The sequence below is a fragment of the Brevibacillus sp. NPDC003359 genome, assembly GCF_042878995.1.
Taxonomy (GTDB): Bacteria; Bacillota; Bacilli; order Brevibacillales; family Brevibacillaceae; genus Brevibacillus.
Map to the genome: position 1 here is coordinate 1 of NZ_JBIAOR010000013.1, position 115343 is coordinate 115343.

Consider the following 115343-nt stretch of genomic DNA (forward strand, 5'->3'; position numbering starts at 1 on the left):
GCAACCAAATATGGAGCTGTGGTGAAGTTGGAGTTCACGCCGGTCTGTCACACCGGAGGTCGCGGGTTCGAGTCCCGTCAGCTCCGCCATTTTTTTGAAGAATGGCGAAGATCAATCATAAATGGCTCGGTAGCTCAGTCGGTAGAGCAGAGGACTGAAAATCCTCGTGTCGGCGGTTCGATTCCGTCCCGAGCCACCACTAAGCATATTCAACAACGCCGGTATAGCTCAATTGGTAGAGCACCTGACTTGTAATCAGGGGGTTGTGGGTTCAAGTCCTATTGCCGGCACCACGATTGGGGTATAGCCAAGCGGTAAGGCAACGGACTTTGACTCCGTCATTCCTAGGTTCAAATCCTAGTACCCCAGCCATTTGCGAGCCATTAGCTCAGTTGGTAGAGCATCTGACTTTTAATCAGAGGGTCGAAGGTTCGAGTCCTTCATGGCTCACCAGTTTTTTAGCTGAACAAGCAAAGCTGCGTGATAGTAACAGTAATGCCTTTTCTGTTCTAAGTAAAATGCGGGTGTGGCGGAATGGCAGACGCACCAGATTTAGGTTCTGGCGGGCAACCGTGGGGGTTCAAGTCCCTTCACCCGCACCATACTATGACAGAAGGCTTTGTCCTCAGTAAAAACTTTATAAGAAACAACATGCGGACGTAGCTCAATTGGTAGAGCGTCGCCTTGCCAAGGCGAAGGTCGAGGGTTCGAGACCCTTCGTCCGCTCCATTTATTTGTGCCCTTAGCTCAGCTGGATAGAGCGTTTGACTACGAATCAAAAGGTCGGGAGTTCGAATCTCTCAGGGCACGCCATATTTCATATGAAACCGAAGAGTAGGAGGAGATCCTACTCTTTTTTTTATAACAACTTGCGCATTTTTACAAATTTTGAGTATTTTTCCCTTGTATCTCCTAATTGCATCCATTACTTTAGAATTACGCTGAAAGCATGGAGGAACAGCTGTTACAAACCTGACGGAACAATATGATGGAACAGGAGTTGTATCAACATGAACCCTATAAAATTGGAACAAGTAAATCCTGCAATAGTCAGTTTAATCGATAATATAGAAAAAGTATTGATTGGTAAACGCTCTGTGATTGAGCTGATGGTTGCGGCTGTTCTAGCGAATGGTCACGTTTTGCTCGAGGATGTACCAGGCGTTGGGAAGACCATGATGGTACGTGCATTGTCCAAATCAATCAGCGGTGAGTTTAAACGTATTCAATTTACCCCGGATTTGTTGCCAACGGATGTGACAGGGGTTGCTATCTTTAATCAAAAAAGTCTGGAGTTTGAGTTCCGGCAAGGACCGATTTTTGCAAATGTCATTCTTGCAGACGAAATCAACCGGACTTCGCCAAAAACACAATCTGCACTCTTGGAAGCAATGGAAGAGCGTTCGGTAACAATCGATGGTGCTACGTATCGATTGGCAGAGCCGTTTTTTGTGATGGCTACGCAAAACCCATTAGAATATGAAGGAACCTTTCCATTACCTGAAGCGCAATTGGACCGATTTTTCATGCAATTAAGCATGGGGTATCCAACGGTAGAGGAAGAAATGCGGATGCTGTCCAGATTTTCGGCGGCGAATCCTTTAGAAGAGCTTCAGCCAGTTATGTCTACTGCCGAGCTTGCGGAACTCCAACGCCAGGTATCGACGATCAAGGTATCGGAAGGAATAAAAGAATACATCGTGCGTCTATGTCATCGTACGCGTGAGCATCATCATATTTATCTAGGCGTGAGCCCGCGTGGTTCCCTTGCTCTCTTCCGGGCTGTTCAGGCATTGGCATTCGTTCGTGGACGTGATTATGTCATTCCAGATGACGTGAAGGAACTAGTTCCAGCAGTGTTTGCACACCGTATGATTGTGAAACCAGAAGCAAGACTGGAAGGAGCAACCGTAGATCGGGTGTTGGCTATGATCTTGTCTGAGACCCGTGTCCCGGTAAGCTAAGGCGGTGATTGGAGATGAGACAGCAAAGGTGGGGTAAGTTCAAGGCGATTGCATTAGTCCTGGTCACCTACGTATTCGCAAAATTTCAAGGCGGCTTCTCAAGCTGGTTTCTTTTCTATAGTAGCTTGGTGTTTCTCTTGTATGAAGTTGTCGCTTATTTACTCATGTTCGTGAAGCTAGAAGTCGAGCGTGAATTGGATCGCAATCGTCTGCAGGATGGGGAAGATGTCATTGTAACGATTCGCCTGCGGCGGAGGATTTGGTTTCCGCTGGGATGGAATATGATTATGGAGCCTTTGCCGGCGAGGCTGGCTGGTGTGTATGAGCCGCATCGACAACTGATATTCCCGTGGTTCAAAAGGGAAGTTGAGTTTCGTTATGTCATCCCCAATGTACCGCGGGGATACTATCGTCTCGATGAATGTGTAGTGAGCGGCGGGGATTTTTTTGGATTTTTTGAGCGGCGCAAGGTTTATTCGATTTCTCAGGAGTTTCTCGTTTATCCAAAATACAAAGAATTGACCCATTGGGCCCTGGGGGACGGGAGCTTCAGTGGGACTGTGCATGTTTCCCATAGACGCTCTGACGACGTAGCAGCAGTACGCGGCGTGAGAGACTATCATCGGGGCGATCGGTTGAGCCAAATTCATTGGCGAGCTTCTGCACGGGGAACGGGTCTGAAGACGAAGGAGTTTGAGCATCAGGCGATGAATCAGGCGGTCTTTTTCCTTGATGTGGAGAAAGCGAGCTATCATGGGAAGCCTGTGCACTTGTTTGAAACAGCAGTGAAGCTAGCCGCGAGTCTGATCGCTTACTCCAATCGGAATCAATACCATTATGGGCTCGTGTACAAGCAAGCAGAACGCATATTGATACCATCAGGTCTGTCCCATGCACATTTCCTCAGAGTTTTTGATCAATTAGCTCGTGTCGCGCCAGAAGGACAAGAGTTATTTGCAAAAATTGTGGGAAGAGAAGCATTGGAGCAGCCTCAGGGTGTCACTTTGATTATTATTACACCGCATGTAGAAAAAGCGTTGATCAGTCGTTTGATCACACTCGCTCAAAAAGGCAGACGGGTGCAGTTGTTTCTCATGCAGAACGAGTCAACGATTTCGCATGAACAAAAACAAGCGTTGCAGCTCTTAGGCGCGAACAAAGTAACATGTACGTCTATTCACATGGATGATCAAGAGTGGAAACGGATTGGAGGTGCATAGACTCATGAGCGTTTGGAAGCGTCCAACGATTTGGGAATGGGTCTTGGCTCTTTTTCTGTTCCTGATGTTAAGAGAGTGGTTTATTCCTCTACAGTCATTAACCGACACGGGGGTTCTGTGGCCGTTTTATGCGATTGTGGCTGGAGTCATTTTCATTGACCTGTTGATCCCTTATCGGTGGTTAACCTTGCCGATCAAGGCCATGGGGCTAATGGGGCTTTTGCATGCTACCTTATTTGACAAACCGTTTTTTGACACGGAATGGATTGGCGAATTGTACGGGCAGTTGATTCACGATCTTCCGTTAGCGTTCCAGCAGGATTGGGCCAGCATGTCGATCTTGTCGCGGAATACCTTGTTTGATCTCGTCTTGGTGTTGTTAGCGACGATGCTAACGTATCTGGTGCTGGAACAAAGGCAAGGCCTATGGTTTGTCTTTTTGACGGAAATGTATTTGGCTGTGTTGGATACGTTTCTCCCGTATGATGCCAGTGCAGGGGTTGTACGGACGCTGATTATTGGTTTCCTGATGCTGGCTATCAGCCATCTGATGAAGATGACGAACATGGCAACATTGGCAGGGAAGAGAAGCCGTATTATGTTCAACTCACTGCTTGCCTCCGTGATGATCATTATGGTCTGTATAGGCATCGGGTATGCTGCGCCGAAGGCAGGACCGTCATGGCCTGATCCGATCGCCTTTTTAACAGGGAAAGGAAACGATACCCCTGTTGGCGTGATGAAAAAAGTAGGATACGACAACAACGACGAACGGTTGGGCGGTCCTTTCATGCAAGATAACACATTAGTGTTTATTGCAAAGACGAACGAGCGCAGCTATTGGCGCGGTGACTCGAAGGACGTGTATACGGGAGTTGGTTGGGAAAAAGGCGATAGAGAGTACGAGTCAATCCTGGACCCGCAAACCTATACATGGGAGAATACGTTGTTCCAAGGGCTTGAAACGAAGAAGGTACAAGCTACATTAGAGTTTAAAGGTCCGCAGCAGTTCCCGACTGTCTTTTATCAAGGTCAGTTAAAAAAGGTGAGCAACTACGCTCCACCAGAGGCAACCGTTGTTTATGACAAAATGAATCAGCAACTGGAAGTACGGGCAGGAAAAATCAACTTGGTTCAGCTTAGCGAGAAAAACAATCAGCCAGAGTACGGCCCCAATCCGCTTTTGCTCAAACTGAATCAATACAAGGTCGAGACAGAAGTACCGATTGTCAGTGAAAAGGCTGTGACAAATGCGGGAGCGAACTATCCGGATGATATCAAAGAGCGCTATTTGCAAGTGCCGGCCTCGGTTCCTCCACGAGTAAGAGAGCTCGCCGCGACCATTACCAAGGATGCCAAGACTCCTTATGACAAAGTGAGAGCGATCGAGAATTACTTGCGCTCAAGTGGAAAATATAAGTATGAAACGAAAGACGTTCCTGTCGCTGCAGAAGGTCAGGATTTTGTCGATCACTTCTTGTTTGACAGTCTTCGAGGGTACTGTGACCATTTCTCCACTTCAATGGCGGTTATGCTCCGTACCCTGGATATCCCGACACGTTGGGTCAAGGGTTTCGCACCAGGTGAACGAGTAGGAACGGATGCGCTTAATCACGAGATGGTAGAAGTGCGGAACAGGGATGCTCACTCGTGGGTAGAGGTATACTTCCCGGGGGTTGGTTGGGTTCCTTTTGAAGCGACGAGTACATTCATGTCACCTGTTCGTTTTAATTATGATCTGGTCACTTCCCAGCCACAGATCCCCGTTCCGTTGCCAAACATGGCGAATCAACCGAACATGGATCGCGGGGATGGGCGTTTCAATGAGCTGGAAGAGGGCGACAGCCCAGCAGGCAGTTGGATTAAAATTCCGTGGCAAGTAAACGCAGGATTGGCTGTAGCCGCTGTCGTGGCAGGAATTATCGCGTGGCGCCGCAGACAAGACATCCAGCTATGGTGGATGCGCAGACAATTGAGCCAGGAGCGCAGCAGTGAGTTCCAGGATCGATACCATTTGCTAATGCGAATGATGGAGCGGGTCTACACGCGTAGACAGCCAGGCGAGACGTTGCGGGAGTATGTGGGCAGGATGACGCTGCCAGCAGACAAGCGACAAGACCTGCGCTATTTGACGGAGCTGTACGAACGTACCGTGTATGGCTACAAACAAATGGAACAAAAGGCGAGAACAATAGCAGAGCAAATACTCGAACGGTTAATCCGTCAATTGAAGCCTTGAACAATGCCGTTCCATCTGCTAGAATGACGATCAATGAGACTCGTATAATGATCAGGAATAGGGCCTGAAAGTTTCTACCGCTAGACCGTAAATTTGGCGACTACGAGGAGAGCACATCGGATTTTTGTACATGCAAACCGCACATGTGTACACAAGCTGGGACGTTGCCTCCGTATTGTTCATCGGAGATAGCAGTCCCGGCTTTTTTGCAAATATGCGACAACTTCGCATGGCATGCCGACACTTGCACGTCCTGTATGTTACAGGAGAAGGGGGATATGATGGACAAGTCAATGGAAATGGTCGTCGTACTTGATTTCGGAGGCCAGTACAATCAGTTGATCGCGCGCCGTGTACGTGATCTGGGTGTTTATAGCGAACTCATTCCGTTCAATACACCTGTTGAAAAGATTAAAGAGATCAATCCAAAAGGGATTATTTTCTCTGGCGGACCTGCTAGCGTGTACGAAGAGGGAGCACCGACTGTAGACCCGGCGATTTTTGACCTGGGCTTGCCTGTATTGGGTATTTGCTACGGTATGCAGTTGATGAGCCATTTGACGGGCGGAAAAGTAGAACGTGCGGGTAAACGCGAGTACGGAAAAGCTGAATTGCGTATGCAGCTAAAACACAGCTTGTACGACAAATGGGATACAAACGAAATCGTGTGGATGAGCCACTCTGACAAAGTAGTGGAGCTCCCAACCGGATTTGTCATTGATGCGGTAAGCGACAGCTGCCCGGTAGCTGCGATCAGCAACCCTGAGCGCCAGCTGTACGGTGTACAGTTCCATCCAGAAGTAGTCCATACCGTAAAAGGTATTGAGTTCATCGGAAACTTCCTGTTCAACATTTGTGGATGTGAAGCGACTTGGAGCATGACGACGTTCATCGAAGACGAGCTGGTTCGCATTCGTGAAACAGTTGGTAAGAAGCAAGTACTGTGTGCGTTGAGCGGCGGTGTGGATTCTTCCGTAGTAGCAGCGCTGATTCACAGAGCGATTGGCGATCAATTGACGTGCATGTTCGTTGACCACGGTCTTCTGCGCCAAGGGGAAGCAGAAGGGGTAATGGAGACATTTGCTGAGAAATTCTCCATGAAAGTGATCAAGATCGATGCTCGTGAGCGTTTCATGAGCAAGCTCAAAGGTGTTTCTGATCCAGAGCAAAAGCGCAAAATCATCGGTAACGAGTTCATTTATGTATTCGATGAAGAAGCAGCGATGCTGACGGATATGGACTTCTTGGCACAAGGTACGCTGTACACCGACATCGTGGAGAGCGGGACAGCAACTGCACAAACAATCAAATCGCACCACAACGTAGGCGGATTGCCAGAAGACATGAAGTTCACGTTGATTGAACCTCTGAAAACCTTGTTCAAAGACGAAGTACGCAAACTGGGTAAAGAGCTGGGCTTGCCAGATGAGATTGTTTGGCGTCAGCCATTCCCAGGACCGGGCCTCGGCATTCGTGTTTTGGGTGAAGTTACAGAAGAAAAACTGAAGATCGTTCGTGAATCGGATGCGATCTTGCGTGAGGAGATTGCCAAGGCAGGTCTCGATCGGGAAATCTGGCAGTACTTCACGGCTTTGCCAAACATGACGACTGTAGGTGTAATGGGAGATGTTCGTACGTATTCTTACACAGTAGGGATTCGTGCGGTAACTTCTATTGATGGTATGACTGCTGACTGGGCGCGCATTCCGTGGGATGTTTTGGAGAAAATCTCTGTGCGTATCGTGAATGAAGTAGACAATGTAAACCGCATTGTGTATGACGTAACGTCCAAACCACCAGCAACAATTGAGTGGGAATAGGAGCAAAAAAAATTACTCTCTTTTATTCGCGTGATTTGTGAATAAAAGGGAGTATTTTTTATGACCAAGAATTATCTTGTTCCATACATCATGAGAAGCTGTCCATTTTCTTTTGCAAGAGCAATATAAATGACCCCGCCTAGCCATCCCGGAGGAAGAGTTCCTTCGATAATCCAAGCTTCTGCAATAGGGTTATAACTGATAGCGAAGGGAGTTTCCTCTAAAAACTGAGAATAGCACTCCGCTAAATAGGAGAAGATTGCCGTTGCAACTGCATGTTCATCTGTAAGCTCACCAAAAGCAATTTCATCTCCAAACCGATTTTGCTGGAGAAGAGTGTCGCGATCGGCGAAATAGAGTTCAAACCTCCCAAATAAATTCTCATCATACAAATCACGTTCTACAAAGCCATATTCGATGACTTTTTCCTTTTGATGAACGTTGCGTTTGCTCTTTTTCTTATCGTCGACCCGTACGGTAATTTGATTGACTCGAAGCCGGTCACGTTCTCGCTCTTGCTCCGCTATTATTTGCTCCCAAGCATCCATAAAGCTCATTTTGAATCACCTTCAAAGAGATTGTTGAGATCAGGAATCTAGTTATGAATTATAACACAGGCCTTCTTAAGGACAGAAATAGAAAATATCCGGATATTAAACCCTTTCTAAAAATGAACGTTCGTATTTTCGTTGACATTCCCTATGTCACCTGATACACTTCTCAATGTGAGCAGGTAATATAGGAAGGTTCGTATATTCTTGAGAATATGGCTCAAGAGTTTCTACATGGTCGCCATTAACGACCTGACTACGAACAAAATGTCATCGGGATCTGATTTTGTTATTATATTTGGAATTATTCCCGGAGTGTTTTGTTTGTAGGCCAGGCGCATGATAAGAGCGTCCGGGCCTTTTTTTGTGAAAAACGTCTCGACGTTTTTCATTAAATAAGATGTGACCGTTTACGGTCGGCAAAAAACAGTCTATCTGTTTTTTGCAACAAGATTAGTATGGGGGGACTTATAGGTGCGGAAGTATTTCGAGTTTGACAAGCTAGGCACCAATTACCGTCGCGAAATGATCGCGGGTATCACTACTTTTTTGGCTATGGCTTATATCTTGGCTGTCAATCCATTCATTCTCAGTGGTGCTGATCTGCCTCCAGATTTAAAAGCGAACTACCCTGAATTTGGGGCTGTCTTTACTGCAACGGCTTTGGCTGCTGCTCTAGGTACACTCTTAATGGGTATCCTCGGACGTTTGCCGATCGGTCAAGCTCCGGGAATGGGCTTGAACGCATTTTTCACTTATACCGTCGTTCTGACGATGCAAATTCCTTGGCAACAGGCTTTGGCTGGCGTATTCCTTTCTTGTACGATCTTTTTGATTTTGTCCCTGACAGGTGTTCGTGAAGCGATCATCAAAGCGATTCCACAAAGCTTGAAGTACGCAGTTTCGGCAGGGATTGGTCTTTTTATCGCATTTATTGGTTTGAAAAACGCAGGTATCATCGTAGCAAATGATGCAACTTTCGTAGCACTCGGACATTTGACCTTCTATCACGAGGGCATGAAGCCGGAAGAAATTTTGGCAGCGAAAAATGCATTGCTCGCTGTGTTTGGTCTGATCGTGACGGTTATTCTGCTTTCTCGCAAAATCAATGCAGGTATCTTTATCGGGATGTTGATTACGGCGATTACCGGGATGTTTTTCGGACTGGTGAATTTGCCTGAGCAAATCGTTTCTGCACCACCGAGCCTTGCTCCTACATTCGGTGCTGCGTTCCAATATCTTGGTGATCCATCCGCATTGTTCACTGTAAATATGCTGATTGTTGTTTTGACGTTCTTGTTTGTAGACTTTTTCGATGCGACAGGTACGCTTTTGGGTGTAGCGAACCAAGCTGGATTGCTCCGCGAAGACGGCAATTTGCCACGTCCAGGAAAAGCACTCGCTTCCGATGCAATTGCGGGTATGGCAGGTGCGGTACTCGGTACATCTACGACTACGGCTTATGTTGAATCGACTGCAGGGGTAGCGGCAGGCGGACGCTCCGGATTTACCGCAGTTGTCACCGGGATTATGTTCCTTCTGGCGTTGTTCTTCTCGCCGATTCTCGCAATTGTGACACCAGCGGTTACTGCACCAGCGCTCATTATCGTAGGGGTTCTGATGGCTTCTCACATTGCAAAAGTGGCTTGGGATGACCTCGATGAAGCATTCCCTGCATTCCTGACGATTTTGTTGATGCCATTGACTTACAGTATTGCAACAGGTATTGCGACTGGTTTCATCGTTTATCCGGTGATGAAGGTAATGAAGGGGAAGGCTCGTGAAGTGCATCCGGCGATGTATGTGCTGTTCTTCGTCTTCCTGGCGTACTTCATCTGGTTGCGCGAATAGAATTTTTTGGTAATCAAGCTCTCCGTCTACTGGACGGGGAGCTTTTTTTGCGCTATGATAGGAAAAATCTTTTTTGGAAGGATGGACCGATGAAAATGACAGGTCTAACTATGTTCCTTCAACAGCATCACCACACGTAGAGCGTTTGTATCTTCGGAAATTTTTCCGCAGGTGCAAGCGCTTCTTGTGCTTCGTGCCTGCGGTGGTGTATTTATGGAAGCCATGTGGGCATGAAGTTGCCTTGCATGGCTTTTTTGGTTTTCTCCATTTGAAAAAAGAAAGGGTGTTTCTCATGGAAAACGAAGTATTAAAAACAGTAAAAGGTACAAAAGATTTCATGCCGCAGGAGCAAATGCAACGAAATTGGATCCGACGGACGCTCGAAGCTGTATTCGAGACATACGGTTGCAAACCGTTGGAGACGCCTATGCTGCAGCACTACGAATTGCTGGCATCGAAGTACGGTGGCGGGGATGAAATATTGAAGGAAGTGTATCGCTTGAGCGACCAAGGAGATAGAGAGCTTGGGCTGCGCTATGATTTGACCGTACCGTTGACGAAGGTAGTGGGCATGAATCCTGAGATGCGAATGCCGTTCAAACGGTATGAGATCGGAAAAGTATTTCGGGACGGTCCAGTAAAAACCGGGAGATTGCGCGAATTTATTCAATGCGATGTCGATATCGTCGGAACAACATCGGTGCTGGCTGAAGCAGAATTGCTCAGTATGGCGTTTGAGGCCTTCAAGCGGCTTGGGCTCGACGTGTACATTGAGGTCAACAACCGCAAGTTATTAACTGGGGTGCTTCAGGAGTTGGGTGTTCCCGCTGAGCGAGCAGGGGACGTCATGCTGTCGCTGGATAAGCTCGAGAAAATCGGCGTGGACGGAGTACGTGATGATTTGCGGGAGCGAAACGTCGAGGAGTCACTCGTTTTGGCGATTACGTCTTTCCTGCAAGAAGGTGTGATTACGCTAGATCTGTTAGCAGAGCGCTTTACATCCCCGCTTGTTCAGGAAGGGATTCGGGAGCTTCGCGATATGTTTGCTTATGTAAAAGGAGCGGGTGTGAAGGGGGAGCTTCGCTTTTCGCCGTTCTTGGCAAGAGGCCTAGGGATCTACACGGGGATTGTGTATGAGATCTTTTTGCAGGATGGAAGTATTACGTCCAGTATCGGCAGTGGGGGACGTTACGATCAGATCATCGGTCGACTTTTGGATGATGGAAGAAAGTATCCCGCTGTAGGGATTTCATTTGGCTTGGATGTCATCCTTGCAGCGTTGGCAAATCGCAACACGGAAGAGCGGAGAGCTGCCGATGTACTCGTCATTCCTCTTGGTACAGAAGCATCCAGTCTTGGGCTAGCCAATCGATTGCGCGAGAGTGGTATCAGAGCTGAGCTGGAACTGACGGGTAGACGTCTGAAAAAAGCACTCGATTATGCAAACAAAGAAGGCGTTGCTTTTGCATTGATCTATGGGGAAAACGAAGTGAACAGTGGGCAGGTCGTCGTCCGAGAAATGCGAGAGGGAACAGAGCAGCCGGTTCCTTTAGAGTTGGTAGAAAAGTGGATGACCGACAAGCTAGCAGGTGGTAAAGAGGAAAGATAGTCTTTTTTTTCCATTTTTTGTACAGTAGAGAAAAGGGGGAGATGGCGTGAAGAAATGGGTCTCAATGGTCAGTTGTAGCTTAATGTTTTTGACGTGGATGTTGCCTGTAAATGCTGAGGAGGGGACTGCGCTCAAACGTAAACCGCTCTATCAGGCTGATGTGCGAATCGATCCAATCAAGAAAGAAGTAGCAGGAACCGTTACAATTACCTTTTGGCCAAAAGACCCTGCTCGTGCCTATCTCCATCTTTACCCGAACGTATTTACTGAAGAGCATCAAGGCATGCTATGGGAGGAACTTTTAGGCAATCGCCCAACGCTTGGCTCATATACTTATAAAAAGCTCTTGGTCGATGGTGTAGCTGTTGACGGCAAAAAGACGAAAGACGTGAACATACTGGAAGTGCCTCTGGAAGGAGAGCAAGGCGCACGAGAAATTGTCATGGAGTTCGAAATGACTCTACCGCGAAACGACGGCAGGATGTCGTACGATGACCAATCGATCTGGCTGGGGAACTGGCTCCCGGTTCTTGCGGCGTACGACGAGGAAGGCTGGCATCTCGATCCATACGAGCCTATCGGTGATCCTTTTTACAGTGAGAACGCAGATTATGAGGTGAACGTGACGCTGCCAAAAGACTATCAACTGGCAAGCACAGCGCCAGATAGGGCTGCGAAGCAGGTTTCTGTTCGTGAGGGAGAAAAGACGATACAGCTCGGTGCAGAAAATGTGAGGGATTTTGCCCTTGTCGTTATGGATGCTTCCTATCAGCGAACGGAAACGAAAGTGGGCGAAACTGTAGTCCGAACATGGTGGCGGAAAACAGATGATCCGGCAACGGCTGAGCAGATTCATGAAGCGGCAGCGAAGTCTCTCACCTATTTTCATCATCAATTGGGTGCCTATCCCTATACCGAATACGATGTGGTAAGGACAGGCGGCGCGATTAACGGAATGGAGTATCCTGCATTAGTCTTTCTCGACGGACGTCATTTCTTTTCAGGGGAAGAAACAGGGATCGTCACAGTTGTACATGAGACCGCACACCAGTGGTTTTACAGCTTGATCGGAAATAATCAGGTAAAGGAAGCATGGCTGGATGAGGGATTCACGGAGTACGTGACGCTCTCGTATTTATCTCAGCAAGACCCGCTGTTGGGAGCAGGACGGGTGCGCGGACGGCTGGAGCGTGGTACTACTGTTCAGTATTATGTGGCACAGGAACAGCGTCCTTGGCAAGTGCTGTCTGCATTCCCTGATAATCAGAGCTATAGCGATCTCGTTTATTCCCGTCCGTCCTCGATGCTGTGGCTGTTGCAGGGAGCGTGGGGAGAAGAGAGGGTACATGACGTTTTGAAGCAGTATGTCGAGAAGTACCGTTATCAGGTGGTGACCGGAAAGGAATGGGAAGCATTTCTATCTGAGATGGCAGGAGAAGATGCCAGCGCTTTCTTGGATTATTGGTTGAAGGTAGACATGTCCCAGCAGGAAGAGGCAGCAGCTTGGCTGGAGCGCCAACGTATCAAGCATCAGAAGAAGTAATCGAAGGCAGGGGATCACGATGTGGCGAAAGCATTGGGTGGTCATCGTGGCAGTGGGAGTCGTTTTGACTGTATTCTTGTCCGTGCGTCCTTGGACGGGGCAGGCTGGCTTGGATGCTCAGGAGATTGTGCCGATTGATTACAGGCAAGCTGCAGTCACTTACAAGGCCGACGTACAAATCGATATGAACAAGCACGTGGTGACAGGCAAGCTGACGGCTCGTTTTGTCCCACAAGATGACCACGCATTTTTTCATTTATATCCTAATGCTTTCTCGGCGAATGCTGCCCTCAGTGGAGAGAACTGGGAGGTAGTGCTGGGCAAACAGCGTGAGCCTGGTGGTATCAAGATAAGCGAAGTACAGGTAAACGGAAAAAATGTCGACGTACTGTATGCGGGAAAGACCAATACGCTTTTACAAGTACCCCTTCCTGCAAGAACATCGTCTGCTGAGATGCTAGTGGATATGAAATTTCAGCTCGCGGTCCCTTATAACAACGGGCGAATGTCTTACCATGATCATGCGATGTGGCTGGGCAACTGGCTGCCGATCCTGGCAGTCAAGGACGCAGGAGGCTGGCGGCTCGATCCTTATTCCGCGATTGGCGATCCTTTTTACTCGGAAGTGGCGAACTATCATTTGCGAGTGCAGTTATCAGAGGGGTACCAGCTTGCCACGAGTGGATTGGAAAGCGTGGCTGTCATCACCGAGACGAGGCCGCAACGGCTAAAAATCTATGAGGTGGACGCATGGAACGTTCGGGATTTTGCCCTTGTTGTCATGGACGATACGTACCAGCCCATATCTGGCAAGGTCGGGGAAACTATCGTACGAACATGGGTGCAGAAAAGTGATGACCCGCAAAACGTAGAACGAATGCATGAGACTGCTAGGGAGTCTCTCGACTATTACGGAAAACAGTTTGGGGTGTATCCGTATAAGGAATACGATGTTGTCAAGACAGGCGGCTTCTTTGGCGGAATGGAATACCCGAGCCTCGTCTTTATTGCACAGGAGTACTTTGACCGTAGCGATGCCATGGGGGAAGCGGTCGTAGCGCATGAAACGGCACATCAGTGGTTTTACGGTTTGGTCGGAAACGACGAGGTACGAGAGGCTTGGCTGGATGAGGGACTGACGGATTATGCAACGATGGTATTTTTGCAGCAAAAGTCCCCCGCACGTTCTCAAGCGTATATTCAAATGCGGCTAGACCAAGCACGTGCAGCGGAAGGATATGCGAACCAAGGAGTCACTGCGAAGTCGTCCGTGGCGGCTTTTCCAGATTGGAGGAGCTACAATGACCTCGTCTATGGGCGAGCTGGTGCCATGTGGTGGAACTTAAAAGAAGAATGGGGCGTCGAACGACTGCATCAGGTGTTGCGTCAATATGTACGAGATCATCAATACAAGCAGGCAAATGGGGAGCAAATCACAGAGCTCTTGACTGCGGCTGCTGGAGCGGATGCCACACCCTTTTTGGATTATTGGCTTCAGGTTGCACTTGAAAAAGCCGAAGCGGCAAACAATTGGGTAGGAAAAGGCAAACACGAATAATTTTGATTAAGTCATTTTTAAATGTTCGGAAACGAGGTTGACAGGCAAACTTTCTCCCTGCTACACTGAATACGTTGAGAGAAAACGAGTTCGAATAGCCCAGGCGATGAGAGCGGCGCGAAAAGCCGTAAGTCGGTTGGGTTTTCTTCTGATGTTACAAAACGTAGGGGGCGAATGGTTCATGCTACAGCCTTTGGTAGGAGTCATTATGGGCAGTACGTCAGACTGGGAAACGATGAAGGAAGCTTGCGCAATTTTGGACGAATTGCAGGTACCGTACGAAAAGAAGGTCGTGTCTGCACACAGAACGCCAGACTTGATGTTTACGTATGCCGAGACAGCTAAAAGCCGCGGCTTGGAAGTCATTATTGCAGGTGCGGGCGGAGCAGCTCATTTGCCAGGAATGGTAGCTGCTAAGACAGAGTTGCCCGTTATCGGTGTACCGGTGAAATCATCCAACTTGAATGGCCTCGACTCGCTTTTGTCGATTGTGCAAATGCCAGGGGGCGTGCCTGTGGCGACGGTTGCGATCGGAAAAGCTGGAGCCATCAATGCAGGGTTACTGGCTGCGCAAATTTTGGGGATCAAATATCCGGACGTACAAGAGCGGTTCGTGCAAAGACGGGATGATGTACGCAATAAGGTGCTGGAGGCTAGTGAACTCGAATGACTACCAAGGACAGCAAGCAAATCAAACCAGGATCGACCCTAGGAATACTTGGCGGAGGACAGCTTGGACGGATGATTGCTCTTGCGGGACGAGCTATGGGCTACCGCTTTGTCACCATGGACCCGACAGCAGATGCACCATGCGGCCAAACGGCAGATCGGCAAATTGTTGCCAGCTACGATGATGTAGAAGCAGCGATGCAGCTTGCCTCGGTCAGTGATGTCATCTCTTATGAATTTGAAAATGTCGATGCGCAGGTTGCAGAAGTATTGGAGAGCCACGCTTATGTACCGCAGGGGAGCCGCCTTTTACGTATCACCCAAAATCGGATTCGGGAAAAGACCGCCATTCGCGAGATCGGCATTCCTGTCGCTCCGTTTTGCGTAGTGAACAGCTTGGCTGATTTGCAGGACGCTGTGCGTGAACTGGGACTGCCTGCTGTCATGAAAACAGCAACTGGCGGCTATGACGGCAAAGGACAATGGGTATTGAGAAGCGAGGCCGAGCTGGCGGAGGCGTTTGAAACGTTGGCGAAAGCGGGTACAGAGCTGATCGTGGAACAATTTGTACCATTTCAAATGGAGCTTTCTGTTATTGCTGCACGCAATCCTGCGGGTGAACTGGCTGTTTTTCCTGTGTCAGAAAATATTCATCAGGAAAACATTCTACATCTGAGTATCGTTCCAGCGCGAATTTCGGCTGAAGTAGCAGCACGCGCGGAAGAAATTGCCCGTACGATCGTAGAAAAGCTAGATGTGGTAGGACTCATTGCAGTTGAGCTGTTTTTGACAGAAGATGGTCAGCTGTACGTCAATGAATTGGCGCCGCGACCGCACAACTCCGGGCATTTTACGATGGATGCTTGTGTGACCTCGCAGTTTGAGCAGCATGTTCGGGCGGTTTGCAATCTGCCTTTGGGATCTACACAGTTGCTCTCGAGCGTCGTGATGGTTAATATTTTGGGAGAGCATCTACAGCCTGTCATCGATCAAATCGACAAGCTGCCGCGCACAGCCAAGCTCCATTTGTACGGAAAAGCAGAGAGCAAGGCCAAGCGAAAAATGGGGCATATCAATGTGCTCGCCCCTACTGTGGAAGAAGCGCTCACCCTGATTGATGAGCTGAAAATCTGGACGAATACATCGGAGGTATTATCATGATCGAACGTTATTCCCGACCGGAAATGCGCGCCATTTGGACGGAAGAAAACAAATTCAAAGCGTGGCTGGAAGTCGAAATTCTCGCGTGTGAAGCATGGTCCAAGCTGGGCGTCATTCCTGAGGAAGACGTGAAAAAGCTGTGGGATAAAGCTACTTTTGACATGAACAGAATCTATGAGATCGAAGAAGAGACACGCCATGATGTGGTGGCGTTTACCCGTGCAGTATCGGAAACCTTGGGCGAAGAAAAGAAGTGGGTTCATTACGGGCTGACTTCTACAGATGTGGTGGATACTGCTCTATCTTACTTGCTGCGTCAGGCGAACGAAATTTTGGAGAAGGATATTCAAGACTTCATCGAGATTTTGGCAGACAAAGCTCGTGAGCACAAGGATACGGTATGCATGGGCAGAACGCATGGCGTGCATGCTGAGCCTACGACATTTGGTTTGAAGCTGGCTCTGTGGCATGAAGAAATGAAGCGCAACCTGGCGCGTTTTCAGGCTGCGACAAACGAAGTGGCGTACGGCAAAATCTCTGGCGCAGTTGGAACATATGCAAACATCGATCCGTTCGTGGAAGCTTACGTGTGCGAGAAGCTGGGACTGTCGGCAGCGCCTATCTCTACCCAAACCTTGCAGCGTGATCGCCACGCCGAGTACATGGCGACATTGGCACTGATCGCAACTTCTTTGGAAAAATTCGCAACAGAAATTCGCGGTCTGCAAAAGAGCGAAATGCGCGAGGTGGAAGAAGCATTCGCCAAAGGACAAAAAGGTTCTTCCGCAATGCCACACAAGCGCAACCCGATCGGCAGCGAAAACATTTGCGGCTTGGCTCGTGTCATCCGCGGTCACATGCTCACTTCTTATGAAAATGTTTCCCTCTGGCATGAGCGGGATATTTCTCACTCCTCTGCGGAGCGCGTGATTTTGCCAGATGCAACACAAGCATTGAACTACATGCTGCGCCGTTTCATGAACATCGTAAAAAACTTGACGGTGTTCCCAGAGAATATGAAGCGCAATATGGATCGTACCTTTGGTTTGATCTACTCCCAGCAAGTGATGCTCAAGCTGATCGAAAAAGGCATGAGCCGCGAACAAGCCTACGACACGGTACAGCCTCGTGCGATGCAGGCGTGGGAAGAGCAACGCTCCTTCCGTGCGATCGTGGAGGAGGATGCAACGGTTAGCTCTACACTGTCCAACGAAGAGCTGGATGAGTGCTTCGATTACCGTTACCACCTGAAGCATGTGGATACGATCTTCCAACGTCTTGGTTTGATATAAATGCAAGTGCCCTCGAATTTTTCGGGGGCGTTTCTTTTTATAAAGTAGCCTTAGTGGGGGGAGAAGCGCAGCTTTTTGTAAATTGCTTGAAAGTGAATAGTATTGTTAAGCTAACTGGCAGTGTTACCTTCAATTGTCAATGAGGGGTCAAGCGGTTACTATTATTGGAAACTCATTCCGATAGAAGGAGGACTAATATGAATCCACTACTATTCTCTTTTCCGGAACATTTAGAAACTCAGCGGTTATTGATTAGAGCACCGCAATGGGGTGATGGTCAATATGTAAATGAAGCCATACGTGAGAGTGTAAATGAGATGCGCCCCTGGCTTCCGTTTGTAAAAAACCTTCCATCCATTGACGATTCGGAAGCCTACGTACGTAAGGCCCGGCTCAATTTTCTAGAGCGCACAGACTTAGTACTACATGTATTTGAAAAGAATACAGGGCAATTTGTGGGCAGTAGTGGGCTCCATCGCTTTGATTGGTATGTACGCAAATTTGAAATTGGATATTGGCTACGCACATCGCGTACTGGTGAGGGTCTAATGACAGAGGCAGTAAAAGGTATCGTTGCCTTTGCCATTTCCGAGTTGGAAGCTAACCGTCTTGAAATTCGCTGTGATACTCGGAATAACGCAAGTATAGCTGTAGCTAAGAAGGCAGGTTTTACGTTGGAGGGTACTTTACGCAATGTTAACCTAAATGACTCAGGAGAACTAACTGATACCCATATCTTTTCAATAGCAAAAGGTTATGAATATCATTGATAACTGAGCTGAGCTAACGGATGCGAAAGTAAATGGTCAGTCTACTACTTTATTATCATTAAGATGTAGCAACACGGCTTTTCCGCCACCACAACGGTTTGAAGGACACTTAAAATACTCCTTAAGAAATTCTTAAAAATTTCTTTCGAAAGTTGTAACCAAAATGAAACCTCTCCCGTACCTACTTGTGCGAACTTACAACGAGTGCATAAGTACCTTACAAAAGTGTAAGCTTCCTGAAATATAACTCGATGGTTCCTGCTTCGTTTCGACCGTACAATGAAATCAATTCATACGGATCACGAAACGGGAGATCGATTATGACGACAGCAATCATGTATCCAAAATTAAGTCACCAACAAATTTACGAAGATTACTCTGCTAAAATATATCGCTATTTCCGCTACCGGGTAAAAAACGTCTGGGATGTGGAAGACCTAACAACGACTGTGTTTATCAAGGTGTATTCCAAGCTTGAGCAGTACGATGGCCGCCATCCTTTTGGCGCCTGGATTTTCCGAATTGCGCACAACGCTTTGATTGACTACATGCGCAAGAAGCGGGAGAGTCCGGTCGATCAGGACACATTTAGCAATATGGTAGCAACAGATCAGCTGCCGGAGGAGTGCCTTCTGACTCAGGAGACTACTGAGGGCTTGTGGGAAAAGGTGCACACCCTGACAAAGGATCAGCGCAATGTAATCGCCCTGCGCTATCTCGGAGATTTGCGAATGAATGAGATCGCGGAAATCTTGGGTAAGACAGAGGCTTCGGTGAAAATCCTGCACTTCCGTGGGATCAAGAAATTGCAGCAATTGATGGAAGCACAAGCATAAAGGGGGGGACAACAGTCCTGCCCTTTTTTACTATCGGAAGGCTGTAATGGAGAGAAGAATATTTCAAGACTAGGCTCCAGGCTCCGTCCCGCTGGGGGCGAAGACTGTCCGCTCCGAAGGGATTCGCGGGGAAACGCAAAAGTGGTGGCTGCTTCGTCGCAAGCGCAGGGTTGCGTTTCTATTTCCCGCTCATCCCTTCTAAGCTTGGTAGGACTCCACAAGTTGCTACGCCTGGAAATATTCTTCTCTGTCGTTACTGATGACATTCTTACATTCTTTTAAGGCTTTTAAAAACCGATTAACACGGAAAGCTCGTAGAGGAAACAGGAGAAAACAGCGAAGATCTTAGGGACACCGACCGAGACGAAATGCAAAAAGCGAAACACGCCCTTAAGCGTCCACCTCTGAAACACATCCTGATAGGACAACTTTGGACGCGGTTTCGCTTTTTACATGGAGTCGTGCAGTCAATCCCCAGGGGGTGGCCCTAGAAGCTGAGCGTTTTCTCCTGTTTCTTCCTCTCCACAACAGCAACGTACAAGTAGCTTTTTCAGTAGACATCTAATTACGAGAAACGCCAAAGGCTTGGCGTAGTCTAGTTTTCTAATGGTATAGTAAAGTATGAAATGGAGGAGACTCAAGACGAGAGGAGTATGAGTGATGTCCACAATTATGATTGTAGAAGACGACCCAAAAATCAACCAGCTGCTGCAAGAGCAACTGGAAAAATACGGATTCCAAACAGTCAATGTTGTACATTTCGATAGAGTCATGGAGGTATTTACCCAAGGGCGCCCTGATCTGGTTCTATTGGATGTGAATCTACCGAAATTTGACGGGTTTTATTGGTGCCGACAAATGCGCCAGGAGTCCAACTGCCCGATCCTGTTCATCTCTGCGAGAGAAAGTAAAATGGACCAGGTGATGGCCTTGGAAAATGGGGCCGATGACTATATCACCAAGCCGTTCGACTACGATGTGGTTTTGGCCAAAATCCGCAGTCAGCTACGGAGGGCTTACGGACAATATGCTCCACAAGAAGGGGAGCGTACGGTTGAAGTGGCGGGACTCAAGCTGTTTTTAGAGCGAATGGAGCTGTCCATGTACGATATCAAAATCGAGCTAAGCAAAAAGGAAGCATTACTGCTCGAAGCCTTGATGAATCAGTATCCACGTGTCGTCAGCCGTGAGCGATTGCTAGAAAAGCTGTGGGATGAGCAGTTTGTCGATGAAAACACGCTGAATGTCTACATCACACGCGTGCGCGGCAAGCTAAAGGAATTAGGCTTAGAGGGAGCTGTCGAGACGGTTCGCGGTTCCGGTTATCGCTTACGTGCGACTTGGGAGGAAGGGCAATGAAGCTGTTCCTTCGAGATCAATGGCCATTCGCAGCGTTTTTTCTCGTCCAATTGATCTTATTGATCATGATTTTTGCGATGGATGGGTACTGGAATGAGTCATTGATGATCTACGTCATGTTTTTATCTGTTTTTATCGCGGGTGCTTTTCTCGCCATCCGCTATTTGTCTCACCGCACGATCTATCAGCGACTGAGCAAGCCAGTAGAGTCTCTAGAAGAGCTGACCCAGACATACGGGAATTCACCATTGTGCCGCGCGATGGATGACATCAGTCAGGAGCAATACCGACTCTACAAAGAACAGCTTCATGCCTATGAAAACAAGCAACGGGACCATACGACATTTATTCAGCAGTGGGTTCATCAGATGAAGACGCCGATTTCGGTTATTCATCTGTTGCTGCAAAATGAAGACGATCCAACAGCAGAGAGCGTCCGTGAAGAAGTGGACCGGATCAAGCGTGGACTGGAAACGGTTTTGTACATAGCTCGCCTCGATCGATTTGAACAGGACTTCCTGATTGAGCAAGTAACCCTGCGTTCCTTGGTGCAGAGTGTGTTGGCGGAAAACAAGCGGCTGTTTATTCGTAATCAAGTGTATCCCGAGGTAAAAGTGGATGAGAATTGGCGAGTGGAATCGGACGAAAAGTGGCTCGCTTTTGTCCTCAACCAATTGTTGACGAATGCCGTTCGTTATTCAGCAGGGAAAAGCAACAAGGTCACCATTCGTACGTATGAACGCGGAGCGCATGCCATACTGGAAGTGCAGGATTATGGAATCGGGATCCCTGCCGAAGATATTCGCCGCGTATTCAAGCCGTATTTTACGGGAGAAAACGGGCGCAAATACCCAGAGTCCACCGGGATGGGGCTGTACTTGGTGAAGGAAATTTGCGGGCGGCTCCATCATGGGGTGGAAATGGAGTCAGAAGTGGGAGAGGGGACAACCGTACGTATCGTCTTGTCTGCCGTCGTACCAACCTTACAAGAAAGTAAGATAGCTGAAAGTTAATTCGATAGCTGGACTATGCGCACTTTCGTATAGTTGAATTTGGAAGTGCAAGAAAGGGGAATGGCGCATGGAAATGCTTGCTGTAAATAGCTTGAGTAAAATATACGGGGGCAAGGTAACTTACCGCGCGTTGACCGATATCGATTTTTCCATTCGCAAGGGCGAATTTGTCGGTATTATGGGCCCTTCCGGCAGTGGCAAGACTACGCTATTAAACATGATTTCCACGATTGATACACCAACTTCTGGTGCGGTTCTTTTGAACGGTACGAATCCGCATCATTTAAAAAAAGATAAACTGGCCCTGTTTCGCCGTCGTGAGCTCGGCTTTGTATTTCAAGATTTTAACCTATTGGACACGTTGACGATCGGGGAAAATATCGTGCTGCCGCTTACCTTGGACAATGAGAAAGTATCGGTCATGGAAGAAAAGCTGCAAAGTGTTGCCGAGAAGCTAGGGATTCAGGACATTTTGGAAAAGCGGACCTTCGAGGTATCTGGAGGGCAACGCCAACGGACAGCCATCGCTAGAGCAATCATCCATTCTCCGTCGCTTCTGCTGGCAGATGAACCAACAGGAAATCTCGATTCGAAGTCTTCTCGCAATGTGATGGAGACATTGGAAGCAATCAATAAGCGGGACAATACCACCATGATGATGGTGACGCATGATGCTTTGGCGGCCAGCTATTGCCATCGGGTGATTTTTATTAAAGACGGGCAGCTCCATAACGAGATGTATCGTGGTGAGAGTCGACAGGTATTCTTCCAGAAAATTATTGACTCGTTGTCGTTTTTGGGAGGGAACACCTATGACCTTTCGACAATTCGCGTGTAATAACGTTGTACGAAATAAGCGTATGTACGCTGCGTTTTTCATGAGTAGCGTTTTTTCTGTCCTTATTTTTTTCGTCTATGCGATGTTTATTTTTCATCCGGAAATTATCGGGCAGGAGATTCATGAATCCGTAGCCACTGGGATGATGGCGGCTGAGTACGTCATTTTTCTGTTCTCCTTCTTTTTTCTCTTTTATTGTGTCGGTGCTTTCCTGAAAAAGAGGGAGAAGGAGTTCGGTATCCTTTTTATCCAGGGCATGACACCGTTGCAGCGGAATACGCTGATTTTTATGGAAAACATGTTGATCGGCATTGTCTCGATTGCCATTGGGATTGGGCTCGGGCTGGTTCTCGCCAAGCTATTTTTCCAATTCGCGGGATTTTTGCTGGATGTAAAAGCACTCGGGTTTTACCTCCCGTGGAAAGCGATCGGTTTGACCGTGGTGGCGTTTCTCGTCTTGTATGCAGCTATCTCGCTGTTTACCGTCCTTGTGCTGCGAAGTCGCAGTCTCTTGGATCTGTTGCAAGGAAGTGGTCGGCCTAAGCGTGAGCCGAGGGCATCGTTAGTGCTGTCTCTGGTCGCAGTAGCTTTGTTGGGAATGAGCTATGCCTTAGCCCTCACTGCTGATGGCGTGAATGTGCTCGTGCTGATGCTTCCGGTTATTGCGCTGACGACTGTAGGAACGTACCTGTTGTTTACTCAACTAAGCGTTATCTTCATCGATTTTCTGAAGAAGCGTCGCGTTTTCTATTGGAAAGGTACGAATCTCCTGACGCTCTCTGATCTGGCCTATCGGATGAAGGATAATGCACGGATGTTCTTTTTGGTCAGCATCGTCTCGACAGTTGCATTCTGTGCAATTGGCACGCTTGCTGCTTTGGCTGGATCGATTCAGATTACGGTGATGAAAATTAATCCATTTGCGTTTGAATATCAGTCCAAACAAAGTGACGTAGAGAGGGCCCAGAATCTGTCGTTAATTGAAACGAGCTTGCAGCAGGGTGGCTTTTCCTTCGAAAAATATCAAGTAGCTATGCGGATTTTGCCAGAATCGGTCAACGAAGAAAACATTGGGGTTGTGAAGCTGTCCGACTATAATCGGCTGGCGGTAGCGTCCCATTCGCCTGAGCTGGAAATGACGAATGGCGAGGTGTTCGTCCTGCTCAATTGGATTGGTGATTCGGTAGCGAGCAAGACTCTTCAGGTGGGTAATGCACATCTCGCAGTTAAAACAGATACGAATATGACTCCATTGATTAGAGGGATCGAATTTGAGCGCTTGGCTGTCGTACCGAATCAGGTGTATGACCAGCTTCCGAAAATGAAGGAAGAAGAGCGCTTCGTATACGAGGTGCCAAGATGGAAGGAAACACAGGATCTTAGTCTCAAGCTTCAGGAAAATATTAGTCATTACGAAGAAAATTACTCGTTTTCAGCTCGTGCGCCATACTACCACAGCATGAAACAAATGGCGAACATGGGACTCTTTATCGGGCTGTTTGTGGGCGTGTTGTTCTTTGTAGCCGCAGCAAGCTTCCTTTATTTCCGTCTGTACACGGATCTGGAATACGACAAACGGCATTATGGAGCCCTTTCCAAGATTGGACTCACGGATGCAGAGCTGACGAAGATCGTTACGACCCAGGTTGCCCTGTTGTTCTTCGTGCCGATTGTGGTGGCCATTATTCACAGCATGGTGGCGTTCGTATCCCTGCAAAGCTTGTTGAAGCTGATTCTTGTCGCGTCTGTAGTCAAGCCAACCGCGATCGTCTTATGCAGCTTCGTCGTTGTTCAAGGTGTGTATTTCTGGATCATTCGAAACCGCTACTTGTTCCATTTAAAGCAATCAATGAACCGCTAGTGACTTTTCCATCATGTCCAAATGAGCAGGGACATAGGATAAAAGGAGAAGGATGCGAGGGGGAAAGCGGATGGAACGAGAGGCGTGGATGGGGCAAGCCTTACAGATTGCGTTTGAAAATGTACGTGATAAAATAGGCGGACCGTTTGGAGCCATTGTCGTCAAAGATGGGCAGGTAATCGGGCGAGGACGCAATGAAGTGACGACGAGCAATGACCCTACGGCACATGCCGAGATTCAGGCAATTCGGGAAGCCTGTCGTAATCTCCAAACCTTTCAGTTGAACGATTGCGACCTGTATACGAGCTGCGAGCCGTGTCCGATGTGCCTGGGAGCCATCTATTGGGCAAGACCACGCCATGTCTATTACGCTTGTACGAAAGAAGATGCGGCGCATGTCGGTTTTGATGATCAGTTTATTTATGAGCAGATGGTTCTCTCTCATGAAGAGCGAAGCATTCCTTTCCGGAGAATAGATCTTGCGAATAGACGGAGTCCATTTGAAGCATGGTCACAATCACCGAACCGTATCGAGTATTAATAGAGGGCCTCTCCACTAGCGGAGCAGGCTCTTTTTCTTCGTTTTATTTATAGTAAGAATAGGTAGAAAGGAAAAAATAAAATGAAAATGCTTTCAAGATGAAATTTTCAGATAAAGTATTGCGCTATGTCGAAAATCGTATTATAGTAACAACAATCATTATGAAATTCGACCAAATTTTATAAAAATCAACTGTAATGAGGTTGAGTTTTTAATAAAAAAGACGAATAAGGGCGTGTTTATATGGAAGAAACTTTCCGAAGATCACTCTATCCTGAATTAGATGACATTGACTACGGGATTATTCGAGCCTTGCAAGGAAATGCGCGCTTGCCGTTTACGCAGATCGCGAAGGACCTCGGCGTCACGGAAAAGACGATTCGAATGCGCGTCCAGCAATTGCAGGACGAAGGTGCCCTGAGTCTGGTCGGTATTGTCAATCCAGTCAAGGCAGGGTTTCACGTACAGGCGATGATTCAAGTAGCTGTGGATGCGGAAAAGCTGGACGATGTGGTTGCTGCGTTAACGGACACCGTAGAGATCAGGCTCATCGTACTCACTTCTGGGGAATATCAGCTTTTCACACAGGTGCTCGTAACAAGCAACGAAGAATTATCGCAATTTTTGCTCAAAAAGCTGCACAAGATTCCTGGCATCTCCAAAACGAATGTGATTAACGAATTGAAAATACTGAAGTCCAAATATAACTTTATCCGTTAGGGCACGAGTGACCTTGGAAGGGGGAATGCCATCGGGCGAAAATCCGCTGGGATTATGAATGTCGAACGATGCTGAGAAGAACCTAGAGAAAAAACGAGAGAAAAGGGGTCATCCTATGTTTTCGACCAAAATGAGCAAAGCAATGCTCAGTGCTGTTTTGGGGACAGTTTTATTGGTAACAGGCTGTGGAGGAGGAAACAGTGCGGGTACAGACAACGGCAAAGCCGCAACAACAGCGCCAGCCTCCGGAAAAAAGGTACTGAATATTGGGTTAAAGGCAGACCCGCCTTCGATGGACCCAAACACATCGACTTCGCTGTACGACCGTCAAGTGTACGCGAGCCTCTATGACAAGCTGTTTGATATCGACTCAGAAGGAAAAATCGTGCCAATGCTGGCGGAATCGTATGAAGTAACGCCAGACGGCAAGACCTATACATTGAAGCTGAAGCAGGGCGTAAAATTCCACGATGGCACCGAGTTTGACGCTGAGGCAGTGAAATTCAACTTCGAGCGCAACATGAACGATGAGAAGTCCCGTCGGAAAGGCGAATTGAAATTCGTAGATTCCGTTGCCGTAGTGGACAAGCATTCTGTAAAAATCCAGATGAAAGAGCCTTTTGCTCCATTCCTGTCCGTCTTGACTGATCGTTCGGGCATTATGGTATCGCCAAAAGCAGTGAAGGAACATGGCGATCAATACCTCAATCATCCGGTTGGTACAGGCCCATACGTATTTGTAGAGCAAGTAAAAGGCGACCACGTGACACTGAAGAAAAATGAAAACTACTGGAATGGTCAAGTGAAGATCGATGAAGTGAACTATAAAGTGTTCACGAACGGAACAGCGAAGGTGCAAAACTTGCGCTCCGGCATGCTGGATATCATCGATGATACACCTGTGAAAGAAATCCCTGCAATCAAGGGCGATGCGAACCTGCAATTGGTTGCGGAATCCGGGATGGGTTACCAAGGTCTTTACTTGAACAACTCCCGCGCGCCGTTTGACAACAAGTACCTCCGTCAGGCTGTGGAGCGTGCTATTGACCGTGATGCACTGGTAAAAGTACTGTTTAACGGCTATGCAGCACCGGCTCGTACAGCATTTACAAAAGGCAGTCTGGCTTACAATGAAGCACTGAATACGCCGAAGCCGCCAGATGCAGCGGAAATCAAGGATTTGCTCGCGAAGGGCGGTCAACCGAACGGATTTAACTTCAAGCTGTACATCTCTACTTCTCCAGAGAATGAACAACTGGGTGCGGTACTGCAAAACATGCTGAAACAACACAACATCAACGTGACTTTGGAAAAATTGGAATATGGACAATTGATTGAAACAGGCGATAAAGGCGAATTTCAAGCGATGCAACTGGGCTGGTCTGGACGTCAGGACCCTGACCAAAACTTCCATGACTTCGTCGTAACAGATACATCCAACAACGATGGCCGTATTTCCATTCCGAAGCTGGATGAACTGGTTATCAAAGCGCGTGGGGAGCTAGACGAAGCAAAACGCAAGGCGCTGTATGACGAAGCTGCCGCATTGCTGCAAGAAGAAGCGGGCTATGCCTACATGTACCACCAATATGTGCTGTTTGGCATGAACAAGAAAGTAACCGGCTTTACTTATGTGCCAGACGGTTTGATCCGTACAGCGAATTTGGACAAGCAATAAACGAAGGTAACGCAACATTATAACAGCAAGAGCAAGGAGGAATTGTCATGATGTTCATAGTCAGGCGCCTATTGTTGACAATCCCGATTCTCCTGCTGGTGTCGATTATGACATTCTCTTTGATTCATATGATCCCGGGCGATCCTGCCCGGGTCATTTTAGGAGAGGAAGCGACACCGGAAGCCTATCAGGCACTGCGAACCGAGCTGGGATTGGATCAGCCGATCGTCGTGCAATATTTTTCCTGGCTAGGAAAAGTGGTAACGGGTGATTTGGGAATATCGATTACAGACCGCGTGCCGGTCGCAGACTTAATTATGCAAAGACTCCCGGCTACGGTGGAATTGACGATCGGAACGTTCTTGGTAGCGATTCTAATTGCGTTTCCTGCGGGAATTCTCGCGGCAGTTCGTCGTGGAACCTGGATTGATTATACAAGTACATTTACAGCTCTAGGCGGTATGAGTATCCCGAGCTTCTGGCTAGCGATGATGATGATTATATTCTTCGCTGTTGAAAACCAATGGCTGCCTTCTTCCGGGTATGTACCGTTTTCTGAGAATCCAACGCAAAACCTGATGGCAATGATACTGCCCTGTTTGGCAACGGGCTTGCGGGAATCTGCCGTATTGATGCGAATGCTGCGTTCTTCTTTGCTCGATGTCGTGAGCATGGATTTTATTCGGACAGCGAAAGCGAAGGGATTGAATGAGGCTCGCACGATTCTAGGGCACGCGCTCAGAAATGCGATGGTGCCAGTGGTAACGACCTCGGGTTTGATGATCGCAGGCTTGTTAGGTGGTCTGGTGATTACCGAGTCGATTTTTTCGATTCCTGGCTTTGGCCGTCTGATTGTGGAATCTGTATTCAAACGTGACTACGTAACGGTTCAAGGAGCGATTCTTGTTTCCGCGGTTCTCGTTGTCTTGGTTAACCTGGTTGTTGACATTTTGTACGCTGTCATTGATCCGCGGATCAAGGCTGGGAAAGGAGCAGGTGAGTGATGAAAACCGTGGGCAAATTTCTCCGGAATGGCTTGGGCGTCATCGGAGCGGTGATTATCCTCGGATTGATCTTGGTGGCGATTTTCGCACCACTGATCGCGCCCTTCGACCCCAATGCTCAAGACTATAACAAAATTTTGATGTCGCCAGATGGTGAGCACTTCTTTGGTACAGACGACCTCGGTCGGGATATTTTCTCTCGTGTTGTTTACGGGGCGCGCATCTCCATTCAGGCAGCGCTGATCTCTGTTGGCATTGCGATGCTGATCGGGGTGCCGATTGGACTGTTGTCCGGTTACTACCGCGGCTTTTGGGATGAGTGGATCGTCATGCGAAGCGTCGATGCGATGCAAGCCTTTCCGTTTTTAATTTTGGCTCTGGCGATTTCGGCGGTGCTTGGTTCAGGCTTCGGGAATGCCATGCTGGCGATTGGGATCGGTTTTGCCCCTGCTTTTATACGGATTACACGCGGTCAAGTTCTTTCGCTTCGGAATATGGAGTATATTCAAGCAGCACGTTCGGTTGGGGTAAAGGATGCACGTATCATTTTCCGCCACATTTTGCCGAACGCGATGAACCCGATTGTGATTCAAGCGACGTTGGCAATGGCATCCGGGATTATCGCAGAAGCATCCTTGTCCTATCTCGGATTGGGTGTACAGCCGCCGACTCCATCTTGGGGCAGTATGCTTAACCAAGCACAAACGCTTATGTCCGTCGCGCCCTATGCGACATTTTATCCGGGGATTGCCATCTTTTTAGTCGTACTGGGCTTCAACTTGTTGGGAGATGGTCTACAGCAGGTTCTGGACCCACGCGCACGTAAATAATGAATGCCCTACACGGGAGAAAAGGAGTGGAGCAGATGACGACCATCTTGGAAGTGGAACAGCTGAGAACCCGTTTTCGCACGGACAGCGGTGTCGTCAGTGTCGTGGACGGCGTCGACTTCTTTATCCGTGCGGGTGAAACGCTTGGCGTCGTGGGCGAATCGGGCTGTGGGAAGAGTGTGACCAGCCTGTCGATCATGCGCTTGCTGCCGCCCAACGGAAGCACGGAAGGATCGATTCGCTTCAATGGGAAGAACGTGCTTGCGCTGTCGGAAAAAGAAATGCAAGGTGTACGCGGTAATGAAATCGCGATGATTTTTCAAGAGCCAATGACATCTCTCAATCCGCTGCATACCGTAGGCAAACAGATTGAGGAAGCGGTCATGCTGCATCGCAAGGTAACGAAGGCAGAGGCAAAGGAACGGGCGATTGCGATGCTAAAAGCTGTCGGAATGCCACGTGCAGAAGAGATTTACGGAGAGTTTCCGCACCAGCTGTCAGGCGGGATGCGTCAACGTGTAATGATCGCGATGGCGATGTCTTGCGATCCGAAGCTGATTATTGCAGATGAGCCGACAACCGCACTGGATGTGACGATTCAGGCGCAAATTCTCGATTTGATGCGCGATTTAAAAGAAAAAAACGGAACCTCCATCATGCTGATTACGCATGATTTGGGTGTAGTAGCCGAGATGTGTGACCGCGTTATCGTCATGTATGCTGGGCAAGTCGTAGAGGAGACGGATGTCGATACGCTGTTTGACAGTCCGAAGCATCCGTATACGATTGGTCTGATGAACTCGATTCCTGAGCTGGACGAAGAGCGCGAATATCTGGAAACCATTCCAGGAGCAGTTCCTTTGCCGTATCAAATGCCAGCGGGCTGCCGTTTTGCTCCGCGCTGTTCGCAAGCAATTGCGATTTGTCACGAAAAGCCCCCTGAACTCTTGCAACTGGACAATCAAAAATGTCGCTGCTGGCTGTACGCGAAGGAGGGAGAACAGGCATGACGACACCTCTCTTAGAAGTAAAAGGGCTGCAACAGCATTTTCCCATCAAGGGTGGCTTTTTGAAGCGGACGATGGGACATGTCAAAGCAGTCGATGGTATTGATCTGACAGTGTATCCCGGTGAAACACTTGGGATTGTAGGGGAATCGGGCTGCGGCAAGTCTACGACGGGTCGAACGATTCTACGCCTCTTGGAGCCGACAGCAGGAGAAGTATTATTTGATGGCAAAGATTTAGCAAAGCTTCCTAAAGAAGAAATGCGCGTCATGCGCCGAAACCTGCAAATGATTTTTCAGGACCCGTACGCTTCGCTGAATCCACGGATGACGATCAAGCAGATTTTGATGGAGTCGCTGATGGTGCACAACATCGGGACAAAGGCAGAGCGGGAAAAAGTCATCGAAGAAATTATTCAGGTCGTTGGTTTGCGAAAAGAACATTTGAACCGCCATCCACACGACTTTTCCGGCGGACAGAGGCAGCGGATCGGAATCGCCCGCGCACTGGTCGTAAAACCAAAGCTGATCATTGCCGATGAGCCTGTATCTGCATTGGACGTATCGATTCAATCACAGGTACTCAATTTGTTGAAGGATTTGAAAAAGGAATTCAATCTGACCCTGATGTTCATTTCGCATGATTTGTCGGTCGTAAAGCACTTGTGCGATCGGATCGCGGTGATGTATTTGGGGCGGATTGTAGAAATTGCTGACAAGCGGACGTTGTTTGAGAACCCGAGTCATCCGTATACACGGGCGCTGCTCTCGGCTGTTCCAGTAGCGAAACCACGGCAAAAGCGCGAACGGATCTTGTTAACAGGCGATTTGCCGAGCCCAGCAAATCCACCAAGTGGCTGCACCTTTCATCCGCGTTGTCCATATGCGACTGAGATTTGCAAGACGCAGGTGCCCAGTCTGTCAGACATCGGCAAGGGCCAACTAGTGTCCTGTCATTTGGTGCAATCGGGCGAACTTTTCCGCTAGCTAGGCAAGGACGGAGGTACAGCTATGATTTACTGGCAATTATTTCTCGCCTTTTTCCGCATCGGAATCTTCGGGTTTGGGGGAGGACCTACGATGGTTCCCCTCTTTTACACCGAGTGCGTGAAAAAGTACAAATGGGTGACAGATGAGGACTTTTCCGACAATCTGGCGCTCGGCAACGCTCTTCCAGGGCCAATTGCGACCAAACTGGCTGCATTTATCGGCTATCGGGTAAAAGGCTGGAAGGGTGCATTGGTGGCAAACATCGCAGTAGTGATGCCAATCGTGTTTGTGATGATCGGTTTGCTGCAAGTTATTTATCAATGGAAGGATGCGCCGGGTGTATACGGCATGATCCAGGCAATCGGTCCGGTAATCGCAGTCATGACAGGCGTCCTTACATGGGAATTCCTTTCAAAGGGTTGGCAGGGAGCGTCCAGCAAAGCAGGAGTGAGCCTTTCTCTCGCACTCTCACTTGTAGCGTTACTCTTCCTTGATTGGCATCCGGGCATCGTAGTAGGGATTGCGCTGGCTGTTTCATTTACCTACTCTACTTGGTCTGTCCGCAAGCGCAAGGACAAGGACGGCAAGGAGGGAGTAGCATGACTTACCTGCAATTATTTTGGGCTTTTTTCATCTCCAACATTTTGGGATACGGGGGAGGCCCACCGAGCATCCCTTTGATCCAAAATGAAGTGGTTGATCATTACAAGTGGATGACCGTACAGGAATTCGGAGAAGTGCTGGCAGTAGGAAATGCGCTGCCCAGCCCAATCGCGACCAAACTCGCTGGGTACATTGGTTATCAGGTAGCGGGTGTACCGGGTGCAGCAGTCGCATTATTTGCAACGGTTGCTCCGACAGCGATTGCGATGATCTTGCTGATGGGTTTTATTAATTTATTCCGCAGTGCTCCACAGGTAAAAGCGATGACTCAATCGGTACGGCCGGTCGTTACTGTCTTGCTCGGAACGATGACGTATCAATTCCTGATGGGCGCAGTCGAGGGAATCGGCTGGATGCAAACGGGGATTTTGACAGTGGCTTCCTATCTTCTGCTCGAAACATGGAAGGTCCATCCCGCTTTTGTCATTCTGGGAGCGATGGCTTACGGGTTTGTTTTTATTGGCTAGGAAAGTTTACGTAAGCTGGTAAGAAGAAAAAGCACAGGGCTCGTAGACCTTGACAACGCCTACCCAGTCGGAACTTCAAAAAGGGGACCCGCTTGTCGAACACGTCTTCCCTGAGAAACTTCCGCCCATAGGGTGGCTTTGGCTCGACGGTCCCCTTTTTGAAGTGGAGGCGGACAGTGAATCCCCCATGCTGGCGTGTCAGAGTCGAAGAGAACTGTGCTTTTTCTTCTCCTCCACTATGTTGACTCAAACCAAAAGGCCCTTCATTGGTTTTCATATTGGCTAACAACGAACTACTTAAGGAGGTATAAATCATGGTTAACTATGACGCAATGGAATACCCATACGCATCGAAGCGTGTGACGACTTTTGCCAAGAATGGCATGGTGGCGACTTCGCAGCCACTGGCAGCACAAGCAGGTCTCGATATATTGAAAAAGGGCGGAAATGCGGTGGATGCGGCGATCGCAACGGCCGCGTGCCTGACAGTAGTAGAACCGACCTCGAATGGCATCGGGGGAGACGCGTTTGCCCTCGTGTGGATCAAAGACGAGCTGCATGGACTGAATGCAAGCGGGCCTGCTCCACAAGGAATCTCCATCGAGGCATTAAAAGCAAAAGGTCTGGAAGAAATGCCTACCTATGGCTGGACTCCTGTCACTGTACCTGGTGCGCCTGCTGCCTGGGCAGCCTTGTCCAAGCGTTTTGGACGCCTTCCGCTAACAGAGGTTTTGCAGCCAGCGATTGATTATGCGGAGAATGGCTATCCGGTATCGCCGACATTGGCGTATTATTGGAATGCTGCGTACAAAAAGTTTTCCCAGCAATGCAAAGGGGAAGAGTTCGCACATTGGTTCTCCACCTTTACGCCAGATGGCAAGGTGCCAAAAGCAGGAGACATCTGGAAGTCGCCGGGTCATGCTGAGACGCTGCGTCAAATCGCAAAAACCAATGCAGAAAGCTTCTATCGCGGAGAGCTGGCAGACAAGATCGACGCGTTCTCCCGTGAGTGCGATGGCTACTTGCGAAAAGAAGACTTGGCTGTCTTTGAACCGGAATGGGTGAAGCCGATCAGTGTCAATTACCGCGGCTATGATGTGTGGGAGATCCCGCCAAATGGGCAAGGGATGATCGGACTGATGGCACTGAACATTTTGAAGGGTTTTGATTTTGTCGCAAAAGATACAACGGAAACGTACCACAAGCAAATCGAATCGATGAAGCTGGCATTTGTGGATGGACTGAAATACATCACGGAAGAAAGTAAGATGAAAGTCACCAAAGAATCATTGTTGTCAGAGGAATACGCTGCATCCCGACGTGCACTGATTGGCGATGAAGCCTTGACGCCAGAGCCAGGTCAGCCGAAAACGAGTGGCACAGTCTACTTGGCCACAGCTGACGGTGAGGGCAACATGGTTTCCTTTATCCAAAGCAATTACATGGGCTTTGGTTCCGGGGTAGTTGTGCCGGGGACAGGGATCGCCATGCAAAACCGTGGTCATAACTTCTCGCTGGACTCTGCTCATGACAATTGCTTGGAGCCAGGAAAAAGAACGTTCCACACCATTATCCCGGGCTTTTTGACGAAGGATGGAAAAGCTGTGGGGCCATTCGGCGTAATGGGCGGCTTCATGCAGCCACAAGGACATGTACAGGTGGTCATGAACACCATCGACTTCCACCTCAATCCGCAAGCTTCGCTCGATGCGCCGCGCTGGCAGTGGATGGAAGGTAAAACGGTAGAGCTGGAGCGTCATTTCCCGGAGCATCTGGCACAGGCTTTGGAGCGCAGGGGCCATACGATCAAATGGGCGCAGCTCGGCAATTACTTCGGACGTGGTCAAATCATTTGGCGCGATGAAAATGGTGTTCTGAGTGGTGGTACTGATATGCGTACGGATAGTTGTATTGCGGCTTGGTAGGGAACTAAAATACTTTTTTCAGACATAATGCCAGAGCTTGCTGCTGACATTATGTCTGAGTTTAATCCAAAACAAGAAAATCCTGTACTTTAGTATCAAGAACAGGCAATTGAAATACCCGTTCAATTTGTAGCGATCTCAAATCCACTATTGCAAACTTTGCCCCGTCTTCTGTATGGTCTTTCATTTGTGATAGTATGTATAATTTATTTTTTTCAAACTTAGATTTCATGTATCCTAAGTTTAAATTAATATTCTTATCAATAGAGTTATAATTTTTATTTAATATGAATAACCCAGCATTACCGGAAAAATCTACAAAGCAAACAAACAAATTGTTGTTTTGGTCAAGATATAAAGAATCTGCAAAGGCTACATTTAAAGGATACTTGATATACTCGATTTTTCCAGAACGTATGTCTAATTTTGTTAGACTATTGTCTGTTGAAAGAAAGAGATAGTCATTTACTGCTAGTATTTCAGTTGCCCCTTCACTAATTAAATAGGACTGTGTAAGGGTGCCCGTAGTTCTATTAATAATATGGAGTTCATTCTTCTCGGTTGTAGTATTGTAATTCAAAACATAAATGTTATTCTGGTCATACGTTGCATTTGCTAAGTAAGCAGGTAGTTTAATTGTATATGTTTTATTCATTTTGCGATCATTAACTCGAAGCAAATTCTCCGCATAACTAACGTTCAATCCCTCAATTTGAATGTCCTGTAGATCGATAAGGAACCAAATCTAGATTTGGAAATAACCTCAAGAAAGATAGTTGCCGTACTTGATGGTTACAATCTTCAAAATAGCTTTGTTTCGAATGGTTATTCGCTCGATCAAATAGAGCAACTGATCAAACAAATTCTGGGGCTTGACTGATGGAAGGGAGGGAGACCATGGAAACTTTACCTCCATGGGTGTGGAATGTCTACTATATATTTATTCTCATGACAATAATCAGTAATATTGTGTATCTAATTCGGAAACGGCGTACCCTTTTTTCGATGATAACTTTATTTTTTTCTATTTTCGGTCCAATTGTATTTTTTTTGCAGTCTTTGGTGCGCGGTTCTGGTACAGAAATTGATAACCTGTTGTACCACCTTACCCAAGGGGAAATATGGGCATTGTTTGTTATCCTTGCTTTTATGGAAATAGTTGCGTGGTATCTCACACTTGCTAAAGATCTTCTTGGCAAAAGGGAACAAAAGAACAATCTTAGAACGTAAGGAAAATAGTAATGAGGTTCATGAAAAGACCATAAAAAGTTGAAGATGACAAATGCCTGGAGCCTGGCAAAAGAACATTTCACACCATTATTCTGGGCTTCTTGACGAAGGCTGGAAAAGCAGTGGGCCATTCGGTGTAATGGGCGGCTTCATACAGCCATAAGGACATGTGCAGGTGGTCATGAACACCATCGACTTCCACCTCAATCCGCAAGGGCGTGGTCAAATCATTTGGCGTGATGAAAATGGTGTGCTAAGCGGTGGTACGGATATGCGCGCGGACAGCAGCATTGCTGCTTGGTAGGGAAAAGAGAACCGAATAGTAGAGTGAGTTGAGCCGAAGCGGATGCTTCGGCCTTTTTTAATTCCTAGTAACGAAGCGGTTCTTTATATCGATTTTATACTTTGGCCGATGTTCTCCTGTTCAGAAATTGTTTAGATGTTCCTAGTAGAATGTAGAAAATGGTCAGAATATGTCGTTTTTGAGTATAGTAAACCCTTTATGATAGTTCGGAAGTCGTGGTATAAAGATAGGAGAAAACAATTTTGATGAATAGCATTTTAATAGTTGATGATACGGCGTTTACGAGACTTGTGCTGCGTAACATGTTTGAGAAATTAGGCATTGAGGTAGTTGCAGAGGCTGATTCAGGGGAGGAGGCTGTTAGAAGCTATTGTTTGTATCGACCGTCACTCGTCATGATGGATATTACCATGCCGGGCATGAACGGTTTGGCTGCTTCCCGCAAAATCATGGAGCTGGATAAGGATGCGAAGATCATTATTTGCTCCGCAGTTGCACGACGCGACACTGTCATCAAAGCGATCCAGGCTGGTGCACGTGATTTTATCGCAAAGCCCTTACAGTTCGAGAGGATTGAATGGGCTGTTCAACATTTATTGGAAGCAGATACTAGGTGAAACAAAATAGCGGCGGTGTTAACATGTAAGTTTAATGACAGGTTGTTAGGATGGATTATTATAGGAAGTTGCGTGAACATGTTGAGAGATTTTCGCTTGCCCATCATAGCAGTCTCCCTACTCGTCCTCATCTTGAGTGGATGCTTCTTGCCGGGGGTGCCGTCTGCCATGAAAACGGAACAAAATACCAGTAGCTCCGAATACGTCAGGCTTTTGCCGGGCGAGCTATTTATCAAGGAGCATTTGACGAATGACGATTTGACCTTGAAAACAAATCTGAAGCCGGCCACATCTAATGATCCGAATGTTGCAAAAGGGACGGAGACCCTTTCGGAATCGCTAGGTCTGTGGATGCTGTATGCAGTGGAAAAAGGAGATCAAGCCCTCTTCGCTCAGAATGTAGAGATTATGAAAGCTTACGATTATCAGGATGGATGGATTGCCTGGAAAGCGGGTGGAGAGAATGAGACCCCAGTCACGACTAACGCATTGGTCGATGACCTGAGGATCGCAGAAGCTCTTTATATGGCAGGCGAAAAATGGGGAGACGAGACCTATATCCAACTCGCCAATGAAATTGGAAAAAGCATCGTGGAGAACCAGAGTAGAGAGGGGCTGCTGGTCGATTTTTACGATCCTAATTATAAGGTAGCCAGTGATTCCCTCACACTCTCCTATTTGAATGCTTCAGCCGTTCAATTGATGGGGAAACATCAACAGGTGAGCGAAGAATTGAATAATCAAGTCCATTCTTTTTTGAACACGTTGCCGACCAAAAACGGGTTTTTCCCATTTTCTTATCAGACGGTCAGCAAGGAGTATGTTTATCATCAGGAAGTGAATCTGATCGACCAGTTATACATCGGTTATCATCGTGCACAGGTAGGCATGTCCTCGCCGGAGCTGTGGGCGTTTCTCAAAGATGAATTTGCACGTAATGGCTTATTGTATGGCAGATACGATGCCAGTACCAAGCAGCCGCTGGTACCATACGAATCCCCAGCCGTGTACAGCTTGGCGATCCTGACAGCAAGCGAGCTTAAGGATTACACTTTTGCCCGTGATTTATATGAACGGATGATTCGTCAGCAGATTCGGCGTCCTGAAAGCGAGTTCTATGGCGGTTACATGGACATGAGTCAGAAGGATACTCATTCGTTTGACAATCTGCTTCCATTGCTCGCAGAAAGGAGGCTGTTCAATGAGGGAACGCTTCAGTAAAAGCGGTAAATTTATCAGTTACCAAGTGTTGTTTTTGCTTTTCATTATTCTACTCGCTATGTTTGCGGTGGGAATGCCTGCCCTGTCGATGATCGAAGCCTTGCTGTTGGGCTGGACACTGGTCATTAGCCTGACGGGTATCATGTTTGGGCTGTTGACTAGCCTGGGGATGAGCCTGATCAGCTTGTTCGCCTTTGGTAGTCTGTTGATTTGGGGCATGTTTGCCGGCTGGACGATTTCCTTTTCCTTCACTGACATTGTCATCTGGATGGGACTCTTTCTCGGCGCTGCCGTTCTGACCGGCTTGATCCATCGCTTGGTGAGTCAGACAGTGGCCGAGCATCAGGAGATGGTTGGGAAGTTTGACGAGCTGGTGACGATCGATGAAGTGACGGGTTTTTCAAATGAGAAGCGACTGCTCTTTGATTTGGAAGAGGAATGTAGCCGCTCTCGCCGGACAGGCATCCCTTTTTCGCTGATGTTGATTGAAGTCCTTTATCTGGACTCCTTCTATCGCTTGTACGGCCCCAAGGAGGGAGAGTATCTGCTCAGCTCTCTCTCAACCATTCTACGCAACAACACGCGATTGACCGACCGCAAGTTTCGTCTCGACCGCGGGGAGCAAGGCTCAGGAACCTTCGCTGTTATTTTGAGCAATAGCCATGAAGAAGGGGCCGAAGTAGTCGTCAAAAAGATCGAAAAGCTTCTATCCCTCCACAATCTGGAAAACGAAAAAAAGCAGGTCACACTGACGATCGGGTTTGGAATCAGTCATTACGCGGAAGATGTGAGTGACCATTTGGAGATGGTGCAACGTGCCAAACAAGAGCTGGAACAATACATTCAATAATCGCTGCCGCATAGTCGTGTCATTGATAGCGGTGCTCTTGCTGCTGGCAGGAACAGGGGGTAACCTGTACGCTGCGGTGGGGCCGGGACAGGAGCCAGAGGTACTGGTCGTCTACTCGACCCAGGACGGGGTCTTGACGGATGAAGTGCGCATGCTTGATCTAGTGCTGGGACATTACAGCTCCAGGCTCACCTATGTGGCGGACGAGGTATTGACTGAGCGAGATTTGGATGGTGCCACATATCTCGTCTATTACGGTAGCATCTCGAAAGAATTGAGCAGTTCTTCGAGGCAAATCATGCAACGCTTTCAGGGCACTTGGCTTGCGCTGGGCAAAAACGTGGAGCAGTTGGGAGAGCGGTTTTCCTTTTTCCAGATGAACGGTCAGGTGGATATCCAGAAGGTATCCAAGCCGCAGGGGATTGACCAAGTCCTGCTGAATGACAACTATCTGGTGGAGCATATCTCGTTGACTCAAGGCGATGTTCTGCTCGAGGGCTGGAAGGGGATGTATACATACCCACTGATGGTTCAGCACGAAAAGACAGCGTATTTTGCCAGCTCCAATTTCACATCGCCCTTCTCCATCTTTGTGGCAGAAGCACTGCACGAGGTTTTCAAGCAGTCGCATAACGAGGGACGTTACGCGTTGATCCGTCTGGAGGACGTACACCCCCATTCAGATCCCAAGCTGGTCTGGGAGGCGGGGAGCTACTTGGCAGATAAGGGGATTCCTTTCGTCATTGCGCTCATCCCGGTGTACGAAAACTCCGAGACGAACGAGATCGTGCATATGAAGGATCGCCCAGAGATGCTTAAGGTACTGCGGGAATTGCAAAAAAGAGGAGCAAGCATCGTACTGCACGGGTACATGCACCGCTATCGCAATTCGGAAACGGGGGAAGGTTCGGAGTTTTGGGACATTGAAAACAACACGCCGGTCTCCAAAGCTCCCGAAGACGACACTCCCTTGAAGAAAAGGCATGCGTTTGCGTCTCAGGCCGAGTATGAGACTTATCAGCAGGGGCTGAAAGAATATGAGGAGCATTATATACAGACACGCATGGAGACAGGAATCAAGGAACTGACTGAGCTGGGTCTGGCTCCCGTTGCTTTTGAGGCTCCGCACTACACGATGAGCCAAAAAGGGTACGAGGTCATGGCTCGCTACTTTCCTTATGTCCTTGGTCAGCTTCAGTTTAATGACAAGGACTGGATACACATGGGGGCACCTCCTTTTGTATCGAAGCCGGCCTTTTTGCACGGAATGACCATCCTGCCGGAAACAGTCGGGTATTACGATCCCGCCTCTCCAACCCCGATGCAGGATATCAAGGACAAATACAGAGAGAGCAGCTTTGTACGAGATGGCATGGTCAGCATGTTTTTTCATCCATATCTAGGAATAAAACCGTTAAAAGAAATGATTGCCTACGTAGAGACCTTGCCTGATGTGAAGTGGCTGGACGTCCGTGGGCTGAGCGGACAGGAAATTAGCCTGGATAGTGGTCAGGAAGCCAGTGAGCCACCTATTCTCGGCGAGTCTGTAGACGAGCAGGGTTCAGCATTGAAGGCTTCGGATATTTACCAAGATCTTCAGGCTTTCCTGCGCGAAAATGGATGGGTACAGCTCGTACTATGGGGCATTGCCGGACTCGTGTCTGTCATGGTCATACTGTTTATGCTGTATACGTGGCGCAATCGGGCTAATCTGCGCAAACAACTATTTATGGAGCGTGATCTAGATGGCTAATACTCTATTTTATCTCTCCCTGTCAGTCATCTGGATTATGCTGCTGTACCATATGTTCTTGATGCAGGGTGGGTATTTTCACTACCTGCGATATAGACGACCTATTCCAGAGTGGGAAAAAAACCAGCATCCGCTGCCAAAGGTAAGCGTTCTGATCCCCGCACACAATGAGGAAGTCGTCATCGAACGGACCATCAAGGCGATGCTGAGGTTGGATTATCCGAAAGACAAGCTGGAGATTGTCATCATCAATGACAACTCGCGTGATCGCACGGGTGAAATCGCCGATGAATACGCCAGCAAATATCCATACGTGAAGGTAGTCCACACCAAGCCTCCTCATGCCGGAAAAGGAAAATCGGGTGCGCTCAACCAGGGCTTGGCTCATTCCACAGGAGAAGTCGTCGTGGTCTATGACGCTGACAATACTCCAGAGCGCAAAGCCGTCTATTACCTTGTTCTGGCGTTGTTAAACGATCCAAAGGCAGGGGCCGTTGTCGGTAAATTCAGGGTGGTGAACGCAGCTACGAATTTGCTTACACGCTTTATCAACATCGAGACGATCTGCTTTCAATGGATGGCACAGGCAGGACGATTTTTCTGGTTCCGGGTTACGACGATTCCGGGGACCAACTTCGCCATTCGCCGCAGCTTGGTTGAGGAACTGGGTGGCTGGGATGAAAAAGCTCTCGCGGAAGACACCGAGCTGACGATCCGTGTCTACAATGAGGGCTACTATATTCGTTTCTTTCCGGCGGCGATTACCTGGGAGCAGGAGCCCGAAAGCTGGAAGGTGTGGTGGAAGCAAAGGACACGATGGGCGAGAGGGAATCAATACGTCGTCCTGAAGTTCATGTGGAGAATCTTCTCTTTGCGAAAGAAAAGCATCATGTTTGATTTGATCTACTTCTTTTTCACCTATTTCCTGTTCTTTATGGGTGTGATCGTATCAGATGTACTGTTTGTGACGAATATGTTCGTTGATTTGCATTTGCAGGTAGGCATCGTCGCCATGATTCTCTGGATTTTGGCTTACTTTCTGTACGTCACGGAAGTCATGATCGCACTTAGCATTGAACGGACTGAATTGAATATAAAAAACTTCCTGATTGTACTGTTAATGTATTTTACTTACTCGCAGCTCTGGATCGTCCTGGTCGTCTATGCCTTGTACCTGGAGTTCAAGCGGGTTGTATTTCGACAAGAGCTTAAATGGTATAAGACAGAGCGTTTCGCGGCAGATAAGAAGTCCGCACCGCCAGCAGAAAGACAGGTGTAAAACATGAAGAGAAACAATTGGAAACCGGGGTTTGCTCTATTGACCGTAACCGCTCTCCTTTTTGGGCAAGGAGTGGGTACGATCTACGCTCAAGGCACGACAACACCGTCGACACAAGCCGGGGCAACTGCACCATCGGGACAAGCGATACGCCCTGCTGTGTTCACCTTTTCCAGCCTGGCCAAGCAAGCAAAAACGACTTACGCATCCAATGGACTTGACAAGACACCAGGAACCGTTTTGCGTTTTACGAGCGAACCAGTCACATTAGGTGGGGTAACCGAGTCCTTTGATTACTACTACAGTGTTCCGCGTGCAACCATTGGAAGCAACAACTATTTGGAAATCTTATTCAGTCACTCCGAGCTGCTGAACGGCACACGTTCCACTTTGACGGTAAGTGTCGACGACAAGCCGTTGAAAAGCGTGTTTTTAACCAAGGAGACCGCTCAGCAAGGGAAAATCAGAATACCGCTGGGAGCGGACGAGAGGGCACTCGGCTTCCACAAAATTACCATTACCAAGCATAGCCTGCTCACCGACAACATTTGCGACGATCAGAACAATCCTGCGAATTGGGTAAAAATCGACAAAAGCTCCTTTGCTTTTCTGGATACGCAGGCCGTAACCTCGTCTGCCGATCTGTTGAAGGAGTACCCGGTGCCGTTCGTAGAGCCGGGCAATTCGACTGAAGTGTTTACCAAAATCGTCGTTCCAGATGCCGCAGATCAAGATGTGGTGGCAGCCGCATTGAAGGTAGCCACGTCCTTGTCTGCCCAGACAGCTACCAAACGCCCGATCCCGATCATGACAGAGAGCGAGTGGAAAGCAAAGGGAGATTTGGGACACGTCATCGCGATCGGCAATCCGGAAGGCTGGACTGGCCCGCTCAAAACACTGGTTGCCGAACAGGGGATTGCGACCAGAGAGCAAAAGCTGGGGCTCGATTACTATCAGATGAGAGTGAATCAATCTGCTGAAGCCAAGCTCTTACTCTTGGTGTCGAAAGGCAAGGAGTCAAACTTTGCTGAGATGATTCACCTGCTGACAGATAAGGAAATGAACAAGCAGTTGGCAGGGAATCAACTGGCTGTCAAGCAGGTTCCCAATGTACAGGCAGCAGAGCAAAGTCCGATTTCTCTCTCCCTGGCTTCAGGCGGATATTCGCATGTTATGCTTGAGCATGGAAATAGCCGTACTCAGCAGGTGAACTTGAAAATTCCGTCCCATTGGAAGATTACCGGGGACGTCACGCTTGATTTGAAATTAAAGATTTCCCCATTGCTCATGCAGCAGTACGAAGGGGAAGAGAAGCCACAGCACCAATTGACTGTAACGGTAAATGGCGTACCTTATACGGTCTTGTTGCAGCAGTTGAAAGCAGTGGACGATAACGATAATTACCAAGTGAGCATTCCCATTTCACAGTCTGTCATCAAAGAGGCGAATCATGCTCTGACAGTCTCTTTCTCGGCTTCGATGGACCTGAAGGGTGATGCGTGTGCGCCTGAGAACAATAAAGGACGTTGGGTTTTTGTAGATAAGGAAAGTGGCTTGAATGTGCCTCACGAGGTACCTGCACATCGCAGCTTCCGGTACTGGCCCGCTCCTTTTGTGCAGGATACAGGAATGAAGGATACCGCCTTCCTGCTGCCGGAAAAATGGACAGGTGAATATTTGTCACAGTTCTCGATGCTGATGAATGACATGCTGTCAGAGGTAAGCAATCCGAAGGGGAGCTCCTTTGTCATTTTCCAGGAGCCTCTGAACGAAAAGGCCTTGCAAGAGATCGCCTCGTACAACGTGGTTGCGATGGGGGGTATTGAGCAGTACCCGAGTTTGCAGAAGGTTCAGGGGCAGCTTTTGATCAATGAGATCAAGCAGTTGAACCAATACCACGTAATCAACGAGACGAGCCGTTATGTGGCCTGGGTTCAGCCCTCAATCTGGAATCAAGAGCGGACGTTGAGTGTCTTCCAATCTGCAGACGCGAGTCATGCTAGTCAGGGAACCTTCCTTCATGCTGATCTGCTTCACTATCTGAAGAATTCCAACGAAGATGGACAAATTGTCGTGATGAGCAAGTCGAACGAGGTTTTCACTATTCAGCTCGAAGATGAAGAAGAGAAACAGACAAAAGGCATAAACGAGGTAGTGGGCAATATCCCGCTCTGGTTAATCGGAGTGATTTTGGCCGTATTCCTAATTGTACTGGTGATCTTTATTCGCTTGTTCAAAAAAGAGAAAGAGAAGGTTCGGCGAAAAAAATAGTGTAAAAACATGAAGAAGAACAGGGATAAGTTGCCGTATAGGTATCTGTCCCTGTTCTTTTTTGTCTTTTGTTCAGAAATTGTTGAGATGATCCTAGTAGAATAGGTGAAGCTACGGAATAAGGGGCTTTGTGCCTATGAGAAATGAAAGGTAAGAAGCAACGATTATAGATCAAAAGATAGAGAGAATAGGATGGGAGACAGCGGTTTTGGATGAATAGCATTCTGATTGTCGATGATACAGCGTTTACGAGACATGTGCTGCGCAACATATTTGAGTCTTTAGGACTGCATGTCGTTGCGGAAGCTGATTCGGGAGAGGAGGCTGTTAGAAATTACTGCTTGTATAAACCATCACTCGTCACGATGGATATCACCATGCCCGGCATGAATGGTTTGGCTGCTTCACGCAAAATCATGGAGTTGGACAAAGATGCCAAGATCATTATTTGCTCAGCAGTGTCTAGGCACGATACCGTCATCAAGGCGATTCAGGCAGGTGCGCGGGATTTTATAGCGAAGCCACTGCAGCTGGAGCGAATCGAATGGGCTGTCCAAAAAGTGTTGGGAACAGGGGTAGATGTTAGTCGTGGAAATAGACAGGGGAAACAAATAGCTGAGGTGTTAATATGAAAGCTTTGATCACAGGTGGTTATGGGTTCATCGGTTCTTTTGTCGCGGAGAGATTTTATAAGGAAGGCTATAAAGTATTCATCATTGATGATCTAAGTTCAGGCGATCGGAGTCATATCAAATTTCCTCATCAGTCGTACGTACTGGATGTGGCGGATAAAAAGTGCGATGAAGTTTTTAAAAGTAACAAGTTTGATGTCGTTGTCCATTTAGCCGCCCAAATTAGTGTCGCTGCATCGATGGAAGACCCTCATCTGGATTCTACTACGAATGTAATCGGACTCGTCAACATGCTGAAACTATCGAGCAAATATGGCGTGTCCAAATTTATTTTTGCGTCCTCCGCAGCCGTTTACGGTATGAATGAAAAAACGCCGCTAACGGAGGAGGCATTGTGTGATCCGGTATCTGTCTATGGGATGAACAAGCTTATGGGAGAAGAGTATTGCCGCAAATGGAACGAGATGTATGGATTGCAGACGGTTGTCTTCCGATTGTCTAATGTATATGGTCCGAGACAAAGTGCAAAAGGGGAAGGCGGAGTTGTCTCTACCTTTTTAACGCAAATCCATCATGGGGAAAATATCATCCTGTATGGAGACGGAAACCAAACGAGAGATTTCATTTATGTAGAGGATGTAGCCGACGCTATGTTACGTTCCGTGACAGCGGACTATCAAGGTGTCATGAATTTATCGACCAATCAGGAAAGTAGCATTAATGAACTCATTCATATATTGGCACAGAAGCAGCAGTTGAAAGGAATTGTGAGAAAAGATAAACGAGCTGGAGATGTGGACAAGTCTGTTTTGGACAATACGCTCGCGAAGAGAAGACTAGACTGGGTCTCGATGTACACTTTGTCCAAGGGATTGGAAAAAACAGCGGAGTGGTATCTAGGCACACTGACGGAAAACGAGAATGAACAAGAGAGTAAGGCTAAGAAAACGGTCAGCTTGATACGCTCTTGGGAGATTTGGCCATACATCGAGAACGTTCTTGCCTTTTTGGGAGTGCTCGCCTTAACCGTTGGATCAATCGACACCGGCGTGTTTGATCTCAAGCTGATTTATATCGTGTTGATCGGGGCCATTTACGGAACGAAGCAGTCTATCCTTTCAGTGGTTTTATCTTGTGCGCTATACATAGGGGAGAGCCTGAACAACGGTCGCGAAATCGTCTCTTTGCTGTATGACGCCAATACTTTGTTCCATGTTGCCGTCTATTTGCTCATCGGGATTGCGGTTGGCTATTCCATCGACAAGCGGAACAGGGATGTCCTATCCAAGGAGATGCAAAAACAAGCAGTCGAAGAAAAGTACGACTTTTTAAAAGATATATACAATGATGTCCTCGTGGTCAAGCAAGAACTACAGCAGCAAATCGTGAATTCGGAAGACAGCTTTGGAAAAATCTACAACATCACAAAAGAGTTGGATAGCCTCGAGCCTGAGCGAGTTTTGCAAAAGTCTGTCAAAGTGCTGGAAAGAATCATGAAATCGGATGAGATAGCCATTTATACGATGAATCAAAACGGTTCGTTTTTACGGCTGATGGCTAAATCGAATAAAGTAGGCTTTGATCTCCCACGTTCGTTAAAAATGAGTGAGCATGCCTACTTAACCGAATTGCTTGCAACGAAGAAGATTATCGTGAATAAGGAGCTGTGTCACGACATGCCTCTTATGGCAGCACCCATTTTTGATAATGGAAAAATGGTTGCGTTGGTGTCCTTGCAACAACTAGGATTTGAACATTTTACGATGTATACGCAAAACCTGTTTCAAGTAGCCGTTCAATTAATCTCTTCCGCGTTGTCTCGTTCGCTACGTTATCTAAACTCCACCCAAAAGGATCGCTACCTAGAAGAAACCTCCATTTTGAATCCCATGTATTTTTCAGCAATGTTAAAGAACAAAAGGGACGCCAAGCAGCAACTGAATACTGACTTTACACTTTTATCCGTGGATCGATCACAGTTGGATCACCATATGTTATCTGCACAAATCGCGAGCTCCCTGCGCGAAGCAGATTACATGGGTATCGACCATACAGGAGATGTGTATATCATCCTGTCCAATTCGAATGAGCAGGAAGCAAATATCGTGATTGAGAGGCTTGGCAGGCTCGGGATCGCTGCGAAGATCGTACAAGAAAAGGACCAAGGACGCTTTGCACTACAGGATGGCGCATATGCTTAAGTTCGTGATCGTCTATTTACTGGTAGCCGTAGGATATAGCCTGATGAGGAGCGGCAAAAACAAACAGGGACTGATTATGCGAATACTTTTTGCTGGCTTCCTCCCTGTTGTGGGTCTTTTGTTAATGATCATTACCGATACGTACAAGCATACATCCAAAAAGCATGAGGATGAGCTTGCGCTTGAGAGCGAGTTGCTGAATCTGGCGGAGAGCTCAAATATTTTCCGAAGAGCGGATATAGCAAAGGAAATGAACACCGTTCCTGTGGAGGACATTCTGTTTTTGAATGACACGAGCACCCGAAGAAAAATGCTGATCGATGTTTTGAAGGAGCAGACGATTTGGCAGATCGGAACATTGGAGACGGCTTTGCAAAATGAAGATTCAGAAACGGTTCACTACGCTGCCGCTGCCCTAACAGAAATGCGCCGGAATCTTCAGCTTCAGCTACAGGATTTATCCGTGAAATACGAGGAAAACAAGCAGGATCTCGACGTTTTACGAGCGTATGCGCACGTATTGAAGAAATACTTGGACAGCTCGCTTCTCGATCAACGAACGTATGCAAAATATAGCTACACGTATTCATTTGTGTTGGAGTCCCTACTGGATATTCATCAGGATGAAGAAGGTTACTTTGTGGACAAGATCAACTGTGAGCTTGCCAACTACTCGTATGAGAAGGCAGAACATTATTGTCAGTTGTTCAAGGAGCACCACCCTGATAGGGAGCAGACGTATGTCATGTCTTTAAAATATTTCTACACGATGAGAGATCACGAAGGATTTGTGGTAGAAATGAATCGGTTAAAAAGCTCGGCGGTCAAAGTCTCCCATCCGACACTCATGATGATCCGTTTCTGGAGCCATATCGAGACCGAGAAGCAGGACGACATTCCCAAACCATGGGGTGCTGTGTATACGGGCAATGTTTGGGAGGAAGTGGCTGCTGCCCAACATAATGGAGCGAAATTGAAAGAGAAGAGCGATTGAGAATGAAAAAAGAAAACGATATCCCAGTGAAAAAAAGTATTTATATCATTTTGGCTTTCGTGCTGATTCTGGGGATCACCATAGAAGTAACCCGTTCTCAGTTTATCCTGCAGGTGAGTCGTAATGCCTCTGGAGGTTCGGGAGCTAGTGTCAACGAGCCGAAGCAAAATGCGATCAGTCAGGAGGAACTCAGTCAACTTTCGCGGGAAAAATTTCTTATCCTGCACAATCCTCAGGACGAGAGCAGTAATGAAATCACGAAAAACTTCGAGCAAGTGCTGCAGTATATGAAAAAGGAGTACGATCTGGCAGATGTGAGGCAGTTTTCTCAACCGGACCCAGCGTACATGACAATCATCGTTACGATAGAAGATCTGGGATTGATAGCCAATCTGGACGGGATGATGCAATATGCTCACAACGGAGGCAGTATTTTCTTTGCACGTACACCTGGTTTCAATGACAGTCTGTATCAGATTTATCGAAAATTAGGAATCAATGCAATGAACAGTCCAATAGAGACAAAAGGGATACGGATGACATCGAATCTGTTGATCCAAGGTGAGGATGCAAAAATTGGAGAAGAGCTAGTGTCCAATTTTTCGATTCCTGTAGAGCTGAATAAGCAGAGTAAAGTTCATGCCGTTGCTGCCAACTCGGTGCCATTGCTCTGGGAGTCCGAATACGGACAAGGCAAGTTTATGGTCTACAACGGGTCAAATCTGCAAACGGTGTGGAATAGAGGACTGATTGCAGGGGCGATCAGCGTGATGAATGCTGATTTTATGTACCCGATATTTAACATGAAAATCATGTATATTGACGATTTCCCCGCTCCTTTCCGTCAGGGGAACGATCCGAATATTGATCGTGAGTACAACAAAGATATTCCCGCTTTTTATCGCGATATTTGGTGGCCCGACATGATCAAGTTGGCAGCAGATTACGATTTAACCTACACGGGAGCCATAATCCATAACTATAATAACCGCGTTATCGCCCCCTTCGCCGATGTGGAAGGAACGGATACGAATAATCTGATTACATATGGCAGGGATTTGTTGAAGCTGGGAGGCGAGCTGGGCATTCACGGGTATAATCATCAAGCCCTTACCACTGATCAGGAGATATCTGACCTTTACCAGTACATCGCATGGCCAGATGAACATAGTATGAGCGAGTCATTAACGAGTCTGGATGAATCGATCAAAAAGGTATTTCCATCCTATGCGATTCGGGTGTATGTCCCGCCTTCCAACGTACTGGGAGCAGAAGGACGTGAAGCGCTGAAGCGTTCATTTCCTGGTATAAAGGTAATTGCGTCTCTGTATGGTGAATCCGACGACATTCAGGAGTACGTCCAGGAGTTTTCCGTGGCTGAGGATGGAATCGTAGAAATGCCGCGGATTACCTTTGGCTACGGTCATACAGATCTAAGTCATTGGTATATGACAAATGCGATTACGTCTATCGGGGTATTTTCCCATTTTGTTCATCCGGATGACATTTTGGATAAGGATAGAGGTCACGACAAGACGTGGCCAGAGTTGTTGAAGGATTTTCAGGTGATGCTGCAAGAGGTCTACCAGAAGTATCCATGGATGCGGAGCCTAACTGCGTCCGAAGGCGGAAAAAGCCTCGAAAGCTACGTAGAGACGGATGTGTATGTGGACCGGGCAGATAACAAGATTACCGGATATATGAACAATTTCTCCAATGATATGTATTACATCTTGCGAACCGACAAAAAAATGACTGACCTAAAAAACTGCACCGTAGAAAAAATGGATGAGGGTGTCTATCTCGTTCATGCAACGGGGGCAAAATTTGAAATAGGACTGGAAGAGTAAGCGATGAAAATTTGTCTAATAGCCGAAGGTTCCTACCCTTTTATCACGGGGGGTGTGTCTAGCTGGATACATTCCCTGATTACGAGCATGCCGGAACATGAGTTCATCATCTATGCGATCGGCGCACAAGAGAAAAACAGAGGGAAGTATGTATACCAGCTCCCTGCCAATGTGGTGGAAATCACAGAAGTATTTCTGGATACCTACCTGAAAGAAGAAGCTGCGCCGGGGAAACGTCTCGGTCTTACCGAAGCGGAGCAGCAGGCGTTGCTGTCGTTGCTCGATGGCAGCAGAGGAGACTGGAGTGCGCTTTTTTCCATGTTGGCGGGAAGTAAGGTGTCATCAGTGGCTGAGTTGCTCACCAGCAAGGACTTTTTTGAGGTGATTCAAAGACTGTGCCAGCAAAAGTATCCGCAAATTCCATTTACAGAGATGATCTGGATGATTCGCTCAATGGTGCTGCCACTTTGTCTCATTATGAAAAATGGCATGCCGCAAGCAGATTTGTATCACAGTGTCTGTACGGGATATGGCGGGGTTGCTGGGAGCCTTGGCAAGCATCTGTTTTCGAAGCCATTCTTGTTGACGGAGCACGGGATATATACACGTGAACGGGAAGAGGAGATCATCAAGGCAAACTGGATCAAGGGACATTTCAAAGATATTTGGATTGATTATTTTCATAATCTTTCTGCATGTGCCTACTCGTATGCTGACGAGGTCATCACGTTGTTTGAGCGAAACAAGGAAATCCAGATCGAACTGGGATGTGATCCCGCGAAAGTATCTGTGATCCCAAATGGAGTAAAGGTGAATGACTACGCCTCCATAGCAGAAGAGAAAGAGGATGGGATTCTTACCATTGGCGCTGTAGTCCGCGTTGTACCGATCAAGGATATTAAAACGATGCTGCACAGCTTTGGGCTGGTTAAAGAACAAGTTCCCCATGCACGCTTTATCATCATAGGCCCAGCAGATGAGGACGAAGAGTATTATACGGAATGTCTGCAACTGGTAGACAGCTTGCAATTGGAAGACGTTACTTTCACCGGTGCGGTCAATGTGAAGGAGTATCTCGGGAAGGTAGACGTGCTTGTGCTAACCAGCATCAGCGAAGGACAACCGTTAGTCATTTTGGAGGGGATGGCATGTAAAAAGCCATTCGTGACAACCGACGTGGGTAGCTGTAGGGAATTACTGTATGGCAATGGCGACAACTACGGGAACGCCGGAATAACAGTGCCGGTCATGCACTTTAATCAAATCGCTCAAGCGATTATCACGCTGTGTCATAACGAGCCATTGCGACGACGAATGGGCAAAAATGGTTTCGACAGGGTCTCGGCTATTTATACACATGAGAACTTTTTGGCGGGATATCGGAATTTGTATCGGAAATACGAGGTGCTGTAATCATGGCTGGCATTGGCTTTGAACTGAAAAAAATGTTTCGGAATAAAGGGTATTTGTCCAGTGTGAAGGCGTACGCATTTTCATCAGTAGTAACGGTCGGCCCGATGATGCTCTGTATGGTGATGATCACTGTTCTCCAGCAAGTCCTGCTTCAAATGAATGTCAGTTACTTGGAGCGCATGTCTTTTCTAGCAGCGGTCGTGTATGCATTTGTATTTTCTCTATTGATTACATGTGGCTTCTCGATGCTGATTTCCCGCTATATCGCAGACAAGATTTACTTGAGGGAGTATAACGACATCATTGCCTCTTTGTACGGAGTCATCGCTATTTGCCTGGGGTTGGGAGGAATCCTCGGAGTCGGTTTTTACTGGTTGGCACCACTGCCGTCGTCCTTTAAGCTTGTCGCCTATTTGCTTTTTGTAGAGCTGATTGTTGTATGGTTGCAATCTGCCTATTTGTCGGCCTTAAAGGATTACATGCGCATTATCAGAGGGTATGTAGCGGCTGTTGTCGTAACGCTTTTGGTTGCGTTTCTTTTGTTGAATCTGACTGAATGGGAAAAAGGCTTCTCCGTGCTGATATCTATGAATCTTGGCTTTTTTACCATGATCGTTCTGTCCATGATTCATCTGGAAAGCTATTTTCCGAAACGGGAGAGAAACTACTTTGATTTCTTGAAGTACGTGAAAAAATACCCGAGCCTGTTGCTGGTTGGACTCTTTTGTTCTCTCGGTTTCTATGTCCATCATTTCATTTACTGGCTAGCAAGTCCTCTACAGGAGGTTGTTGCAGATACTTACGTGATTGCGCCTTTTTATGATGTGCCTGCGTTTTATGCCTCCTTGAGCATACTGCCAACGATGGTCATGTTTGTGGTATCGGTGGAGACCGCTTTTTACGAAAAGTATCGAACGTATTACGGAACGATACTGGGAACAGGCTCCGTGCAAGATATCAAACGGGCAAAAACAGATATGGTGCAAACCTTGATGCAAGAGCTCAGCTTCATGATGGAGGTTCAGTTGTTCTTTTCGTTCATGGCACTGGCGCTGGGAATTACGTTGCTCCCGCACATCGGTTTTTCGTCCGAGCAGATTGAACGATTCAACATCCTGGTGATCGCGGGATACTTGTATGCCGTCATGTTTGTGATTGTCCTGTTACTGCTCTATTTTGACGATCGCAAGGGAGCGCTTGGAGTGGCGACACTGTTTCTGATCAGTACGATTGCGATCACTATCGGAATGCTTCCTTTAGAAAATTACGGCTTCGCTTTTTTTGTAGCTGCTTTTCTTTCGCTTTCTGCTGGCCTCGGGAGGTTGGTTTATTTCCTGAAAAATATAGATTATTACACTTACTGCCTGCAGCCGCTCTTTATCAAAGAAAACAGAATGAAATAGATGATGGGAGGAGTCAGGTTGAAGAAAAAGAGATTCGTACTGAGCCTGCTCGCACTAGGAGTTGCCTTGACTGGTTGTACGCAGGTTTCGCCTGAAGTATCAACAACAGAAAAGCCAGCAGCAACGAGCCAGGTGCAGCAAACGAAGCCGGTAAGCGAAGGACTCGTTGACAATCGGAGTGTTTATGAGCAGGATGTCGACGGGAGTCTCGTCTATTTATATGTGACCGTAGTCAATGAAGAGAACGAGGAGCTGAAAACGACAACCTTGAAGGAAATCAATCAGTCTCCGAATGGCATGAATGAAAAGGGAGAGGACCTCAAAGCCAAGGTCATCATGCAAGAAGGAACCGCGGAAGGTCCTGCCCAAGGATTATTTGGGTACGGGGAAACGAGGGCAAACGGATCGATTGAACTGCGTGGGGAGTCGAGCCGAAAATCTGAACAAAAGTCTTACAAAATACGTTTGTATGACAAGGCTGGATACTGGCGAGACCAGCGAAACATCAACCTGAACAAGCACAAATCTGATTTGACTCGGGTTCGCCAAAAGCTGAGCTTTGATTATTTCGAACAGATTCCTCATATGACCAGCCTGCGGACGCAGTTCGTTAATTTGCGTATCAAGGATTTGACTGGAAAAAATCCTAACAAGAACTTTGTGGATTATGGTTTGTTCACACAGATTGAACAACCGAACAAAACATTTTTACAGTCTCATGGATTGGACAGAAACGGGAATTTATACAAGGCGATTAGCTTTGAATTCCATCGTTATGAGGATATTATCAAGCTGGCAACCGACCCTGATTATGACAAAAAAGCGTTTGAAAGCCTGTTGGAGATAAAGGGAAGTGAGGATCATGAAAAGCTCATTTCTATGCTGGATGATCTCCACAATCCTGCAATCAAGACGAAAGACTTTTTGGACAAGCATTTTGATCGGGACAACTATTACACCTGGCTTGCTTCCAACATTTTGTTTGGAAATGCGGACAATGCCGTACACAACTTTTATTTATACAGTCCTTCTAACTCGACGAAGTGGTATTTCCTGCCTTGGGATTACGACGGGTCGTGGGGGAAATATGAAGGAAGGCTCGAACGGGAACCTGAAAAAGCGATTGCAGACTGGCAATTTGGTTTTTCAACCTACTGGGTTTCCAAGCTATTCAATCGCGTATTTAAAGATCCTGATAACGTAAAAGCATTGAACGAAAAGGTCGAGGAAGTAAGTAAAATCGTTACGAAGGAGCAAACGGAGAAGTATGTGCAGAATTATTATCCGATTGCCAGCAAATACGTGATGGAAAAGCCTGATTTATATAATTTGCCGGAAGATGTGTCACTTTTTGAGGTGGAGTTTGCCGCTATTTCCCTTCAGCCTGAGCAAAACAAGAAACGGTATTTTGAGCGTCTAGAAAAACCAATGCCATTTTTTATGAGTGAACCACGAAAAGAAGGGGACATGCTCGTATTTTCTTGGGAGCATTCGTATGACCTGCAAGGGGACGATTTGACCTACGAGTTTGCAGTCAGCTACGATCCTTCTTTCACCAAGAAACATACTGAGGTCAAGGGGCTGACAGGGGTGGAATACAAGATGAAAGCCCCCGGAAAAGGCCGATTCTTTTGGCGAGTGATGGTACGGGATAGTAAGGGGAACACACAGATCTCTTTTGACAAGGTAGAGCCAGAAGACGCGATCTATCACGGGGTGAAGGAGTTTGTTTTGAAATGAAAGGGATCGAGATAACAGGTATCCAGATCGGAAACAAGCGATTGCGCCATGAACTCAAGTATTATCTTCGACTGAGCGAGTATGAGCCGTTGCGTAAAAAGCTGCAGTTGATTACGACACTCGATCATCATTCTGTAGATGAAAAGGGGTACCATATTCGCAGCTTGTATTTCGACGATATCCACGACACGGCTCTGCAAGTAAAAAACTATGGCGTTTTCCAACGGAAGAAGTACCGTATTCGCGTTTACAACAAAAGCGACGCTGTTATCAAAATGGAGCGCAAGAGCAAGTTCGGTGGGTACATTTGCAAGGAAGGTGCGTCGATTACGAGGGACGAATACGAGAGGATTTTGGTTGGAGAGGTTGAGTTTCTACAAGAGACAGAAAATAGTTTACTTCGAGACTTCTACTTGTCCTGCAAAAATCATCTCTTTCGCCCGCGTGTCATTACGGATTATGTGCGCGAGGCGTATCTCATGAGGGAAGGGAATGTCAGGATTACGTTTGACAAGCAATTGAAGGCCAACGTCAACTCACTTGATATATTCGATAAAGACATCATGATGGTACATGCAATTCATCAGCCGATGATGATCATGGAAGTAAAATACGATCAATTTTTGCCATTCAGTATCAGACATTTGCTTCAAAAGCTCAGCAATCAGCGATCGGCTATCTCTAAGTATGTCATTTGCAGAGAGGAGACCAAAAAATACTATAATCTTTAGCGTGAGGAGAAGTCTGGATCTATGGAAAATACAATTAATTTTCAAGATATTATCAAAAAAAGCGTGTTGCGGATGGACCAATTCGCCAGCATTTCGTTAATTGATACCGCGATTGGCCTGCTGTTGTCAGGGCTGCTTGGTCTGTTTATCTACTTTGTGTACAAAAAAACGTTTCGCGGTGTCGTCTACACCCACACGTTTAACATCACATTGGTGGCAATGGCCATGCTTACCTGCCTGATCATCATGACGATCAGTACGAACATCGTCCTGTCTTTAGGGATGGTCGGTGCGTTGAGCATTGTGAGGTTTCGGACCGCGATCAAAGATCCACTGGACATTGTGTTTATGTTTTGGTCGATTTCGGTGGGGATTGCCACAGGGGCAGGTGTTTACCCTTTATCTATTTTAGGCTCCCTTGTAGTGGCAGTAACCATTTTCGTCCTATCGAAAAGACAAATGAGGGATATCGCGTATTTGTTCATTATTAACTACCACGATCAAGCCAACGATGGGGTCAAATACCAGTTAAACAAGTTGAAGTACACGTTGAAATCAAAGACAGTCAGCAAAGAAATGGTCGAATTGATTGTAGAAGTAAAAATAAAGGGGGATAATACAGCATTTGTTCAAGACATGTCAGAGGTAGAAGGTGTGAAAAACGTATCGCTGGTCAGCTACGATGGCGACTACGCTCCATAAACAAGATGCTCTCGAAATAGTGCGAAAGAGCCCTTTCCGACACCTGTAACGGTTGTCTGAAAAGGGCTCTTTGCTATGACAGTTATTCATGTACTTGTACACTTCCCAACGTGTACCGGCCGTCGTCTCTTTTGCCTTCCATAGCAAACTCAATGCCTGGCTTACCAGAATACGGGTCTAAAATCGCAACAGCAAGGGTGTAGTCGCCTTCTGGGACATCGCCTGGAATCTTTAAGACTTGCTTCACGTATTTTTTGCCCGGGAGCCATTTTCGGATGTCCTCATCTGTTTGTGTTTGTGCCACGATGTTTCCGTCTTCATCTGCAAGAGACAGTTCGAGAATCCAAGGAAAGTAAAAAGGAGCTACACCTTGGTTTTGCCAATCCATGCTTACAGAAAGATCGTCTCCTGCTTCAACTGTTTCTCGATGCGTTTCTTTGATAAGGGAGAAACGGTAGCCAATCGTATTTAAAAACCGATCCACATATTTTTGATTCTCGCTGTCTTTTTGGAAACGTCCAGGTGTATTGGGACCCACCCAGCTAATATGTGTCGATTTGGCTTGCGAGATCACTTGGCTAATCAAAGGACGCTTGAAATAGTTGCTTAATGATTCGTCCGGAGAAAACTCTCCCCCGCTTGGCGCATACTTCCAGAAGTCGGGCATTGCTGGCATTTTTTCTTTGGTCAGCCAAGAGACGTAGCCTTCTTGTATCCAAGAAATGTAGCTCTTCGTGTCCTCTTTGTTGCCAAACACGTCATTATATAGGCCCATCCGATACTTGCCCGCGATCGGGTGTGGTCTCCGCATCAGAAGCATGTTATCAGGGAAGTTTTCCAAATACGGCTGCACGTACTGATCGCTGATTTTTAATTGGGGGAAAGGAATAGACGTGTTCGTGTGCCACTCTCCCCAGTGTCCGATGCTGCCGAGCTGTATGAATGCGATTCGTGGGTCGTCCTTATAGCGTTCCCCGAGCGCATTTATTAATTTTCGATGGTACATGATGAGCTCGGGATTACTATAATTGGGGCTGAATCCTTTGCCGTGATCGTTTTCATACCACTCACCGTCACCATCAAGTTCTTCATACAGCCAATCCGGTATCTCCTTGTCCGCTTCTTCATCATCGGGGTCATCTAGTACGAGACGGATAATAAATTTTACGCCTTTCTCTCCCCATTCTTCAAAACGAATGTAATCTTCGACTTCCTCGAAGGCATATTCGCCTTTGGCTGGTTCAAGCATTCTCCAGGTAATATTGGCATGAACAAGGGTGTGCTCTTGCTCAATGCTGTTTGAACGTGAACTTGGAGCCAGTCCCATGTACGGGTTTCGCAGCACATCTTGGGTTGGCTTCGGATAATACGAAACGGTTGCGTAGCTAGAGGCAACGGCAGAAGAAGGCAGAATTGAAAAAGCAGTAAGGAGAATGGCAGTGCACAGGCTGAACAGCTTACTCTTCATGTATGCCTCCTTGTTGAGAGCGATAGCTTAAAGCTGTTTATGTTCAGTCTCTTGTTTCCAGGCGTGATACCATGAGGTGATATGTACATTCACTGCGGAATCGAGCTCCTGCTCCCAGCGGGTGGTCAGAAGCATGTACTGCTCTTCTACAGCCACATGATCGTCCAAGGAAGCGTACAACTGCATCAGGATCATGTAGATGTCCTCTTCAAGCGGGTGCAAATGCTGAATGCGCTGATTGACGTTGATTGCTTTTTGTACTCTACCATGGCCCAAATAGAAGCTGCTCATTGTTTTCGCGAGCTGCAGCCACATTCTGCGGAGTCTTTCCCGCTCATACTCAGCCCACAAATAGTCGTAATCTCCGAAGTAATCCCCTGTGTACGTAACCAGCACTTGTTCATACTCCTCCATACTAGAAAGAGAGAGCGGAGGCAATTGTCGCAACCGATTTTCCCATTCTTCCACATCGATCTCGGCTGAATCGATAGTCAGCTTATAGCCGCCTTCTAAATTGCCCTTGTTGATAGATATCGTTTGGAGACCATATCGTTTCAAGGTTTGCCGGATGAGGTAGATCGTCGTATATAGCTGGGTTACGCCTTTGCTTCCATCATAATCCGGCCACAAAAGCTCGATAAGCGAATCTTTGTCGATCATCTTGTTGCGGTGATGCAATAAATACGCAAACAGCTCGCGGGCTTTGTTCGTGCGCCACTTGATCTCTTGCGGCTCCTGATTCGGTTGGTGAAACAAAATACTATTGAAGCATTGGATGGAAACGACTGATTCTTCTTTAACAGGCGCGGCTTCTTGCGCGGACTTGATTCTCTCGCGCAGACGGTTCATTGTCTTTTGCAAGCGTTGGAGTTGTACGGGCTTCATGATGTAATCCAGCGCGCACAGCTCAAAAGCATCAACGGCGTACTTATCGTACCCTGTGACAAAAACGATCTCCGGGGAGTTATCGATTCCTTGCAGACGTTCTCCGATCTCCAGACCACTGATGCGCGGCATATTAATATCTAAAAATACGACATCTGGTTGAAGGGATATTGCTTGGTCGATCGCTTCGAGAGGATTGGTGTAGGCACCGACTACCTTAACGCCGCCAACATCTTTTTCCAGCAATCGTTGCAGATGCATCAAGGGTAGTTGCTCGTCGTCTACCAATAAGGCTCTCATCCACTGTCTCTCCTTCAAAAAACGATAAAATGCAACAGATTGTCTTGCGAATCTAATTTTTCCATACTCTCTACTCTATCATCAATAGAGAGGTTATCCAAACCTTTACGGTGGAAGGAAATGTGAATTTTTTAACAAGTAAGGGATTTCAGAAGTGTAGTTCTGGACTTCAGCAGGATTAGGCAAGAGAAGGAAAAATGTCCCGTGCGAAAATCTAGAGAACTAGGAAGTGAAAGCGTTTTTACAAATAATTATCCAAAAAAATTGGATATTTTTGCAACAATTTTCCCTAATTGACAGTCTGTAATGGTGAAATTTTCCTCAAAAAGCAGGAAGGAGGACATATGGTGTTATCTTGGTATGTCATCATTCCCATTCTTTTCGTAATGGCAGTCGCTATGTATACTGACCTACGCCGTCGTCTTATTTACGACTGGCTGACGCTTCCAGGAATAGTGTATTTTCTCGTTTTGCATGCGTACCTTCATCCAGAAAAGTGGCTAACCTATGCGATGGGCGTTATTGTGCTGGGAGGAATTTCATTGCTCATGGCGGTGATCAGCAACGGTCAGATGGGCGGAGGAGATATTAAGCTGCTTGCTCTAGTTGGAGCAGCGGTTGGATGGCAAGCGGGGTTGGTCGTGATTATGCTTACGTATTTGCTTGCGGGAGTTAGTGTGCTTCCCATGTGGGCCATCGCCAAAATGACAGGCAGGATGAAGCTCGGGCAAGAGATCCCGTTGGCGCCATTTGTCGCGGGTGGGACCAGTCTCATGCTGGTCATGGTCATGTATTACTAGTGCTTTTCTCGTAAGTTTTTTTATTCGAAATCTTGGTAAGAAAACGACAAAGTATGAACATGAATGGATTTTTCGAAAAAGAGAGGGAATCTTCAGATGTTGGAATCAAAACGTAGGGCAATCATTTTCCTTGTACTATCGTTCCTACTTGCTGCACTTGCGGGCTTTCTATTTCTGCAAAAAATCAAGGATTTGAACGCGCAACTGGGTGAAATGGTGGAAATATACGAAGCAAATGCAGATATTCCATCTCGGGCACTGATACAACCCGACCAATTGACGGTAAGGGAAATCCCTAAAAAGTATGCGGATGATTCGTATGTTATCGATAAAGGCAGTTTGAAAAATCAAGTCACGATCGTTCCCCTGTCAAAGGGAGACATTATCACGAAAAACATCATGAAGCCAGCCAATGTCGTACGGGACCAGAACAACAGGCTCGTGACGGTGTTTTCATCGAGTAATGTCGTCTTCGATCAGGAGCTGGAGGCGCTAGACCGGGTGGACATCATCATTTCGCATGAGGAGAACGGGAAGCCCGTGACGGAAGTGTTCATGAAAGACGTGCCAGTTGCCATGGTGGCAAAATCGGAGAACAGCTTCAAAGGGGTAGCTCTCGAGCTGCCGTTCGAGGAAGCGCCGAAATTCATTCACCAGCAGCATTACGCCCAGATGGTTCGTATTTTGAAAGCAAATGTGGGCAAAGGAGACTTGGGTATTCCCGATCCGTTTGTGGAGACCAAGCCGGAACAGACAAAACCGCCTGGCAAACCTGCTGAAGCGAAGCCTGCGACACCGCCAGCGGCAAGGCAACCGGCAGTACAGACACCACCGGCAGTTCCGGTCCAGCCACCAGCGAAACCAACTTCGGTACCACCGCAGCCAACTAATCAACCACCGAAGACCGGAGGGTAAGTCATGAACAAAGAGATGAAGATTCTCGTCGTAGCGGATTACGACTCTGTAAAAGACATGCTGAGAGATATTTTGACTCCGTATGAGCAAGTACGCTACACGACTTCCATTGAAGTGAAAAAAGAAATTGACCGGATTGGACCCGATGTCGTTTTGCTTGTGCAGCCGGAAGACGGAGCAGGAGTAGAGCTGGTGCAGTACATACAAGGTGAGCTCCCGGAGGGCATACTCATTTACCTCACGGAAAGACAGGATTTTGTTCTGCTGCGAGATGTTGTCCGTGCGGGTGCCGTGGAATACATCGTGATGCCTGATGAGCTCAACCTGTTGTCTGACCGTCTCGACAAAATATCAGATTTGTCCCAGATCAAACAGAGAAAAAAGGGCACGGATGCATCTGGCAAAGCTTTCGTGCGTGGTCGGGGAAAGGTGTACTCCTTTTACAGTGGAAAAGGGGGAAGTGGACGCACACAACTGGCAACGGGCTTTGCGCAAGCGTTGAAGCTGGAATCTACGGCCAGTGTGCTACTCATCGATCTCAATCTCCAATACGGTGGAATAGAAACCTTCTTGTCTTTTGACAACAACCGTACGTTGGGCGATCTCATGCCGGTTATGGACGAAATCAACGAATTTCATATTCGCAATGTGGCCCAAAGGGAGAACCATTCCAAGCTGGAGGTGCTGGTCAGCCCGCGTGATGCCGAGACAGCGGAGAATATGTCCGAGGCATTTGTCACCAGATTAATCCGCGCTAGCCGCCGCAGTTATGACTTTGTGATTATCGACCTGCCAACGCATATGAACGAGCTTACTTTTGCCGCTTTGTCAGAGTCTGACATGATTTATTACGTGATAAATCTGGACACACCGTCCGTTCAAATTTACCAACTCGTGGAAGACTTGTTCAGACGTCTGCGAATTGATACCGCAGGCAGGCTCGAAGTGGTCGTCAACCAGGTGGGAAGGGATAACGAACTGAATGTGTCTGATTTGAAAGGGTTATTCAACGCACCAATTACCGCTGAAATCAGCAGAGATCATCAAGGAGTGCAAGCGGCTGTCAATCAAGGTCGACCGTTGCAAAAGGAAGCGAATGAGAAGAAGCTCTCGCCTGCTGCGAAAGACATCCGAAAATGGGTACTCAAGAAACTGTCATAAAGAGCAAGTTCAAAAAGGTGGGAGTTAGATGGCTTTATTCCGACGAAAGCAAGAGCAGACAGCGCCAGGGGATGAGGCAAAGCAGACGACACTCACTGCCACATTAGCAGCTCCTTCCTTCAATCCGTACATCGACGAGCTGGCTGAGCACTACAAGACCCGACTCTTACGGGAGACCAATTTGGAGAGATTGACCAGTCTTCGTTCAGATGAAATGCGTCTCGCAATCGAACGTCTCGTCTCCCAATACATGTCGGAAGAGAAAGTAGTCATTCCGCGAAATGAAAAGGACGTTCTGCTGACTCGTCTGATCAATGAATCGGTGGGGCTTGGCCCGCTTGAACCGCTGCTCGCCGATCCGGAAATCACGGAGATCTCGATTAACGGACACAACCTGGTATACGTCGAGAAGCGAGGAAGGCTGGAATTAACCGACTTAAAATTTCGTGACGAGGAACATTTACGGCATATCGTGGACAGGATTGTGGCACCGCTTGGCCGACGAATCGATGAGAGCTCGCCGATGGTCGACGCCCGTCTGAAGGATGGGAGCCGCGTAAATGCCGTTATCCCTCCGATCAGTCTCAATGGCACTCTCGTTTCGATCCGTAAATTTCGCAAAGAGCCTTTCTTGATGGATGAGCTGATGCAATTTGGTTCTTTCAGTGAAGCAATGTCTCAGTTTATTCAAGCCGTGGTGGAAGCCAAAATGAACGTGCTGATCTCCGGCGGTACCGGTAGTGGTAAGACGACGCTGCTGAATGCGACAGCAAAAGCTATTCCCCACTATGAACGTGTCATAACCATTGAGGATTCAGCCGAGTTGAAGCTGACTCACCCCAACTGTATTGGGATGGAGGCACGTCCACCCAACATGGAGGGAACAGGGGAAGTCACGATCCGGCAACTCGTGCGAAACTCCCTGCGGATGAGGCCAGACCGAATCATCGTCGGGGAGGTACGGGGTGCAGAGGCATTCGATATGCTGCAGGCAATGAATACCGGACATGAAGGATCGCTTACCACCGTTCACGCCAACTCGCCACAGGATGCCTTTAACCGTTTGGAAGGGATGGTCGTCATGGCTGGGATGGATTTGCCCTCCACGATTGTCCGTGAATATATCGTCAGTGCGCTGGATATCATCGTCCAGGTCACACGTCTGTCTGACGGAACACGTAAAATCGTTTCCATTTCGGAAGTAGTGAAAACCGAAGACAAACGGGTGGAGGTCAACGAGATTTTTCGTTTCCAGCGGAAGGGGATCGGCGCGAAAGGGGAAGTGCTTGGATACTTTACGGCAACCGGGCTAATCCCGCGGTGCTTGGAGAGGCTCCAATTATTTGGAATCAATCTGGATGAATCTTCATTCAGGGCGGAAGGAGGGAAGCAGCGTGACCATGCCTATTCTGTTTAGTCTCGCGGTGTTGTTTGGCATCTGGGGCATCTACGAGTATCTCGGTTATCGGGCCAAGAAGACCGAATGGAAAAAGAAAGCGGAAGAATGGTTCGAGGTAAAAGGAAAACGAAAAAGCGTCGTCATCGTTTGGGGAGACAAATTTGACCAGACGCCCTATGCCAAAGAAATCCAAAAAAAGCTGATCAAAGCGAACTTCCCGCTTGCTCCCTCGGAGTTTTACGGAATTTTGGTCGTAGGTACCATGGGGCTCGCCTTCTTGCTCAGTAACGTCGTGAATATTTCTTTTCCTTTTAACATTATTATCGGTGCAGTGGTGATGTATCTCATACAGAACGTGCTGTTCTTTGTCCGACGCAACAAGTACCAGGAGCGTTTGAATGAACAGCTATCCGAAGTGTGCCGTCTTTTGGCCAACTCGCTGCGAGCCGGTCTTACGCTTTCGCAGGGGATCTCACTGGTAGCCAAGGAAATGAATTATCCCGCTGGAGATGAGTTTAGCCGCATGGCGCGTGAGCTGCAGCTAGGCGTCAGCTTTGACCGGGCGCTCTCTGACATGGAAAAACGAATACCGACGCGAGAATTCCGTATCTTTTCTGCTACGCTCTTGATTCAACGGCGCGCAGGGGGGAATTTGAGCCAGGTGCTGCAAGAAATGGCGGAGACATTGGAGGATCGCCGCATCGTGAATCAGGAAATCAAGACGATGACGGCGGAACAGCGATACGTCTCTATCCTGGTGCCGATCATGCCAATTGCCCTGGTGCTGATGATGAACATGATGAACAAAGGCTTCATTGATCCGCTGTTTTCCGGATTTGGTCTTTTTCTTCTGGGGTTGTTTGTAATCGGAACTCTCTTGTCCTATATCCTCGTAAAGAAAGTGACCAACATAAAGGTGTGAAAACATGGATGCTCTCATAATCACATGCGTGTTCTTGTTTCTGTTGCTGTTTGCGATCTGTCTGAAGGAGTGGTATCGCTACTCCATCGAGAAGCAAAAGCTGCTCGCACATGTCCATGAGATGAGCGGGCACAAAAACTACGGTGTGCGCAAGCAGGAAACCTCCTCCGAGCGTCTGGTCAAACGATTGCTTCGGTATGGAGACGACTATGCTGTCATGGGGCAGCGTATCAACTTTTTCAGTGAGTCGCATGAGGTCGAGGATTGGTTGCTGAAGGCTGGGCGCCCACTAGATTTGACCGTCGCCCAATTCCAAGGAGTCAAAATTTTCATGGCTCTCCTCGGCATTATTGCTGGCACGCTGTTTTTCATACTCCGCTTTCCTTTATCGCATTTAGGCTTGATCGCCTGGCCGTTGGTTGGCTATTTTTTGCCCATCCTTCTTTTGAAGAAAAAAGCGCGCGATCGCCAACATCAGCTGCGCTATGACCTGCCTGAATTTCTTGACACGGTAAGCGTGACTCTCCAGGCGGGGGTGAGTCTCGATCAGGCTTTGCGCGAAGTCATTAAGTTTTTTGATGGGCCGATTCGGGAAGAGTTTTCCCGATTCAATCAAGAGCTGGATCTCGGTGTGCAGAGGGAAAAGGCGTATGAACAATTGCTGCGACGCAACGACAATCCGGAGTTTCAAATGCTGATCAAAGCGCTCATTCAGGGGATGCGCCTGGGGGTGCCGATTGCCGTCACGTTCAAAGCACAGGCGGAAAACATGCGGAGAATCCGCAAAGAGCTGATTAAGGAAAAGGCGGCCAAGGCGTCGCCAAAAGTAACCCTGATCACCACGTTTGTCGTGACTCCTACAGCGATTATCTTGATTGGCGGTTTGATGGTATTGAATATTTTGGAGAACTTCAGTATGTTCTCCGACATCATGCCATGATCCATGGCTTCACTTTTAGGAGGTGATGCCCGTCAGCGAGATGGGAGTGCACAGTTCTTTATTTATTCATCATCCAAATAATGAGGGGGAGTAGATTTTTCATGAAAAGCATGATGTTGAAATGGTATACAAAAGGTCAAGGAGCTCTGGGAAATGAAAGAGGGGCGCAAGCAATTGAGTGGATCGCATTGGCGGGTGTGGTGATCGCTGTGTTTGGAGCGGTGATTACTTACTTTAATGGTAACCCGGCACTCGTTGGAGAATCGATTGGGGATACGCTTAGCAATATCATCAAAAAATTAGACGGAAATTAATCATCCATTGAATGCTTTTTTGTTGATGAGCATATGGAAAAGAGGTGGTGAAGGAATGTTTCTTCACCACCTGAAACATACGACGCTCTTACATAGCAAGTCGAAATCAAGCAGGAGGTAGCACTTTGATGAGACTCGTGAAGGGAATAATTGCAGTGATCCTCCTGTTGAGCCTGTTAACGGCGTGTTCGCAAGAGGCGGACAATCAACCGGAGACTTCCCAGAACACAGAGGGACAAAATCCTTCTGTTCCACCAAGTACGGAAACATCGCCTTCGCAAAGCCAACCGCCAGACCAAACAGGAGAAACAAATATCGAGCTGACGCGAGAAGAAAAAGTAAAAGCGTTAGAGGCAATGGCACAGGAAGGTATTCCGCTAAAGCGGGAAACGACAGAGGACTTCGTCAGTTCACCGCCAGGACGCTTTTCCGGGGTTTCGTATGACAACAACAGGGAAGAAATATTGCCTGAACTTAAGAAGTTCCCAACTGTTGAAAACTCGGATGAAGAGATGGTGAACAAGTACTACCTTGCCTTGTTGGGGTTGTTTGCCCAAAGCTATCCTGATCCGCAACAGATGATTGATGAACTGAAAATGGCCTCATTTGGGAATCCGGACATCGATGATCCGAGGTTCAAGTTCAAGGAAAGCTACAATGTGGAGATTATTCTGGACGCGAGTGGCAGCATGGCGGCAAAATCGGGCGGCAAGACGAGGATGGATGCGGCCAAAGAAGCGATTCAAGCCTTTGCTGAATCATTGCCGGAGCAAGCGAATGTCGCTCTGCGCGTATACGGACACAAGGGCAGCGGGAAAGAGTCGGATAAAGCACTATCTTGCGGCAGCAGTGAACTGGTATACGGGATGCAGTCTTATAACAAAGAAAAACTGCAGCAATCCTTGAATCAGTTCCAACCTACCGGATACACCCCGATTGCCTACTCCTTGCAGGAAGCCAAAAAGGATTTAAGCAAATTGCCTGGAGACAAGAACACGAATATGATCTTCCTCGTTAGTGACGGAATCGAAACATGCGATGGTGACCCAGTGGAAGCTGCCAAACAATTGGCCCAATCAGAGATTACGCCGATTATTAACGTGATTGGATTTGGTGTAGACGGTCCGGGGCAGCAGCAGTTGAAAGACGTCGCGAAGGCAGCAGGAGGCCGCTATGTTCTGATTCAAGATCAGAAGGAGCTGCAGGACGAATTCAATCGTGGGAGAGAAATCGCGAACAAGTGGAAAGAGTGGAAAGCCAATGCATCCCATCAAGCCGTATCCACTCGTAGTTCTCGATCGATCGACATTAGTCACTTCGCTTTGAAATGGAGCCGTATCGCCAAACGGGAAAATCATGAACTAACATCTGCGATCATGACCATGGATGCAAACAGCATGATTTCAGATGAGTTCGCTGATCATCTGCGGAAGTTGAACGATGAGCAGCTGGTGATCGCGCAGAAAAAGGCAGATGAACTGGAGCAATTCCTGGATACCTTGAACGAGAAGTCCTATAAGGAAGCCGTGGATGCGATCAACCAGAAGTTTGCACAACATACGAAATCGAACTAGAGACGAAATCTCCAAAAGGAGGTTTGTGAAGTGAGGAAATGGGTAAGAGGCCCAATGGCAGCGGCTACTTTCGCCTTTCTGATTCTTGTGATGAATCTGTTTCCACTGGTGGGCCTAGCATCTTCCATTCAGTATCAAGGGCTGCAATACGAGGCTCCGAAGTGGGATCAACCGAATCTGGAGCCGCCACAATGGGAGCAGCTTAACCCACAAGCGCCGCAGTGGGAACAAATAAACCCGCAGGCTCCTGATTGGGAAAATTTGAACCCGAAGGCGCCGAACTGGGATCAACCGAATCCACAAGCACCAAATTGGAATTGGACAAATCCGCAGGCACCTGATTTACAGGGACCAAGCGTCAATTACTCGAACCCGCAAGCGCCAAATGCAACCGCACCTGCACCGAATGTACAGATGCCTTCTTCGCAGCAGCCCGGCGTCGATCCTGATAGCTCGAAGCCGATGACGGAGACGCTTGAATACGGTGCAGTCAAATGGACGTTCAAGGACGTCATGGGCGGAACGGTGAAATACAGCGCTGATTTGCTCATGAATGGCGAAATAGACATGGCGGCGGGACTTCGTGGCAAAGCCTTGTTTTTGGGAGATCTGGCGATAAAGGGCCTTGATCTTGCCTTCAAAAATACGCCGTATGTAAACACGGTAACTGGCTTGGGTGTCGATTCACTCGACGGGATGAACGCGTGGGCCAACTATCAGTTTGTGTTGGCACAATTGCCGAATAACAGTTTTCGGGATATCTTCCAAGGCGGTCAGCTCACGAATTCTGCAAATCCATCCGGCGTCAGAATGCCGGGGATAGTGAAAGGCTTAAATGTTGGCGTAGCAGCGATCAGCCTTCCATTTGATATCATGGATACCTTTGGAAGTTTTAGCACTGCATTTGATTCGAGCCAGAGTGAAGCCACGCAAAATGAGAAATTTGTGGATGGCGCCGGTAATTTCGGCAGTGTGCTGATGGATGCAGGAGTCATTGCTTCCGTCATACCGGGTGGGCAGGCGGTAGGTGGTGTGCTTGTTGTCACCGGTGCGGTTTTGTGGGGATTGAGCAAACTTGTGAAGTACGCTGACAAGCTAGCCGGAGGAGCGATTACTCGTGGAATCCGGGATGGGGTCGGAAAAGCGGTTGGCTGGGTGAAATCCTTATTTGCGTAACGGAGGTCCTTTGCTATGAAAGTCGTGAATACACCACAGGTGCAGGCTCAGGTCGAGCGGAATAAGCGTTTTTTAGAGAGGACAGAGCTGTATAATTACCCAGCCTACGTAGATGGAGAATATTACTACCATGTAGCGTACTGGAGATGGGGGAAAAAAGACGCTGTCGGGTACTTGGTGCTGCGACCGGATGGTGAAGTGGTTCGCAGCAAGGAAGCAGAGCCCGTGGTGAAGCTGTTTTTGGTGCATGCACATGCGGGTCGCAAGATTAAAAACAATCTGGCCATTGATATAGAGAAGCCGATTGAAATGTACGAGCAAAAATACGAGTATCTGAAAGCGCTGATGCCTAGCTACCAGGATAAGATGGACGCTGTGATTCGGCAAGATGCAGAGAAGCTTATCGACGTTTGCAAAACCATGATGGAGAGCCGGGAGCAACTAAGGGCCATTTATGATCGAGGGATGGATCTGCTTAATCAATTCTTCGCGCGCAACTACGTCATCGCAGGAGAAGAAACGGCATTACGGGATGTTTTATTTGAATCCGACTACATTTTGTATGATCGCATTCGTAAGCAGGTGCTGATCAAAGACTCGGTGGACCGCCTTTATCAGTTTTTCCAATCCAATCGAGTAGAACTGGATCGGGTACAGGAGCAGAAACGAAAAAAGCTGCACGACTTGCTCTCTGTATACAAAGACAAAACGCTGCGAAACATTGCCGATGAATCCGTGAAAAGCTTTGAGACGCATACGACAGGGAAACATGAATCTTTCCATTCGGTTGCACAGTTGCGGGAAGCCCACGAGAAGCTGAATATGACCATCTTGGAAAACGGGCTGATGGATAAACTGCGAAACCCTTAACAGGAAAGGTGAGAGAAACCCATATGCATCCCTTCAAAGAGAGCATCCGTTTTTACGCGCGAAACATCGAATCTTTGCTGCTCTTGTCCGCCGTGCTCGTGGTTCCATTTTTTATCATCCACAACTTTACGCTGAACTACCTGAATCTGATCGCCGCGATCACGGGAGCCAAATTCGTAGCAAGCTTTTTCAATCTGTTTTTACTTCTTCTGTTTTTGCTGATCCTCCAGATCCCTTTTGCCCAGTATGTCCAAAGTGATCTGGACGGTGATGAGCGTCCGATTCGAAAGGCATTTCGGACTTTTTTTGAACACAGCTTTTCCGTGTTCGTATTTGGGATCGTGTTTAGCTTTCTTGTCTCTACAGGAATGATGTTGTTCATGATACCTGGGTTGATTCTTTTGATCTTGTTCTATTTGACGCCGTTTTTTGTGGTGCTGAAAAAACAATCGGCTTGGCGTTGCTGGCGAGCTGCCATGGAAATGGGCAAAAAGCATTTTGTCCAAATCTTTGGCCTGTTGCTGATGGTGAGCTTGGTGGAATGGCTAATCAGTTTGGCTGGATTGTTCCTCGTCACGTCGATTACGGCGACCTTCGGGGCGGTCATGTTTATTGAGTTGTTGCTCAATGTGATTGTTCTTCCGTTTTTTGCGGTCATGTTCACGATGTACGTGAATAAATGGACAGACGAGGCAGCAGGAGCGGAGGCGGCTATGTCGGGGGAATTACTGCTTGATGAAAGGTAGCTTGCAAATAAGTTCGAGAGGAGATGAGCGAAGAATGCGCCTGAAGAAGATCGTTTCCAATGAAAAGGGCTCGGTCACCGTAGAGTTTATCGCCATACTGCCGTTCGTCTTTCTGATCATGCTGATTTGCTGGCAGTTTCTTGTGGGCGTCTACGGCGTTATCATCTCTCAGTCGGCAGCAAATGAGGCGGCGAAGGTGTACGCTATAACGGGAAACTCGGGAGAAGCGATACAAGCTGCCAAAAACGTGGTGAACGCGGCAGGAGGCTACATTTCCTTCAATGAGGGCGATATCACAGGGGAAGGCAACGGATATTTTACCGCCAAGGTCGGCGTACAGATGGAGCTGGGGTTTCTTCCTGATTGGCTCTATATCAAAAAGGAAGATCGATATATCTCAATTGATCGGGAAATGAAGAGCAGGGTGATGAACTAGATGATACGTATACTGCGTCATTTGCAAAACGAACGTGGAAATATGACGATCTTCACCCTGACGATTTACTGGTTCATGTTCATGCTGGTGTTTGTCGCGCTTTTCAACTTTTCTGGCATTTTTGTAGACAAGGAGCAGGCGTCGAATAGTGCGCAGCAGGCAAGTATTGCGGCGGTGAAAGATATTTATGATGAGATGGAGCGGGCTATTGAAATCTATGATGCGTCACCCGCTCGGAATTATGACTATGATTATCTCTACCTGAAGCAAATAGCCGCTAGGAGTCAGATGAGAGCTGCACATCCGGATTGGTCTCATAGTGAAATGGAATACGGCGTGATTGACTCGGTATTGAGTAGCTCGTTGCCAGGCAATGTTGAGTTGCAGGGATATGTAAGTCTAGGGTTGAGTAACGCGGCCAGCAAAATTCCTGGCGTGGTTGCCAAAGTGCTATCGGATAACCATGCAACGCTCAGCGGTTCGTCCGTCAAATTATTCAACAGTGACAATCGGATTGAAGTAACAACTTCTGTAAAGTACGAATCGGAATCGATGGGGTTTGACTTCATTCCTGCCTATTCTGAGCAAATCTACCAGACAGGGGAAAGCAGACGGATCGGTTTTATTGATGAGGTGAACAACTGGTTTTACATCAATATCCCTATTCTTGGATGATGATTGTTGGAGGAAATGGCATGACAACAAAGCTACAAAAAATGCGGATGGCGCTCATGATCAACAGTATCTTGATCATGCTGCTGCTTTCGGGCTGTTCACTAGGCGCAATAGGAGCGAGTACAGGGATCGGGCAAAAGCAATGGCCGCAGACGACGCAGGAATTAATTGCTTCCCAGCCCGGACCGCTTGCTGGCACACAATTTTTCCACGCAGCTTATCCGCATCGAGCTGAGATCATACAGGTTTTGGATAAAATGCCTACTCTGGTCGACGGGATGAATGAAGCTTACATGGATTTGTACTGGAATCAGCTACTCACCCTGTTTGCCGAGGATTACCTCAGTCCCCAAATGGTTGTCGACCGTTGGAGAATGGCTTCGTATGGCAGTCCTGACATCGAGGACGCCCGCTTTCAGTTTCGGGAAAATTTCAACGTCGAAATCATCCTAGATGCAAGCGGCAGCATGGCTGGGAAAATTGGAGACAAAACGAAAATGCAGCTCGCCAAGGAAGCGATCAAGGAATTTGCGGAAGCACTACCTGAAGAGGCGAGAATCTCGTTGCGCGTATATGGACATAAGGGCAGCAATGCAGATGAGCATAAACAGCTCTCCTGTAGCAGCAGTGAGATGGTCTATCCATTGCAAGCCTACAATGCGAAAGGTCTTGAGCATGCACTTGACATGTTTGAGCCGACGGGCTGGACCTCGATTGCGCACTCCTTGCGTCTCGCTCAGGAAGATTTGGCGGGATTCGAAGCGGATAAAAATACGAATGTCATCTATCTGGTCAGTGACGGTATCGAGACTTGCGATGGCAATCCAGTGGCAGTAGCCAAGGAATTGTCCCAGTCCAAAATTATGCCGTTGTTGAACGTCATCGGCTTCGACGTGAATGCAGAAGGGCAGAAGCAATTGAAGGAGATCGCCCACGCCTCAGAAGGTCTGTATGCAAATGTGACGAACCGCGAGCAGTTCAAGCAAGAGCTGGAACGCGCGAAAGAAATTGCCCAGAAGTGGGAGCAGTGGAAGCGGGATGCTTTGACAGAAGCAGACGCTGTGCTGATCGATCGCAAAAAGTGGGTGGATGCTTACGACCGGGACTGGTACGAGAAAAACTGGCGGGAGAGCTTGAATATCGGAATGGCGATCGAGCATTTGTCTGCGAGCGGCAAGATTGGCAATGAAGCGAGGGAGTACCTTACTGGGAAAAGGCAAGAAAGAGAAGCGTTGGCTACGCAGTCCAAGGAGGAGCTTACCAATTACTTGGTGAGTCTCACAACTGAGACCTATCAGGAAATGAGAGAGGAAATTGAGGATAAATACAGCGGAAACTAACAGCAATGGGTTCTCCGTTACAAAAGCGATTGCGGTCGCAACGGAGAACCCATTGTAAATGTAAAGGGATAGGGTGCGTCAATCATACGTGAACGTAACGACCTGTTGCAGGCCCGGGTCCACCCCGATTGCCAAGTCTTTCTGGCCATCTGTGTAATAAAAGTAGCGCTTGGCGTCATTGGAATGAGCGTCAGAAGCTTTGACGAATCGAAAGTCGTTCGTCGCAAGCAGGTTTTTCGAGCGGATGAAATCAGATGCTGTCTTTTCCAAATCGGCTTCCGTCATCGTTTTTGTCGCCTTTTCTCCGTTTATTCCAATCACGTCAATCGACAGGGATAGGATTTGCTTTGACCTTGGTTCAATGATGGCGTGAAAGCCATGGACATCGCCGTTCACAGGTTCGCGTTTCAGTATGGCGTGGATAGGTACTCCTCTGTATACCGAGTTGGCTGGGTCCTCCAGCGTAATTTCCCGATCATTCGTATCAACATCCACCTGATAATATTGTCTAACAGCGGCTGCAGCGATTTGCGCCGCTTCTTCTTTTCCGAGCCCTTGTACTGCATCTGGTGAGCTGGATGAGCAGCCCATTAACAGAAAGACGAGAAGTGCCGTGCCCAGCCATGCGAACTTTTTCATTGAGAACCCTCCAGCCATACCAAGTAATACGTGTAGTCTTCTTGTATCCTAACAGGGATTGTTTCGACTCCCTATCGATTAACCTTTCCATTACCTTACGATCTTGTAAGCTTCGAGAAAAATGAAGGAAGTGACAGGACTTCAGGAGAAAAAGACGAAAAATTCGGAGTATGAGTAGCGTATGTGAAAAACGAGGAGGTACATGGAATGAACGCCAACGAACTGAATCAAGCACTTCAAATGTATGTGAGGACAGAGACATTTCCCGTGGGAGTTAGCATCCAAAAAGAAGAAGCCGCTCTGCCGTCCAAGGCAAAGCGACCTGTACGTGATCTCGGTTATCCAATTACCATTTGCCAAGCTGTAGGTTTTTCACGGCGTTACGGCTGGAGTATTGCGATGAATGGAGCTGATCTGTCCTGTCCAATCGCGCAGGTGGCTTTTGGCTATGAAGAGCAACCGACGTTTTATTCAGAGGGGCATCTCGCCTGTGGGATGTACACAGATTCATTGGAAAATGGGGCGAAAAGTGAGCTGGACGTCCCGAAATTTTCCGCAGAAGAAAGCGGGTACTACGTGTCGTTTCCGCTGGAGCGGGCAGAGATCGAGCCAGATGTCGTCGTGATTTACGGCAATGCGGCACAAGTCATGCGATTGGTGGCGGGGATGTTGTACAAGCGCGGTGGATCGATTCCATCCACCTTTTCCAGTCGGGCCGACTGTGCGGACATCGCAATCAAGCCGATCCAGACTGGACAGCCGCAAGTGATCGTACCGTGTTATGGCGACAGATTGTTTGCCCAGACACAGGATCACGAGATGGCTTTCAGCTTTCATTTTCGCGATGCCGCTGAGCTGGTTGAGGGATTAGTGGGAACGCAAAAAGGCGGAATCCGCTATCCGATCCCGTCCTTCTTGCGCTATCAAGCAGAGTTTCCGCCGACCTATCAAAAGCTTGCGGGTATGTTTGGAGAAAAAAACTAGCCTTTTAGTCGGTTGAGCTGGAGCAGGTGATGGCGATAGTGCATTTCTACGACGGCAAACCATTCCTTTGCCGTTAGCGGACCGAAGGCTGGGTGAGCCACCGTGTAATGCGCAGGAATTTCGTCCAGAATCGGTTCCAGCTCTTTCATTTGTGTAAGTACGTGGATGAGTCCATCACGCAACTGTTCCTTGCTCTCTGGTTGTGCAGGTGTGTACTCCGGGGAGGCAGGGACTTTCACGCGAACGGGAGGCAAGGAGCCTTGAGCAAATATCGTCTGCCCGATCTCGGATTTTTCGGTACCTGCTTCTGTGACAGCAGGACCTCCTTGTCTGCATTTCTCGATACTTCCGAGTTGCATATAGCGGGCAGATTGGATTAAGTGAAGGTACATTTGGCCGATCGACCATTCCTCTTCACTTGGTTTTTGCAAGAGTTGTTCCATGGTGAAGCCTTCTAATTCGTGCAAGTAGTGGTTTGTCACGTCTTCAAGTTTGTTTACGATTTCCTTTGCATTCATGGGTGAATCAGCTCCTCTTGGTTTTCTTGCTTTTATCATACGAAAACTTCTATCGAGGCTTGCTCAAGGATGAGCGACCGCGTATTAGCGGAATGTTTTCCGTAATATCGGGAAGAAACCCGAAGAAGTTTTACTTACCGATATTATAAAAAAACGCTACTGACAGCAGTATGTCAGTAGCGCTCGAATAATTTTTTGGCTTCTTCGCGAATTTGGCTACGCAAGGATTCAGGCGTAAGAACAATCGCATCTGCCCCCAGCCCAAGTACCCAGGACAATATTTCTTCGATTTGTCTGACGCGCAATCTGACGAGAAAGCCGTCCGGATGCTCCGCTATCTCTTCTATATAATAATAGCCCGATTCTTTTACCCGATCAGCGATAGCTGTACTGATTACGATCTGCACCTCGAGGGATCGATCGTCGAGAGGCTTGTAATCATCAAAATTGAAATGGTCAGGGAGGATAAAGCTGTCTTCCAATACGATCAGTCCGCTCATGCGTGACAGTCGGAATCGGCGAATATCCTGTCGCAGGTCGCAATGAGCGAGCAGTATCCAAGAACCCCGAACCAGCACCAGACCATATGGAGCAACGTCACGTACCGTTTCGCGATTTTCACCCTCCCCAGGTGTGCCTCTCCGATAGCGGAACCGCACCTTTCGCCCATTGATGATCGCATCGTGGAGGAGTTGTGCATGCGCTTTTTCCTGCTCGCGCTGATTGTTGGCTCCAGGGCTTAAGAGGCGAAAGGTTGAACGGATACGGCTCGCTTGTTCGCCTACATCCGCAGACAAGATTGCTTCTACTTTACGCTGTACCGCTCTTGCGCTGTTGCCAAAATTTTGGTCAAATGCTTGCTCGACCAAGTCTGCTCCGATCAAGAGTGCAACGGCTTCTTCTACCGAAAAACTGACGGGCGGCAGGAAATACCCTTCCATTAACGAGTAGCCTTGGCCCGGTGCCCCAACGATGGGGACGCCTGCTTCGCTCAGCGCCTGCATATCACGATATATCGTCCGGACACTCGTTTCGAAGGTCGCGGCCAAATCTTCTGCGCGTAACGTACCTTTGCGCTGCAGCTCCAGAACGATTGCCAACAAACGGTCTGTTTTATTCATGCTGCTGACCTTCTCCTTTCCATCAAGCTAGCAACTTTATAAAAATGAATGGACATCTTTATAAATATTTTATATTTACCCTACTTTTTATTTTAACAGTTTTCCCTATCCTACATGTGTAAGTGAAGGAGGGAACTGTAATTGAAAAAGAGGATTTTTTTGTTTGTCATTCTCTTGCTTTTTGGATATATCGTGATTCAAAAAATAGCAGATGGACCACCTAATGTCGGGGGACATATTGACACGTTGGGAGAGGCTACTGAGGTGGAGCAACAATCGATACAAATAACAAAAGATCAAATTTATCAGGGAGACCTTCTCTTGGTCAATAAAGAGTATCCGGTTCATGAGGCAGGGGTAAAAAATGATGTTGTTCGGTTGTCTGAGCATGAAGAACTGTTACAAGGCTATCGTTTGCTCGATCACAGAATCGAAGTGTCAGAGCGTGTAGCCAAAGTGTTTTTGGAGATGGTCGAAGATGCGCAGCAAGATAACGTGAGCCACTTTATCCTGAACAGCGGTTATCGAGGCAAGGAAGAACAAGATCAGCTGTATGCAGAAATGGGACCTGAGTACGCGTTGCCGAGCGGTTACAGCGAACATAACGTAGGTTCCGCTCTTGATATTGGATCGACGCAAATGAAAATGGAGCATGCTCCTGAGGGCAAATGGCTGGCAGATAACTCGTGGAAGTACGGTTTTATTTTGCGCTACCCAAAGGACAAGATAGCCATTACAGGAACGGCATACGAGCCTTGGCACTTCCGGTATGTCGGCTTGCCGCATAGCGCGATCATGAAGCAGAATAACTTTTCGCTGGAAGAATATCTGGATTACGTAAAAGATAAAAGAAGTATCTCCATGACAAGCAATGGGAAGATCTATGAAATTAACTACTACCCTGTCGATCAAGAGATGCCGATCAAAGTACCGATGACTAGCAACTATAAGATTTCAGGCGACAACATGGGCGGTGTGATTGTAACCAGCTACGTGAACAAATAATAGAGGGAGTGAATGATATGAAGAAATTGACTGTAGCGATTTTGTTTGGAGGATGTTCCTCGGAGTATGAAGTATCCCTTAAATCTGCGAGTTCGGTGCTGGAAAGCTTGTGTCAGGAAAAGTACGAAGTGATTTTGCTAGGGATTACGAGGGAAGGGCAATGGCTGCGATATACCGGTAGCATCGAAAGCATTCGGAATGACAGTTGGCATCAAAGCGAGGAGTGCGTGTCTGCTTTTCTCTCTCCTTGCAGACAAGTGCGGGGAATTGTTGCACAGGAGAACGGTGCCATGACGGTCACAAAGGTTGATGTGGTATTCCCGATTTTGCATGGTAAAAACGGCGAGGATGGAACGGTGCAAGGACTGTTGGAGCTTGCTGGAATTCCATTTGTCGGTTGTCACACGCTATCCTCTGCGATTTGTATGGACAAGGATATCGCTCACACGCTGGCGGAAAGCTCCGGTATCAAAACGCCAAGGTCCGTTACCGTTTATCCCAATACTGATCTTGCAACTGTTCAATCTGCCACCGAAGCACTGGGATTCCCTTTGTATGTCAAACCTGCAAAGGCAGGGTCTTCCATTGGGATTACGAAAGCATACAGCACATCAGAATTGGTTATCGGTATAGAAAACGCCTTTCAGCATGATGACAAAGTAGTCATCGAGGAAAACATTGTGGGATTTGAGGTAGGATGCGCGGTACTAGGAAATCGTGAGGTCATTGTGGGAGAAGTGGATGAAATCGAATTGCTCCAAGGCTTTTTTAACTATACGGAAAAGTATTCATTGGAGACTGCCCACATTCATGTCCCAGCAAGAATTGACGAAGAACGCGCTCATAAAATCAAGCAAACAGCTACCCATCTCTATCAGGTTTTTGGCTGTCGTGGCTTCGCTCGCGTGGATATGTTTGTCACACCAGACGGGGACATTGTGTTTAACGAAGTGAATACGATCCCCGGTTTTACCTCGAAAAGCAGGTATCCAAGCATGCTGCGTGCAGCGGGAATTTCCTATAAAGAGCTTCTTGATACGTTGATTATGCTAGCGTTGGAGGAGGACTAATCGATGACACAACTTCACGTCTCTACGATTTCTTTGAACAGCGACAATTTACATCACGGCCATCTGATTCTGGTGAATCGCCAGTACCCGATCCGCTGGCAAACAGACGACAGTATTCTACTTAACCGCATGCGGCTGATTGATGGAACACACAACAATATTATGCTAGAAAACACGGCTGCGAAGATGCTTGCCAAGCTGCTGAAAGCCTGCAACGCACAGCAGACAATCGTGCCAGTCAGTGGCTTTCGCAGCAAGGCGGAACAAACGGATATCTATGATCAATCCTTGCTCGAAAATGGACAGGTGTTTACTAGTAAATTTGTAGCACGTCCGAATGAAAGTGAACATCAGACCGGGCTTGCGATTGATGTAGGGGAAAAGAAGGAAGAGATCGATTTTATTTGCCCTTCTTTTCCCGATCATGGCGTATGCCAACTGTTTCGCCAACGTGCCAGTCAATATGGGTTTATCAAACGCTACGACAAAGACAAGGAACAGCTGACAGGCATTTCGGATGAGCCTTGGCATTTTCGGTATGTGGGCTATCCGCATGCTGCTTTAATGGAAAAGCTTCAGCTTTGTCTGGAAGAGTATATCGAGTATGTGAAAAACTACGAATTCCATCAGGAGCATTTGCTAGTGGATGAGGAGAGTATTGAAATCTACTATGTAAAGGCTACCGATACCGTTACGCACATCCCGGTTGTGGCTGGTGAGAGATACGAAATATCGGGCAACAATGTGGATGGATTTATCATCACGGTGTTTCATCAGGAGGCACGATGAACGTGGGTAGTGAAAAGCAGTATGGCGGGCTGGATCAATTCCGAATCATCGCAGCGATCCTTGTCATCGCAGTCCATACTTCTCCCCTGCTGTCCATAAACGAATGGGCTGATTTTACACTGACACGAACAATAGCCAGGGTGGCGGTTCCGTTTTTCTTTATGTGCACAGGATTTTTCTTCTTGCAAAAGCTTGGTACGGATCGCACCAGAAATGCGTACTTGCTGAAGCAGTTTTTATGGAAAGTAGGAAAGCTATATTTGCTTTCGATCCTTCTCTATCTTCCTGTGAATGTGTACGCAGGGTATTTTACGGATCAATTGACCGTGTTTTCGGTGGTAAAAGACCTCCTTTTTAACGGGACCCTGTATCATCTGTGGTATTTCCCTGGCATCATGCTGGGGGTGTGTATCAGTACCTTTTTGTATACAAGACTATCCGCATGGAAAACGTTTTGGGTGACCATGCTGCTGTATGGCATCGGGCTGTTGGGAGACAGTTACTTTGGATTTGCCCAGATGAATCCGTATGTGGACAGTTTCTATCAATCGATGTTTACCCTGTTTGATTACACGCGGAACGGTATATTTTTTGCCCCGGTTTTTGTAGTCATGGGAGGGATGATTGCCAATACCCGCAGACGGAAAAAGAAAAAGGTCACACCGTATGCCATCGGGTTTGTTTTGTTCGGAAGCATGTTAGTTATAGAAGGCTTGCTTTTGCACGCTTTTCAGCTGCAACGCCATGACAGTATGTATATTTTTTTGATACCGTGCATGTATTTTCTCTTTCAACTTCTGTTGTTCTGGAAAGGCAGAAATCGCCCAGCCTTACGAAAGCTGAGCCTGTATGTTTATGTCATTCATCCGCTATGTATTGTGCTTATTCGCGCAGCGGCCAAAGTAACGGGACTGACGTGGCTGCTTGTTGAAAACAGCTTGGTGCATTTTACGCTGGTCACGGTGTTGTCGTTTGTTCTTTCTGTGATGGCGATGAAGGTGATCCAGCGCTTTCGAGGTGGAAAACCGGATCAAACAGGACGAGCATGGGCGGATATCCATCTTCCTCATCTCCAACATAATGTCAGGGAAATCCAGCGGGTTCTCCCGAAGGAATGTGCGGTGATGGCAGTCGTGAAGACGCAGGCATATGGTCACGGCGGGTGGCAAGTCGCGAGGTATTTAAACAAGTTTGGGATTGATCACTTCGCTGTTGCCACAATCGATGAAGGGATCGAGCTACGGAAGAATGGCGTAAAAGGGCAGATTCTGGTCCTTGGCTATACCGATGAGCGACGGATACGCCAAATCGCCCGGTTCAAACTGACGCAAACCGTAGTAGATGACGAATATGCCCAAAAACTGAATGGTTACAACGTGAAAATCCCTGTTCATATCAAGATCGACACGGGCATGGGGAGACTCGGGGAATCTTGGGAACACACGGAAAAAATTGCGGCCATGTATCGATATAAAAATTTGCAGGTATGCGGTACCTTTACGCATCTGAGTGTGGCTGACAGTTTGGAAGCTTCGGATATCGCATACACGAAAAATCAAATCGCCCATTTCCAGAACGTGATCGAACAGTTGAAAGATATGGGGATCGATCCACAGAAGTTGCACGTCCAAAGCAGCTACGGTGTGCTGAATTATGGGGAGCTGCATTATGATTATGCTCGAATGGGGATTGCTCTCTACGGGATGTTGAGCAATCAGGGAGACAAGGTAAAAGCAAGCGTCGATCTACGCCCTGTGTTATCACTGAGAGCAAGAGTTGTGCAGGTGAAACAGGTGGAAAAAGGAGCCTTCGTGGGCTATGGACGCGCCTACAGCGTGCAGCAAGACAGTAAGATTGCCATCGTTTCCATCGGATATGCAGACGGGATTCCGCGTATGCTGTCACAAGCGGAGGCTACTTGCCTGATCAGAGGAAAAAGGAGACCGATTATTGGCTCAGTCTGTATGGATCAGCTTATTGTAGACATTACAGATATGGAAGAGGTGCAAAAAGGGGACGTTGTGACCTTTATCGGTAGAGATCAAGACGAGAGTATCACTGCCGAGGAAATGGCCCAACAGTGCAAAACCATTACGAACGAGCTGGTAAGCCGTTTAGGAGAGCGTGTCAAAAGAGTCTACTATGATTGATCCCTGGACGAAAAACAATATAGGGAGTGGTTCATTTTTTCCATGATAAAGAGGAGACATAGCTTTCGTTCTAAAATGGTTGAGCTTCTTGGGCTAGGCATGCTTCTAGCCGGTATCGTAACCTTTCTGCTCTATAAAGTACTCCAGTTTTACTATCGGACGGAGGTCAAGTATGAAGAGCCGCTTGCCGATGTTCGCCGTTACATCAGGGATATGGGGGATATCAATTTCTTTTTGATTGTCTTTGCTCCCATTGCGATCTTGTTTTTCTATCTCCTGACCAAACGGTATGCGGGCTACTTTCGGGAGATTTCCTCTGGTATTCATTATCTCGCCAGCGGAGATTTTACGCGGCATGTCCATATTCCAACCAATGACGAGTTCGCAGATATCGCCAAGGATATCAATCAGGCAAGTGACATGCTGCAAAAGGCGGTAGAACGAGGAGATTTCGCCGAAAGCAGTAAGGATCAGCTTGTTTTGAATCTGGCGCACGATTTACGCACACCGCTGACATCCGTTCTAGGTTATCTGGATTTCATCTTGCGAGATAAGCAGATGTCAGAAGAACAAATGCGGCATTATGCGACGATTGCTTTTACCAAGTCACAACGATTGGAAAAGTTGATTGATGAGCTCTTCGAAATTACCAGAATGAGTTACGGCATGGTCAACCTCGAGCAAAAGGTCATGGATGTGAGTGAATTGCTTGTCCAATTAAATGAAGAGATGTATCCTTCCTTTGAGAAAAACGAGCTGGTCGCGCGGTGTGCGATTACTGCTCAATTAGTGATAGTGGGAGATGGAGAGCTGCTGGCGCGAGTATTTGAGAACATCCTGACCAACGCGATACGCTATGGGGGCGATGGCCATTTTATCGATTTGAACGCTTATCGTGAGGGCGATGAAGTGGTTGTGCAAATCATGAATTACGGTGACCAGATACCTGAGGAGGCGCTGCCGCATATTTTTGAAATGTTTTTTACAGGCGACAAAGCGCGTACTCATCAAGGGGGAGGCACAGGACTCGGCTTGTTTATTGCGAAAAATATCGTCGAAAAGCATCGGGGAACGATTTCTGTTCAAAGTGATCTACTTCGTACATGTTTTGAGGTGCGGTTGCCAAACGGAAGCATGGGCTATCCAGAAAGTCAGTGAATACGATTTTCTGGATAGCCCCTTTCGTGTTGGTTTCTCACAGAGATAGAAAATGGGCTAGGGAACCTCATTCCCTAACCCATTTTTTCATTCATTTCCTTTAAATCAAATTCTCCGGGTTCAAGCCTTCCAGCTCTGGCAACACAAAAAGCCCGTCTTTTCTGATCAACACATCGTCAAACCAGATTTCGCCGCCGCCGTATTCAGGGCGCTGGATTTGGACCAAGTCCCAGTGAATGGAGGAGCGGTTGCCGTTGTCTGCTACTGTGTAAGCATTCCCTGGTGTGAAGTGGAAGCTTCCCGCGATTTTTTCGTCAAACAGGATGTCCAGCATCGGGTGGAGGATGTGCGGGTTGAAGCCGATCGCGAATTCTCCGATATAGCGTGCGCCCTCGTCTGTGTCGAGGATGTCATTCAATGCTTTGGTATTGGAGCTGGTCGCTTCCACGATTTTTCCTTCTTTGAATGTGAACTGCACATCATTGAAGGTAATGCCGTTGTAGATCGATGCCGCGTTGTAGAAAATCGTTCCTTCAACGGAATCGCGCACAGGAGCGGTGTAGACTTCGCCATCCGGGATATTGCGTTTGCCGTCGCATTTGATGGCATTGATTCCTTTGATGGAGAAGCGCAGGTCTGTTTTTGGACCGACGATGCGTACACGATCGGTTCGCTCCATCAGCTCTTTCAACGGAGTCATGGCAGCGGACATTTTCGCGTAGTCCAGATTGCAGACGGAGAAGTAGAAGTCTTCAAAGCCTTCCAGACTCATTTTGGACAGTTGCGCCATCGATTTGTTCGGGTAGCGCAGCACAACCCAGCGTTTGTTAGGAACACGCTCGTTTGTATGTACAGGTTGATACAAGACGCGAGCGTAGATGCCCATTTTGTCTTCCGGTACGTCGGCGTACTCGTTGATGTTGTCGTAAGCGCGGATGGCGATGTAAGCGTCCATGTCCTTCATCCGGTCATACTCGTATTTTGCCATTAGGGCCATGTGCTCTTCGCTGGTACCTTGATAGAGGGCACGCATGACTTCTTGGTCTTTCAAAGTAACCAAAGGCAGAGCTCCAACTGCAAACGATTCACGCACAAGTGCACGAACGAGTTCAGGTTGCAGGCCTGTATTTTCGATCAGGACTTTTTCACCTTTTTGCAAATGGAGGGAGTAACGGACGAGACGGCTTGCCAGTTCATTAATGCGTGGATCTGCCATAGGTAGTAACCTCCGTAGTAAAATAATTTTGATTAATGATTAATTTGTATTATTGCACACCTGAACGAAAGCTCGCCAGTATGTTTGATGCTTCGCTTACAGGCAAGCCTCGTAGATCGCGATTACATCTGATTCATTTAATTTTCGTGAGCTAGGCAGATACCCGATTCCGCGTCCGCCGATGCGAACCGCTTCTTCTGCCATTTGCGCGAGTGATTGTTTGGTCACGCCGAAGTCAGAGAGTCGTTCCGTAATTCCCATGCGCTCATACCAGCGGCGCACGGCTTCAATCGTTGCTCGTGCTGCTTCCGCTTCGTTCTCCACGGTAACGCCAAAGCAATGACGTCCCATACGGGCTAGTCTCTCGGGCCGGTCTTGCAAAATCACCTGTTCAAAATAAGGCAAGGACAGGATCGCCAGTCCACGACCGTGAGACATATCATAGATCCCGCTCAGCGGATGCTCGACTCCGTGAAGAGGCATTCCAGCACCACGACCGCCAGCAGCGAATGGACTGATGCCCAGCGTGCTCGTCCATAGCAGGGTGGAACGCGCTTCTGCGTTGTCTGGTTGTTGGATCGCTGTGATGGAGTGCTCGACGACGAGGCGCATGAGTGTTTCAGAAATACCATCCTGAACGTGTGTTCCTTCCGCGCTGATCAAATAGTTTTCAAACAGATGCGAAAAGATATCGGCGCAAGATTCCGCTGTGACGCGAGCCGGAACGGTAAAGGTGATAGACGGGTCAAGAATGGCAATCTTCGGGTAAAGTGCCGGGCCGTTTATGGAAGATTTTTCATGGGTGTCCCAATGAGTCAGGACGCTGATATGGTTTGCTTCCGAACCTGTAGCGGCTACTGTCGGGACGGTTATGATGGGCAGCGCTTCCTGAACGGGTACCAGCAATTGACCAGAGCCGCTCGGATTTCCCCGCATGTAATCGTAAATCGGGCGTCCGGAAACGGCTGCTGCCGCAATCGCTTTGGAGGCATCCATCACGGAACCCCCACCGATAGCCAGGATGAAGTCGCACTGATGCTCACGAGCGAGAGCTGCTCCGGCATCAACCGTTGCCGTACGTGGATTCGGTTCGATTTTGTCAAAAACAATAAACGCCACTTGAGCTTTCTGCAACAAAGCCTTGGCGCGGTCCAAAAGACCTGTGCGTTTGGCTGCATTGCCGCCGGTGACGAGCAATGCTTTTTTGCCCATAGATTGTGCTTCTTGGCCCAAACGCTCCAGTTCGCCCATGCCAAAGTAAATTTTGGTAGGAAAAGACACTTCAAATGGAAACATCTGAAATTCCTTCTTTCACGTATTGGTTGTACCACTGACAATTTTATCATAAACAAAAGAAAAGAACCTGCCCGGAGGGAGGTCCTTTTCCTAAAGCCAGTATGGAGAACATGTAAACGAATGTTAACATCTATCGTCCGGGAAATATGCAGTAATTCCCGAACGTTTGTCGAAGTCTATTCCATCATTTTTCGTTGATAAATGCGTATGATTGTGTTTTAATGTAGTTGAAACGTTCGTGAATTAACCGAAACTCAACCTTTTTGACTGGGAAGGTGACTCCTACGGTGGAAAAACAGGAACAACTCTACGAAGGTAAGGCAAAGCGCATTTATCGAACATCTTTGCCTGATCAGTATTGGGTAGAGTACAAAGACGACGCAACAGCATTCAATGGAGAGAAACGGGCGCAAATCACTGGAAAAGGTGAGCTGAACAACCGGATTACCGCAATCTTTTTCACCATGCTGAAGGAGCGGGGCATCGACAACCATTTTGTCCGTCTGCTGTCCGCCACAGAGCAAGTTGTTCGCAAAGTGGAGATTATCCCTTTGGAGGTAGTCGTTCGCAATATCGCAGCAGGTTCATTGGCCAAGCGTCTTGGCATGGAAGAAGGAACTGTGCTTCCGCAGCCCGTTGTCGAGTTTTACTACAAGGATGACGCACTGGGAGATCCATTGGTAAATGCCTCCCATATCAAAATGTTGGGAATTGCGAGCGAGAGTGACCAAGCGGCATTGGAGCGCATGGGTCTGGCTGTAAACGAGGTCCTCGTGCCTTACCTGCGCGAGCGCAACATTACCTTGGTCGATTTCAAACTGGAATTCGGAAAAACAGCGGACGGGGAGATTCTCCTCGCCGATGAAATATCCCCGGATACATGCCGTTTCTGGGATTCAGTAACGAATGAAAAGCTCGACAAAGACCGCTTCCGCCGTGATTTGGGCAATGTGGAGGAAGCTTACAAAGAAATGCTTACGAGACTAGGAGGAGACGTACATGTTTAAAGCTGTTGTTTATGTAACATTGCGCGAGAGTGTTTTGGACCCGCAAGGACACGCTGTAAAAGGTGCTCTGCACACTTTGGGTTTTGATGAAGTAAACAATGCGCGTATCGGGAAGTACTTGGAGCTGGAATTGAACACTTCTGACCGTGCGCAAGCAGAAGAACGTGTACGTGAAATGTGCGAAAAGCTGCTAGCCAATACGGTGGTAGAAGACTACCGCTTTGATATCGTGGAGGGCTAAGGATATGCGAGTAGCCGTTATCGTCTTTCCAGGCTCGAACGCCGACATTGATTTGTTTAACGCAGTTGAAGACGTAATGGGAGTGCCAGTGGATTACGTATGGCATTCCGATACGGATCTTTCCAAATATGATGCAATTCTTTTGCCAGGCGGATTCTCGTATGGAGATTATCTGCGCTGTGGTGCGGTCGCTCGTTTTTCACCCGTCATGGAGCAAGTGGTGAAGGCGGCAGAAGAAGGCAAGCTGATCATGGGAATCTGTAATGGCTTCCAGATCTTGACCGAAGTTGGACTGTTGCCAGGAGCTCTCTTGCGTAACCGTTCCCTGAAATTCCGTTGCAAGCTGTCCGAATTGCGTGTGGAAAACAACGATACCTCCTTTACCCGTGATTTCGCGGCTGGGGAAGTGATCCAAATTCCGATCGCGCACGGCGAAGGAAACTACTACTGTGATGAAGAAACGCTGGCGAAGCTGAGAGCGAACAATCAGATCGTTTTCCGCTATCATGGCGAGAATCCGAATGGTTCACTGGAAGACATCGCGGGCATTTGCAACGAACGTGGAAACGTACTTGGCATGATGCCTCACCCAGAGCGTGCCGTCCACTCTTGGATGACTTCCGATGATGGACGCCGCATGTTTACCTCGATCCTGAAGACTTGGAGGGAACAGAACAGTGTCACAACTCACGCATAAAGAACCGACAGCCGAACAAATTGCCGATCAAAAACTATACAAAGAAATCGGTCTGACTGACGAAGAATATCAGCGTGTCGTCGAAATTCTCGGCCGCAAGCCGAACTGGACGGAGACAGGTCTGTACAGTGTCATGTGGTCGGAGCACTGCTCCTACAAAAACTCCAAGCCTGTCCTGCGTCGTTTCCCGACAAAAGGACCTCGCGTTTTGCAAGGACCAGGGGAAGGTGCGGGTATTGTCGACATCGGGGACAATCAGGCGGTCGTTTTCAAAATCGAAAGCCATAACCATCCATCTGCAATTGAGCCGTACCAAGGGGCTGCGACTGGCGTGGGCGGTATCATCCGTGACGTATTCTCGATGGGCGCGCGTCCGATTGCGCTGCTCAACTCGCTTCGATTCGGGGAGCTCAAGTCTCCACGTGTCAAATACTTGTTTGAAAACGTCGTTTCAGGTATTGCAGGCTACGGGAACTGCATCGGGATTCCGACTGTGGGTGGCGAAGTGAATTTCGACCCTACGTACGAAGGCAATCCGCTTGTAAACGCCATGTGCGTCGGCTTGATCGACCACGAGAAGATTCAAAAAGGGGTAGCGTCCGGTATCGGCAACCCTGTTATCTACGTTGGCGCAAGCACGGGGCGCGACGGTATTCACGGGGCGACCTTCGCATCCGAGGAGCTCACGGAAGAGTCAGAGAAAAAACGTCCGGCGGTACAAGTCGGAGATCCATTCATGGAAAAGCTCTTGTTGGAAGCGTGCCTGGAGCTGATCGACACGGGTATCGTCGTCGGGATTCAGGACATGGGAGCGGCTGGCTTGACCAGCTCTAGCTCTGAGATGGCGTCCAAGGCAGGCAACGGAATCGAGATGAATCTGAACCTAGTGCCACAACGTGAAGCTGGCATGTCTGCATATGAGATGATGCTGTCTGAATCGCAGGAGCGCATGCTCGTCGTCGTGGAAAAAGGCAAAGAGGCAGAAGCGATTGCGATATTTGATAAATGGGGCTTGGCATCCGCTGTAGTGGGTAAAGTAACGGAAGACAGCAAGCTACGCCTGTTGCACCAAGGTGAGGTAGTAGCAGAGGTACCAGTAGACAGCTTGGCAGACGACGCACCTGTGTACCATCGTCCATCTGCGGTGCCTGCTTACTACGAAGCAAACGCGAATGTAGATGTGTTGGCAGCCATCCATGAACCGAAAGATCTGAATGTAACGCTGAAAAGCTTGCTGGCTCAGCCAACGGTGGCGAATAAAGCGTGGGTATACGAGCAATACGATCACATCGTGCGTGCAAACACAGCTGTAAAGCCTGGTTCTGACGCTGCTGTTGTCATGGTGCGCGGTACTCGCAAGGCTCTTGCGATGAGTACGGATTGCAACGGTCGCTATGTGTACCTCGATCCAAAAGTGGGCGGTGCCATTGCAGTTGCAGAATCCGCACGCAACGTCGTCTGCTCTGGTGCAGAGCCGCTGGCGATTACGGACTGCTTGAACTTCGGAAGTCCGGAAAAGCCTGAGGTGTTCTGGCAATTTGAAAAATCGTGCGAGGGCATGAGCGAAGCGTGTGTAGCACTCGATGCTCCGGTCATCGGCGGAAACGTATCCTTTTACAATGAACGCAGCGGTGACGCGATCTACCCAACCCCAACAGTGGGAATGGTGGGCTTGATCACCGATGTTGACCATATTACGACTCAGGATTTCAAAAACGAAGGCGACGCGATCATCCTGTTGGGCGAGACCTTCGCTGAGCTTGGCGGCAGTGAGTATCAAAAGATGGCTACGGGCAGCATTTCCGGACGTCCTCCACAAATCGATCTGACCAAGGAAGCGGCTGTGCAAAAGCTGGTTCTCACAGCGATTCGCCAAGGTCTGGTGAACTCCGCACACGATCTGTCCGAAGGCGGTCTGGGTGTTGCGCTGGCTGAATCTTGCTTCGGCAAAGGCTTCGGTGCGCAGGTGGCTCTTGCGTCCGAGCTGCGTAAAGACGCGCTCTTGTTCAGTGAATCTCAATCTCGCATCTTGCTCAGTGCTTCCCCAGAGCAAGCGGCGGCGATTCTCGCATTGGCAGGTGAACATGGCGTACCTGCCGGGAACATCGGTACGGTCGGCGGCGATCGTCTGGTAGTAAACGTGAACGGTACAGAAGCGATCAACGCTTCGACTCAAGAGGTGAAAGCAGCCTGGAAGGATGCGATTCCATGTTTGATCGGGTAATCTGGGACAAATTGAATGAAGAATGCGGCGTCTTTGGCATCTACAACCACAAAGAAGCATCCCAATTGACCTATCTGGGTCTGCATGCCCTTCAACATCGCGGTCAGGAGAGCGCAGGCATCTGCGCCTCCGACGGCGAGAAATGGTATAAGCACCGCGGGATGGGTCTCGTGTCAGAGGCTTTTGGCAAGGGCGATCTGGAGAAGTTCAGCGGTCATATCGCGATCGGCCACACCCGTTATACGACTGCTGGCTCGAGCAAGATTGAAAATGCCCAGCCGCTCTTTTTCCGCTATGCACAAGGCAGCATGGCTGTTGCCCACAACGGAAATCTCGTGAACGCAGCCGTGCTCCGTAAAGAGCTCGAAGCAAAGGGCTCCATTTTTCAGACGACCAGCGACACTGAGGTGATCGCACATCTGATCGCCCGCTCTGAGTGCAAGGATTTGCCGGGAGCGGTAAAGGACGCCCTGCAATACATCAAGGGAGCGTATGCGCTTCTCGTCATGAACGAGCATCAACTCGTGATCGCCCTCGATCCGAATGGCTTGCGTCCGCTGTCATTGGGACGTCTCGGCGACGCGATCACTGTCGCTTCCGAGACCTGCGCATTTGATATTATCGGCGCGCAGTATTGGCGTGACGTACAGCCGGGTGAGTTGATTGTCATCGATCGCGATGGCATTACCGAAAGCAAGTTTACGGAAGCGACACAACGTTCGATTTGTACGTTTGAATACATTTATTTTGCCCGACCGGACAGCGACATCGATGGAATCAACGTCCACATGGCACGCAAACGTCTGGGCAAGCAGCTGGCATTGGAATCTGCGATTGATGCTGATGTAGTCACAGGTGTACCGGATTCCAGTATCTCTGCTGCTATCGGATTTGCAGAAGCGACAGGAATTCCTTATGAAATCGGCTTGATCAAAAACCGCTATGTCGGACGCACCTTCATTCAGCCGAGTCAGGAGCTGCGTGAGCGCGCTGTCTATCTCAAGCTGTCTGCGGTTCGCAAGGTAGTGGAAGGCAAGCGCGTCGTCATGATTGACGACTCCATTGTTCGCGGTACGACGAGTAATCGGATCGTCCGCATGCTGCGTGAGGCTGGCGCGAAAGAAGTGCATGTGCGTATCAGCTCTCCGCCCGTTATGAATTCTTGCTTTTACGGCATCGACACTTCGTCTCGCGAGGAGTTGATTGCCTCGACCAAATCCGTAGAGGAAATTCGTCAAATCATTGAGGCTGATTCGCTGTCATTCTTGTCTGTGGAAGGAATGATCGATGCAATCGGCCGCATGGATTCGGCTCCTAATAGAGGACATTGCCTCGCATGCTTTAACGGAGAGTATCCGACAGAGATTGAGTTCGAAGAAGCGCTACCTGCGCTCAAATGCTAACAGTGCTACTTATGAACCACCGCTAAAACCAAGCAACCTCTTGTAGGGGGAGAAACGATGAGTGAAGCATATAAACAAGCTGGCGTAGACATTGATGCGGGCAACGAAGCCGTCGAACGCATGAAAAAGCATGTGAAGCGGACGTTCCGCCCGGAAGTAATGACTGATTTGGGCGGGTTCGGAGCGCTGTTTCGCCTGGATACAAAAAAATACGAGAAACCCATTCTCGTTTCCGGCACAGATGGGGTAGGAACTAAGCTGAAGCTGGCGTTTGCCATGGACAAACACGATACAATCGGCATCGATGCTGTCGCCATGTGCGTCAATGACGTTGTGGTTCAAGGGGCAGAGCCGCTCTTTTTCCTCGATTATCTGGCAGTTGACAAGGTCATTCCGGAAAAAATCGAAGCGATTGTCAAAGGGATCGCAGAAGGCTGCTCGCAGTCGGGCTGCTCGCTGATTGGCGGGGAGACTGCCGAGATGCCTGGCATGTACGCAGAAGGTGAATACGACATCGCAGGCTTTACCGTAGGTGTCGTGGACGAGAGCAAAATGATTACGGGAGCGTCCGTGGCAGCAGGCGATGTACTGATCGGCCTGGCTGCAAGCGGCGTGCACAGCAACGGTTTCTCGCTCGTTCGCAAGGTGCTTTTGGCAGACAAAGGCATGTCCCTGCATGATCATGTAGACGTTTTGGGCAAAAAGCTCGGCGAAGAGCTGCTGACCCCAACCCGCATTTACGTGAAGCAAGTGTTATCCGTTCTGGAATCACATGAAGTGAAGGCTCTGGCACACATCACTGGCGGCGGCTTTACTGAAAACATTCCGCGCGTGCTTCCAGAAGGAATGCAGGCTATGATCAACGTAGGTTCCTGGCCGGTGCTGCCGATCTTTGAGCTGGTACAAGAAGCTGGTAACATCTCTTACCCGGATATGTACAAAACGTTCAACATGGGTATTGGCATGATGCTAGTTGTGAAGCCGGAAGACGCAGTGAGTGTGATGGAAAAGCTGCAAGAGCTGGGAGAACAGGCGTATTTGATCGGACATATTCAAGCGGGAGAGCGCAAAGTCGTATACAACGGGGTGGAATGGTGAGAAAGCTGGCCATTTTCGCCTCAGGCAGCGGCTCCAACTTTGAAGCGATCGTGCAGGCTGTACAGGACGGCAGGCTCGCAGGTGTAGAAGTTGCCTTGCTCGTGTGCGACAAGCCCGGTGCCAAGGTTTTGGAACGTGCAGAGCGTTTAGGGATCGATTCCTTTGTTTTTCAACCAAAGGAGTATGCAGACAAGGCTGCTTTTGAACAGGAAATCGTGGCCCAGCTCCAAAAACGCGATATATCGCTGGTTGTGCTGGCAGGCTACATGCGGTTGGTCGGTGAGACACTTTTATCTAGCTATGAAGGAAAAATCATCAATCTGCATCCGTCGCTTTTGCCCGCGTTTCCAGGAAAAGACGCCATAGGTCAAGCACTCGCTTACGGGGTAAAGATGACGGGGGTAACGGTACATCTGGTTGATGCTGGTCTGGATACAGGGCCGATCATTGCCCAAATTCCCGTAGCGGTGCAAGAAGCAGATACGGCTGAAACTTTGGCGGCTCGTATCCATGCCGTGGAGCATGAGCTTTTGGTGAAGGTCATTGGCTATTTAGCAGAAGAGAGAGTGAAGCTGGAAGGAAGGCTTGTCCAGCTGACATAAATCGAGACTTCAAAAAGAAACCGACATCCTTTTACGATGTCGGTTTTTTGGTCATTCGTTTTAGAAATACTTCTTTCTCCAAAATAGGAGGGCTGTTACGGACGTAATGGTGGTGGACATAATCATAATGATCGTGAATGCGTGTGGATGATCCTGAAAAGGAAGCGCGACGTTCATCCCGTAAAAGGTGCCGATCACCATAGGTAACGTGATGACAATGGTAATGGCGGTCAACAGCTTCACTACGCGATTCAGATTGTTGGAGATGACAGATCCGAAGCCATTCATGATGTTCCCTAAAATGGCGGTATAGATCTCCGTCATTTTGATGGCCTGCTTGGTTTCGATTTTTACTTCTTCCAGTAGTGCCTTATCTTCTTCGTACATTTTCAAATAACTTCCACTCCGAAGCAGGGAGATCAACAGACTATTTGTTTCCAGGGACGTCGAAAAATAAACGAGGCCTTTCTGCAATTCAAGCAAGGTAAGCAGTTCATTGTTTTTCGTCGATTGTCGCAACGATTTTTCCAGCGTTTCTGTCTGCTTGTTGATTTTTTTCAAGTAATGCAAATAATCATGCGACGTATTCGATAAAATTTGCAGGACGAACCGGTTTCGCATGTGCGTGTGAAAGTTTTTCACTTTCCCTTTGATGAACTCATTCATGACAGATGTTTCTACCAGGCAAACGGTTAAGATATAATCTTCCATCACCATGATTCCCAGCGGAACCGTCGTATAGTTGTCCTTCGTCCCTTCCTTCGTGGAGACCGGGATGTCTACGTAGAGCATCACACGGTTTCCGTCCTTGTCGATCCGCCCTATTTCTTCGTCATCAAGGGCATCCTGCAAAAAATGAAGGTCAATCGACAACTCCCTGACGACTTGTTGCTTTTCTTGTTCAGAAGGATCGGTCAGATGGATCCAGCAGCCTTTTTCAAATTGATGCAGTTCTTCTATTTTTCCCATGGCATTCGTTTTGTAAATGTTCAACATGGTTTTCTCATCCTTTCGCAAATAAGGATCGGAGGTATACGACCATGTTGCGCAAGCATGCCTACATGAAGATACTATAAAAGGGAGAATGTCAAATAAGGTATGGGGAACATGCCGCAGCGCCACAAGGCCGGAAAATTCTCCGTACACAATCTTGATTGCAGTTATTCATTCCGCAACTTGGACTACTGTCCATTAAAACGTTCCCCCCTTTCAAAATAAAAACCCTCTAGCAGGAATCTAGAGGGTTAGAAAAGTGCACAAAATAACACCACTTTTTCTTCCCCTACCAGAGCTTTGGCACTATACAACGTAAAGGAAACATTCCTTAGCCACCTTAAGAAAAGCCTTAGTTCGGCAGTTCCTGTTCTACCCATTGGCATCTTTCGATATTTCCGGGCAGTGGCCTATGTTTGTATAGGAGCCTCACCTAACGAGGATGACTGATTGACTTTGTCATCGTATTCCTGTCACCAGTATTTGTCAATCATGTTTTCTCGTCCTACATGCATGTTATTCATGTCCTTCGATACGGTGTCGGCTTCTAACTATTGCCGACTCACCCTATTTTGCTGCGTTGTTTGCCAACAACGATTCACATTCTGCTGCCGGAATGGGTTTGCTGAAAAAATAGCCTTGAAAAGTGCTGCAGCCAAGCGTGCGTAAAAATTCCAGCTGCGCTTCTGTCTCCACGCCCTCAGCTACGAGAGAAAGGCTCAAGCTATGCGCCATAGCAGCAATCGCGGACACGATGGATGTATTCAATGTGTGGGTGGACATGTTACGCATAAAAGACTGATCTATTTTCAAAGAGTTGATGGGGAGCGACTGCAAGCAGCTTAAGGAGCTATAACCAGTCCCAAAATCATCGATGGAAATATGAATCCCCATATCTTGAAGTATCTGAAGACGCGGAATGACTGTATCGAGTCGATGCATGGCAATGCTCTCGGTAATTTCAAGCTCAAGGTAAGCAGGGGCGAGCCCTGTCTTTTGCAACGTTTGCTGGACCATTGTCACCAGATGCTTGTCTTGCAACTGGCGCATGGACAAGTTTACGGCGAGACGTACAGGTGGCAAGCCTTGCTGCTGCCACTCCATGCATTGTTGGCAGGCTTTTTCGAGTACCCATTGGCCAATGGGGATGATCAAGCCCGTCTCCTCGGCTAAGGGAATGAAATCAAGCGGGGACACGATTCCGTATTCAGGATGCTGCCAACGAATCAAGGCTTCCAGCCCGACAATCTTTTCATGATCGTACTGCGGCTGGTAATGCAGCTGAAACTCGTTGTTATCCAATGCTGTTCGAAGTCCGGCTTCTAGCATCATTTTTTTGGCGAGAGCGATATTCATTTCGGGGCAAAAAAACTGAAAGTTGTTTCTACCGTGTTCCTTGGCTTGGTACATCGCTGTATCTGCATTTTTTATCAAGGTCTCAGCGTCGGTCCCATCTTGAGGGAAGAGACTGATACCTATACTGGTAGTGACCACGAAGCTTTGGTTGCCCAAAAAGATCGGAGAGATGAGCTTTTGCATGAGTTTTTCAGCAAAATGCATCGCTTCATCGTGAGCCATTCCTGGAAGAATGATCGTAAATTCGTCCCCACCTAAACGGCAAATGGTATCATGAGGACCGACGCTGTCCCGCAAACGGTTGGCAATTTGCGAAAGCAAACTATCCCCGGTGGAATGGCCGAGTGTATCGTTAATGTATTTGAAGCGATCCAAGTCCAGAAACAGGATCGCCAGCGGTTGTGCATGGTGAGAGGCATGGACGAGCGAATCTTCCAGCTTGCTTTGGAATAAGGAGCGATTGGGCAACCCTGTCAGCGTATCATGATAGGCAAGGTAGTGAATCACTCTCTCGGTTTCTTTGCGCTTGGTAATGTCTTTGGCAATGACAAAATAGCCGACGTTGGTCTCGTTTACGACGATAGGGACGACGGTGGCGTTGAGCTCAATTCGCGCTCCATTTTTATGGAACACAAAAAGATCGTAATTATCGGATACGCCTTTTTGTGCATGACGTGACAGCGAGAGGACGCGCTTGACGCCTTCTCTGTCCATCAACTGTTGAAAGGACTGGTTGCGAAGATCGATCAGGCTGTAGCCTGTAATGACTTCAAACGCCGGATTCAGATTCAAGAACTTGCCTGCCAGATCAAGCCAGCACACGATGTCCGGGTTGTGCTCAAACAGTGATTTGTAGCGCTGCTCGCTAACCTCCAGCCGTTGCTCAGCCCATTTGCGCTCCGTAATATCGTGTGTAACGATCAGGGCACCAACAGGCTCACCAGATGACTGGGTGAGAAGCTTCCCGTTGGCTACGAGAATCGATACGGCTTTTCCACTAGGCTGTGTCCATATTTCCTGGTCATTGACGATTTCCCCGCGTAATACTCGAACAGACGGCAACTCCCCAAATGCTACAGGAGTAATGCCGTCTGGATGATAAAAGGTAGAAGAGCCGTATGTTTGCTCGTGCATATGTATCGGTTCGGACATGCCGAATTGTTTGGCAGCTTTGTTGAAAAAAAGGACGTGGCCGTCAAGCCCGTAAACGGTCACCCCTGCTTCCATATGCTCCAAGATCGGTTGTAAAAGGGTTTCATGTAGGGTAGAGGACGACAAGTCACCCAAAGAACCGTCAACAGGCGGAGAAAACAGAGAATTTCGAATAAAGTTCATGTGGGCCCCCGGACTGTTGGATTTTGTTGGTATCATTTAAATGTTATATGAAAGTGAAAATCATTGTAAATATTTGGGCAACTTTCCTTCTTCCGCGAATCATGACAAACCAAATCAACTCTTGTGACATACAGTAAGAGAGGGATATTCCCACAAAGGGAGGGGCCGATTTGAGCGGAGATTTTGTTTCGAACTTGCTCGATAAGCTAAGCCAAAAAACAGGGCGGCAATGGACGCTTAACGATATTATGAAGCTAGCGGAAAAAATGCCGAAGGGCGGAGCCAATGTAGATACGTTGCTCGATGAGCTGGGAAACATGGGATTCGAAGTGCCAGAGGAGACGAAAGAGCGCGTCAGGGATCGTGTAAAGGACGGCCAATCCATCTCCATGGAAGAGTTAGGGAACTTAATGCCCAAAGAGGTAAAGGCGAAGAGCCGCAAGTCGAAGAAGCCGATCAAGCCAATCAGGGCGACTGCCAAAAGCAAACCAGTCGCACTGTCAGATCGCATCAAAAAGCTATCAGGCAAAGGCAAGAAAAAACGATAACTTCATCAAAGCAAATGCAGGTGTATGCAGTCGCAAGTGCCGAACAGGCATGGGCGGCTGCGTTTGTTTTCCTGACGAAGTTATTGATAATAGCGTACAATTATTTTATAATATGTAAGTATTGTTCGTGTTTTGGTCAATAGTTACCCATGTTTTCACTAAAATTCAGGAGGTTCTTTCCGTGAGTGTGAAAAAAGCGTTGATCAGCGTTTCTGACAAGACAGGATTGATTCCGTTTGCCCGTCGATTGGTAGCCGCCGGGGTACAGATCATCTCTACCGGGGGTACGGCTTCTCTCTTAAAAGCAGAAGGAGTTCCCGTCATTGGCATTTCTGAAGTGACTGGATTTCCAGAAATTTTGGACGGTCGCGTCAAAACGTTGCATCCCAATATCCACAGCGGCCTCTTGGCTGTAAGGGACAGTGAAGCACATGTGCAGCAACTAAAAGACCTTGGGATTGAAACCATTGATCTGGTTGTCGTAAACCTTTATCCTTTCAAGGAAACGATAGCGAAGCCAGACGTGACATATGAAGATGCCATTGAGAATATTGATATTGGTGGACCAACGATGCTGCGTTCTGCTGCGAAAAATCATGCGTTCGTCAGTGTAGTGGTCGATGCAGCCGATTATGAAAAAGTAGCAGAAGAAATTGAGGCAAATGGCGATACTACGCTAGAAACCCGTCGCAAGCTGGCTGCAAAAGTTTTCCGTCATACTGCTGCCTATGATGCTTTAATCTCTCGCTATTTGAGTGAGCAGGTGGGCGAGCTGTTGCCAGAGAGCTACACGGTGACTTACGAGAAAGCACAGGATTTACGCTATGGAGAAAATCCACATCAACGTGCGGCATTTTACCGTGAGGCGTTATCGGATCAGTTGAGCATCGGGAATACTAGTCAACTGCAAGGAAAAGAGCTTTCCTATAACAATATCAATGACGCAGATGCAGCGCTGGCGATTGTACGCGAATTCGCTGAACCTGCAGTCGTTGCGATCAAGCACTCTAACCCTTGTGGAGTAGGGATCGGCACTGATATTCGCGGCGCTTACCAAAAAGCGTACGAAGCAGACCCTGTCTCTATTTTCGGTGGTATCGTGGCAGCAAACCGCTCGATCGACCGTGACACTGCACTCGCGATGAAAGAGATTTTCTTGGAAATTATCATTGCACCTGACTTCACCGAAGAGGCGTTGGCTGTTCTGGCTGAGAAAAAGAACCTGCGTCTCTTGCGTATTCCTGCGCTGAATGAACCAGCCAAAAAAGTGGACAATCTGTTCCGCGTAGCTCCTGTTGCAGGCGGGGCGCTCATTCAAGACTTCGACTACAAGCAGCTCGAAGAAAGCGAGATTCAAGTGGTTACAGACCGTAAGCCTTCGGAAGAGGAGCTGGCACAGCTGAAATTCGCGTGGAAGGTCGTCAAGCACGTCAAATCGAATGCGATTCTCTTGGCAAAAGACAACATGACCATCGGCGTGGGGGCAGGCCAGATGAACCGCGTAGGGGCAGCGAAAATCGCCATCGAGCAAGCAGGTACATTGGCAAGTGGCGCGGTTATGGCTTCGGATGCATTTTTCCCAATGGGAGATACCGTGGAAGCGGCAGCCAAAGCAGGGATTACCGCTATCATCCAGCCAGGCGGCTCCATTCGCGATCAAGAATCGATTGATGCTTGCAACCGAGCGGGCATTGCGATGATCTTTACTGGCACTCGTCATTTCAAGCACTAAAAGAGGCTATTCGGGAGTAACGTTCGCTTTTTTATCACGTACTAAAGAGTGGATTACCTCTCACACAGGAGGACATACAATGAAAATATTAGTGGTCGGCGGCGGCGGTCGAGAACACACGATTGCCTGGAAGCTGTTGCAGAGCTCTAAAGTGACAAAGGTATACTGTGCGCCAGGAAATGGGGGTACCGCCCAAGTCGCACAAAACGTGCCGATTGGCGTCCATGATTTTGCTGCGTTGGTTCAATTCGTCAAAGATGAGGGAATTGATCTGACTGTCGTTGGCCCGGAAGATCCGCTGCTGGCGGGTATTGTGGAATTTTTCCAGGAGCGCAATCTGCCGATCTATGGCCCGAGCCAAAAAGCGGCAATGATCGAGGGCAGCAAGTCTTTTGCGAAAAGTTTAATGAAACGCTACGAGATTCCGACGTCTGCCTATGAATCGTTCCTGGATTACGAGTCAGCGAGTGCGTACGTAAGAGAACAGGGTGCTCCTATCGTTGTCAAAGCGGACGGCTTGGCAGCGGGGAAAGGGGTCGTCGTCGCAGAAACGGTGGAGGAAGCAGAAGAGGCTCTCCGTCAGATCATGCAGGAAAGCGTCTTTGGTGAAGCGGGAGCGCGCGTGGTCATTGAGGAGTGCATGTTCGGCGAAGAACTGTCGCTGTTGTCTTTCGTCGATGGAGAGACGGTAAAGCCGATGATTACCTCCCAGGATCATAAGCGAATTTTCAATGATGACCGCGGCCCCAATACAGGCGGCATGGGAACATACGCCCCGGTACCGCAAATGTCTGCTGAACTGGTAGACGAGATCGTCAAAACGATTGTCCAGCCGATGGCGTCAGGAATGGCCAAGGATGGCATTCCGTTCAAAGGCATTCTCTACACAGGTCTGATGATTACGGAGCAAGGCCCGAAAGTCGTGGAGTTCAATGCGCGTTTTGGCGATCCAGAGACACAGGTGCTCTTGCCGTTGCTCGAAACAGATTTGCTCGATATTTTTGTCGGAACGGTCAATGGCGAGCTCGATGCAGTCGATGTGACATGGCAAAAAGGAAGTGCTGTTTGTGTCGTCATGGCAGCGCCAGGTTATCCGGGAGATTATCCAAAGGGTGCGTTGATTCACGGACTGGGTCAGGCAAACGAGGGAGCTATGGTGTTTCACGCAGGTACGAAGGCAACCGATGAAGGTATCGTTACGAGCGGTGGCCGTGTGCTTGGCGTCGTGGCAACCGGAGCGGATTTGGCGCAAGCGCGTGAGACAGCGTATGCAAAGGTGCAAGGGATCTCGTTTGATGGGGCGCAGTATCGTACGGATATTGCGGCACGAGCGATGAAGTATCAGCAAAAGGGATAAATAAAAGAACAAGCTGTTCTTTCTGTAGAATTTTCTACTTGGGGGACAGCTTTTTTACATGTGCGGGAGCTGTGCACAGTAGTTTTATTTGTATAATGCCAATAATAGTAAAATTTAGGGGGAGGGGTATTTATGGGAAGTGTAGGTTACCCTAGTCTTATCGTTATGGTAGTTTTGGTAATTGTTTCTGCAGTAATCGTATATAGCTTAACGGCACCGAAGAAAAGAAAGAGGCGCTAAAAGGCGCCTAATTCTACGATCCGTCGTACTGCAAGAACAAAGTTTTAAGCTTCCATTACATACCCACATTTTCACTCGCAATGGCCGCCTTTTTCGCTTTTGCCGCAGCCAACTGTGAGAGGAAATAAACGATGAGGAACAGCAACAAGCACGCTGCCGACCAGCGGTACATGACAGAGTAGCTCGAATGTGTCGCGATGACTCCGAGGAGCACAGAGCCGACTGCGATACCCATATCGATGGAATTAAAGAACAGTCCGTTCGCCATGCCGCGTTGCTCAGGTGTGACGACCTTCATCATCCATGCCTGGATAGATGGCTGAATCATGCCATAGCCCAGTCCGTAGAAGGCAGCAGAGACGAGCAGCAAGGACTCTGTCGTCGTCAAGGATAGGAGCAAGAGGCTGATCCCGACGAAAATCGCACCGGGAGGCAGGACAGCGATATGCCCTTTTCGATCATACAGCTTGCCGGAAAAAGGACGAATCAACACCATCGCCAATGCATTCGTAAGGAAAAACCAGCCGACATTCTCAATGTGGGCTTCTTTTCCGTATAGAGCTAAAAAGCTGAGAATCCCGCCATACGTAATGGACAGACAAAAATTCAGTCCAGCTGGGAGTAGCAGCTTTTTATCATAAAACCGGCGAATGCCTGTGGCGGAGGGTGTGTTCCCGGACGACACAGGAAGTCGATCATACGCACGAATGAAATGCATCAATGGAAAAATAATAGCAACCAGCAACACGAGAACCATGAGCATCGATCCGAATCCAAACCAATTCAACAGGCCCAGTCCAATCATCGGGCCGAGCGCCATTGCCAAGCTAGTCGATAAGCCGAAATACCCCATGCCTTCGCCGATCCGCTTGGCAGGAATCACATTGGTGACAATCGTCGGAAAGGTCGTGCTGCCTATCCCAAAGCCGATGCCGACCAAGATTCGCAACAGAAGAAAGAAAACAATGCTTCCCGCCCAGTAATAGCCTGCGCTAAAAATCGCAACGAATCCAAGCGCTGCGATCGCCAAGATCTTACTGTTTTTCGTTTTCAATGCTTCCCCGGTATACACCCTTGCGATTACTGCTGCAAGTGAAAACAAGCTAATGACCAGACTGACGACAAAATCATTGGCCTGATACGTTTCCTTCACATAGGCAGGAAATGTAGGGGTCTGCATTTGAACAGTGAGAAACAACAACAAATTACAAACAGTTAACAGGATGAAATCTCTCGTCCACAGTCTCTCTCTACTCTCTCCCAATGCTGTCACTCCTAGTCTGTCGTTTTTCTATTGATGTTCTCGTTAATCTCCAGCAAGATTTCCCGCAAGAAGGCCAGCTTTTCGGGAGAGATCCCTTCCAATATGTCTGCAACGGCACGAGCCTCTACAGGAATCGCCTGCTCAATCCATTCCCGTCCTTTCGGGGAAAGGGTAATGATGTAGGCCCGGCGGTCTTGTTCGCTCAGTGTCTTTTCGATCAAGTCTTTTTTGGCAAGTGTGTCCAATATGCGTGTCATCGAAGGTTGATCCTTGGCCGAGCGCTGTGCCAGCTCTTTTTGATTGATGCCCTCTTCTTCTCGTAGCCGATAAAGGACGGCAAACTGTTCTGTGGTCAAATCAAACTCCTTTAAAAAAAGGGAAACATAATGAATCATTCTCCGGTATGTATTTCCAATGAGGAATCCAACCGGGTCTTTTTGCCAATGATCGATCAGGGGAATGACCCTCTTTCATTCAAAATTAATTGCAATGACAATTATATGCATAACAAGTAATTGTGTAAATGGAAAAAACCGCCCGATGACAGGCGGTTGGTTGCTTCTCCTTCACTGACGATATCTTCCTTTTCTTCTCGACGTCCGAAAGAAGTAATATCCCATCACGCCGATGACGCCAATGATCGTGGCAATAACAAAGAAGTTATGGGACATCCATTCATACATCTGGGAGCCGACAAGCATATGCAGTGCCTCCTCTCCTTACGTGTACGTGGGGTAGCGATTGCCGCTGTTGTTATTTTCTTGGGAGCGAAAAGAGATGAACTCCCGTGCTGCCTTTTCGAGAAGTTGATCCTCGGGGGTAAGCTCCGTGTTTTGCTGATTGTTGATTGGTTGTTTTTGTTGGTTCGCTGATAATTGTGGGCTTGCAGAATACTGGATGTTTGTCTTATTGGTTGCTGATGGAGTATTGCTCACATCATCTTGGCTGTTGTTCGAGTCTTTGATGGGCGCAATATTCATGGAGCGCGTGAACTGATTGACCGCCATCTGCACGCCTTTTTTCTTGAGCTGATCCATCATGCCCTGCATGCCATTTCCTTTTGTTGTATTGATGCCCATCGCTGCGTACATCGGACAAAAGCGCGTAGCTCCTTCTGCTACTTTCATTGCCGAAAAAGCCATGAGCAGCCATGGAGCGTTGTATGGACGACGGCTCATTCTTCCGATGCCGTATGCCAAGCCTAACAGACCGCCAGTCATGCGAATCATGGCATCAGTTCTACCTACGTTTTTATGCATGAGTGTTGTCCTCCTGTCGCAATTACTTCTATTGCGTAGTCTGTGATGAAGGACGACAAGACACCCGTGGGAATTGTTACTACCATAACCAAGCTTGCAGGGGAATGATTTATGGGCGGCGAAGCTGTAGAGAGCAATGAATGATCGTTCATTTTTTAATAACATCGGCAGACCAGCAAGGAGAGAAGAAATGATGCGCGTACGAGCCATATCAGATCGTGAATACTTGAACATGATTCGGGTGAGCAGACGCCAGGCACCCGCCAGCCTCTGGATAAAAAGCGCAAGTGTTCTAAATGTGTATACAAAAGAATGGCAAGAGCATCACGTCGTAGTGGCAGGAGAACGCATTGCTTATGTAGGTGAAAAAGAGCCGTTGGTCAATGAACAGACCGTGATCATGGAGGCGGCTGGGCAATATCTCGTGCCGGGTTACATCGAGCCTCATGCGCATCCGTTTCAATGGTATAACCCTTACACGTTGGCTGACTTTGCTCTGCAAACGGGAACGACTGGAATGGTGTCGGACTCGTTAATGCTCATGCATCTGCCCTTTTCGCAGACGGCAGCGATCATGGATTCTCTGGCAGCACATCCAGTGAAGCAATTTTTCTGGGGCAGACTCGATCCGCAGACAAGGAAAGCTCATCCGGCGTTCACCAAGGAAAGCCTGGCGCGAATGCTGGAGCATCCACGCGTGATCCAGGGCGGGGAGTTGACGAATTGGGGCGGTGTTTTACAAGAGGATGAAACGCTGCTTTTTGGTTTGAAACATACGCGGGATATAGGCAAAAAGATGGAGGGGCATCATCCGGGAGCATCTTACGAGACATTGAACATTGCGGCAGCGGCAGGGGTTACTGCTTGTCACGAGGCAATTACCGCAGCCGATTTGCTGTCGCGCATCCGTTTAGGCATGTATGCGACACTGCGCCATTCCTCCATTCGCCCTGATTTGCCAGAGCTGGTGAAGGGATGGCTCGAGCTCGGAGTGCCGTGGTCATCACGCATGATGCTGACATCCGATGGAAGCACGCCACCAATGCATCGTGACGGGTTCATGGATAGTACGATCCGTGTGGCCATCGAAGCGGGGATGCCGCCAGAGGAAGCGTATGTCATGGCATCGCTGAACCCGGCTGTCTATTATGGGCTGGACGCGGAGATCGGAGGAATTGCGCCGGGCCGAATCGCGGATATGCTGCTGTTGACAGCAAAGGATCAACCAACACCATCAATCGTGATTGCAAATGGAGAACTGGCGGCAGAAAAGGGAACTTTGCTCGTCCCAACCGTTCAGCCACAATGGGAAGAAGCTTCGTTACGTTTGACTGATCCCTTGAAGAAACAGGCACATCCTGATTGGTTCCGCCTGCGACCAGATGAAGACGGCAAGGCCCCCGTGCTACAGATGCTGAATGCCGTTATCACGCGGTTTTCGCTAGAGGATATGCCCGTTGATAAGGATGGATATGTATCTTTGCAGCACGATCCGCAGTTGGCGTTGATTGCGACTATCGATGCGACTGGCGGCAAGCGAACACTGGCAGTCCTTCACGGCTTCGGTGAGCATCTCGAAGGGCTGGCTAGCACCTATTCAGCGTCTGGCGATTGGATCGTAATCGGACGTGATCCCCAAGCGATGGCGCAAGCGCTGGAGCGTGTTCGGGAAATAAAGGGCGGAGTCGTCCTGATAGATAAAGGAAAAATTATCTGTGAATGCCCATTGCCTCTTGCTGGAAAATTCACTTCTGTGCCGATGGAGGAAGTGATCAGCATGGGTGAAAATCTGGTAAATCAGCTCCGTTCCAAAGGCCATGTCCATCTCGATCCGATTTATTCGATTCTGTTTTTTACCGCTACCCATTTGCCGTATGCACGTCTCACAGCAAGTGGCATTGTCGACGTCAAGAGCGGGCAAATCATCGTCCCGGCACTCCCTCTACCTTGAGGGAGTGTTTTTTTGAGTGAAAAACGTCTCGACGTTTTTCATAAAACTCAATATGACCGCTTGCGGTCACACAAATGATCGTGATCGTTTGTGCATCAATGATATATGTACATAAAAAATATTTTACTTCTTGTAAATTATCAGATTTATTTTAAAATAAAAACATCCAAGTCTCATTTATCTTTGTCCCCGAAGATTCATAGTTTTTGAAAGTCGCAACCTGGCTAGCGAGGTAGATGAACTGGGTAACGAGAACAAAGAATGATAAAAGGGGGCTTCATTCTGAATGAAAAAGCGTTCTTATGTCGGGGTTTTATCTGCGGTATTGGCTACGAGTATGGCATTAACAGGTTGCGCAGGAAACAGTAATTCAAGCGGCGGAAGTAACGCAAGCGGGGGGCAAAGTCACCCAGCTCCAGGAAACAGTGGTGGCGGAACGACCGAGGGTGGCCTCATCAAAATTGCCACACAATCCCCTCTGTCCGGGAGCAATTCCGCTGTAGGAGATGCGATTAAGACTGGCGCAGGTTACGCTCTCGAACAGCGCAAAGAAGAGTTCAAAAAACTCGGCTTTGATCTCCAGCTTTTCCCTCAGGATGATCAAGGCGACCCGAAAATTGGGGTATCCAATGCGGAGATGCTCATCTCTGATCCTGATGTGTACGGAGTAGTTGGGCACTATAACACAGGTGTTGCTATCCCATCGTCTGTGAAGTACGAGGAAGGCAAGCTGGTCATGGTATCCCCAGCCAATACAGGGGTGAAGCTCACGGAGGAAGGCAAGAAAACCGTCCATCGAATCTGTGCTCGCGATGACGCGCAAGGACCAAAGGCTGCTCTTTATGCGAAAAATACACTTGGTGTAAAAACGGCCTATATTATCCATGATAAGACAGCATACGGCCAAGGTCTGAGTGATCAAGTGAAGCTGCAATTTGAAAAGGACGGAGTCCAAATCCTTGGCTTCGAGGGCATTACCCAGGGCGAGAAGGACTACAGTGCGGTACTGAACCAGGTAACGGTGAAAAAACCGGATATCATCTTTTTCGGCGGTCTCTATCCAGAAGGTGGAATTTTGATCAAGCAGGCTCGTGAAAAAGGATTTAAGGGTTATTTTATGGGTGGCGACGGCTTGGATTCTTCTGATATGATAAAAATAGCTGGTGATGCTGTCGAAGGTGTTGTCTTTACGTCAGTAGCAGGGGACGTAACGCAAACCGAAGAGGGCAAGAAATGGGCTGAAGAGTACAAGAAAACCACCAACAAGCCTCTTGAAACCTATTCCGTTTACGGTTTCGACTCCATGAACGTCATCCTCAATGGTGTCTTGGAAGCTGCCAAAGCGAACGGAGGCAAAAAACCAACCCGCGAGCAAGTTCTTGATGCAGTCCACAAAACCAAAGATTTTCAGGGTCAATTCACCAAGGTTACCTTTGATGAAAAAGGTGACAACACAAATGCAGATGTATTCATTTACAAGTATGACAAGGACAAATCCATTTTCGTAGGCAAGGCCGAGTAATCACACCACACAACGCGCACACACTCCCACGCCTCATATCAGGATAGGGGGCTGCACGCCGGTGTTGGCCCCTTTTCCACGAAAAAAATACGTCCAGTCAACGGAATGAATGCAGAAAATTTGTACAAGATCTACAAGAGAAATGAGGGATGGGAAAGCATGATCAATATTTTGCCTCAGGTGTTGGTTGACGGATTGACACTTGGATTTATGTACGCTGTCGTAGCATTAGGCTACACAATGGTTTACGGGATTTTGGAAATTATCAACTTTGCCCATGGAGACATTTTCATGGTCGGAGCCTTTATCGGTACAGAGGTATTATTGATCTCTGATGCGCTAGGGGCACTTGAAGGTATGAATCCATTTGTCGCACTTTTCATAACACTCATAATTGCCATGGTATTAACTGGTGCTTTGGGGGTAGGAATTGAGAGGGTTGCCTATCGACCATTGCGCGGAGCACCTCGTCTTGTGCCGTTGATTTCAGCGATTGGCGTATCGTTTTTGTTGCAGGACCTCGTACGTTTTACAGAAGCATTGGCTCGCAATGAGTTTTATCTGAACAGTCCCGCTCTTTTTACAGGTTCGATTCCATTAGGGAGTATTGCTACGATTCCAACAAAAGGATTGATCGTAATTGTAATTGCGATTGTCATGATGATTGCATTGACGTTGTTTGTGAATAAAACAAAGTGGGGAATCGCCATGCGCGCCGTCGCACAAGACCAGAGTACGGCTTCGCTGATGACCATAAATGTAAATAAAGTAATCATGCTTACGTTTTTGATTGGATCCAGCCTGGGTGGCGCGACAGGTGTGCTGTTTGCGCAAAACTACGGGACGATCGATCCGTATATCGGTTTTATTCTCGGTCTGAAAGCATTTACGGCTGCCGTACTCGGTGGGATTGGAAACCTGCGTGGTGCGATGATCGGTGGCATACTCCTCGGGCTACTGGAATCCCTGTCCGGTGCCTTTATGGGGCCGTTGACCAACGGAGCCTTTGGTGCAGAGTACAAAGACGTGTTTGCGTTCAGTATTTTAATTCTTGTGCTTCTCTTCAAGCCAGAAGGACTGTTTGGCGAAGCTGTAAAAGAGAAAGTGTAGGTGAAATAAATGGCGAATCTCGCTTGGAAATCGTTTAAAGGCATTCCGCTCGTATTCACGTTGATCTGGATTGTAGCTTTTTCTGCCGCGTTGTACCTCATGGATAAATCGGTTATCGCGTTTCTTGGGGTTCTTTCTTCCATTGTGCTTGTCTATTACACCAATAGCTCCAAAACGATCAAAATGGTGATTGGTGCTGTGGTTCTCCTTCTGATCATTCCGTTGGTAGCGGGTGAAAACCGTTACTACATGGAGGTAGCTTCACAGGTAGGAATCTACGTAGCGATGGCTTTGGGCTTGAATATCGTAGTAGGCTTTGCGGGTCTGCTTGACTTGGGGTACGTCGCATTTTTTGCAGCCGGGGCGTATGCGTACGCGATTTTCTCGACCTCGCAAGCGAATGAGTTTATTGCAGGGAATCTGTTCCCGCTCTCCGGTGAGTGGTTTTGGCCGTTTCTCATTGTCGGCTTGATTGTGGCCGCTGTTTTCGGAATATTGCTAGGATTGCCAGTTCTCAGAGTAAAAGGGGATTACCTCGCGATCGTGACCTTGGGCTTCGGTGAAATCATTCGCATTGTCTTCAACAACCTGGACAAGCCCATCAACATCACCAACGGTCCGCAGGGAATCACACCGATTCCGTCTCCAGAGCTGTTTGGGATCAAAATGGGGACGCCGTTTTATTTTTACTTCATCGTCTTGTTTGTAATTGCCTTTATCGTTTTGGCGAATATACGCTTTGAGCATTCCCGTTTGGGACGTGCATGGATTGCAGTACGTGAGGATGAGCTGGCTGCCCAGTCGATGGGGATTTCCTTGTTGAATACCAAGCTAGCTGCGTTTGCATTGGGTGCTTCCTTCGCTGGTGTTGTCGGTGTTATCTTTGCGGCCAAGCAGACATTTATCGATCCTACTTCCTTTACGCTGATGGAATCGATCGGGATATTGGTCATGGTCATTCTGGGTGGTAGTGGCAGCATTCCAGGCGTTGTGCTTGGTGCCGCTTTTGTCACGATTTTGCAGGTACAGCTGTTAAAAGAATTCTCCAACTTCCTGCACGGTCTGCAAAATGCGGGAATCATCAGTTTGCCTAACCAGCTGGACCCATCCAAGTTCCAGCGACTTATTTTCGGAATTATGCTCATTCTCGTAGCCTTGTATCGCCCTAACGGATTGATTCCGGCCAAACGGAAGAAAAACGATCTCGATGCGATCAAAAATAGCGAGTTTGGCAAAGAAAAGCTGGGGATTCTCGGCAGACTGTCCCAATTGACTTCTGGGAAACAGTCATAGCGGACGAGGAGGGATATGAGCATGGCATTGTTAGAGGCAAAAAATTTAACGAAGCGCTTCGGCGGCTTGGTAGCCAATCAAGACGTTTCGATTGGCATCGAAAAAGGAAGCATCACGGCGGTCATCGGTCCGAATGGGGCCGGAAAAACGACTTTTTTCAATATGGTTACTGGATTTTACGAGCCAGACGAGGGAGAAATCCTGCTGAATGGCAAAAGCATCAAAAAGCTTCGTCCTGATCAGATTGCAAGTCGCGGCATCACGCGTACCTTTCAAAATATTCGTCTGTTCAAAGAAATGACGGCGTTGGAAAATGTCATGGTCGGTGTGCATAGCCGCTTATCTGCTGGAATCCTCGGGATTTTGTTCAACTCTAAGCGTGTACGCCAGGAGGAAGAGCGGACGCGCGTCGAGGCTTATCAGCTCATGGAGTATGTAGGAATCGCCCATATTGCCAATGAAGCGGCGGGGAGTCTTCCTTACGGGCTTCAACGCCGGTTGGAAATTGCCCGGGCGATGGCGACGAATCCGCAAATCATTTTGCTTGATGAACCGGCGGCAGGGATGAACCCTCGCGAGACGGTAGAAATGACGGATTTTATTCGTCGGCTGAAAAAAGAGCTCGATTTGACGATTATCTTGATCGAGCATGATATGAAGCTGGTCATGGGACTCAGCGAATACATTCACGTACTGGATTACGGCAAAAAAATTGCAGAAGGAACACCCGAACAAATCCGCAACAACCCTAACGTCATTGAGGCCTATCTCGGAAAAAGTGCGTCGGACGTGTCGTAGAAGGAGGAAAATCGATGGCATTGCTAGAGCTGACTAACGTTCATACGTATTACGGCGGCATCCACGCATTAAAAGGTTTGAGCATGACGGTAAACGAAGGCGAAGTCGTTACGCTGATCGGTTCCAACGGAGCAGGGAAATCGACGACGTTGAAAACGATTTGTGCGCAAACACGAGCCAAAGAAGGAAAAGTCATCTTTAATGGCAAAGACATTACACAAATGCGTACACATGATATTGCTTTAGCAGGAATCGCACACGTTCCGGAAGGCCGCCGCATTTTTCCCAAGCTGACCGTACGCGAGAATTTGGAGATGGGTGCCTTCAGTGTATCCGATAAAAAGGTGATCGAAGAAGGAATTGAGCGTGCCTTTGCTTACTTTCCGCGACTGAAGGAACGGGTTAGTCAAAAAGGTGGCACGATGTCCGGTGGCGAGCAGCAAATGCTGGCGATTGCGCGTGGCCTGATGATGAAGCCAAAAATTCTCATGCTCGATGAACCGTCGATGGGATTGGCGCCAATTCTGGTGGAGCAGATTTTTGAAATCGTTACGGAGCTGAACAAGGAAGGCATGACCATTCTCTTGGTCGAGCAAAATGCGAATCAGGCGCTGTCTGTCGCGCATCGCGGTTATGTGATTCAGACAGGTGAAATTATTCTAAAAGACGACGCCCAGACATTATTGATGAATCCGCAGGTAAGAGAAGCGTATTTGGCGTAATAGAAACGTGAGTACCGATGGGGATTTTTATCTCCGTCGGTTTTTCATTTGGTCAGCGAGGAGGTTGGAGCTTGCTAGATATTAGTCCCCGCTTTGTAGAAGGGAACGAGCCTCTCTATCTACAGCTTTATCGCTATTTTTGTACAGAAATCCAAGGGAGGCGCTTGATTTCCGGGACGCGTCTGCCTTCTGTTCGGGCATTGAGCGGATTTTTGCACGTGAGTAAAACGACTGTCGAGAGCGCCTATCACCAGCTCATGGCAGAAGGCTACATCGAGAGTCGGGAGCGCAGCGGATTTTATGTGGTCGATGTGGACTGGGATGGGCCAATGCCAAGTGGGAAAGGGCAGCAACCAGTTAAAACGGCTCACGTCCAAACGCCTCCACCTACGCCCTTACCAGTCCCGGTCCAGTATGATTTTCACCAAGCGCGCGTGGATGCCGAGCACTTTCCTTTTGACCGTTGGCGCAAGTACACCAATCAATGCATGCAGGAAGAAAACAAGCATGTGCTTTACTACGGTGACCGACAAGGCGAGCCGCAGCTGAGGGAGGAGCTCGCACGCTATCTCGGACGTGCTCGGGGTGTACAAGCTACGCCGGAACAAATTGTGATCGGTGCGGGGACACAGGTGATGATCAGCTTATTGGGATTCTTGTTCGGGACACGAGGGCAGGCTGTCGCGATGGAAGAGCCGGGCTATCACGGTGTACGTACCGTGTTTTCCCATTTGGGTTATGATGTGCGCCCGATCAAGCTGGCGGACGATGGAATTGATGTGGAAGCGCTCAGTGAGAGTGGAGCGCAGCTGGTTTATATCACTCCGTCGCATCAGGACCCCTCAGGAATCGTGATGCCTTATGCCAAACGGCTAAAGCTGCTGCACTGGGCGAATCAGACGGGTAGCTACATCATGGAGGATGACTACGATGGTGAGTTTCGCTATCATGGCAAGCCGATCCCTTCCCTCCAAGGGTTGGATACGCAGGGACGCGTCATTTATTTGGGGACGTTCTCCAAGGCTCTGCTGCCGTCGATTCGGATGAGCTATATGGTTTTGCCGCAAGAGTTATTGGCGGTGTATCAGGAGAAATTGGCGGATTTTGACCAGTCGGCATCGCGTATTCATCAGGAGACGCTGGCCTTGTTCATGAAAAATGGCGATTGGGAGCGGCATATTCGCAAGATGCGGACGCTTTACCGCAAAAAGCACGGAGCGCTGCTTCACTGCTTGCAGGAACTCTTTGGGGGGTACATCCGGATCAAAGGTCAGGATGCCGGGTTGTCCGTGACCGTAGAAGTGAAAAGTGAGAGCACTCCGCAACAGTTGGCGCAAATTGCGGCTGTATCAGGCATTCGTGTCTATCCAACCGCACACAAATGGATTCATCCGCAGGAAAATGGACTTCCTGCTTTTCAGTTTGGGTTCGGGGGGCAGACCATTGAGGAGATTGAGGGTGGAGTTCGTCTGTTGAAACGTGCATGGGAGCCTTATTTGAGCAAGACATAGAGAAGGGAGAACAGCCAGAGTGTCACAGGTGTTGTTTGTAGAAGGAATGAAGCCCTGGAATGCAAAGCGGATGGTTACGTAGATGAAAAAAATGCAGCGCGTTCTCCCTTAGGAGGCGGGCTGATTTTTTTATTGTGGTCCACTAATATCGTTACGTACTTCGTTTAGATAGTTCTCTGTGTACACCATCTGGGAGCTACTCAAGTTCTTGGGAGTCTTTTTCTTTTTTCTTTTGTTGGTCTGGTCATAAATTATACCAAATACGATCAAGCCACCAACAATGGTTAATAAGAATGCCCAAATTGGCATAAAAATCCCCCCCTAACATTGATGCTCACTTTATATAGTAAACTCATTTTTCTGCAAAATGTTTCTCCTTATTTTTCAAATTCCCCGTAAATTATTCTGAATTATGGAAGTTGTGGTGCAGCATATCGAAGGTGGGACGGTAGTACGTTTTGAACATTTTCTGAGGTATCCGCTCGAAAGAGTTTGGACAGCGCTAACTAAGCCGGACCAGCTAGCAGTATGGCTGGCTGCATTCGAGGGTGAGCGGGTGGCGGTGGGAGCATCGCACTGCGCTTTGCCAATATGGGAGATGTGATGAGGGGAAAAGTGATAGCGGCTGAGCTCTCCGCGCATATTTGCCTACACGTGGAACAGCGAGGATGCGAGTGAGTCCGCTGTACGTTGGGAGCTGTTGCCTTTAAAAGAAGGCTGTCTTTTTGTGCCCATCCATACGATTCGGGTTCCTGAGCGACTCTCTTACATGCTGGCTTGTTGGCATGTTCATTTGGAGCTGTTGGAAGAAATGCTGAAGGGGAAGCACCCGAATGGTCGTGGAACCGCTGGGAATAGCTGCGGGAAAAGTACGCGGATAAGCTGGGTGAGTCAGCATAAAGAGAAACCTCCTGTCATCAGAGCAGTCTGATGAACAGGAGGTTTTTTCATGGCAGCTCAAGCTATTTTCAAGACATTCGATACCCTAGCTGAGCTGACATCGCACGTACCGTCTCGAGCGTTTCTTGTAAAATTTCTTCTTTTTTCGGCATCACACGGTCAGAGGGACCGATGACACTGACGGATGCAGTTACGTGTCCAGTCGAATCAAAAATCGGAGCAGCGATTCCGGTCACGCCTGTATTGCGTCGATTCGAGCTGATTTCATAGCCCCGCTCGCGGATCGCCACCAAGTCCTTTTTGATTTGCTCGACCGACATGTACGAATGAGGCGTGTAGCTTTTCAGCGGGTGTTCCTGCAAAATCTCATCTTGAAACTCCTCCGGCTGATAGGCGAGCAAAACCCTGGCGGCGGAAGTAGAGTAAAGAGGAAAACGCCGGAAGGATTCTACGGTAAAGCGAACAGGGTGAAGCGAATCCTCTTTGGCTACATATATCGCGTCCTTGGAATCTTGTACACATAAGACAGCCAATTCGTTTGTCCGTGAGACGAGCTGGTCTAGGAACGGTTTGGAAAAATCAACGATATCGTGATTCGTGAGCACTTTAGTACCCAGTTCCAGCAACGTGTAGCCAAGCGTATACTGCTTGGTTTTTTCATTTTGGCGGATAAAGCCTTCGGACTCCAGCGTGGACAAGAGCTTGTGAACGGCTCCTTTGGACAGCTGGAGTTTTTTGCTGAGCTCCGTTACCCCGAGTTCCTTTGGCGAATCGAGAAATATTTTTAACAGCCGACAGCCATTTCGAACAGAAGACAATACTTGGTCCATACAAACGTCTCCTTTAACGTACAGTAGCCCCTCTAAAAGAAGAGTCTCGATTGAAGTTATTTTACCATTAGAAAGAATGCTGACAAGCCTGTAATTGGGGCAATGATACTTCTAGTACGACTACCTTGAATAGTCAGTATCTTTATGCTAGTATAACATTATCGTTCTCAAATAGGAAACGTTGTTCTCTATTCGTGAACAAAATAGACAATCGGGGGTCGAATTTACATGAAGAAAAAGGCATTATCCGTCTTGTCCATTTTCGCTTTGACTGGTTCCTTGTTGGCTGGATGTGGCTCCTCCACGCCGCAAACATCTGCTCCTGCACCGGCTGCTGGCAACAATAGCGGCACCGAAGCACAAGCTCAGCTGGAAGACACATTGGTTGTAGCAGGAAACGGCGCGACCGTTGAAAAGATGATGAAGGATGAAGTGTTCAAGAAGTTTAACGAGAAATATCCGAATGTAAAGCTGACCTATGTTTCTGGTGTTTCCACGGAGATCGTAGCGAAGGTTAAGGCACAGAAAAATGCTCCGCAAATCGACCTGACGATCGTTGAGGGTGGCGAACAAGAGAAGGGACGTCAAGAAGGCTTGTGGGAAACCGTATCCGCAACAGATATCCCGAACATGAAAAACGTACCGGAAGATTTGCGTGTAACCGAGGATAGCGGTGTAGTCGTAAACTTCACGCCGATGGGGATTTCCTACAATGCGGATCTGGTAAAAGAAAAAGGCTTGCCTGTACCAAAGTCCTGGAATGACCTTGCCAAGCCTGAAGTGAAGGGCTACATCACGATGACAGACGTAGCGAGCAACTTCGGACGCTCAGCGATGATCATGCTGGCGTACGCAAATGGTGGGTCTGAGAAAAATATCGAACAAGGCTTCAAACAAATGGAAACGATTGCAGGATACATGCCGACCTTTGCGAAGAGTGCTGCACAGCTTCAGCAAAATCTGCAAAACAAGAGCGCAGCCTACACCACTTGGACGATGGCGCGCAGCTTGACACAAAAAGAAGCAGGCGTACCATTGGAGTTCGTTTTCCCTGAAGAGGGTGGAAATATCGTACCAAACGTAGCTACGCTGGTAAAAGGTTCGAAGAGTCCAAAAGCGGCTAAAGCATTCGTCGATTTCCTTTTGACAGATGAAATTCAAACGAAGTATGCAACGAAGCTGTACTACAATCCGGCAACATCTGTGAAGCTGCCAGATGATGTAGCGAAAACATTGGAATTCGATCGTACAAAAGTGGTGAACTTCGACTACAGCGTAGTGAGCAAGGAAACATCTGCTTGGCTGGATCGCTTTAACAAAGAAATTGCACCTAAAACAGGAAAGTAGGTATTCACGTGACCAAGGTGATTGACGTTGAACTGCGCGGCATCATGAAAAAATTTCAAAGCAATGTCGTGGTTCAAAACTTCAACCTGCAGGTGGAGCAAGGCGAATTCATCTCGTTTCTCGGCCCATCTGGTTGCGGTAAGACCACGACCTTGAATATGATTGCCGGTTTTTTGGACTCGGATGGCGGAGACCTCTTGATCAAGGGGCAGCGAATGAATGGCGTTCCTCCGTACAAACGGGAGCTGGGAATGGTGTTCCAGACATACTCGCTGTTCCCGCATATGACTGTGGCGGAAAACATCGCCTACGGCTTGAAATTACGCAAAGTGAACAAACAAGAAATGCAAGAGCGTGTGAATCGTGTACTGTCTCTGGTGAAGCTGCCAAACGTAGCAGACCGCTACCCGAAACAGCTCTCTGGCGGACAACGTCAGCGGATTGCGATAGCGCGGGCGCTTGTTATTGAGCCGTCGCTCCTGCTTTTGGATGAGCCGCTCAGTAACCTGGATGCAAAACTACGCGAAGAACTGCGCGATGAGTTAAAGCGCTTACATCACGAAATCGGCGTTACGACTATTTTCGTTACACATGACCAAGAAGAGGCGCTAGCGCTTTCTGATCGCATCGTGGTCATGAATCACGGATTCGTAGAGCAAATCGGTACGCCACTAGAGATATACAATCAGCCCGCTTCTGAATTCGTACATACCTTCATTGGTAAGACGAACCGTTTGGAAGGGGAAGTCATCGGAATGGACGGGGATGTACTCACACTGCGTACTACCGGTGGAATGCTTGTGAAGGCGGAAAAGCAACAGCGAACAGTGGCACTCCATGAAAAAGTGATCATTTTTATTCGACCAGAGAAAATCAAGCTGACCGATACAGCAGTCAGTGACGAAGCGAATCGGGTAAAAGGACATTTGCAGCTTGCTTCTTTCTTGGGCTCATACACAGAATGTGAGGTCAAGGCCGGGGAGCATACGCTTTCGGTGAAAGTTCAAATGACCGATAAATCGGTGGAACGCGAAGAGGGTCAAACGGTTTACTGTCAATGGAATGCGGACGACGTACTGGTCATGCCCGCAGGAAGGGGATGACGGATGAGCAAGCGTCTCTCGGTTACGTTGTTGACAGCACCTGCGATGATTTTGCTGCTTGGAGTATTCATCCTACCAATGCTGATGATGCTTATGCTCAGCTTTCAGGATGAGAATCAGGCGTTCTCTTTGCACAATTATTCATTATTTGTACAAGATCCGTACTACTTGGAGATTCTATGGCGGACGATTCGCGTGAGTCTCTGGACGGTATTGGCAAGCCTCTTGCTAGGATTCCCTGTAGCGATGTACATGGCGCAGGCTACAGGGAAAATGCGTGGAATCGTCACGATGCTGATCTTGGCCCCTCACCTCATCAGTGTTGTTATTCGCAACTTCGGTTGGGTAGTGGTTTTGGGGGAAAAAGGTTGGATCAATGAAACGTTGATCAGTCTAGGTCTGATCGATCAACCGTTGCGGCTTTTGTACAACGAGCTGGGTATTGTGATCGGTCTAACAGATTCCTTCATTGCCTACATGGTTCTGGCGATTGCAACCAGCTTGTATGCAATCGATCCGTCCCTGAATAAGGCGGCATCGATTTTGGGTGCTTCCCGCATGCGTACGTTTTTCAGTGTGACGCTACCTTTGTGCTTGCCTGGGATTATTGCCGGTACGACACTGGTGTTCAGCTTGTCGATGAGTGCCTTTGTGACACCTGCCTTGATGGGTGGTACTTCCGTGAAGGTCTTGCCTGTCATCGCTTATGAGCAAATCATGGCGACACTGAACTGGCCTTTGGGTGCGGCACTTGCCTTCCTGCTATTGGGAAGCACGATTCTATTGGTGACTTTGTATACGAAGCTGATTGAAACCAAGCGGTATAAAGAGGTGTTTGCGTCATGAAAAAAATAAATGTACTCGGACTCATCACGTTCTTTGTGCTTGTTTTGGTCAATCTGCCGTTTTTGGTCATTATCCCGAGCTCTTTTACGGCAGCTGGATATCTCGCGTTTCCGCCGGAAGGGTTTTCGTGGCAGTGGTATGAAATGATTTTGGATCGACCGGAGTTCATCGATTCGCTGTGGTTCAGCCTCAAGCTAGCTACAGTAACGGCGATTTTGGCGACTCTCTTGGGGACATTGGCTGCATTCGCGCTGTCCAAATACAAGTTTCGTGGGAGCGGCATCATCAACGCATTGATGCTTTCACCGCTCACCGTTCCTTCGCTCATTATCGGGATTTCCGCGCTGCTGTTTTTCACGCGAATTGGTATCGCGGGGACGTTTACGGGGCTTTTGCTGGCGCACATGCTGATCTCGATTCCGTATGTCGTAAGGCTGGTGCTCACAGGGCTTAGCTCGTTCGATTATACGTTGGAAAAAGCGGGATACATGCTGGGTGCCCATCCGTTTCGGGTGTTCTGGGATATTACGTTGCCACTGTTGCGTCCGGCCATCGCGTCGGGGATGATCTTTTCGTTCTTGACGTCGTTTGACAATGTGACGGTTTCCTTATTCTTGGTGGCACCGGATACGACGACGCTGCCACTCGCGATTTTCACCTATATGCAGGAAACACTTGACCCGTTGGTGGCTTCGATTTCCTCGGTGGTCATCCTGCTGAGCCTGGTGTTCATCGTCTTGTTGGAAAAAGTGTACGGACTAGATCGCCTGTTCGGACTCAATTCACAATCTCACTAAGGAAGAGGCACTATGTCAATCCACACGTATGTTCAAGAGAATATGACTCACTATCTACAGCTACTCGAAGAGGCAGTCAACATGGACTCGCCTTCTCGTGACAAACAGCTGGGCGACCGCATGGCGGGCTGGTTTGCTCTGCAATTTCAACGGCTGACAGGTGGAGTCGCAGAGCTGATCCCGAATGCGACGTATGGCGATCAGGTGCGTTGTACGCTGGG

At 48.1% G+C, this 115343-nt stretch carries 103 protein-coding genes, 8 tRNA genes, 1 pseudogene and 3 riboswitches (1 of these 115 running past the window's edge); of the genes and pseudogenes, 95 read left to right on the plus strand and 17 right to left on the minus strand.

Going from position 1 to position 115343, the window contains the following annotated elements; all coding sequences use genetic code 11:
• Positions 1-12: 12 nt before the first annotated feature.
• From ACFYU8_RS23930 to guaA, 12 genes are all read left to right on the plus strand, one after another.
• Positions 13-89: transfer RNA gene (locus tag ACFYU8_RS23930), tRNA-Asp, on the plus strand.
• A 34-nt stretch (positions 90-123) separates the two neighbouring features.
• Positions 124-199: transfer RNA gene (locus ACFYU8_RS23935), tRNA-Phe, on the plus strand.
• A gap of 18 nt (positions 200-217) precedes the next feature.
• Positions 218-293 (plus strand) — tRNA-Thr (locus tag ACFYU8_RS23940).
• Between the two features lie 4 nt (positions 294-297).
• Positions 298-372: transfer RNA gene (locus ACFYU8_RS23945), tRNA-Gln, on the plus strand.
• A gap of 5 nt (positions 373-377) precedes the next feature.
• A tRNA-Lys gene (locus tag ACFYU8_RS23950) sits at positions 378-453 on the plus strand.
• 67 nt (positions 454-520) lie between these two features.
• A tRNA-Leu gene (locus ACFYU8_RS23955) sits at positions 521-602 on the plus strand.
• Positions 603-653: 51 nt separating this feature from the next.
• Positions 654-729, plus strand: a tRNA-Gly gene (locus ACFYU8_RS23960).
• A 7-nt stretch (positions 730-736) separates the two neighbouring features.
• Positions 737-813 (plus strand) — tRNA-Arg (locus ACFYU8_RS23965).
• A gap of 197 nt (positions 814-1010) precedes the next feature.
• Complete coding sequence (locus ACFYU8_RS23970; RefSeq protein WP_390304752.1) at positions 1011-1964, plus strand: AAA family ATPase; 954 nt, start codon at positions 1011-1013, stop codon at positions 1962-1964.
• A 14-nt stretch (positions 1965-1978) separates the two neighbouring features.
• Positions 1979-3184 carry a DUF58 domain-containing protein gene (locus ACFYU8_RS23975; RefSeq protein WP_390304750.1) on the plus strand — a complete coding sequence of 402 codons (1206 nt, stop codon included), beginning with the start codon at positions 1979-1981 and terminating at the stop codon, positions 3182-3184.
• A 4-nt stretch (positions 3185-3188) separates the two neighbouring features.
• Entirely contained in the window at positions 3189-5423 is a 2235-nt protein-coding gene (locus ACFYU8_RS23980; RefSeq protein WP_390304748.1) for a transglutaminase TgpA family protein, read from the plus strand.
• Positions 5424-5443: 20 nt separating this feature from the next.
• Positions 5444-5546: riboswitch (purine riboswitch) on the plus strand.
• A 158-nt stretch (positions 5547-5704) separates the two neighbouring features.
• Positions 5705-7243, plus strand: a complete 1539-nt coding sequence (gene guaA / locus ACFYU8_RS23985; protein ID WP_390304762.1) for a glutamine-hydrolyzing GMP synthase — start codon at positions 5705-5707, stop codon at positions 7241-7243.
• A gap of 71 nt (positions 7244-7314) precedes the next feature.
• On the opposite strand, the gene ACFYU8_RS23990 is transcribed toward guaA, so the two are convergent.
• Positions 7315-7800 (minus strand): NTF2 fold immunity protein, encoded by a 486-nt coding sequence (locus ACFYU8_RS23990; protein WP_390304746.1) that lies wholly within the window; start codon positions 7798-7800, stop codon positions 7315-7317.
• Between the two features lie 171 nt (positions 7801-7971).
• Positions 7972-8073, plus strand: a riboswitch (purine riboswitch).
• Positions 8074-8268: 195 nt separating this feature from the next.
• On the opposite strand from ACFYU8_RS23990, the gene ACFYU8_RS23995 reads away from it, so the two are divergent.
• From ACFYU8_RS23995 to ACFYU8_RS24105, 23 genes are all read left to right on the plus strand, one after another.
• Positions 8269-9645 carry an NCS2 family permease gene (locus tag ACFYU8_RS23995; protein WP_390304744.1) on the plus strand — a complete coding sequence of 459 codons (1377 nt, stop codon included), beginning with the start codon at positions 8269-8271 and terminating at the stop codon, positions 9643-9645.
• Between the two features lie 292 nt (positions 9646-9937).
• The gene (locus tag ACFYU8_RS24000; protein ID WP_390304742.1) at positions 9938-11254 is read left to right on the plus strand and encodes a histidine--tRNA ligase; all 1317 of its coding nucleotides are present in this window, start codon (positions 9938-9940) and stop codon (positions 11252-11254) included.
• A 46-nt stretch (positions 11255-11300) separates the two neighbouring features.
• Positions 11301-12797: a M1 family metallopeptidase gene (locus tag ACFYU8_RS24005; RefSeq protein WP_390304740.1), complete on the plus strand. Its 1497-nt coding sequence runs from the start codon at positions 11301-11303 to the stop codon at positions 12795-12797.
• A gap of 19 nt (positions 12798-12816) precedes the next feature.
• Positions 12817-14355, plus strand: coding sequence for a M1 family metallopeptidase (locus tag ACFYU8_RS24010; RefSeq protein ID WP_390304738.1), 1539 nt, complete (start codon positions 12817-12819; stop codon positions 14353-14355).
• A 181-nt stretch (positions 14356-14536) separates the two neighbouring features.
• Positions 14537-15025, plus strand: coding sequence for a 5-(carboxyamino)imidazole ribonucleotide mutase (gene purE / locus ACFYU8_RS24015; RefSeq protein ID WP_012684280.1), 489 nt, complete (start codon positions 14537-14539; stop codon positions 15023-15025).
• Positions 15022-16185, plus strand: a complete 1164-nt coding sequence (purK, locus tag ACFYU8_RS24020) for a 5-(carboxyamino)imidazole ribonucleotide synthase (RefSeq protein WP_390304736.1) — start codon at positions 15022-15024, stop codon at positions 16183-16185. Before purE ends, purK begins: the two co-directional genes overlap by 4 nt.
• Positions 16182-17477, plus strand: a complete 1296-nt coding sequence (gene purB / locus ACFYU8_RS24025; RefSeq protein WP_390304733.1) for an adenylosuccinate lyase — start codon at positions 16182-16184, stop codon at positions 17475-17477. The genes purK and purB overlap by 4 nt, the downstream gene beginning before the upstream one ends.
• Before the next feature lie 197 nt (positions 17478-17674).
• Positions 17675-18247, plus strand: coding sequence for a GNAT family N-acetyltransferase (locus tag ACFYU8_RS24030; protein WP_390304731.1), 573 nt, complete (start codon positions 17675-17677; stop codon positions 18245-18247).
• A gap of 320 nt (positions 18248-18567) precedes the next feature.
• Complete coding sequence (locus tag ACFYU8_RS24035; protein ID WP_106842107.1) at positions 18568-19083, plus strand: RNA polymerase sigma factor; 516 nt, start codon at positions 18568-18570, stop codon at positions 19081-19083.
• Positions 19084-19743: 660 nt separating this feature from the next.
• A complete protein-coding gene (locus ACFYU8_RS24040; protein WP_390304728.1) occupies positions 19744-20442 on the plus strand; it encodes a response regulator transcription factor in 699 nt (232 codons plus the stop codon).
• The gene (locus ACFYU8_RS24045; RefSeq protein WP_390304726.1) at positions 20439-21455 is read left to right on the plus strand and encodes a sensor histidine kinase; all 1017 of its coding nucleotides are present in this window, start codon (positions 20439-20441) and stop codon (positions 21453-21455) included. Before ACFYU8_RS24040 ends, ACFYU8_RS24045 begins: the two co-directional genes overlap by 4 nt.
• Positions 21456-21522: 67 nt before the next feature.
• On the plus strand, positions 21523-22293 hold the full coding sequence (locus ACFYU8_RS24050; RefSeq protein ID WP_007729857.1) for an ABC transporter ATP-binding protein: 771 nt from the start codon (positions 21523-21525) through the stop codon (positions 22291-22293).
• Positions 22268-24154 (plus strand): FtsX-like permease family protein, encoded by a 1887-nt coding sequence (locus ACFYU8_RS24055; protein WP_390304724.1) that lies wholly within the window; start codon positions 22268-22270, stop codon positions 24152-24154. Before ACFYU8_RS24050 ends, ACFYU8_RS24055 begins: the two co-directional genes overlap by 26 nt.
• 70 nt (positions 24155-24224) lie before the next feature.
• The gene (locus tag ACFYU8_RS24060) at positions 24225-24695 is read left to right on the plus strand and encodes a nucleoside deaminase (protein ID WP_390304722.1); all 471 of its coding nucleotides are present in this window, start codon (positions 24225-24227) and stop codon (positions 24693-24695) included.
• Positions 24696-24938: 243 nt separating this feature from the next.
• Entirely contained in the window at positions 24939-25415 is a 477-nt protein-coding gene (locus ACFYU8_RS24065) for an Lrp/AsnC family transcriptional regulator (RefSeq protein WP_390304720.1), read from the plus strand.
• A gap of 115 nt (positions 25416-25530) precedes the next feature.
• Positions 25531-27093 carry an ABC transporter substrate-binding protein gene (locus ACFYU8_RS24070; RefSeq protein ID WP_390304718.1) on the plus strand — a complete coding sequence of 521 codons (1563 nt, stop codon included), beginning with the start codon at positions 25531-25533 and terminating at the stop codon, positions 27091-27093.
• 47 nt (positions 27094-27140) lie between these two features.
• Positions 27141-28097 (plus strand): ABC transporter permease, encoded by a 957-nt coding sequence (locus ACFYU8_RS24075; protein WP_390304716.1) that lies wholly within the window; start codon positions 27141-27143, stop codon positions 28095-28097.
• On the plus strand, positions 28097-28927 hold the full coding sequence (locus tag ACFYU8_RS24080; protein ID WP_390304760.1) for an ABC transporter permease: 831 nt from the start codon (positions 28097-28099) through the stop codon (positions 28925-28927). Before ACFYU8_RS24075 ends, ACFYU8_RS24080 begins: the two co-directional genes overlap by 1 nt.
• Before the next feature lie 35 nt (positions 28928-28962).
• The gene (locus ACFYU8_RS24085) at positions 28963-29937 is read left to right on the plus strand and encodes an ABC transporter ATP-binding protein (RefSeq protein ID WP_390304713.1); all 975 of its coding nucleotides are present in this window, start codon (positions 28963-28965) and stop codon (positions 29935-29937) included.
• Positions 29934-30920, plus strand: coding sequence for an ABC transporter ATP-binding protein (locus ACFYU8_RS24090; protein WP_390304711.1), 987 nt, complete (start codon positions 29934-29936; stop codon positions 30918-30920). Before ACFYU8_RS24085 ends, ACFYU8_RS24090 begins: the two co-directional genes overlap by 4 nt.
• 24 nt (positions 30921-30944) lie before the next feature.
• Positions 30945-31526: a chromate transporter gene (locus ACFYU8_RS24095; protein WP_390304708.1), complete on the plus strand. Its 582-nt coding sequence runs from the start codon at positions 30945-30947 to the stop codon at positions 31524-31526.
• Positions 31523-32053, plus strand: coding sequence for a chromate transporter (locus ACFYU8_RS24100; protein WP_106840986.1), 531 nt, complete (start codon positions 31523-31525; stop codon positions 32051-32053). The genes ACFYU8_RS24095 and ACFYU8_RS24100 overlap by 4 nt, the downstream gene beginning before the upstream one ends.
• A gap of 314 nt (positions 32054-32367) precedes the next feature.
• On the plus strand, positions 32368-33978 hold the full coding sequence (locus tag ACFYU8_RS24105; protein WP_390304706.1) for a gamma-glutamyltransferase family protein: 1611 nt from the start codon (positions 32368-32370) through the stop codon (positions 33976-33978).
• A 61-nt stretch (positions 33979-34039) separates the two neighbouring features.
• On the opposite strand, the gene ACFYU8_RS24110 is transcribed toward ACFYU8_RS24105, so the two are convergent.
• Positions 34040-34633, minus strand: a complete 594-nt coding sequence (locus ACFYU8_RS24110; protein WP_390304704.1) for a hypothetical protein — start codon at positions 34631-34633, stop codon at positions 34040-34042.
• A 242-nt stretch (positions 34634-34875) separates the two neighbouring features.
• On the opposite strand from ACFYU8_RS24110, the gene ACFYU8_RS24115 reads away from it, so the two are divergent.
• The 17 genes and pseudogenes from ACFYU8_RS24115 (at position 34876) to ACFYU8_RS24195 (ending at position 55169) form a co-directional block, all read left to right on the plus strand.
• Entirely contained in the window at positions 34876-35208 is a 333-nt protein-coding gene (locus tag ACFYU8_RS24115) for a hypothetical protein (protein ID WP_390304702.1), read from the plus strand.
• Positions 35209-35255: 47 nt separating this feature from the next.
• Positions 35256-35512: pseudogene (locus ACFYU8_RS24120) on the plus strand (gamma-glutamyltransferase); the annotation flags it as partial.
• 245 nt (positions 35513-35757) lie between these two features.
• Positions 35758-36129 carry a response regulator gene (locus ACFYU8_RS24125; RefSeq protein ID WP_390304700.1) on the plus strand — a complete coding sequence of 124 codons (372 nt, stop codon included), beginning with the start codon at positions 35758-35760 and terminating at the stop codon, positions 36127-36129.
• A gap of 78 nt (positions 36130-36207) precedes the next feature.
• Positions 36208-37350 carry a glycosyl hydrolase family 8 gene (locus tag ACFYU8_RS24130; protein ID WP_390304697.1) on the plus strand — a complete coding sequence of 381 codons (1143 nt, stop codon included), beginning with the start codon at positions 36208-36210 and terminating at the stop codon, positions 37348-37350.
• Positions 37331-38200 (plus strand): GGDEF domain-containing protein, encoded by an 870-nt coding sequence (locus ACFYU8_RS24135; RefSeq protein WP_390304695.1) that lies wholly within the window; start codon positions 37331-37333, stop codon positions 38198-38200. The genes ACFYU8_RS24130 and ACFYU8_RS24135 overlap by 20 nt, the downstream gene beginning before the upstream one ends.
• Positions 38166-39953, plus strand: coding sequence for a DUF2334 domain-containing protein (locus tag ACFYU8_RS24140; protein WP_390304693.1), 1788 nt, complete (start codon positions 38166-38168; stop codon positions 39951-39953). Before ACFYU8_RS24135 ends, ACFYU8_RS24140 begins: the two co-directional genes overlap by 35 nt.
• Entirely contained in the window at positions 39946-41232 is a 1287-nt protein-coding gene (locus tag ACFYU8_RS24145) for a glycosyltransferase family 2 protein (RefSeq protein WP_390304691.1), read from the plus strand. Before ACFYU8_RS24140 ends, ACFYU8_RS24145 begins: the two co-directional genes overlap by 8 nt.
• A 3-nt stretch (positions 41233-41235) precedes the next feature.
• The gene (locus tag ACFYU8_RS24150; RefSeq protein WP_390304689.1) at positions 41236-43503 is read left to right on the plus strand and encodes a cellulose biosynthesis cyclic di-GMP-binding regulatory protein BcsB; all 2268 of its coding nucleotides are present in this window, start codon (positions 41236-41238) and stop codon (positions 43501-43503) included.
• 212 nt (positions 43504-43715) lie between these two features.
• Entirely contained in the window at positions 43716-44135 is a 420-nt protein-coding gene (locus ACFYU8_RS24155) for a response regulator (protein ID WP_390304687.1), read from the plus strand.
• Positions 44132-46336, plus strand: a complete 2205-nt coding sequence (locus ACFYU8_RS24160) for an NAD-dependent epimerase/dehydratase family protein (RefSeq protein ID WP_390304685.1) — start codon at positions 44132-44134, stop codon at positions 46334-46336. The genes ACFYU8_RS24155 and ACFYU8_RS24160 overlap by 4 nt, the downstream gene beginning before the upstream one ends.
• Positions 46329-47330: a hypothetical protein gene (locus ACFYU8_RS24165; protein WP_390304682.1), complete on the plus strand. Its 1002-nt coding sequence runs from the start codon at positions 46329-46331 to the stop codon at positions 47328-47330. Before ACFYU8_RS24160 ends, ACFYU8_RS24165 begins: the two co-directional genes overlap by 8 nt.
• 2 nt (positions 47331-47332) lie before the next feature.
• Entirely contained in the window at positions 47333-49180 is a 1848-nt protein-coding gene (locus ACFYU8_RS24170; RefSeq protein ID WP_390304680.1) for a DUF2194 domain-containing protein, read from the plus strand.
• Positions 49181-49183: 3 nt separating this feature from the next.
• Entirely contained in the window at positions 49184-50593 is a 1410-nt protein-coding gene (gene pelF / locus ACFYU8_RS24175) for a GT4 family glycosyltransferase PelF (protein ID WP_390304677.1), read from the plus strand.
• A gap of 2 nt (positions 50594-50595) precedes the next feature.
• Positions 50596-51996, plus strand: a complete 1401-nt coding sequence (pelG, locus tag ACFYU8_RS24180) for an exopolysaccharide Pel transporter PelG (protein ID WP_390304675.1) — start codon at positions 50596-50598, stop codon at positions 51994-51996.
• A gap of 18 nt (positions 51997-52014) precedes the next feature.
• Positions 52015-53736 carry a CotH kinase family protein gene (locus ACFYU8_RS24185; protein WP_390304673.1) on the plus strand — a complete coding sequence of 574 codons (1722 nt, stop codon included), beginning with the start codon at positions 52015-52017 and terminating at the stop codon, positions 53734-53736.
• The gene (locus ACFYU8_RS24190) at positions 53733-54467 is read left to right on the plus strand and encodes a polyphosphate polymerase domain-containing protein (protein ID WP_390304671.1); all 735 of its coding nucleotides are present in this window, start codon (positions 53733-53735) and stop codon (positions 54465-54467) included. The genes ACFYU8_RS24185 and ACFYU8_RS24190 overlap by 4 nt, the downstream gene beginning before the upstream one ends.
• Before the next feature lie 21 nt (positions 54468-54488).
• Positions 54489-55169: a DUF4956 domain-containing protein gene (locus tag ACFYU8_RS24195; protein ID WP_390304669.1), complete on the plus strand. Its 681-nt coding sequence runs from the start codon at positions 54489-54491 to the stop codon at positions 55167-55169.
• A gap of 82 nt (positions 55170-55251) precedes the next feature.
• Here ACFYU8_RS24195 and ACFYU8_RS24200 read toward each other — a convergent pair whose 3' ends face one another.
• Positions 55252-56637, minus strand: coding sequence for a DUF4832 domain-containing protein (locus tag ACFYU8_RS24200; protein WP_390304667.1), 1386 nt, complete (start codon positions 56635-56637; stop codon positions 55252-55254).
• A gap of 27 nt (positions 56638-56664) precedes the next feature.
• Positions 56665-57822: a response regulator gene (locus ACFYU8_RS24205; protein ID WP_390304664.1), complete on the minus strand. Its 1158-nt coding sequence runs from the start codon at positions 57820-57822 to the stop codon at positions 56665-56667.
• Positions 57823-58166: 344 nt separating this feature from the next.
• Here ACFYU8_RS24205 and ACFYU8_RS24210 point away from each other — a divergent pair, with 344 nt between their 5' ends.
• From ACFYU8_RS24210 to ACFYU8_RS24275, 14 genes are all read left to right on the plus strand, one after another.
• Entirely contained in the window at positions 58167-58622 is a 456-nt protein-coding gene (locus ACFYU8_RS24210; RefSeq protein WP_390304662.1) for a prepilin peptidase, read from the plus strand.
• 96 nt (positions 58623-58718) lie between these two features.
• Positions 58719-59537, plus strand: coding sequence for a CpaB family protein (locus ACFYU8_RS24215; RefSeq protein ID WP_390304659.1), 819 nt, complete (start codon positions 58719-58721; stop codon positions 59535-59537).
• Between the two features lie 3 nt (positions 59538-59540).
• Positions 59541-60698, plus strand: coding sequence for a CpaE/TadZ family protein (locus tag ACFYU8_RS24220; RefSeq protein ID WP_390304656.1), 1158 nt, complete (start codon positions 59541-59543; stop codon positions 60696-60698).
• A gap of 28 nt (positions 60699-60726) precedes the next feature.
• The gene (locus ACFYU8_RS24225) at positions 60727-62115 is read left to right on the plus strand and encodes a TadA family conjugal transfer-associated ATPase (protein ID WP_390304653.1); all 1389 of its coding nucleotides are present in this window, start codon (positions 60727-60729) and stop codon (positions 62113-62115) included.
• Positions 62093-63019, plus strand: coding sequence for a type II secretion system F family protein (locus ACFYU8_RS24230; protein ID WP_390304650.1), 927 nt, complete (start codon positions 62093-62095; stop codon positions 63017-63019). The genes ACFYU8_RS24225 and ACFYU8_RS24230 overlap by 23 nt, the downstream gene beginning before the upstream one ends.
• Before the next feature lie 4 nt (positions 63020-63023).
• A complete protein-coding gene (locus ACFYU8_RS24235; protein WP_390304648.1) occupies positions 63024-63959 on the plus strand; it encodes a type II secretion system F family protein in 936 nt (311 codons plus the stop codon).
• 101 nt (positions 63960-64060) lie between these two features.
• On the plus strand, positions 64061-64273 hold the full coding sequence (locus ACFYU8_RS24240) for a hypothetical protein (protein WP_390304646.1): 213 nt from the start codon (positions 64061-64063) through the stop codon (positions 64271-64273).
• A 128-nt stretch (positions 64274-64401) separates the two neighbouring features.
• On the plus strand, positions 64402-65847 hold the full coding sequence (locus tag ACFYU8_RS24245) for a VWA domain-containing protein (protein WP_390304644.1): 1446 nt from the start codon (positions 64402-64404) through the stop codon (positions 65845-65847).
• A 30-nt stretch (positions 65848-65877) separates the two neighbouring features.
• A complete protein-coding gene (locus tag ACFYU8_RS24250) occupies positions 65878-67023 on the plus strand; it encodes a hypothetical protein (RefSeq protein WP_390304641.1) in 1146 nt (381 codons plus the stop codon).
• 15 nt (positions 67024-67038) lie between these two features.
• A complete protein-coding gene (locus tag ACFYU8_RS24255) occupies positions 67039-67893 on the plus strand; it encodes a hypothetical protein (RefSeq protein ID WP_390304639.1) in 855 nt (284 codons plus the stop codon).
• 23 nt (positions 67894-67916) lie between these two features.
• Positions 67917-68639: a YciC family protein gene (locus ACFYU8_RS24260; RefSeq protein WP_390304636.1), complete on the plus strand. Its 723-nt coding sequence runs from the start codon at positions 67917-67919 to the stop codon at positions 68637-68639.
• A 34-nt stretch (positions 68640-68673) separates the two neighbouring features.
• Positions 68674-69075 (plus strand): TadE/TadG family type IV pilus assembly protein, encoded by a 402-nt coding sequence (locus ACFYU8_RS24265; RefSeq protein WP_390304634.1) that lies wholly within the window; start codon positions 68674-68676, stop codon positions 69073-69075.
• Positions 69076-69750: a Tad domain-containing protein gene (locus ACFYU8_RS24270; protein WP_390304632.1), complete on the plus strand. Its 675-nt coding sequence runs from the start codon at positions 69076-69078 to the stop codon at positions 69748-69750.
• 20 nt (positions 69751-69770) lie between these two features.
• Positions 69771-71090, plus strand: coding sequence for a VWA domain-containing protein (locus ACFYU8_RS24275; RefSeq protein WP_390304630.1), 1320 nt, complete (start codon positions 69771-69773; stop codon positions 71088-71090).
• A 78-nt stretch (positions 71091-71168) separates the two neighbouring features.
• On the opposite strand, the gene ACFYU8_RS24280 is transcribed toward ACFYU8_RS24275, so the two are convergent.
• Positions 71169-71729: a hypothetical protein gene (locus ACFYU8_RS24280; RefSeq protein ID WP_390304628.1), complete on the minus strand. Its 561-nt coding sequence runs from the start codon at positions 71727-71729 to the stop codon at positions 71169-71171.
• A gap of 207 nt (positions 71730-71936) precedes the next feature.
• On the opposite strand from ACFYU8_RS24280, the gene ACFYU8_RS24285 reads away from it, so the two are divergent.
• Positions 71937-72713, plus strand: a complete 777-nt coding sequence (locus ACFYU8_RS24285) for a DUF169 domain-containing protein (protein ID WP_390304626.1) — start codon at positions 71937-71939, stop codon at positions 72711-72713.
• On the opposite strand, the gene ACFYU8_RS24290 is transcribed toward ACFYU8_RS24285, so the two are convergent.
• A complete protein-coding gene (locus tag ACFYU8_RS24290) occupies positions 72710-73231 on the minus strand; it encodes a DinB family protein (protein ID WP_390304624.1) in 522 nt (173 codons plus the stop codon). The genes ACFYU8_RS24285 and ACFYU8_RS24290 overlap by 4 nt on opposite strands.
• A gap of 173 nt (positions 73232-73404) precedes the next feature.
• Positions 73405-74352 (minus strand): helix-turn-helix transcriptional regulator, encoded by a 948-nt coding sequence (locus ACFYU8_RS24295; RefSeq protein WP_390304622.1) that lies wholly within the window; start codon positions 74350-74352, stop codon positions 73405-73407.
• Between the two features lie 141 nt (positions 74353-74493).
• Between ACFYU8_RS24295 and ACFYU8_RS24300 the strand changes: the two genes are divergently transcribed.
• The 5 genes from ACFYU8_RS24300 to ACFYU8_RS24320 are packed head-to-tail and all read left to right on the plus strand — an operon-like array spanning position 74494 to position 80524.
• Positions 74494-75357, plus strand: a complete 864-nt coding sequence (locus tag ACFYU8_RS24300) for a M15 family metallopeptidase (RefSeq protein ID WP_390304620.1) — start codon at positions 74494-74496, stop codon at positions 75355-75357.
• Between the two features lie 17 nt (positions 75358-75374).
• Positions 75375-76427, plus strand: a complete 1053-nt coding sequence (gene vanG, locus ACFYU8_RS24305; RefSeq protein WP_390304618.1) for a D-alanine--D-serine ligase VanG — start codon at positions 75375-75377, stop codon at positions 76425-76427.
• Between the two features lie 3 nt (positions 76428-76430).
• On the plus strand, positions 76431-77216 hold the full coding sequence (locus ACFYU8_RS24310; RefSeq protein WP_390304616.1) for a M15 family metallopeptidase: 786 nt from the start codon (positions 76431-76433) through the stop codon (positions 77214-77216).
• Positions 77213-79366: a serine racemase VanT catalytic subunit gene (gene vanT, locus ACFYU8_RS24315; protein ID WP_390304614.1), complete on the plus strand. Its 2154-nt coding sequence runs from the start codon at positions 77213-77215 to the stop codon at positions 79364-79366. The genes ACFYU8_RS24310 and vanT overlap by 4 nt, the downstream gene beginning before the upstream one ends.
• Positions 79367-79408: 42 nt before the next feature.
• Positions 79409-80524, plus strand: coding sequence for a sensor histidine kinase (locus tag ACFYU8_RS24320; protein WP_390304612.1), 1116 nt, complete (start codon positions 79409-79411; stop codon positions 80522-80524).
• A gap of 100 nt (positions 80525-80624) precedes the next feature.
• Here the strand turns inward: ACFYU8_RS24320 and ACFYU8_RS24325 are convergent, their stop codons facing one another.
• Both ACFYU8_RS24325 and ACFYU8_RS24330 read right to left on the minus strand, forming a co-directional pair.
• On the minus strand, positions 80625-81740 hold the full coding sequence (locus ACFYU8_RS24325) for an aminopeptidase (RefSeq protein WP_390304610.1): 1116 nt from the start codon (positions 81738-81740) through the stop codon (positions 80625-80627).
• A 96-nt stretch (positions 81741-81836) separates the two neighbouring features.
• Positions 81837-83036, minus strand: coding sequence for an iron-containing alcohol dehydrogenase (locus ACFYU8_RS24330; RefSeq protein ID WP_390304608.1), 1200 nt, complete (start codon positions 83034-83036; stop codon positions 81837-81839).
• A gap of 287 nt (positions 83037-83323) precedes the next feature.
• Between ACFYU8_RS24330 and purC the strand changes: the two genes are divergently transcribed.
• Genes purC through purN form a run of 7 tightly spaced genes read left to right on the plus strand, consistent with a single transcriptional unit; the run spans position 83324 to position 90308 of the window.
• The gene (gene purC / locus ACFYU8_RS24335) at positions 83324-84043 is read left to right on the plus strand and encodes a phosphoribosylaminoimidazolesuccinocarboxamide synthase (RefSeq protein ID WP_390304606.1); all 720 of its coding nucleotides are present in this window, start codon (positions 83324-83326) and stop codon (positions 84041-84043) included.
• Complete coding sequence (gene purS / locus ACFYU8_RS24340) at positions 84036-84284, plus strand: phosphoribosylformylglycinamidine synthase subunit PurS (protein ID WP_106841034.1); 249 nt, start codon at positions 84036-84038, stop codon at positions 84282-84284. Before purC ends, purS begins: the two co-directional genes overlap by 8 nt.
• Before the next feature lie 4 nt (positions 84285-84288).
• Positions 84289-84981: a phosphoribosylformylglycinamidine synthase subunit PurQ gene (gene purQ / locus ACFYU8_RS24345; RefSeq protein WP_390304604.1), complete on the plus strand. Its 693-nt coding sequence runs from the start codon at positions 84289-84291 to the stop codon at positions 84979-84981.
• On the plus strand, positions 84962-87205 hold the full coding sequence (gene purL / locus ACFYU8_RS24350) for a phosphoribosylformylglycinamidine synthase subunit PurL (protein WP_390304602.1): 2244 nt from the start codon (positions 84962-84964) through the stop codon (positions 87203-87205). Before purQ ends, purL begins: the two co-directional genes overlap by 20 nt.
• Positions 87190-88608 carry an amidophosphoribosyltransferase gene (gene purF / locus ACFYU8_RS24355; RefSeq protein WP_390304600.1) on the plus strand — a complete coding sequence of 473 codons (1419 nt, stop codon included), beginning with the start codon at positions 87190-87192 and terminating at the stop codon, positions 88606-88608. The genes purL and purF overlap by 16 nt, the downstream gene beginning before the upstream one ends.
• Before the next feature lie 57 nt (positions 88609-88665).
• Positions 88666-89706: a phosphoribosylformylglycinamidine cyclo-ligase gene (purM, locus tag ACFYU8_RS24360; RefSeq protein ID WP_390304598.1), complete on the plus strand. Its 1041-nt coding sequence runs from the start codon at positions 88666-88668 to the stop codon at positions 89704-89706.
• On the plus strand, positions 89700-90308 hold the full coding sequence (gene purN, locus ACFYU8_RS24365; RefSeq protein ID WP_390304596.1) for a phosphoribosylglycinamide formyltransferase: 609 nt from the start codon (positions 89700-89702) through the stop codon (positions 90306-90308). The genes purM and purN overlap by 7 nt, the downstream gene beginning before the upstream one ends.
• A 60-nt stretch (positions 90309-90368) precedes the next feature.
• Here purN and ACFYU8_RS24370 read toward each other — a convergent pair whose 3' ends face one another.
• On the minus strand, positions 90369-91304 hold the full coding sequence (locus tag ACFYU8_RS24370) for a magnesium transporter CorA family protein (protein ID WP_390304594.1): 936 nt from the start codon (positions 91302-91304) through the stop codon (positions 90369-90371).
• 274 nt (positions 91305-91578) lie between these two features.
• Positions 91579-91749, minus strand: a riboswitch (M-box (ykoK) riboswitch).
• Between the two features lie 119 nt (positions 91750-91868).
• Positions 91869-93992, minus strand: coding sequence for an EAL domain-containing protein (locus ACFYU8_RS24375; RefSeq protein ID WP_390304592.1), 2124 nt, complete (start codon positions 93990-93992; stop codon positions 91869-91871).
• A gap of 170 nt (positions 93993-94162) precedes the next feature.
• Here ACFYU8_RS24375 and ACFYU8_RS24380 point away from each other — a divergent pair, with 170 nt between their 5' ends.
• From ACFYU8_RS24380 to purD, 3 genes are all read left to right on the plus strand, one after another.
• Entirely contained in the window at positions 94163-94540 is a 378-nt protein-coding gene (locus tag ACFYU8_RS24380; RefSeq protein WP_390304590.1) for a hypothetical protein, read from the plus strand.
• 181 nt (positions 94541-94721) lie between these two features.
• The gene (gene purH / locus ACFYU8_RS24385) at positions 94722-96272 is read left to right on the plus strand and encodes a bifunctional phosphoribosylaminoimidazolecarboxamide formyltransferase/IMP cyclohydrolase (RefSeq protein WP_390304588.1); all 1551 of its coding nucleotides are present in this window, start codon (positions 94722-94724) and stop codon (positions 96270-96272) included.
• A 79-nt stretch (positions 96273-96351) separates the two neighbouring features.
• Positions 96352-97629 (plus strand): phosphoribosylamine--glycine ligase, encoded by a 1278-nt coding sequence (purD, locus tag ACFYU8_RS24390; protein ID WP_390304586.1) that lies wholly within the window; start codon positions 96352-96354, stop codon positions 97627-97629.
• Positions 97630-97924: 295 nt separating this feature from the next.
• On the opposite strand, the gene ACFYU8_RS24395 is transcribed toward purD, so the two are convergent.
• The 4 genes from ACFYU8_RS24395 to ACFYU8_RS24410 form a co-directional block, all read right to left on the minus strand.
• Positions 97925-99133, minus strand: a complete 1209-nt coding sequence (locus ACFYU8_RS24395) for an MFS transporter (RefSeq protein WP_390304584.1) — start codon at positions 99131-99133, stop codon at positions 97925-97927.
• Between the two features lie 11 nt (positions 99134-99144).
• On the minus strand, positions 99145-99528 hold the full coding sequence (locus ACFYU8_RS24400) for a MarR family winged helix-turn-helix transcriptional regulator (RefSeq protein WP_390304582.1): 384 nt from the start codon (positions 99526-99528) through the stop codon (positions 99145-99147).
• Between the two features lie 171 nt (positions 99529-99699).
• Positions 99700-99834 carry an EYxxD motif small membrane protein gene (locus ACFYU8_RS24405; RefSeq protein WP_007717348.1) on the minus strand — a complete coding sequence of 45 codons (135 nt, stop codon included), beginning with the start codon at positions 99832-99834 and terminating at the stop codon, positions 99700-99702.
• An 18-nt stretch (positions 99835-99852) separates the two neighbouring features.
• Positions 99853-100392 carry a YgaP family membrane protein gene (locus ACFYU8_RS24410; RefSeq protein ID WP_390304580.1) on the minus strand — a complete coding sequence of 180 codons (540 nt, stop codon included), beginning with the start codon at positions 100390-100392 and terminating at the stop codon, positions 99853-99855.
• A 193-nt stretch (positions 100393-100585) separates the two neighbouring features.
• Between ACFYU8_RS24410 and ACFYU8_RS24415 the strand changes: the two genes are divergently transcribed.
• The 7 genes from ACFYU8_RS24415 to pdxR all read left to right on the plus strand — a co-directional run bounded on the left by ACFYU8_RS24415 (position 100586) and on the right by pdxR (position 109299).
• Positions 100586-102343 carry an adenine deaminase C-terminal domain-containing protein gene (locus ACFYU8_RS24415; protein ID WP_390304758.1) on the plus strand — a complete coding sequence of 586 codons (1758 nt, stop codon included), beginning with the start codon at positions 100586-100588 and terminating at the stop codon, positions 102341-102343.
• Between the two features lie 286 nt (positions 102344-102629).
• On the plus strand, positions 102630-103865 hold the full coding sequence (locus ACFYU8_RS24420) for a branched-chain amino acid ABC transporter substrate-binding protein (RefSeq protein ID WP_390304578.1): 1236 nt from the start codon (positions 102630-102632) through the stop codon (positions 103863-103865).
• 159 nt (positions 103866-104024) lie between these two features.
• Positions 104025-104975 (plus strand): branched-chain amino acid ABC transporter permease, encoded by a 951-nt coding sequence (locus ACFYU8_RS24425; protein ID WP_390304576.1) that lies wholly within the window; start codon positions 104025-104027, stop codon positions 104973-104975.
• Positions 104976-104984: 9 nt separating this feature from the next.
• Positions 104985-106268 (plus strand): branched-chain amino acid ABC transporter permease, encoded by a 1284-nt coding sequence (locus ACFYU8_RS24430; protein ID WP_390304574.1) that lies wholly within the window; start codon positions 104985-104987, stop codon positions 106266-106268.
• 21 nt (positions 106269-106289) lie between these two features.
• A complete protein-coding gene (locus ACFYU8_RS24435) occupies positions 106290-107066 on the plus strand; it encodes an ABC transporter ATP-binding protein (RefSeq protein ID WP_390304572.1) in 777 nt (258 codons plus the stop codon).
• A gap of 14 nt (positions 107067-107080) precedes the next feature.
• The gene (locus tag ACFYU8_RS24440; RefSeq protein WP_106841049.1) at positions 107081-107788 is read left to right on the plus strand and encodes an ABC transporter ATP-binding protein; all 708 of its coding nucleotides are present in this window, start codon (positions 107081-107083) and stop codon (positions 107786-107788) included.
• A gap of 71 nt (positions 107789-107859) precedes the next feature.
• On the plus strand, positions 107860-109299 hold the full coding sequence (gene pdxR, locus ACFYU8_RS24445; protein ID WP_390304570.1) for a MocR-like pyridoxine biosynthesis transcription factor PdxR: 1440 nt from the start codon (positions 107860-107862) through the stop codon (positions 109297-109299).
• 129 nt (positions 109300-109428) lie between these two features.
• Here pdxR and ACFYU8_RS24450 read toward each other — a convergent pair whose 3' ends face one another.
• Positions 109429-109608 carry a hypothetical protein gene (locus ACFYU8_RS24450; RefSeq protein ID WP_390304568.1) on the minus strand — a complete coding sequence of 60 codons (180 nt, stop codon included), beginning with the start codon at positions 109606-109608 and terminating at the stop codon, positions 109429-109431.
• Between the two features lie 418 nt (positions 109609-110026).
• Here ACFYU8_RS24450 and ACFYU8_RS24455 point away from each other — a divergent pair, with 418 nt between their 5' ends.
• Entirely contained in the window at positions 110027-110230 is a 204-nt protein-coding gene (locus ACFYU8_RS24455) for a hypothetical protein (RefSeq protein WP_390304566.1), read from the plus strand.
• A gap of 37 nt (positions 110231-110267) precedes the next feature.
• Here ACFYU8_RS24455 and ACFYU8_RS24460 read toward each other — a convergent pair whose 3' ends face one another.
• Positions 110268-111029, minus strand: coding sequence for an IclR family transcriptional regulator (locus ACFYU8_RS24460; RefSeq protein ID WP_390304564.1), 762 nt, complete (start codon positions 111027-111029; stop codon positions 110268-110270).
• Positions 111030-111257: 228 nt separating this feature from the next.
• Between ACFYU8_RS24460 and ACFYU8_RS24465 the strand changes: the two genes are divergently transcribed.
• The 5 genes in view from ACFYU8_RS24465 to ACFYU8_RS24485 are tightly spaced (at most 12 nt apart) and all read left to right on the plus strand, a layout consistent with a single transcriptional unit that may run on beyond the window.
• Positions 111258-112376, plus strand: coding sequence for an ABC transporter substrate-binding protein (locus ACFYU8_RS24465; RefSeq protein ID WP_390304562.1), 1119 nt, complete (start codon positions 111258-111260; stop codon positions 112374-112376).
• An 8-nt stretch (positions 112377-112384) separates the two neighbouring features.
• The gene (locus ACFYU8_RS24470) at positions 112385-113479 is read left to right on the plus strand and encodes an ABC transporter ATP-binding protein (protein WP_390304560.1); all 1095 of its coding nucleotides are present in this window, start codon (positions 112385-112387) and stop codon (positions 113477-113479) included.
• Positions 113480-113482: 3 nt separating this feature from the next.
• Complete coding sequence (locus ACFYU8_RS24475) at positions 113483-114325, plus strand: ABC transporter permease (protein ID WP_106841056.1); 843 nt, start codon at positions 113483-113485, stop codon at positions 114323-114325.
• A complete protein-coding gene (locus ACFYU8_RS24480) occupies positions 114322-115122 on the plus strand; it encodes an ABC transporter permease (protein ID WP_390304558.1) in 801 nt (266 codons plus the stop codon). The genes ACFYU8_RS24475 and ACFYU8_RS24480 overlap by 4 nt, the downstream gene beginning before the upstream one ends.
• Positions 115123-115134: 12 nt before the next feature.
• On the plus strand, positions 115135-115343 hold the 5' portion of the coding sequence (locus tag ACFYU8_RS24485; protein ID WP_390304556.1) for a M20 family metallopeptidase. 928 nt of this gene lie beyond the right edge of the window; the window shows 209 of its 1137 coding nt (coding positions 1-209); it begins with the start codon at positions 115135-115137; its stop codon lies off the right edge, out of view.

Coding starts and splice junctions, on each gene's coding strand:
- ACFYU8_RS23970 (WP_390304752.1), top strand. CDS start 1,011: ATGAACCCTATAAAATTGGAACAAGTAAATCCTGCAATAGTCAGTTTA.
- ACFYU8_RS23975 (WP_390304750.1), top strand. CDS start 1,979: ATGAGACAGCAAAGGTGGGGTAAGTTCAAGGCGATTGCATTAGTCCTG.
- ACFYU8_RS23980 (WP_390304748.1), top strand. CDS start 3,189: ATGAGCGTTTGGAAGCGTCCAACGATTTGGGAATGGGTCTTGGCTCTT.
- guaA (WP_390304762.1), top strand. CDS start 5,705: ATGGACAAGTCAATGGAAATGGTCGTCGTACTTGATTTCGGAGGCCAG.
- ACFYU8_RS23990 (WP_390304746.1), bottom strand. CDS start 7,800: ATGAGCTTTATGGATGCTTGGGAGCAAATAATAGCGGAGCAAGAGCGA.
- ACFYU8_RS24000 (WP_390304742.1), top strand. CDS start 9,938: ATGGAAAACGAAGTATTAAAAACAGTAAAAGGTACAAAAGATTTCATG.
- ACFYU8_RS24010 (WP_390304738.1), top strand. CDS start 12,817: ATGTGGCGAAAGCATTGGGTGGTCATCGTGGCAGTGGGAGTCGTTTTG.
- purE (WP_012684280.1), top strand. CDS start 14,537: ATGCTACAGCCTTTGGTAGGAGTCATTATGGGCAGTACGTCAGACTGG.
- purK (WP_390304736.1), top strand. CDS start 15,022: ATGACTACCAAGGACAGCAAGCAAATCAAACCAGGATCGACCCTAGGA.
- purB (WP_390304733.1), top strand. CDS start 16,182: ATGATCGAACGTTATTCCCGACCGGAAATGCGCGCCATTTGGACGGAA.
- ACFYU8_RS24030 (WP_390304731.1), top strand. CDS start 17,675: ATGAATCCACTACTATTCTCTTTTCCGGAACATTTAGAAACTCAGCGG.
- ACFYU8_RS24035 (WP_106842107.1), top strand. CDS start 18,568: ATGACGACAGCAATCATGTATCCAAAATTAAGTCACCAACAAATTTAC.
- ACFYU8_RS24040 (WP_390304728.1), top strand. CDS start 19,744: ATGTCCACAATTATGATTGTAGAAGACGACCCAAAAATCAACCAGCTG.
- ACFYU8_RS24045 (WP_390304726.1), top strand. CDS start 20,439: ATGAAGCTGTTCCTTCGAGATCAATGGCCATTCGCAGCGTTTTTTCTC.
- ACFYU8_RS24050 (WP_007729857.1), top strand. CDS start 21,523: ATGGAAATGCTTGCTGTAAATAGCTTGAGTAAAATATACGGGGGCAAG.
- ACFYU8_RS24055 (WP_390304724.1), top strand. CDS start 22,268: ATGACCTTTCGACAATTCGCGTGTAATAACGTTGTACGAAATAAGCGT.
- ACFYU8_RS24060 (WP_390304722.1), top strand. CDS start 24,225: ATGGAACGAGAGGCGTGGATGGGGCAAGCCTTACAGATTGCGTTTGAA.
- ACFYU8_RS24065 (WP_390304720.1), top strand. CDS start 24,939: ATGGAAGAAACTTTCCGAAGATCACTCTATCCTGAATTAGATGACATT.
- ACFYU8_RS24070 (WP_390304718.1), top strand. CDS start 25,531: ATGTTTTCGACCAAAATGAGCAAAGCAATGCTCAGTGCTGTTTTGGGG.
- ACFYU8_RS24075 (WP_390304716.1), top strand. CDS start 27,141: ATGATGTTCATAGTCAGGCGCCTATTGTTGACAATCCCGATTCTCCTG.
- ACFYU8_RS24080 (WP_390304760.1), top strand. CDS start 28,097: ATGAAAACCGTGGGCAAATTTCTCCGGAATGGCTTGGGCGTCATCGGA.
- ACFYU8_RS24085 (WP_390304713.1), top strand. CDS start 28,963: ATGACGACCATCTTGGAAGTGGAACAGCTGAGAACCCGTTTTCGCACG.
- ACFYU8_RS24090 (WP_390304711.1), top strand. CDS start 29,934: ATGACGACACCTCTCTTAGAAGTAAAAGGGCTGCAACAGCATTTTCCC.
- ACFYU8_RS24095 (WP_390304708.1), top strand. CDS start 30,945: ATGATTTACTGGCAATTATTTCTCGCCTTTTTCCGCATCGGAATCTTC.
- ACFYU8_RS24100 (WP_106840986.1), top strand. CDS start 31,523: ATGACTTACCTGCAATTATTTTGGGCTTTTTTCATCTCCAACATTTTG.
- ACFYU8_RS24105 (WP_390304706.1), top strand. CDS start 32,368: ATGGTTAACTATGACGCAATGGAATACCCATACGCATCGAAGCGTGTG.
- ACFYU8_RS24110 (WP_390304704.1), bottom strand. CDS start 34,633: ATGAATAAAACATATACAATTAAACTACCTGCTTACTTAGCAAATGCA.
- ACFYU8_RS24115 (WP_390304702.1), top strand. CDS start 34,876: ATGGAAACTTTACCTCCATGGGTGTGGAATGTCTACTATATATTTATT.
- ACFYU8_RS24125 (WP_390304700.1), top strand. CDS start 35,758: ATGAATAGCATTTTAATAGTTGATGATACGGCGTTTACGAGACTTGTG.
- ACFYU8_RS24130 (WP_390304697.1), top strand. CDS start 36,208: ATGTTGAGAGATTTTCGCTTGCCCATCATAGCAGTCTCCCTACTCGTC.
- ACFYU8_RS24135 (WP_390304695.1), top strand. CDS start 37,331: ATGAGGGAACGCTTCAGTAAAAGCGGTAAATTTATCAGTTACCAAGTG.
- ACFYU8_RS24145 (WP_390304691.1), top strand. CDS start 39,946: ATGGCTAATACTCTATTTTATCTCTCCCTGTCAGTCATCTGGATTATG.
- ACFYU8_RS24150 (WP_390304689.1), top strand. CDS start 41,236: ATGAAGAGAAACAATTGGAAACCGGGGTTTGCTCTATTGACCGTAACC.
- ACFYU8_RS24155 (WP_390304687.1), top strand. CDS start 43,716: ATGAATAGCATTCTGATTGTCGATGATACAGCGTTTACGAGACATGTG.
- ACFYU8_RS24160 (WP_390304685.1), top strand. CDS start 44,132: ATGAAAGCTTTGATCACAGGTGGTTATGGGTTCATCGGTTCTTTTGTC.
- ACFYU8_RS24165 (WP_390304682.1), top strand. CDS start 46,329: ATGCTTAAGTTCGTGATCGTCTATTTACTGGTAGCCGTAGGATATAGC.
- ACFYU8_RS24170 (WP_390304680.1), top strand. CDS start 47,333: ATGAAAAAAGAAAACGATATCCCAGTGAAAAAAAGTATTTATATCATT.
- pelF (WP_390304677.1), top strand. CDS start 49,184: ATGAAAATTTGTCTAATAGCCGAAGGTTCCTACCCTTTTATCACGGGG.
- pelG (WP_390304675.1), top strand. CDS start 50,596: ATGGCTGGCATTGGCTTTGAACTGAAAAAAATGTTTCGGAATAAAGGG.
- ACFYU8_RS24190 (WP_390304671.1), top strand. CDS start 53,733: ATGAAAGGGATCGAGATAACAGGTATCCAGATCGGAAACAAGCGATTG.
- ACFYU8_RS24195 (WP_390304669.1), top strand. CDS start 54,489: ATGGAAAATACAATTAATTTTCAAGATATTATCAAAAAAAGCGTGTTG.
- ACFYU8_RS24200 (WP_390304667.1), bottom strand. CDS start 56,637: ATGAAGAGTAAGCTGTTCAGCCTGTGCACTGCCATTCTCCTTACTGCT.
- ACFYU8_RS24205 (WP_390304664.1), bottom strand. CDS start 57,822: ATGAGAGCCTTATTGGTAGACGACGAGCAACTACCCTTGATGCATCTG.
- ACFYU8_RS24210 (WP_390304662.1), top strand. CDS start 58,167: ATGGTGTTATCTTGGTATGTCATCATTCCCATTCTTTTCGTAATGGCA.
- ACFYU8_RS24215 (WP_390304659.1), top strand. CDS start 58,719: ATGTTGGAATCAAAACGTAGGGCAATCATTTTCCTTGTACTATCGTTC.
- ACFYU8_RS24220 (WP_390304656.1), top strand. CDS start 59,541: ATGAACAAAGAGATGAAGATTCTCGTCGTAGCGGATTACGACTCTGTA.
- ACFYU8_RS24225 (WP_390304653.1), top strand. CDS start 60,727: ATGGCTTTATTCCGACGAAAGCAAGAGCAGACAGCGCCAGGGGATGAG.
- ACFYU8_RS24235 (WP_390304648.1), top strand. CDS start 63,024: ATGGATGCTCTCATAATCACATGCGTGTTCTTGTTTCTGTTGCTGTTT.
- ACFYU8_RS24240 (WP_390304646.1), top strand. CDS start 64,061: ATGAAAAGCATGATGTTGAAATGGTATACAAAAGGTCAAGGAGCTCTG.
- ACFYU8_RS24245 (WP_390304644.1), top strand. CDS start 64,402: ATGAGACTCGTGAAGGGAATAATTGCAGTGATCCTCCTGTTGAGCCTG.
- ACFYU8_RS24255 (WP_390304639.1), top strand. CDS start 67,039: ATGAAAGTCGTGAATACACCACAGGTGCAGGCTCAGGTCGAGCGGAAT.
- ACFYU8_RS24260 (WP_390304636.1), top strand. CDS start 67,917: ATGCATCCCTTCAAAGAGAGCATCCGTTTTTACGCGCGAAACATCGAA.
- ACFYU8_RS24265 (WP_390304634.1), top strand. CDS start 68,674: ATGCGCCTGAAGAAGATCGTTTCCAATGAAAAGGGCTCGGTCACCGTA.
- ACFYU8_RS24270 (WP_390304632.1), top strand. CDS start 69,076: ATGATACGTATACTGCGTCATTTGCAAAACGAACGTGGAAATATGACG.
- ACFYU8_RS24275 (WP_390304630.1), top strand. CDS start 69,771: ATGACAACAAAGCTACAAAAAATGCGGATGGCGCTCATGATCAACAGT.
- ACFYU8_RS24280 (WP_390304628.1), bottom strand. CDS start 71,729: ATGAAAAAGTTCGCATGGCTGGGCACGGCACTTCTCGTCTTTCTGTTA.
- ACFYU8_RS24285 (WP_390304626.1), top strand. CDS start 71,937: ATGAACGCCAACGAACTGAATCAAGCACTTCAAATGTATGTGAGGACA.
- ACFYU8_RS24290 (WP_390304624.1), bottom strand. CDS start 73,231: ATGAATGCAAAGGAAATCGTAAACAAACTTGAAGACGTGACAAACCAC.
- ACFYU8_RS24295 (WP_390304622.1), bottom strand. CDS start 74,352: ATGAATAAAACAGACCGTTTGTTGGCAATCGTTCTGGAGCTGCAGCGC.
- vanG (WP_390304618.1), top strand. CDS start 75,375: ATGAAGAAATTGACTGTAGCGATTTTGTTTGGAGGATGTTCCTCGGAG.
- ACFYU8_RS24310 (WP_390304616.1), top strand. CDS start 76,431: ATGACACAACTTCACGTCTCTACGATTTCTTTGAACAGCGACAATTTA.
- vanT (WP_390304614.1), top strand. CDS start 77,213: ATGAACGTGGGTAGTGAAAAGCAGTATGGCGGGCTGGATCAATTCCGA.
- ACFYU8_RS24320 (WP_390304612.1), top strand. CDS start 79,409: ATGATAAAGAGGAGACATAGCTTTCGTTCTAAAATGGTTGAGCTTCTT.
- ACFYU8_RS24325 (WP_390304610.1), bottom strand. CDS start 81,740: ATGGCAGATCCACGCATTAATGAACTGGCAAGCCGTCTCGTCCGTTAC.
- ACFYU8_RS24330 (WP_390304608.1), bottom strand. CDS start 83,036: ATGTTTCCATTTGAAGTGTCTTTTCCTACCAAAATTTACTTTGGCATG.
- purS (WP_106841034.1), top strand. CDS start 84,036: ATGTTTAAAGCTGTTGTTTATGTAACATTGCGCGAGAGTGTTTTGGAC.
- purQ (WP_390304604.1), top strand. CDS start 84,289: ATGCGAGTAGCCGTTATCGTCTTTCCAGGCTCGAACGCCGACATTGAT.
- purF (WP_390304600.1), top strand. CDS start 87,190: ATGTTTGATCGGGTAATCTGGGACAAATTGAATGAAGAATGCGGCGTC.
- purM (WP_390304598.1), top strand. CDS start 88,666: ATGAGTGAAGCATATAAACAAGCTGGCGTAGACATTGATGCGGGCAAC.
- purN (WP_390304596.1), top strand. CDS start 89,700: ATGGTGAGAAAGCTGGCCATTTTCGCCTCAGGCAGCGGCTCCAACTTT.
- ACFYU8_RS24370 (WP_390304594.1), bottom strand. CDS start 91,304: ATGTTGAACATTTACAAAACGAATGCCATGGGAAAAATAGAAGAACTG.
- ACFYU8_RS24375 (WP_390304592.1), bottom strand. CDS start 93,992: ATGAACTTTATTCGAAATTCTCTGTTTTCTCCGCCTGTTGACGGTTCT.
- purD (WP_390304586.1), top strand. CDS start 96,352: ATGAAAATATTAGTGGTCGGCGGCGGCGGTCGAGAACACACGATTGCC.
- ACFYU8_RS24400 (WP_390304582.1), bottom strand. CDS start 99,528: ATGATTCATTATGTTTCCCTTTTTTTAAAGGAGTTTGATTTGACCACA.
- ACFYU8_RS24405 (WP_007717348.1), bottom strand. CDS start 99,834: ATGCTTGTCGGCTCCCAGATGTATGAATGGATGTCCCATAACTTCTTT.
- ACFYU8_RS24410 (WP_390304580.1), bottom strand. CDS start 100,392: ATGCATAAAAACGTAGGTAGAACTGATGCCATGATTCGCATGACTGGC.
- ACFYU8_RS24415 (WP_390304758.1), top strand. CDS start 100,586: ATGCGCGTACGAGCCATATCAGATCGTGAATACTTGAACATGATTCGG.
- ACFYU8_RS24420 (WP_390304578.1), top strand. CDS start 102,630: ATGAAAAAGCGTTCTTATGTCGGGGTTTTATCTGCGGTATTGGCTACG.
- ACFYU8_RS24425 (WP_390304576.1), top strand. CDS start 104,025: ATGATCAATATTTTGCCTCAGGTGTTGGTTGACGGATTGACACTTGGA.
- ACFYU8_RS24430 (WP_390304574.1), top strand. CDS start 104,985: ATGGCGAATCTCGCTTGGAAATCGTTTAAAGGCATTCCGCTCGTATTC.
- ACFYU8_RS24435 (WP_390304572.1), top strand. CDS start 106,290: ATGGCATTGTTAGAGGCAAAAAATTTAACGAAGCGCTTCGGCGGCTTG.
- ACFYU8_RS24440 (WP_106841049.1), top strand. CDS start 107,081: ATGGCATTGCTAGAGCTGACTAACGTTCATACGTATTACGGCGGCATC.
- ACFYU8_RS24450 (WP_390304568.1), bottom strand. CDS start 109,608: ATGCCAATTTGGGCATTCTTATTAACCATTGTTGGTGGCTTGATCGTA.
- ACFYU8_RS24460 (WP_390304564.1), bottom strand. CDS start 111,029: ATGGACCAAGTATTGTCTTCTGTTCGAAATGGCTGTCGGCTGTTAAAA.
- ACFYU8_RS24465 (WP_390304562.1), top strand. CDS start 111,258: ATGAAGAAAAAGGCATTATCCGTCTTGTCCATTTTCGCTTTGACTGGT.
- ACFYU8_RS24475 (WP_106841056.1), top strand. CDS start 113,483: ATGAGCAAGCGTCTCTCGGTTACGTTGTTGACAGCACCTGCGATGATT.
- ACFYU8_RS24480 (WP_390304558.1), top strand. CDS start 114,322: ATGAAAAAAATAAATGTACTCGGACTCATCACGTTCTTTGTGCTTGTT.